This window comes from Paenibacillus sp. JNUCC 35, assembly GCF_058269095.1.
Map to the genome: position 1 here is coordinate 1,037,672 of NZ_CM177771.1, position 115,343 is coordinate 1,153,014.

Annotated in this window: 76 protein-coding genes and 2 CRISPR repeat arrays (1 of these 78 cut by a window edge); of the genes, 57 read left to right on the top strand and 19 right to left on the bottom strand. The window is 53.7% G+C overall.

What is annotated here, in order from left to right:
• Window positions 1-220: 220 nt before the first annotated feature.
• Window positions 221-454: a helix-turn-helix domain-containing protein gene (locus tag AC2TF6_RS04700; protein ID WP_491310114.1), complete on the bottom strand. Its 234-nt coding sequence runs from the start codon at window positions 452-454 to the stop codon at window positions 221-223.
• 107 nt (window positions 455-561) lie between these two features.
• Between AC2TF6_RS04700 and AC2TF6_RS04705 the strand changes: the two genes are divergently transcribed.
• Window positions 562-834: a hypothetical protein gene (locus tag AC2TF6_RS04705; protein ID WP_491310115.1), complete on the top strand. Its 273-nt coding sequence runs from the start codon at window positions 562-564 to the stop codon at window positions 832-834.
• A gap of 9 nt (window positions 835-843) precedes the next feature.
• Here AC2TF6_RS04705 and AC2TF6_RS04710 read toward each other — a convergent pair whose 3' ends face one another.
• A complete protein-coding gene (locus tag AC2TF6_RS04710) occupies window positions 844-1,071 on the bottom strand; it encodes a helix-turn-helix domain-containing protein (RefSeq protein WP_491310116.1) in 228 nt (75 codons plus the stop codon).
• 420 nt (window positions 1,072-1,491) lie between these two features.
• On the opposite strand from AC2TF6_RS04710, the gene AC2TF6_RS04715 reads away from it, so the two are divergent.
• From AC2TF6_RS04715 to AC2TF6_RS04755, 9 genes are all read left to right on the top strand, one after another.
• Window positions 1,492-2,478 carry a restriction endonuclease gene (locus tag AC2TF6_RS04715; RefSeq protein WP_491310117.1) on the top strand — a complete coding sequence of 329 codons (987 nt, stop codon included), beginning with the start codon at window positions 1,492-1,494 and terminating at the stop codon, window positions 2,476-2,478.
• 54 nt (window positions 2,479-2,532) lie between these two features.
• On the top strand, window positions 2,533-3,330 hold the full coding sequence (locus tag AC2TF6_RS04720) for a hypothetical protein (protein ID WP_491310118.1): 798 nt from the start codon (window positions 2,533-2,535) through the stop codon (window positions 3,328-3,330).
• A gap of 27 nt (window positions 3,331-3,357) precedes the next feature.
• A complete protein-coding gene (locus AC2TF6_RS04725) occupies window positions 3,358-3,639 on the top strand; it encodes a hypothetical protein (RefSeq protein ID WP_491310119.1) in 282 nt (93 codons plus the stop codon).
• A 227-nt stretch (window positions 3,640-3,866) separates the two neighbouring features.
• Window positions 3,867-4,292 carry a hypothetical protein gene (locus AC2TF6_RS04730; RefSeq protein WP_241688745.1) on the top strand — a complete coding sequence of 142 codons (426 nt, stop codon included), beginning with the start codon at window positions 3,867-3,869 and terminating at the stop codon, window positions 4,290-4,292.
• 170 nt (window positions 4,293-4,462) lie between these two features.
• Window positions 4,463-5,293, top strand: coding sequence for an ABC transporter permease family protein (locus AC2TF6_RS04735; protein WP_491310120.1), 831 nt, complete (start codon window positions 4,463-4,465; stop codon window positions 5,291-5,293).
• A gap of 2 nt (window positions 5,294-5,295) precedes the next feature.
• Entirely contained in the window at window positions 5,296-6,558 is a 1,263-nt protein-coding gene (locus AC2TF6_RS04740; RefSeq protein WP_491311590.1) for an ABC transporter ATP-binding protein, read from the top strand.
• A 6-nt stretch (window positions 6,559-6,564) separates the two neighbouring features.
• Window positions 6,565-7,236: an ABC transporter ATP-binding protein gene (locus AC2TF6_RS04745; RefSeq protein WP_491310121.1), complete on the top strand. Its 672-nt coding sequence runs from the start codon at window positions 6,565-6,567 to the stop codon at window positions 7,234-7,236.
• Between the two features lie 174 nt (window positions 7,237-7,410).
• Complete coding sequence (locus tag AC2TF6_RS04750; protein WP_491310122.1) at window positions 7,411-8,469, top strand: ComEC/Rec2 family competence protein; 1,059 nt, start codon at window positions 7,411-7,413, stop codon at window positions 8,467-8,469.
• On the top strand, window positions 8,447-11,476 hold the full coding sequence (locus AC2TF6_RS04755) for a pentapeptide repeat-containing protein (protein ID WP_491310123.1): 3,030 nt from the start codon (window positions 8,447-8,449) through the stop codon (window positions 11,474-11,476). Before AC2TF6_RS04750 ends, AC2TF6_RS04755 begins: the two co-directional genes overlap by 23 nt.
• A 207-nt stretch (window positions 11,477-11,683) precedes the next feature.
• On the opposite strand, the gene AC2TF6_RS04760 is transcribed toward AC2TF6_RS04755, so the two are convergent.
• Together AC2TF6_RS04760 and AC2TF6_RS04765 are read right to left on the bottom strand one after the other, a co-directional pair.
• Entirely contained in the window at window positions 11,684-12,181 is a 498-nt protein-coding gene (locus AC2TF6_RS04760) for a DinB family protein (RefSeq protein WP_491310124.1), read from the bottom strand.
• A 158-nt stretch (window positions 12,182-12,339) separates the two neighbouring features.
• Entirely contained in the window at window positions 12,340-13,578 is a 1,239-nt protein-coding gene (locus AC2TF6_RS04765; protein WP_491310125.1) for a YbfB/YjiJ family MFS transporter, read from the bottom strand.
• A 116-nt stretch (window positions 13,579-13,694) separates the two neighbouring features.
• On the opposite strand from AC2TF6_RS04765, the gene AC2TF6_RS04770 reads away from it, so the two are divergent.
• The 5 genes from AC2TF6_RS04770 (at window position 13,695) to AC2TF6_RS04790 (ending at window position 36,694) form a co-directional block, all read left to right on the top strand.
• Window positions 13,695-14,594, top strand: coding sequence for a LysR family transcriptional regulator (locus AC2TF6_RS04770; RefSeq protein ID WP_491310126.1), 900 nt, complete (start codon window positions 13,695-13,697; stop codon window positions 14,592-14,594).
• Between the two features lie 30 nt (window positions 14,595-14,624).
• Window positions 14,625-14,825 carry a hypothetical protein gene (locus AC2TF6_RS04775; RefSeq protein WP_491310127.1) on the top strand — a complete coding sequence of 67 codons (201 nt, stop codon included), beginning with the start codon at window positions 14,625-14,627 and terminating at the stop codon, window positions 14,823-14,825.
• A gap of 192 nt (window positions 14,826-15,017) precedes the next feature.
• Window positions 15,018-15,839 (top strand): DUF6597 domain-containing transcriptional factor, encoded by an 822-nt coding sequence (locus tag AC2TF6_RS04780; RefSeq protein WP_491310128.1) that lies wholly within the window; start codon window positions 15,018-15,020, stop codon window positions 15,837-15,839.
• Window positions 15,840-16,025: 186 nt separating this feature from the next.
• A complete protein-coding gene (locus AC2TF6_RS04785; protein ID WP_372008621.1) occupies window positions 16,026-16,460 on the top strand; it encodes a VOC family protein in 435 nt (144 codons plus the stop codon).
• A gap of 590 nt (window positions 16,461-17,050) precedes the next feature.
• Window positions 17,051-36,694 carry an amino acid adenylation domain-containing protein gene (locus tag AC2TF6_RS04790; protein WP_491310129.1) on the top strand — a complete coding sequence of 6,548 codons (19,644 nt, stop codon included), beginning with the start codon at window positions 17,051-17,053 and terminating at the stop codon, window positions 36,692-36,694.
• Between the two features lie 391 nt (window positions 36,695-37,085).
• Here the strand turns inward: AC2TF6_RS04790 and AC2TF6_RS04795 are convergent, their stop codons facing one another.
• On the bottom strand, window positions 37,086-38,171 hold the full coding sequence (locus AC2TF6_RS04795; protein WP_491310130.1) for a polysaccharide deacetylase family protein: 1,086 nt from the start codon (window positions 38,169-38,171) through the stop codon (window positions 37,086-37,088).
• 881 nt (window positions 38,172-39,052) lie between these two features.
• Window positions 39,053-40,359: a CRISPR direct-repeat array (repeat unit 32 nt; unit sequence GTCGCACCCTGTATGGGTGCGTGGATTGAAAT).
• A 377-nt stretch (window positions 40,360-40,736) separates the two neighbouring features.
• Here AC2TF6_RS04795 and cas3 point away from each other — a divergent pair.
• From cas3 to cas2, 7 genes are all read left to right on the top strand, one after another.
• The gene (gene cas3, locus AC2TF6_RS04800; RefSeq protein ID WP_491310131.1) at window positions 40,737-43,181 is read left to right on the top strand and encodes a CRISPR-associated helicase Cas3'; all 2,445 of its coding nucleotides are present in this window, start codon (window positions 40,737-40,739) and stop codon (window positions 43,179-43,181) included.
• 107 nt (window positions 43,182-43,288) lie between these two features.
• Window positions 43,289-44,011, top strand: coding sequence for a type I-C CRISPR-associated protein Cas5c (gene cas5c / locus AC2TF6_RS04805; protein WP_491310132.1), 723 nt, complete (start codon window positions 43,289-43,291; stop codon window positions 44,009-44,011).
• A complete protein-coding gene (cas8c, locus tag AC2TF6_RS04810; RefSeq protein WP_491310133.1) occupies window positions 44,008-45,930 on the top strand; it encodes a type I-C CRISPR-associated protein Cas8c/Csd1 in 1,923 nt (640 codons plus the stop codon). The genes cas5c and cas8c overlap by 4 nt, the downstream gene beginning before the upstream one ends.
• Entirely contained in the window at window positions 45,930-46,793 is an 864-nt protein-coding gene (gene cas7c, locus AC2TF6_RS04815; protein ID WP_491310134.1) for a type I-C CRISPR-associated protein Cas7/Csd2, read from the top strand. Before cas8c ends, cas7c begins: the two co-directional genes overlap by 1 nt.
• Window positions 46,793-47,449 carry a CRISPR-associated protein Cas4 gene (cas4, locus tag AC2TF6_RS04820; protein ID WP_491310135.1) on the top strand — a complete coding sequence of 219 codons (657 nt, stop codon included), beginning with the start codon at window positions 46,793-46,795 and terminating at the stop codon, window positions 47,447-47,449. The genes cas7c and cas4 overlap by 1 nt, the downstream gene beginning before the upstream one ends.
• Window positions 47,446-48,477 (top strand): type I-C CRISPR-associated endonuclease Cas1c, encoded by a 1,032-nt coding sequence (gene cas1c / locus AC2TF6_RS04825; protein WP_491310136.1) that lies wholly within the window; start codon window positions 47,446-47,448, stop codon window positions 48,475-48,477. Before cas4 ends, cas1c begins: the two co-directional genes overlap by 4 nt.
• A 9-nt stretch (window positions 48,478-48,486) precedes the next feature.
• On the top strand, window positions 48,487-48,777 hold the full coding sequence (gene cas2 / locus AC2TF6_RS04830) for a CRISPR-associated endonuclease Cas2 (RefSeq protein ID WP_491310137.1): 291 nt from the start codon (window positions 48,487-48,489) through the stop codon (window positions 48,775-48,777).
• 169 nt (window positions 48,778-48,946) lie between these two features.
• Window positions 48,947-51,053: direct repeats of the CRISPR family, unit length 32 nt; unit sequence GTCGCACCCCTTACGGGTGCGTGGATTGAAAT.
• 207 nt (window positions 51,054-51,260) lie between these two features.
• Here the strand turns inward: cas2 and AC2TF6_RS04835 are convergent.
• The gene (locus tag AC2TF6_RS04835; protein WP_491310138.1) at window positions 51,261-52,499 is read right to left on the bottom strand and encodes a hypothetical protein; all 1,239 of its coding nucleotides are present in this window, start codon (window positions 52,497-52,499) and stop codon (window positions 51,261-51,263) included.
• A 440-nt stretch (window positions 52,500-52,939) separates the two neighbouring features.
• Here AC2TF6_RS04835 and AC2TF6_RS04840 point away from each other — a divergent pair, with 440 nt between their 5' ends.
• Together AC2TF6_RS04840 and AC2TF6_RS04845 are read left to right on the top strand one after the other, a co-directional pair.
• Entirely contained in the window at window positions 52,940-53,755 is an 816-nt protein-coding gene (locus AC2TF6_RS04840) for a GNAT family N-acetyltransferase (RefSeq protein WP_491310139.1), read from the top strand.
• A gap of 268 nt (window positions 53,756-54,023) precedes the next feature.
• Window positions 54,024-54,374, top strand: a complete 351-nt coding sequence (locus AC2TF6_RS04845) for a response regulator (protein WP_491311591.1) — start codon at window positions 54,024-54,026, stop codon at window positions 54,372-54,374.
• A 155-nt stretch (window positions 54,375-54,529) separates the two neighbouring features.
• On the opposite strand, the gene AC2TF6_RS04850 is transcribed toward AC2TF6_RS04845, so the two are convergent.
• The gene (locus AC2TF6_RS04850) at window positions 54,530-55,414 is read right to left on the bottom strand and encodes a LysR family transcriptional regulator (RefSeq protein ID WP_491310140.1); all 885 of its coding nucleotides are present in this window, start codon (window positions 55,412-55,414) and stop codon (window positions 54,530-54,532) included.
• Between the two features lie 210 nt (window positions 55,415-55,624).
• Between AC2TF6_RS04850 and AC2TF6_RS04855 the strand changes: the two genes are divergently transcribed.
• The 12 genes from AC2TF6_RS04855 to AC2TF6_RS04910 all read left to right on the top strand — a co-directional run bounded on the left by AC2TF6_RS04855 (window position 55,625) and on the right by AC2TF6_RS04910 (window position 82,360).
• The gene (locus tag AC2TF6_RS04855; RefSeq protein WP_491311592.1) at window positions 55,625-57,004 is read left to right on the top strand and encodes a GntP family permease; all 1,380 of its coding nucleotides are present in this window, start codon (window positions 55,625-55,627) and stop codon (window positions 57,002-57,004) included.
• Window positions 57,005-57,225: 221 nt separating this feature from the next.
• On the top strand, window positions 57,226-58,011 hold the full coding sequence (locus tag AC2TF6_RS04860; RefSeq protein ID WP_491310141.1) for a 3-hydroxybutyrate dehydrogenase: 786 nt from the start codon (window positions 57,226-57,228) through the stop codon (window positions 58,009-58,011).
• Window positions 58,012-58,048: 37 nt separating this feature from the next.
• Window positions 58,049-58,759 carry a CoA transferase subunit A gene (locus tag AC2TF6_RS04865; RefSeq protein WP_491310142.1) on the top strand — a complete coding sequence of 237 codons (711 nt, stop codon included), beginning with the start codon at window positions 58,049-58,051 and terminating at the stop codon, window positions 58,757-58,759.
• Window positions 58,756-59,430: a 3-oxoacid CoA-transferase subunit B gene (locus AC2TF6_RS04870; RefSeq protein ID WP_491310143.1), complete on the top strand. Its 675-nt coding sequence runs from the start codon at window positions 58,756-58,758 to the stop codon at window positions 59,428-59,430. Before AC2TF6_RS04865 ends, AC2TF6_RS04870 begins: the two co-directional genes overlap by 4 nt.
• Before the next feature lie 6 nt (window positions 59,431-59,436).
• A complete protein-coding gene (locus AC2TF6_RS04875) occupies window positions 59,437-60,621 on the top strand; it encodes an acetyl-CoA C-acetyltransferase (protein WP_491310144.1) in 1,185 nt (394 codons plus the stop codon).
• 167 nt (window positions 60,622-60,788) lie between these two features.
• Window positions 60,789-61,223: a hypothetical protein gene (locus tag AC2TF6_RS04880; protein WP_491310145.1), complete on the top strand. Its 435-nt coding sequence runs from the start codon at window positions 60,789-60,791 to the stop codon at window positions 61,221-61,223.
• Window positions 61,224-61,527: 304 nt separating this feature from the next.
• A complete protein-coding gene (locus tag AC2TF6_RS04885) occupies window positions 61,528-64,650 on the top strand; it encodes a hybrid sensor histidine kinase/response regulator (protein ID WP_491310146.1) in 3,123 nt (1,040 codons plus the stop codon).
• Window positions 64,647-65,780, top strand: a complete 1,134-nt coding sequence (locus tag AC2TF6_RS04890) for a response regulator (protein ID WP_491310147.1) — start codon at window positions 64,647-64,649, stop codon at window positions 65,778-65,780. Before AC2TF6_RS04885 ends, AC2TF6_RS04890 begins: the two co-directional genes overlap by 4 nt.
• Before the next feature lie 297 nt (window positions 65,781-66,077).
• Window positions 66,078-70,271 carry an S-layer homology domain-containing protein gene (locus AC2TF6_RS04895; RefSeq protein ID WP_491310148.1) on the top strand — a complete coding sequence of 1,398 codons (4,194 nt, stop codon included), beginning with the start codon at window positions 66,078-66,080 and terminating at the stop codon, window positions 70,269-70,271.
• Window positions 70,272-70,469: 198 nt separating this feature from the next.
• A complete protein-coding gene (htpG, locus tag AC2TF6_RS04900) occupies window positions 70,470-72,350 on the top strand; it encodes a molecular chaperone HtpG (RefSeq protein WP_491310149.1) in 1,881 nt (626 codons plus the stop codon).
• Window positions 72,351-72,616: 266 nt separating this feature from the next.
• Window positions 72,617-81,607, top strand: coding sequence for a glycoside hydrolase family 94 protein (locus AC2TF6_RS04905; protein ID WP_491310150.1), 8,991 nt, complete (start codon window positions 72,617-72,619; stop codon window positions 81,605-81,607).
• Between the two features lie 96 nt (window positions 81,608-81,703).
• On the top strand, window positions 81,704-82,360 hold the full coding sequence (locus AC2TF6_RS04910) for a spore coat protein (RefSeq protein ID WP_491310151.1): 657 nt from the start codon (window positions 81,704-81,706) through the stop codon (window positions 82,358-82,360).
• Window positions 82,361-82,431: 71 nt separating this feature from the next.
• On the opposite strand, the gene AC2TF6_RS04915 is transcribed toward AC2TF6_RS04910, so the two are convergent.
• The 3 genes from AC2TF6_RS04915 to AC2TF6_RS04925 all read right to left on the bottom strand — a co-directional run bounded on the left by AC2TF6_RS04915 (window position 82,432) and on the right by AC2TF6_RS04925 (window position 84,587).
• A complete protein-coding gene (locus AC2TF6_RS04915; RefSeq protein ID WP_491310152.1) occupies window positions 82,432-83,184 on the bottom strand; it encodes a YqcI/YcgG family protein in 753 nt (250 codons plus the stop codon).
• A 104-nt stretch (window positions 83,185-83,288) separates the two neighbouring features.
• The gene (locus AC2TF6_RS04920; protein WP_491310153.1) at window positions 83,289-83,915 is read right to left on the bottom strand and encodes a LysE family transporter; all 627 of its coding nucleotides are present in this window, start codon (window positions 83,913-83,915) and stop codon (window positions 83,289-83,291) included.
• Window positions 83,916-83,996: 81 nt separating this feature from the next.
• On the bottom strand, window positions 83,997-84,587 hold the full coding sequence (locus AC2TF6_RS04925; protein WP_491310154.1) for a DUF1989 domain-containing protein: 591 nt from the start codon (window positions 84,585-84,587) through the stop codon (window positions 83,997-83,999).
• Window positions 84,588-84,783: 196 nt separating this feature from the next.
• Between AC2TF6_RS04925 and AC2TF6_RS04930 the strand changes: the two genes are divergently transcribed.
• From AC2TF6_RS04930 to AC2TF6_RS04955, 6 genes are all read left to right on the top strand, one after another.
• Window positions 84,784-85,446: a phosphodiester glycosidase family protein gene (locus AC2TF6_RS04930; RefSeq protein WP_491310155.1), complete on the top strand. Its 663-nt coding sequence runs from the start codon at window positions 84,784-84,786 to the stop codon at window positions 85,444-85,446.
• A 170-nt stretch (window positions 85,447-85,616) separates the two neighbouring features.
• The gene (locus AC2TF6_RS04935; RefSeq protein ID WP_491310156.1) at window positions 85,617-85,865 is read left to right on the top strand and encodes a hypothetical protein; all 249 of its coding nucleotides are present in this window, start codon (window positions 85,617-85,619) and stop codon (window positions 85,863-85,865) included.
• 26 nt (window positions 85,866-85,891) lie between these two features.
• Window positions 85,892-86,254 carry a restriction endonuclease gene (locus tag AC2TF6_RS04940; protein WP_491310157.1) on the top strand — a complete coding sequence of 121 codons (363 nt, stop codon included), beginning with the start codon at window positions 85,892-85,894 and terminating at the stop codon, window positions 86,252-86,254.
• 395 nt (window positions 86,255-86,649) lie between these two features.
• Entirely contained in the window at window positions 86,650-88,026 is a 1,377-nt protein-coding gene (locus tag AC2TF6_RS04945; protein ID WP_491310158.1) for a glycosyltransferase family 2 protein, read from the top strand.
• A 14-nt stretch (window positions 88,027-88,040) separates the two neighbouring features.
• Window positions 88,041-89,144, top strand: coding sequence for an acyltransferase (locus tag AC2TF6_RS04950; RefSeq protein WP_491310159.1), 1,104 nt, complete (start codon window positions 88,041-88,043; stop codon window positions 89,142-89,144).
• A gap of 2 nt (window positions 89,145-89,146) precedes the next feature.
• Window positions 89,147-90,286, top strand: a complete 1,140-nt coding sequence (locus tag AC2TF6_RS04955) for a glycoside hydrolase family 18 protein (RefSeq protein WP_491310160.1) — start codon at window positions 89,147-89,149, stop codon at window positions 90,284-90,286.
• Window positions 90,287-90,389: 103 nt separating this feature from the next.
• Here AC2TF6_RS04955 and AC2TF6_RS04960 read toward each other — a convergent pair whose 3' ends face one another.
• The 4 genes from AC2TF6_RS04960 to AC2TF6_RS04975 form a co-directional block, all read right to left on the bottom strand.
• The gene (locus tag AC2TF6_RS04960) at window positions 90,390-91,121 is read right to left on the bottom strand and encodes a class I SAM-dependent methyltransferase (protein ID WP_491310161.1); all 732 of its coding nucleotides are present in this window, start codon (window positions 91,119-91,121) and stop codon (window positions 90,390-90,392) included.
• Between the two features lie 222 nt (window positions 91,122-91,343).
• Window positions 91,344-92,225 (bottom strand): WYL domain-containing protein, encoded by an 882-nt coding sequence (locus AC2TF6_RS04965; RefSeq protein WP_491310162.1) that lies wholly within the window; start codon window positions 92,223-92,225, stop codon window positions 91,344-91,346.
• Entirely contained in the window at window positions 92,200-93,531 is a 1,332-nt protein-coding gene (locus AC2TF6_RS04970; RefSeq protein WP_491310163.1) for a helix-turn-helix transcriptional regulator, read from the bottom strand. The genes AC2TF6_RS04965 and AC2TF6_RS04970 overlap by 26 nt, the downstream gene beginning before the upstream one ends.
• 244 nt (window positions 93,532-93,775) lie before the next feature.
• A complete protein-coding gene (locus tag AC2TF6_RS04975) occupies window positions 93,776-94,171 on the bottom strand; it encodes a hypothetical protein (protein ID WP_370001474.1) in 396 nt (131 codons plus the stop codon).
• Between the two features lie 218 nt (window positions 94,172-94,389).
• Here AC2TF6_RS04975 and AC2TF6_RS04980 point away from each other — a divergent pair, with 218 nt between their 5' ends.
• On the top strand, window positions 94,390-95,655 hold the full coding sequence (locus AC2TF6_RS04980) for a class I SAM-dependent methyltransferase (protein ID WP_491310164.1): 1,266 nt from the start codon (window positions 94,390-94,392) through the stop codon (window positions 95,653-95,655).
• Between the two features lie 3 nt (window positions 95,656-95,658).
• A complete protein-coding gene (locus tag AC2TF6_RS04985) occupies window positions 95,659-98,244 on the top strand; it encodes a metallophosphoesterase (RefSeq protein WP_491310165.1) in 2,586 nt (861 codons plus the stop codon).
• A gap of 285 nt (window positions 98,245-98,529) precedes the next feature.
• On the opposite strand, the gene nrdG is transcribed toward AC2TF6_RS04985, so the two are convergent.
• Window positions 98,530-99,063 carry an anaerobic ribonucleoside-triphosphate reductase activating protein gene (gene nrdG / locus AC2TF6_RS04990; protein ID WP_491310166.1) on the bottom strand — a complete coding sequence of 178 codons (534 nt, stop codon included), beginning with the start codon at window positions 99,061-99,063 and terminating at the stop codon, window positions 98,530-98,532.
• Entirely contained in the window at window positions 99,060-101,039 is a 1,980-nt protein-coding gene (locus tag AC2TF6_RS04995) for an anaerobic ribonucleoside triphosphate reductase (RefSeq protein ID WP_491310167.1), read from the bottom strand. Before AC2TF6_RS04995 ends, nrdG begins: the two co-directional genes overlap by 4 nt.
• 250 nt (window positions 101,040-101,289) lie before the next feature.
• On the opposite strand from AC2TF6_RS04995, the gene AC2TF6_RS05000 reads away from it, so the two are divergent.
• The 4 genes from AC2TF6_RS05000 to AC2TF6_RS05015 all read left to right on the top strand — a co-directional run bounded on the left by AC2TF6_RS05000 (window position 101,290) and on the right by AC2TF6_RS05015 (window position 104,943).
• Window positions 101,290-101,847: an SLOG family protein gene (locus AC2TF6_RS05000; RefSeq protein ID WP_491310168.1), complete on the top strand. Its 558-nt coding sequence runs from the start codon at window positions 101,290-101,292 to the stop codon at window positions 101,845-101,847.
• A gap of 242 nt (window positions 101,848-102,089) precedes the next feature.
• Window positions 102,090-103,145: a Delta(5) desaturase DesA gene (gene desA / locus AC2TF6_RS05005; protein ID WP_491310169.1), complete on the top strand. Its 1,056-nt coding sequence runs from the start codon at window positions 102,090-102,092 to the stop codon at window positions 103,143-103,145.
• Window positions 103,146-103,210: 65 nt separating this feature from the next.
• Window positions 103,211-104,347, top strand: a complete 1,137-nt coding sequence (locus AC2TF6_RS05010) for a histidine kinase (RefSeq protein ID WP_491310170.1) — start codon at window positions 103,211-103,213, stop codon at window positions 104,345-104,347.
• Window positions 104,344-104,943: a response regulator transcription factor gene (locus AC2TF6_RS05015; RefSeq protein ID WP_103997010.1), complete on the top strand. Its 600-nt coding sequence runs from the start codon at window positions 104,344-104,346 to the stop codon at window positions 104,941-104,943. The genes AC2TF6_RS05010 and AC2TF6_RS05015 overlap by 4 nt, the downstream gene beginning before the upstream one ends.
• Before the next feature lie 269 nt (window positions 104,944-105,212).
• Here the strand turns inward: AC2TF6_RS05015 and AC2TF6_RS05020 are convergent, their stop codons facing one another.
• The gene (locus AC2TF6_RS05020) at window positions 105,213-106,292 is read right to left on the bottom strand and encodes a DNA alkylation repair protein (protein ID WP_491310171.1); all 1,080 of its coding nucleotides are present in this window, start codon (window positions 106,290-106,292) and stop codon (window positions 105,213-105,215) included.
• 141 nt (window positions 106,293-106,433) lie between these two features.
• On the opposite strand from AC2TF6_RS05020, the gene AC2TF6_RS05025 reads away from it, so the two are divergent.
• On the top strand, window positions 106,434-107,387 hold the full coding sequence (locus tag AC2TF6_RS05025) for a helix-turn-helix transcriptional regulator (RefSeq protein WP_491310172.1): 954 nt from the start codon (window positions 106,434-106,436) through the stop codon (window positions 107,385-107,387).
• 40 nt (window positions 107,388-107,427) lie between these two features.
• Here AC2TF6_RS05025 and AC2TF6_RS05030 read toward each other — a convergent pair whose 3' ends face one another.
• Entirely contained in the window at window positions 107,428-107,625 is a 198-nt protein-coding gene (locus AC2TF6_RS05030) for a hypothetical protein (RefSeq protein ID WP_491310173.1), read from the bottom strand.
• Here AC2TF6_RS05030 and AC2TF6_RS05035 point away from each other — a divergent pair.
• The 4 genes from AC2TF6_RS05035 to opuFB all read left to right on the top strand — a co-directional run bounded on the left by AC2TF6_RS05035 (window position 107,624) and on the right by opuFB (window position 111,202).
• Window positions 107,624-107,809 (top strand): ATP-binding protein, encoded by a 186-nt coding sequence (locus AC2TF6_RS05035; protein WP_491310174.1) that lies wholly within the window; start codon window positions 107,624-107,626, stop codon window positions 107,807-107,809. The two genes, AC2TF6_RS05030 and AC2TF6_RS05035, sit on opposite strands and share 2 nt — an antisense overlap.
• Before the next feature lie 106 nt (window positions 107,810-107,915).
• Window positions 107,916-108,392 carry a 2-thiouracil desulfurase family protein gene (locus AC2TF6_RS05040; protein ID WP_491310175.1) on the top strand — a complete coding sequence of 159 codons (477 nt, stop codon included), beginning with the start codon at window positions 107,916-107,918 and terminating at the stop codon, window positions 108,390-108,392.
• Window positions 108,393-108,722: 330 nt separating this feature from the next.
• Window positions 108,723-109,685, top strand: a complete 963-nt coding sequence (locus tag AC2TF6_RS05045) for an ABC transporter ATP-binding protein (RefSeq protein WP_491310176.1) — start codon at window positions 108,723-108,725, stop codon at window positions 109,683-109,685.
• The gene (gene opuFB / locus AC2TF6_RS05050; RefSeq protein ID WP_491310177.1) at window positions 109,682-111,202 is read left to right on the top strand and encodes an osmoprotectant update ABC transporter permease/substrate-binding subunit OpuFB; all 1,521 of its coding nucleotides are present in this window, start codon (window positions 109,682-109,684) and stop codon (window positions 111,200-111,202) included. The genes AC2TF6_RS05045 and opuFB overlap by 4 nt, the downstream gene beginning before the upstream one ends.
• Window positions 111,203-111,324: 122 nt before the next feature.
• On the opposite strand, the gene AC2TF6_RS05055 is transcribed toward opuFB, so the two are convergent.
• Complete coding sequence (locus tag AC2TF6_RS05055) at window positions 111,325-111,882, bottom strand: DJ-1/PfpI family protein (RefSeq protein WP_491310178.1); 558 nt, start codon at window positions 111,880-111,882, stop codon at window positions 111,325-111,327.
• Between the two features lie 199 nt (window positions 111,883-112,081).
• Between AC2TF6_RS05055 and rbsK the strand changes: the two genes are divergently transcribed.
• The 4 genes from rbsK to AC2TF6_RS05075 form a co-directional block, all read left to right on the top strand.
• Window positions 112,082-113,038 (top strand): ribokinase, encoded by a 957-nt coding sequence (rbsK, locus tag AC2TF6_RS05060; RefSeq protein ID WP_491310179.1) that lies wholly within the window; start codon window positions 112,082-112,084, stop codon window positions 113,036-113,038.
• A gap of 217 nt (window positions 113,039-113,255) precedes the next feature.
• Entirely contained in the window at window positions 113,256-114,173 is a 918-nt protein-coding gene (locus AC2TF6_RS05065) for an AraC family transcriptional regulator (RefSeq protein WP_491310180.1), read from the top strand.
• A gap of 26 nt (window positions 114,174-114,199) precedes the next feature.
• Window positions 114,200-114,778, top strand: a complete 579-nt coding sequence (locus AC2TF6_RS05070; RefSeq protein WP_491310181.1) for a GNAT family N-acetyltransferase — start codon at window positions 114,200-114,202, stop codon at window positions 114,776-114,778.
• A gap of 158 nt (window positions 114,779-114,936) precedes the next feature.
• Window positions 114,937-115,343: the 5' portion of a site-2 protease family protein gene (locus tag AC2TF6_RS05075; RefSeq protein ID WP_491310182.1), read on the top strand. 652 nt of this gene lie beyond the right edge of the window; the window shows 407 of its 1,059 coding nt (coding positions 1-407); the start codon lies at window positions 114,937-114,939; its stop codon lies off the right edge, out of view.

Below are 115,343 nucleotides of genomic sequence, written 5' to 3' on the forward strand. Positions count from 1 at the left end.
TTGAAAGATCTCATCATCTTAATTACTAGAAAAAACTGTAAATAGGTTTGAAAAATTGAATTTGGAATTATGACTCTGAGCCATTACTATTAAAGATATTTTGAGTATTAAATGAAAATTCATCTACACATGGCTTGTGTATGAATCTTTCTTGCTTGCAAACCAAGGTTCAATTTGTTGATTTCCTATTAAAAACAGCTTTCATATATATGGATAAAATTTAATACTCGTTCTGTTCATTTACCTCAACCAAATCAATAATCTCCTGTATATCGCTGATGCCAAGTGCATCGGCGATTCTTTCTATATGACTAAAATTAATGTTGGTGCGCTTGCCGTTGGAAAGTTCGCTTAGCGCGGCATGTCTTATATCAGATAAACGGGACAGTTCTCGTAAAGAGATGCCTCTTTTCTGGATGAGTTCAGGAATCTTTATCACAATTTTCTTAGACATAAAAAATCCCTCCTCAAAGCCTTGCTATACGCAAAAACGTAACATATAATAAAAAATGAACTGGTACGCTATTGCGTATAATATGAGCTGCTGGAGGTAATTTATTCATGTCCTCACTTCACTGGCGTAACAACTCTCTAATTCACCGTTTCGATAAGCTTGCGGATGAGGCCGATGCCTCAATGGTTTTTCAACCTATGACGGAGCAGCTTAGTGTCTTAGAAATGGAATTGCTGCAATCTCTTGGAACCGATCAGCAAATGCTTTTCCGGGATTGGCAGGACAAGGAACTGGCCCTGGAGTACATGAAAAAAGAATGGATTTACGTTAGAGGCGTGCAGGATGGCATCAAGATTTTATCCCAGCTATACAGCGAATGACTGTCAGATTTAATCTTTGTCGGCAGTCTCAACTAAATCAATAATTTCCCGTATGTCGCTGATGCCAAGTGCGTCGGCGATTCTTTCTATGTGACTGAAGTTAATGTTGGTACGTTTGCCGTTGGAAAGTTCACTTAGCGCGGCATGTCTTACATCGGACAAGCGAGACAGTTCTCGTAAAGAAATGCCTCTTTTCTTGGTGAGTGAGGCAATTTTGATCACAACTTTCTTAGACATAAAAAATCCCTCCTTAGAGCCTTTCTATACGCAAAAACGTAACATATAATAAATCTTTATCTGGCACGCTATTGCGTATAGTTTGAGATGCAGGAGGTATTTTATTCATGAGTGACTTGCGTAACAACTCCCTAATCTACCGTTTCGATAAGCTTGCAGACGAGGCTGAGGCCTCAACGCTATAGCTAAGCCAAGCCTCGTCACCTTACCGTATAGGTATCGAGACCTAGGCTTTTTTTGTTTTGTGCTCTCCAGTAAAGGGAATGGATGGAATTTTGGCGAAAGTAATCCTATATAGGTTTAAAAAGAGGAGATAGGTATGTTTATTGGCTTCAGGAATCGGTTTCTATTCTGAAGCAAAAAAAGCTTAGCATTCGTTACATGCGAAAGGCTGCATTTTACAAACGGGGGTATACAAAGATGACCAAATGGTGGATGGTACGCGCAGGAGATAACAACGAGTTAATTCCGGAGTGGCAGGCGAATAAAATTGCTTCGATCGGCTGGCCGCAGTTAGATGATCCCAGGAAGTTTGCATCCAGAGAGAAGTTTGTTGAACACGCTCATTCGGTTTATGCCGATCAGAAGCCAGGGACGCGGCTCTCATGGGCGGGACAGATTTGGAGATATTACAATGAGGTTGCCCTGAATGATCGGGTGATTACCTATTCCAGAGAAACCCGGGAGTATTTGCTCGGGACGGTGACCAAAGCGCCAGAATACAAAACGGATATCAACGCTTTGTATCCCAATGTGATTTCCGTGTCTTGGGAATCCAAACGAATTCCCCGCGATTTGTTGTCGCAAGGAGCCAAATACTCTTTAGGCAGCACATTGACGGTTTTCCGGATAGACGATTGGCAGGAGGAGATTCTGGCTTTATTTCACCAAACACCAGTTGCACCTGTGAATGTCACCGTTCGAGATGAAGAAGCGGCAGAGTTTAACACTGAAGAGTTTGAGGGACGGGCCAAGTCGCTCATTGAGGATCGGGTGGACAAGCTCGACCCGTGGGAGATGCAGGAGCTGGTCGCGGGGCTGCTTCAAGCGATGGGCTACCAGACGAAGGTGAGTCCGAAAGGTCCCGACGGGGGTGTGGATGTGCTGGCTCACCGGGATGCGTTCGGGTTCGAGAAGCCGATCATCAAGGTACAGGTCAAGCATAGACGTGCCACCAGCGGCGGGCCTGAGGTGCAGCAGCTCGTAGGAGCAAGTCCTCACGGAGCGAGCTGTTTGTTCGTGTCTACGGGCGGTTTTACGGCGGCAGCCAGGACCGCTGCGCAGCATAATGGCGTCAAGCTGGTGGATTTGGCAGGCATCGTCGAGCTGATTAACGACTGGTATGACAAGATGCCGTCGGAGAAACAGGCGTTGATTCCTTTGAAAAGAATTTATGTGCCCTCGTAAGGTGAGTAAGAGAGGCAGGCACACAAGGAAAATGTGACCAGGAAGGAAGTATATATGTGGAAAGATATAGCTGCTTTGTTCGGCAGCAATCCGATAGTGACCCTATTAATTGTGGTGGTCGGCACTTCTACTTTGTGGATGTACAAAGAATTTAAAGAAATATTGAATCGAAATAACATAACCAAACTAAATCTTATAAATGAAAGTATAAAAACCTTCGGAAAGTTGGAAGCCGCTATTGCATTAGCACTGAAGAAGCCTGAAGATGAGAACATTTTAGTAAAACTGTACGATCTTCTAGGAGAAAGTAGTGCTCTATTCACTAAAGAAATGAGGGAAGTGGCTCGTACCTTCTACTCGCAAGGACATCCTCATATCTTGTCGGCCTTGCAAATTTTTATTGATAATCAAATTAACACTTCTAGGATGGAAAAAGCAGAACTTTCTAAATACGAGAACTCTACAGACGTTATAGATAAGATTGAGAGAATGATAAAGCCTTTTGTTCCTATCCTATTTATATGGGCTTTTGTTTTACTGCTTGTCTCCTATGTTTCGGTTTTAATTCACCAGCAGGATATGTCCTCTAAAATTCATTTAACTATGTTTTTTGTCTCTACATTAATTTCCTTTATGTTTTTTAGTGTCTTGTTATCGGTTGGACTTGATAATAAATTAGGCAAACAAGGGCGCTACCGCTGGATGCTACACACTACTATTGTGTTCACTCCGTTTGTTTTCTCGCTATATACACGATTATGGTGGATCAGCATCAGTATTCAGGTGATTGCTTTTATACTGCTTATTAAAAAGCAGAAAAAAGCCAAAAACTCTTTGGTTTTGCTTAAATAAACTAGTCTTATATTTGGAGGAACCATCATGACTTTACCAAGTGAGTTGTCCTCGATTTTTCGTCATAAACAAAAGTCTTATAAAATGGTCCTCATTCTCTCTATGCCTGGCGGTCGGGGAATTCACACCTTATTGCTCACGTCAAAATACATGTTGGATCGGGCAGTAGAGATTGCTGAGCTTAAATTGGAGTCGGAAGCAGATCTTGTTCAGTGGCGAGAGAAACGTCGACAGGGCTCTGTGAAGGTGGTATTGGATCATCAGGATGTGGATTCGGCTAGACAGGTGTTGGGGGTCGAGGTTCGGTGAGTATGTTAATAAATATAATGCAGCTTAAAAAAGCACTCCTAGGGGAGTGTTTTTTTATTTTTTAGAGAGGCATGCAAGACTTAATTTACATCCAAAAATCAAGTAAATATAAGAAAAGATTACAGTATATGTAATAATGTGATAGGCTTTAACTTGTACTTATCTTTTCCGATGTGATAAGCTGGCCAGCTTTCAAATACAACCATTTGTTGAAGGGATAGATGACGATGAATACTAAGAAAATGGTACCTCTAGCATTATCCGTTGGAATTATTCTTGGAAGTGTAGCTCCAAGTGCCCTCCATGCACAATCTACAGATGCAAATGGTGCTATTGGTGGATGGAGTGAAAAAGACGGATATTTTAGTATTACGGCCGTTTCATCCTTTATCGGTATAGCATCCACAGCAAAACATACAGGATATGTAGAAGACATAGACCGTGGCAATGTCTTATTTTCACGGGCGGTTGGCAATACTTCATGGCCGGGTGTATACCACTATACGCGAGCCAGATTTGAAGGACACATTACGGGAAATATATTAGGAGATAGCGGAAGAGTGTGGGGAACGAACGCCACCGAGGCTAAAAGCGACTGGGTGGACAGATACGCAAGCGATTGGGTTGGAAAAACATACTACGGTAACGAGTAATAAGGAGTCCATGAGAGAGATAAGGTTATCCTGTCTCTCTCTATAAATAAATCATGAAACCTACATATATCCGCTCTGCCTCAGACTATTTGTATTACTTGATCATGTTTCTGGCTACTTTTATATGCGTGGCCGCTTTTTGGTTTATATCCTATTTGGATTATGTGAATATGCTAAACAATGGGTACAAAGATCAGAAAGCTATTTTTTTAAAAATGGAAGCGTTGGATTTTCCTGTTCACCCGAATGCGGGTAAATTCATTTTATTTCAATACCATGATGATCGTCCTGCTCTGAAACATGTTTGGGTAAATGGAGAACTGAAACTTCCTCCTATTAAAAGAATCGATGAAGGTTCAGAAACAGATAAAATAGCCGTCATGGGAACTAATGCAGAAGTGAAAAATATTCCGAACGACTACAAACTAATCGGCTATTTTAATACTCCCTATTCATATAAATTAAATTCGGAAATTTGGCTGCTGTCTAAAAATCCGCAAATAGAGCTGAAGGATGGAAACCAATTTGTATTTATTTCGCCAAGCCGCGATGTGAAATCAGTTTTTGATCAATTTATTAACGGGAATAACGTGGAGATCATTAACGCAGAAACCAATGGATCTTATATTCTTAAATCAAATCAAGTAGTTGGAACGATCTTTTATATAACCATTCTTTTTATGACCACAATATTTTGCGTATCGGCTATGATTTGGATAAAACGAAAAAATCACTTGCTGTCCGTATTATATATATTCGGATACTCCTATCGTGCGATCTATAGAATCATACTGAGATATTACGCCTTGCCCTACATTCTTTTTTCTTCCATCCTATTTGTGATTTTCATGTTGATTTCCTATTATGCCGTTCCTTTATGGGATGTATCATGGATGCTGTATTCCTTAAATCTGATTTTGTTACATCTTGTCATAGTAATTATCTTCGTTTTCTACTTAACGTTTATTTACACGGTGAAAAAAGGCGGTAAAAGATTTTGAGAATGATTCTTCTATTTATAAAACAAAACAAGTTATTAAATATGACGATTTTTCTGATCTCGCTGATTTTTTGTAGTTTGCTTCTGGTACTTACGCTAAACATCAACCAAACCCGTATTGAAATAGAGGCAACCCGGAACTTTAAAGACAAAAATATATATCAAATTTCCGATAATTTATACAAGGAAAAAGAAAAAGAATTTTTTTCTAAACCCAACAGTTTTGAAATCCTCAATAACTTTAGTAATCAGGTACATGTAAATGAGTCTTACAAGTATTATAACGCCGTCTGGCAGCCCATTGAGATATCAGACTTTAAAGGCGATATTATCTATGATGCCTACTACGAAACGGGAAACAATCAACCGTCTTATATGATACAAAATAAATCATATCGAGCGATAAAATCCGTACAGATGAACCAGGCTGTATTTGATTTTAATCATCTTCAGTTAGAAACCGGAGCGGGTTTCAAGGCTGATGATTATGTTTTTAAACAAGAAGATGATCGTTTACCTATCATTCTTGGCTCCGAGTATAGCTCTGTTTATAAAACAGGCGATACGTTAGATATTTTATACTATCAAAAAAAATTTACCGGTGTGGTTGTGGGGATACTGGAGCCTTCCCAAAAAATCATGACAGTTAGGGAGCCGGAGCTTTTATTAAATCGATATATCATTTTGCCGCTGCTTGATTTTGAAAAATCTCCTCCGAAAATGGAAGGTATTTTTCTGAAAGCATTGTTGTTGAGTAAAATAAATGGGAACATCATTACCGACTTAGAACCTTTGCAAATACGTACTATGCTGAATGAAATATCCACAAGGACGGGTTTTAAAGAGTTTAGTGTTATAGGAGCAAATAGTCTGGCAGTCAACTCTATTGTTAATATGACGGAGATCAATAGAAATACCTTGTTTGTTATTTCAGTGGCTTTGTTCATTACGTTAATTGCCCTTTTCATTATCATTATGAGGATAATCATTAAGAAAAATATTGATTTCTATAAAGTGCTGCTAATTAGCGGAGTAAGTATGAACCAAATATATAGGATCATAAACTATCAATTACCTCTGTTAAATTTGATTGGATGTATTTTGCCCTTGGTATTTATTATGGTTACCCTTAACAATCCGTTACACTTATTAATGAACTATATTATCGTGGTTGGAATCTCAAGCCTGATCATTGCGATTGCGGTTAACCGGTACACAAGGAAATACTTTGAGAAGGTGGATATTGTTCAGCAACTGAAAGGATGAGAGCTTTTGGCACAAGTCTTATTGACTGGTATAGCGAAACGATTTAAGGATAAAACAATATTTGAACATATAGATTTAACGGTAGCGAAGGGAAAAACAATAGCCGTAAAAGGAAGAAGCGGGAGTGGAAAAAGCACCTTACTCAATATCATAGCAGGCTTGGAAAAGCCTACCTCAGGGGAATATTTCTTGGATGGGGAAGATATGAGCCAGCTAAACTTGAACCGTCTAAGCGAGATTCGTAAACTAAAAATAGGCTATATTTCGCAGCATAGTCCTGTCATTCCCAAACTGACTGCATTAGAAAATATTATGGTTCCCTTTTGGTTTGATAAAAAGCGAGAGAACAGCAAGATCATACAAAAGCAAGTAGAACAATTGGGCCGGCTATTTGAAATTCACCATTTGTTAAATGATAGGATTGAGAAATTGTCCGGGGGCGAAATACAACGAGTAGGCATTATTCGCGCCTTAATTAAAGATCCCGAATTAATTGTTGCAGATGAACCGACAGGAGCATTGGATGACGAGACAGCGTTAAAGATTTTAGCTTGTTTAGATGAGTTAAAAGTCAACGGTGTTTCCGTCATAATCGCCACTCATAGTGGAATGGTTGCGGAGAAATGCGATGAACGATATCAATTAACGAATCAGGGTTTGATTAAAGAAGTTAAGTAATAATTACAAGTACAGGCATATGCCTGTGCTTTTTGATTTGCTATCGAACGAAGACGCAGGTATGAGGTAGATATTCTCTCCATAATTTGGAGGGATCGAGAGGAACAAGTCGAATTCTTTTGAAAATAAGTAAAAGTACTTCCCATCCTCCCTCAAGAAAGGTTGCCAACCAGCATGAACTTGACTATAAAAAGCTTGCCCGCCTACTGCGGAGATTCGTTTATTGTCTCGTACGGTGAGCAAGACCGTCTAAACCACATTCTCATTGACGGAGGAATGCCGGAAACATATGAGGATTGCTTGCGGGACGAGCTGATGGGGCTTCCCGCTGTCCGGCTGCTGGTCGTGACGCATATGGATGACGATCATATCGGAGGGGTTCTTGAGGTTTTTGAGAATCAGGAGGTGGGCCCCGCAATTTTCGGGGAAATTTGGTTTAATTCCGAGCCGATGTTGTCGGGGAATCCGCTTGAGCCCCTGCCCGTCAGAAGATTGATCAACAAGAGGAACAAGAAAGTTTCGGCAAGCCAGTCCCGTTCGTTGGAGCAGTTTTTAAGCGGGGAGACGAACTGGAGCGGCGAGCTGGTCTGTTTTTCGGACAAATACCGGAATTATGAACTGGGGGACGGAGCCGTGCTGACAGTGCTGACCCCCCGGATGGAGAAGATCCCGGATTACAGCGGGGCACTGAAAAATGAGACGCCTGATCAGGCGGACAAGAAGGTCGCGGGCTTCTGCGATTACGATCAGCCGGTTGAGTCGCTTTGGGACGAGAAGGACTTCTCGGAAGATACTAAGGTGGCGAACAGGGCGAGCATTTCATTCCTGCTGACGTATGCAAAGAAACAGGTGCTGTTTCTGGCTGATTCTCATCCGTCGGATGTGGAAGCTTCTTTGCGGAGCATAGGCTATACGGAAGACAATCCGTTAGTGACGGAGGTTGTGAAAATTTCGCATCACGGGAGCAAGCGGAATACGAGTCCGGGTTTGCTCAAGCTGATCCGCTGCAAGAGGTTTATGATCAGCACGGATGGAATCCGTCACTATCATCCTCATAAACGGTGTCTGGCCCGCATTATTCAATCTCAAGGGAAGGAAGTTACGTTTTCCTTCAATTATCCGGGTATTTTCGAGAAAATATTCACGGATCATGAAATCCGGACGTATCAGATAAACGGCAAGTATGAGCAGGTGGTAGAGGTGAAGGGGCATGGAACTGAAGAGAAAGTATAACGGGCTGGCCGTCAAGGTTACGTGTATAGGTGCCAAGGGAAGCGGGTGTCTGGTTCAGTCGGCCGACGGGCAGGGCTCGTACGTTCTTACGGCCAAGCATTGTTTGACGGGGACCGAAGACGTTCCGCAGACATTTACGAAGGAAAACATCTTGGTACGGCGTTTTAACGGCGACGGAACGTGGCAGGAATATCCCGTACTTGATTATATAATGGACCGGCATGCGGATATAGCGATCCTGCGCATAGCGGATACCGGGGAATCGTTTGATTTTTTGCGTTATGGGCTGCCCGGGTTCCGGGAGAAGGCGCATTTTATGGGATATCCCTACAAAGCGGTGGAAAATGCCGAGAATCCCCGCGAGCTTGTGGATGGAGTGGCTCTGGAAGACACGCCTTTGCTCGAAATCAGAACCGATTATGATTTAGGAAACGGTCGCAAAGCAAAATCCTTTGTGGACGGATTTTCGGGATCGGGTATTTTTGTGGAAGACGCTTCGGGAAAAACGCTCTCTCTGATCGGGATCCTGACGGAAGTGAAGCATTACGAGGTCGAGTACCGTATGCTGATCGGCGAACCCGTTCATAAGGTCAACAAGCTGCTCCAAGAAGCGAAGTGGCCTCTGCTCCCGGAACCAGGCGATCCTCTATCGGATTTGCAGCGGGCATTGCTTGCTTACGCACATAAACAAAAGAACGAATACATAGAAGAACTGCTTTATCAAGACAACGTCCGGCTTTTGGATTTGTACGTGGATCTGAATGCATTTTCTTACCCGTTTGACGGCAAGCTTCAAGATATTCCCGATCTGTCCCCGGATAAACATGTCCTGAAGCCCGCTATGGAAACCGTACGGGACTGTATGTCCAAGAATCATATTTTGTTCCTCTTGGGAAGCCCGGGGATGGGCAAAAGCACGTTTACCAAAAAGCTTCTGGTCGAACAGATGTCGGGTGCGGTAGCGGCTCCTTCGTATATTCCGGTCCGCATCGAGCTGAAAAAGCTGGGGTATAAAGACGAATTTGCCGATGCGCTGCGCGCCTTTTTATTGAAAGAAGCCAGGCTGGACGATCTGAATATGAAAGACTTGAACGACAGCCGCGTGCTCCTGCTGTTGGACGGATTCGATGAGCTAAGCCTGCTAAGTACGGGGGATCTGACCGTTTTTTTTAATTCTCTTGTTGAGTTTAAAGAAGATTACCCCGAGGTTCTGATTGTGCTGACCGGACGTTTCACCGCTATCGCTTCTCTGCGTGACCCGGTTCCGCACGGCTCTCCCATTCTCGTCATGTCCCCGATGGAAGACGCCCACATAGAGGATTGGCAGTTAAAATGGAAAGCCCATCAAGCGGACCAGAGACGGATTAACATCGGGGCCATTCTGAGAAACAAACAAAACAAAATGGACGAATTCATCCGGCAGCCTCTTCTCCTTTATCTTTTGCATAAAATGTATGCTTCCGAGCCGGAAAACGAGCCCGCGTTTATAGATCTTTTTAAAAGCGGAGAGCGCTGGCAGGTGTACAAGACGCTCATCGACTGGACGTGCGGCAATGAGAAGTTCGTGCAGTTCGAGACCAGAGACAGGTGGTCGGAGGGCATGGATCTGGATCGCACGCAGCGCATCCGGCTGGCCCGGACGTTTAACCGGAATATTTCCCTGGCCATGCTGCACTTGAACAAATCGTATATATCGCCTGCGGAAATCGAATCGCTGCATCTTTTTCCTCATGAATTCGAAGACAAATTGAAATATATTAAAATCTTTGTCGTCCAAAGCAATTTAAATATTACGAAGCATGAGAATATGAATGATTTTACCCTGGAATATGTTCATAAAAGCTTCAGCGAATATTTGGCGGCGGAGGCGATTACAGAAGAATTGCTGCATATTAGCGGGATAACCGATACGGAAGACACGGCCTCTTCTCTTTACGCTTTACTCGGCGGATACCGGTTAACGGACGACCTTCTGCAGTTTTTGCTTCCTCTGTTGATGGAGAGGGGGGAGTTTTTTGCGGAAGAGCTGAGAGATCAGCTGAACCGGTTTTTGAACCAGTTCTACATTCAGTATCCCGGCATAAACCGGCGTCGTCCGGATTTCTTGAATGCTTATCTCGACAAATATACCCATATGAGCGACCGGAAAATGGAGATCGAATACTTCGTCGGCCGAAATTTGCTGGCATTGATCAGCGGGTTATCCCGGAATCTAAAAAAAGCATACACGCTTCTTCCGGGACAATCCGAGACCCATCCCAACCAGCAGTTTTGGGGGCTGCTGCAATTCATCATTTCCGTCAATAAGACTTACATAAGCTACGAGCTGCCTTATGCGCATTTTAAGTTTGCTTACTTGAGCGGTTTAAATCTGAGTAATGCTTATCTTGCCCATACCGTCTATGAGAAGAGCATTTTGAAGTCGATCGATCTGATGGTTGCGTTCATGAACGGCTCCAAGTTTCTTTCCTGTAAAATGAACTCCGTCAATATGATAAAGACTCGGCTGCATGATACCTATTTTGAACACTGCTCGATGAATAACGCCGATTTGAGTAAAGCGGAATTGATTCATGCCAAGTTGGTCGATGTCGATCTGAGATATTCCAATCTGTTCAAAGCCAACCTTAAAGATGCTTGTTTTGACAGAGTGAATTTTGAAGGGGCCAGTTTTGAAGCGGCCGGCATGTCGGGTGCCCTTTTCGAAGAGTGCAGCTTAAATGGCGTTAAGTTTAGTGAACGGCGTGTCATCGACGTGGACTTTACAAGGAGTTCTCTTGTGGGTGCGGATTTTACGAACAGCAAGCTGACGCATACTTGTTTCCAGGAAGCCGACCTTTCCGGCGCTGATTTATGCGGGGCTAACTTAACGGGAGTAAACTTTTATGACGCGAATTTAAACGGAACCCGGATTTTCCGCTCCGCATACATTCGTTATGAGGCTCAATTGAAGAAAGGGACACATTGGGAAAGGATGCTTGTAGTCGAGGATAAAGGAATGAAATAAGCATAAACCTCGTGTAGATTACGACCTTTAATAGGGTGTAACGGATCATAAAAGAAAATGTGTGAAAGGGATTTGTTAAGCTTCGACGTCGCTTTCTTCTACGACATCAAATCGCGGGCAGCGGCGTACTGGGACAGGAAATAATCCCCAGTTTAGCCGCTGCCCGCGATCCTTCATTTATTCAGAATACCTGATAAATACACACACTCAAAGCGGTGGCGTTACTCCTAACTGCACCCAGCCTTCCTTGGAAGGACCGTAAACCGCAGGGATAGGCAGCTCCGCTTGACGCATGAGGACCGTAACCTGACCCCGATGATGAACGATGTGTTTGATTAATCCCAGGAAGATCGTCGCGTTGGATTCCAATCTTCCGAACGCATTTTGGACGTGCTTCAACGAATCGTCCGTCCACTGCTCTTGAAAAGCTTGGACTACACGAGAGCTGACCTTATTAAAGGTCTCCGCGATCTCCTTTGCGGACGGCACCTCGTTCGGATTCGGCACTTTCTCTACCAAGACTCCGAATTCGGTTAAATAATCCGGGATATTCGTGACAAAATGCCACACAATCCTTCCCAACGTACGCCCCCCGGGATATACCTGCTGCCCGAGCGCATGATCGGTCAACCCGTCCAATACCTTTTGGGTTAATACCGCCTCATTTTTCCATTCGACGATCAAATCCTGTACGGTAACGTACATCTTCTCATTCCTTTCCTGGGTGAAAATATTTCCTCATGACCGAACCTTTCTCGCGGGAATTCATTATCCCGTTTCCTCTCCCATCTATATAAAAGTTTGTCTAGCTCGAATCCATCATAAACGTTAATAGTGACAGCTATTGTCATTAATTATTTTTTTCAACCGCTGTCAGGCAAATCACGGATCTCATGCTTTCGCTGCTGTTGTCCATACAAACCGGCAAACGCAGCGGCAATTGCCATAAAGATTGCGCTGGATGCCACGCCGAATTGCAAGCCGTACCGTTCGACCGCCACGCCCCCAACGATGGGGCCGATAATCTGTCCTGCGGCAAAAAAGGCAGTGGCTATGCTAAGACATGCCGCATACGCGTGGTGAGGGACATGACGGCGAAGAAGCGCAGTTGTCATAAGCGGCGGGGTAATAAAGGAAACCAGCCCGATCGTGGCGGCTCCGAGCACAGTAAATAACATACTATTAGTGATTACCCCGCACACACCGATCGTTCCCAAGGTTAACCCCGACGCAAGCGTATACCCGTTCGGCCATCGGTCAATGGCTTTGCCTCCGATCCATCCGTTAAACAAACCCGCGAATCCGATTCCGGACCATATCAACCCGGCATAGAGGGACGGAATGCCTTTGCTCACCAGATAGGGAATCAAATACGTGAAATAGATGATATATCCCCATCCGAAGAAAAAATAAGAAGCAATTAAGAACAAGAGCTTCTTCGGGTTCAACAGGAGACGGTACACATTTTCGTTTTCTTTGCCCCGTAGCTTCGATTCGGTCTGCGAGGGGGTTTTTTCGGCTTCCCTTTTTCTGGTGACAAACTCGAAACCGACTGCGGCAATTACTCCGAATACGCCCATGATCACCCAAGCATACCGCCATCCCTGCAAGTGTGAAGGGTCTATGGTAAAGGGGGCGAACAAGCCCGTCACTAGTATGCCGGCAGATCCGCCCAGCCATATAAGACCCGATGCCGCTCCTCGTTCCGCCGGTCGAACGGCATCCATTGCAATGGATAGGACTAACACTGTAGCGAAGGCCGATAACAATCCAATCGCGAACCGCCAAAGCCCAAGCCCGGTGAAATGATCACTAAATGCCGAGCCGATCAAAGTCAATCCGAGCAATAAGCACGTTATCCGATTAATGACATGTTTGCGGTCCGGAAAACGCGAGATCAAAGGAGGAAGACACAATGTCCCGACCAAATAACCGATAAAGTTGACTGTGCCGAGTATACCCAACTGTCCGTAGCTCCCCCCGATTACCCTCTGTATCCCAGGCAGGAACATGCCGTAGGAGAGCCGTGAAAAACCGAGTATGACGACAAACAAAAACGATGCCCATAGAGTAATCCAATTAAATGCGGATTTTGTGCCCATATAACCCATCTTCCCCCAAAATAATAAGTTGACCCTATTGTAAAATTTCGGGAATGTTTTGTAAAATTGAATTATATGAATAAATAGTTCAAATAACTTAAACAAAGGTGATGACTATGGATCTTCGAGCTTTAAAGACTTTCGAGGCTTGCGTGCGTCTTGGACATTTTTTGAAAGCCGCCGAGGAACTCCAATATGCTCCTTCTACGGTAACCCTTCAAATTCAGCGTCTCGAAGCGGATCTGGGCGTTTCTTTATTCGTGCGCGACGGAAAACGCGTGATCGTGACCGAAGCCGGCCGGTGGCTCCATAATGAGGCCTCGGCTTTACTGAAGTCGATCGGAACGATGAGACAGACCGTCTCGGATATTGCTGCGGGAGATAACGGCTCGGTGCGTTTTGCCGCTATCGAGCCCGTCGCAAGCCAGCGGTTAGCGACCGTTATAGCTGACTTTTGCAAGACTCGACCGAAAGTGGAGTTAACCATGGAAGTAAGCGGCAGCAGAACGATCGCGGAGAGGGTTCGGGCCGGCGAACTGGAATTCGGCGTTTGCTCGGCTCCATCTTCGAAGCTCATGCTGGAGTTTGAGCCGCTGATCGAGGAAAGATTAGGGATCATGTTAAATAGGAATCACCCGTTAGCCGATCAAGACAGCATCACGGCGAGCGACCTCGCGGGGCTGACCGTTCTAGTCAAAGAACCGACTTGCATCTACCGGGAGCTTTGGGAAACGGCTTATCCAACTGGGCGAAACCAGTTCTCTTGTATAGAGGTGGGAAGTTTCTTTGTCATTCAACAAATGGTTAAGGCAGAGTTCGGCATCGGGATTGTTCCGATTTATGGCGGTCTGGAACAGGAAGGCTCCTTGGTCATAAGACCCATAGCCGATTTGAATCCTGTCGTCACGATAGGCATCGCTTATAAAGACAAAAACTACCTAGGCAAGGCAGCGCTCTTGTTAATGGAAGCGATTAGGGGCATCCGTGACCCCAACGCTACGCGACCAAGTGCATGATTGAGGACGGTAGCCATCATTTTTGGCCTTATGGATGATTTGTTTTCAGAAAAGACCATTCAACCCAAGATCGGCGTGGAAAACATTAATATAGACATTGCTGGCCGCAAGGATTCTTTCCGTTCGTTTGAGTGGGATACTTCTTACGAAGAAGTCAAAGCTGAAAGCTATCAACTGAAAGAATTAGACGACACATGTGGAGTGCTCAATATGGATAGTTCTAAGAAATAATTGAGATGTGACGGTATTGCTCAAATACATTGATTTTAGGTAGGGGAAAAGTTAAATTGAAAGTGAAGAAGAAGTTATCTGTATTTACCGTAAAGGTGTATTTGATTGTTTATAAAGTAATCCCCAAGAAAGGATGGAGCGACTCCACGGCTTTAACAAAGGAGGACTTCAAGCCCCTGTCGCGCATATGCCATGCTGTTACGTACTTATATTCCACAAGCTCCATTATCCGTTTTTGTCGATTTTTTCTGGTACTTCGAATGTTATAGTCCACCTCATTCGAGGGAGCTCACGCTACCTGATGGTTCGATTGAACTTGTGTTCAACCTGAGTGAAAATAGGATTAAATGGATTGACCAAGATTATAATGGCTTGTTTCAGAAGTATGGCAGTTCTGTCATTAGCGGGCCGCATTCACGATCTTTCATCATTGATACTTCCGTAGAGAGTACGATTTTGGGAGTACACTTCAAACCAGGCGGTATCTATCCATTTCTTAAAATGCCAGTGTATGAACTACATAATATTCATGTATCCTTAGATACACTGTGGGGAGCAAGAGCCCATGATCTGCATGAGGTTCTGCTTCTATCCAAAACGGTAGATGACAAGTTTCGAAAACTTGAAGAAAGTCTTATAAAGCTGGCCTCCCGACCTCTGATACGACATCCGGTAGTAAGCTTCGCACTAAATGAATTTCTGGGTTTGCCGCATAAAAGCCCCCTTTCGGATGTGATCGGACAAATCGGTTTAAGCCAAAGGAGATTTATCCAGATTTTTAAAGAAGAAGTGGGATTGACTCCCAAGCTCTTCTGTCGTCTTCGCCGCTTTCAGGAGGTATTGAGTAGAATTGAACACGCTAAGAGTGTCAATTGGTTGGATGTCGCTATCGCTTGCGGTTATTATGATCAGATGCATTTTATTAAAGATTTTCAGGCTTTCTCCAGTCTTAATCCTACTGATTATTTCTCGAGGCAAGGCAGGCATCACAATCATGTTGCGATCCATAATTAAAGCCTTATTCAAATACGGAAAAGGTAATTATTGAATGATCAATTTTAAATAAAGGGTCATTTTTTTACTATACGCTCGTTAGAGGGGCGATTAGAATATTTATATGAGGCAGGAACAGTCAGCTTAATCGCAACTAGCGATACGGCATGTGACTCATTCTATTTCGGAAGAGAGAGGTGGATTTAAATGGATAAAGCAACCCCGTTTCTATGGATCAAGAATACTGCTGAGGGGATAGAGTTCTATAAGAAGGCTTTCGATGCGGTGGAGAAATACCGCTTGACGGAGCCTGGAGGCAAAGTGGCTCATGCTGAAATTACAATCGGGGGAGCCAAGATATCAATCGCAGGTGAATATCCCGAATATGGCATTCTGGGACCAGAAACCATTGGAAATACAACGGTTGGTATCCAACTGCAGGTCGACGATGCGGATAAGTTGTTCCAGCAGGCGATTGCGGCTGGAGCGACAATGGTTAATCCGATGGAGGATCAATTCTACGGAGATCGAGCGGGAAGTGTGAAGGATCCGTTCGGACATTATTGGATGATCTCAACCACTATTGAAACCGTGGATCCGGAGGAAATGCAAAAGAGATTCCTCGCCTTGTATGGGAGTTAACCTGTTCTGTGTTGATTAGGTTGCCATCGATAGGAACGAAGTTGTTTACACACTAAGGCAACCGTAGCCACTAGGTGATTTCGCAGTTGAGCTTTTCTATGAAATTGATTGAGATTAATCTATGATAATAGCCGCACTCTTCTTATTAATCAATATAAGCACTCCACACATGTGGAGTGCTGTGTATCGACGCATTTACCTTTCATTAAAACGTATAGAGCCTAGGCTGAGTCAGCGCCTGGGCTTTCCTTATGCGAAAATTTAGAAAAATTAATAACAAATTATGAAAAATTTTGTATATAAGTAAATTTTATTCGATTACAATGAAGGAACGGCATGTCAACTTGCTTTAGAATAAGACGATTCCCGGCGAAGCGTGCGGATGAAGATTTAAGCTTCGTCGAATTTGCGGTGATCCGTTCAAGCTAACGGGAATCGATTCCAAGACCGCCGTACGGCCGACTAAACACATCTAGCCGGCTTTTACGCCAAGTTTCAGTCATAATCGAATTCCGGCAACAAGTGGGCTGCTGTAAGCACCCAGTGACGACGGGTCCGGCTTTGACGGACCACGCTGCGGAGGGACGATGATGGAACAGTATCTAACGTTAATCGACATTATTCAAGACAGAAGGAGGCAGGCGGAGAAAGGCATCACTTATATTTCGGGGGACCGGGACGAGCTTTACGAATCGTACGGCGAGTTATTCGAACATGCGCTTCAGGCGCTGCATTATTTGCAGTCGCGCGGAATGGAGCCCGGGGATGAACTGCTGATGCAAATTGACGAGAACCGTACGTTTTTGCATGTCTTTTGGGGATGTCTGCTGGGCGGCATCGTGCCGGTTCCGGTAACGGTCGGCAGCAACGACGAACATAAGATGAAGCTGTTCAAAATTTGGGACACGCTGCGCCGCCCTTATTTGATCAGCGATGCCAAAGTGCTGGAAAGCTTGGAAAAGTACGCGCGACAGCAGGGGCTTGAGCAAGCCTTCGGCGTATTGGCGCAGACCGCATTGCCAACGGAAAGCCTGGATTATGGCTCGGAGGCCAAAGGAGTTATTTATCCGGTTCAGCCGGATCGCTTGGCTTTCATCCAGTTTTCTTCCGGATCGACGGGAGACCCGAAAGGTGTCATGCTGACTCATGAAAACTTGGTGCACAACATACGCGACGCTGCTGGCGAATCGGAATTTGACGACAACGACGCTTACCTCGGCTGGATGCCCCTTACCCACGACTTGGGATTGATTGCCTTTCATCTTACGTGCGTGATCGGCAATGTCAATCAATATATTATGCCTACCGCGCTTTTTATCCGGCGCCCTTCGCTTTGGCTCAAAAAAGCGTCGGAGCATCGGGTGACGTTAATTTGCTCTCCCAACTTTGGATATAAGTTTTTTTTGGATCAATATAAACCGGAAGCCGCCAAGGACTGGGATTTATCCCGGATCCGTATCATTTATAACGGGGCCGAGCCGATTTCGACTGAGGTGTGCGACCGGTTTTTGAGCGCAATGGCGGTCCATGGACTGCGCCGATCCGCGATGTTCTGCGTGTATGGAATGGCTGAGGCCTGCGTAGGCGTAGCCCATCCCCCGTTATATGAGGGCATCAAGGCGGTTCATCTGAACCGGGAATACCTGGCCATCGGCGAAGCGGTTGTGCCCGTTGCACCCGAAGAACGCTGCTGCGTGACTTTTGTCGATGTCGGCTATCCGATGGCAAGCTGCGATTTCCGGATTTGTGACGATAAACATCTTCCTTTACCTGACGATGTCATTGGGCATATTCACATTCGCGGCAAAAATGTGACGTCCGGCTACTACAACAATCCGCAGGCGACGGCCAAAGCGATGACGAAGGACGGTTGGCTTGTAACCGGCGATTTGGGTTTTATGCGCAGCGGCCGGCTCATTATTACCGGACGTGCGAAAGATATTATTTTCGTTAACGGGCAAAATGTATACCCGCATGATATTGAGCGTGTCGCGGAGGAGGTAGACGGGGTCGAGCTTGGTAAGGTGGCCGTCTGCGGCGTGCGCGACCCGGGGACAGGACAAGACCGGATTGTTTTATTTGTCATCTACACGAAAAAGCCGGAAGACTTTGTGCCGCTAATTGTCAAGCTGCGTCATCATTTGAACGAACGGGGCGGCTGGGAAGCTAGGGATGTGGTGCCGGTGCGCCGTCTGCCCAAGACGACGAGCGGCAAGGTGCAGCGTTACAAGCTGGCGCAGCAATATATGGCCGGCCAATTTGACGAAGTGTCCGGCCAACTGGCCGGTCTGCTGCTGGCGGCGCGCGCAGCGAAGCCGAAAGCCCTGGCCCGAAGCGAAGCGGAGCAGAAGCTGCTCGCTTTATGCAAACGGGTGCTGCAAACGGAGGAAATCGGCACGGACGAAAGTTACTTTGAACTCGGTGCCAATTCGCTGCAACTGACGCAGTTGGCCGAAGCGCTCGAAGGCGAGTTCGGAAAGCCTATTCCGGTGACTGATTTCTTCTCCTACCCGACCATTGCCAAGCTGGCCGCCCATCTTGCGGCGGACCCGGCGCAGAAAGCGCCGGTTAAGCTTGAGGCGGGACCGACGGATGATCCAGGCGACCAGGATATCGCGATTATCGGCATGGCCGGCAAATTTCCGCAGGCGGACACGTTGGAGCAGTTTTGGGAGCATGCGGCGCAGGGGCGCGACGCCATCGGTCCGTATGGCGATGCCAGGAAGCGGGACGCGGATGCGTTTATGGCAAAACTGCAGCGTGAACCGGGACAGTGGGAGGCGGTGGAAGGCGGCTATTTGGATGAGATCGATACGTTCGATTATGCTTTTTTCAAGTTGACGCCAAGGGAAGCGTCGCTGATGGACCCGAATCAGCGCTTGTTTTTACAAACGGCGTGGAGCGCGCTGGAGGATGCCGGTTATGGCGGCGCCAAGATGGCCGGATCCCGGACGGGCGTTTACGTCGGTTTTTCCAAAACCAGCTTCGATTACGAGCGTCTGCTCACGGAAGCGGAACCCGAGGCGCTGCCCCGGTTTATTATCGGCAATTTACCCTCGGTTATTTCGAGCCGAATCGCTTATTTGCTGGATTTAAAGGGTCCGGCGGTTACGGTCGATACGGCCTGCTCGTCTTCGCTGTCGGCGGTGCATTTGGCCTGCCGAGCTTTAATGAACGGGGATTGCGACATGGCCGTGGCGGGCGGCGTCAAAACCATTTTACTGCCGATTCGGGCGGGCATCGGCATGGAATCGGCCGACGGCCGTGCGCGGGCATTTGACCGGAAGTCGGACGGCACCGGCGCGGGCGAAGGCGTCGGTGCCGTGATTCTGAAGCCGCTGCGCCGGGCGGTGCAGGACGGCGACCGTATTGTCGCCGTCATCAAGGGCAGCGCCATGAACCAGGATGGCAGCACGATAGGCATCTCCGCGCCCAATGCGCTGGCGCAGGCGGATGTCATCGCGCAGGCATGGCGGAACGCGCGCGTAGACCCCGAGACGATCACATATATCGAAGCGCACGGGACGGGAACGCAGCTTGGTGATCCCGTGGAGATTGAGGGCATCTCGCAAGCGTTTGGCTGGTATACGGAGCGCAAACAGTTTTGCGCGGTAAGTACGGTCAAAACGAATATCGGTCATTTGTACGAAGCGGCCGGTATCGCCGGTTTGATCAAAGCAGTGCTCTCGCTCCGGCATCGGCAAATCGCGCCGCTCGTTCACTTCCGCGCGCCTAACCGTCAAATCCGTTTTGAGGATTCGCCGGTTTATCCCAATGTATCACTGACCGATTGGGAACCGCAGGGATTCCCGAGACGCTGCGGAGTCAGCTCGTTTGGATTTAGCGGCACGAACTGCCATGTGGTGCTTGAAGAATACAAACCGCGGGAGGAAGCGGCGGAGGCCGGCGCGGGCAGCACTGCGCCGGACGGTGCGCTGCTGCTCGTTTTGTCCGCGCGCACCGACAGCGCCTTGAAAGCGTTAATCGGACGTTATGCCGAGCGTTTTGAACGTTCACCGGATCTCGACATGCACAGCGTTTGCTTCACGGCGAGCACCGGGCGCAGTATGTTTGCGCATCGCCTCGCCATAGCGGCTGCCGGCCCGGCAGCGCTGCGCGACAGCCTTCTCCGGCTGCACCGCGAGGGCATTGCGGGCGAAGGCGTGTATACCGGACAGAGCGGGATGGTGTCCGGATTTGGCGAACCGGCCAGGGAGGTGCCGGACCGGCCGGAGGCTGTTGGGCCATTTTCCGCGGGGGCAGGCGGAGCAGCGCCGACGCTGGAAACGGCTGAAGGGGGGGCTCAACTGGCCAAAGCCTTTGTGCGGGGGGAACATATCGATTGGGAGCAATTGTACGCACAGGGGCAGCGCCATCGGGTATCGCTCCCGTCATACCCTTTTGAAGGCAAGCGCTGCTGGATTCAAATCGCCGAGACGCCGCAACGGCGGAGGGAAGAAACAGGCAGTTTGACGATGGAGAAAGGGCAGGTGAACGGAGTGAGCGATTTGCATGAACATTTGTCGCATGCCGGGGCAGTGTCGGATTCCGCTCGTCATTCGGAGGTTGCGCAAACGCTGGCTCAAATGATAAGCGACGTTTCGCATCTTGAAATGAATGAGCTTCATCCGCATACTCATTTTTTGGAGCTGGGGCTTGATTCGATCAACTTGACCCAAGTACGGCAAGGCATCAAGGATGTGTTTGGTCTCGATATTCCGATGAGCCGTTTTTTTGAAACGCTGACCAATTTGGAGCAGGTTGCCGAGTACATTGTGCATCATTTGCCGCATAACGCTTCGTCCGGTACGCAGAACGGGATCGACCGTTTCGGACGGCCAACCGGGGATGCCGTGCCGCATAGGGCCGAAGTGCTTTCCGCCGCCGCTTGGCAAGGCCAGTCAACCGAAGGACTGCCCGCTTTCCTGCCGATTTCTGCGGCGCCCCGTCAAGACAGGCAAGCTGCGCACGATATCCATGCCGGCTCAAGCCTGGGACAAGCCGCTGCCGCTGCGCACGTCCGAAGCGGACGGACGCCTGCGGACGCAGAACGCAGCGGCGGCGTAGAGGCGCAGCCCGGTTGGGACGGGCCCCCAAGCGCAGAGGCGCTCCGTCAGACTGCGCCCGAGCCGACGGGCGGCTGGCATCACCCGCCAAGCGTCGCATTCGTTCATGCGGTTCAGCCGATTATGGAACGGCAACTGGACATTATCGCCCGGCAGTTGGATGTGCTGCAGCCGCCTTCCTTTGTCGCGCCGGAAACCCCCGAGCACGCGGCAGGGACGGAGCCTCCAGCCTTCCCGGCGGCCGTTCCTCACGCGTATTCCGGCGATGCGCGCAGCGAAGCAGCCGCTGCCGGCGGATCGCCGTCCGTTGCGGCGCCGTCCGCGGTATCCGGCGGCGATCACGGCACAGGCGGCGATTCATCGGAGCCGGCGCGCACAGCGGCGGCGGACAGTGAAGGCGGGCAGCCGTTTCGGCCTTACCGTCCGATCGATGTGAAAACCCGTGAAGCGCTGCCGCTCCGTCAAGAGCAGCATTTGCGCGACTTGATCGACCGCTATACGGCACGCACCGGGCGGACCAAAGCATATACGCAGAACTACCGCGCTGTATATGCCAATAATCGCAATGTGGCGGGTTTTCGGCATGTGCTTAAAGAGATGGTGTACCAGCTCGTAGCGGAAAGGGCCGAGGGTTCCAAGGTTTGGGATTTGGATGGCAACGAATACATTGATTTGACGATGGGTTTCGGCGTGAATTTGTTCGGCCACGACCCGGCGTTTATTCGTGAACATATTGACAAGGCGCTGCGCAGCGGGATGTGCCTCGGACCGATGTCGAACCTGGCCGGCCAAGTGGCTGAAGGTATTTGCCGCATGACGGGCGTAGAGCGAATAGCACTCTTCAACTCCGGCACGGAAGCGGTTATGGTGGCTTTACGGTTGGCCCGGGCCGCTACAGGGCGGAGCAAGGCGGTTATATTTGCGGGTTCGTACCACGGCACGTTTGACGGCGTGCTTGCGCTTGCCCGCCCGGGCGCGGACCGGGAGCGGTCGATGCCTTTGGCACCGGGAGTGCCTTCCGGGATGGTAGATGACATCGTTGTGCTTCCTTACGGCACCGAGACGGCGCTTGCCTATATTCGCGAACACGCCCATGAATTGGCGGCGGTGCTGGTGGAGCCGGTGCAAAGCCGCAGACCGGATTTGCAGCCGCGGCCGTTTTTGGCGGCGGTTCGGGAGGCGACCAAACAAGCGGGCGCCGCTCTTATTTTCGATGAGGTGATCACCGGTTTCCGGCTTCATCCCGGCGGGGCGCAGGCGTGGTTCGGCATTGAGGCGGATTTGGTCACCTACGGTAAAGTTATCGGAGGCGGGCTGCCGATCGGCATCGTGGGCGGCAGTGCCGCCTTTATGGACGGCATCGATGGAGGCATGTGGCATTTCGGCGACGATTCGTATCCGCATCATGAGGAACGGCGCACATTTGTTGCGGGTACCTTCTGCCACCATCCCCTCGCCATGGCGGCATCGCTTGCCGTGTTGGAACGGCTGGAGCGCGACGGGGAGAAGCTGCAGGCGGAGCTGAATGCGAAAACCGCCGATTTGGCGGAGACCTTGAACCGCTTCTTTACCGAGGAAGAGGTGCCGATCCGGATCGTTTATTTCGGTTCCTTGTTCCGGTTTGCGCTCAAGGGCGATCTGGAGCTGTTTTACTACCACATGCTGGATCAAGGCATCTATATTTGGGAAGGGCGCAATTGCTTTTTGTCGACGGCGCACACGGAGACCGATATAGCCCGTATTGTGCAGGCGGTCAAGAACAGCGTAGCCGCGCTGCGACACGGAGGATTTTTGCCTGATCCGCCTCCGGACGGCCCGGACCCCGGCAAACTTCCGCTGCCCGAACTGCCCGAGCGCGATCATGATATTATCATTCCCTTGACGCCGGATCAAAAACAGCTTTGGTTTGCGTCGGTTTCCAGCCGTGAGAAGCCGCACGTTTTACATGAATCGGCGCTGATTCGGCTTCGCGGGCCGCTGCGCTTGCAAGCGTGGAGCGAATCGGTTCATACGCTGATGCGCCGGCACGAAGCGCTGCGTACGTACATGGGCGTAGACGGAGAAACGCAGGTGATCGCCGCGTCGCTGGAGGCGCAGATCAAGCTGCTGGATGTCAGCGGGTACGATGCTTTATCGCGCGAACGGCAAAAGAGCGTCTGGCTGAAACTGGGCATTGAAACCCCGTTCCGGTTATCGGAACGCGAACCTTTATTCCGCATCCATTTCTTAAAGCTGGAGGATGAGGAGCACTTGGCGCTTTTCACTTTTCACCACCTGATCGCGGACGGATGGTCCATTGTCGTATTTATGCGGGAGCTGGCGTCAATCTACAGCGCGATTGTTCGGAAGGAACGGTACCGGCTCCCGGAGGCTGCGGTTTTCCGCGATTATGCGGCATGGCAGCGACTGCGGATGGCCGATCCGCGCAGCGCGGAAGCGTCGGCATTTTGGACCGACGAGCTCTCCGGCCCGCTTTCCGTATTGGAGCTGCCGTCTCCGCTGCGGGGAGTAACTGTGCCGGGCCTTCAAGGGGGGCGGTATACGGCCGTGCTGGAAAGCGGGCTCGTTCAATCGCTCAAAACGCTCAGCATCCGGCTGGGCAGCAGTTTATTTGTTACGCTGCTGTCTGCCTTTAAAATCTTGCTGCACCGATTGACAGGCGACTCCAGGCTGACTATCGGCGTGCCGACGGCCGGTCAAGCACAGATGGACGCTTTTTCGCTGATCGGACATTGCGTCAATGTGCTTCCGGTGGTTAGCCGGATTCAACACGAGACGACATTTGCGGACTTTGCCGGCGCCGTCAAGGAAAGCATGCAACGGCTCGAAGCTTACCAGGCTTACAGCTTTGCGGCGTTGGCCGAGCAAGGGCTTCGGCATTTGCCTGTCATAAACGTCGTATTCAACATGGACCGGCCCTTGCCCAAGTTGCGGTTTCACGAGCTGGACACGGAGCTGCTCCCCAGCCTGGTCACGGCCAGCAAGTACGAGCTGTTTGTCAACGTGACTGAAGCGTATAAAGAGCTGCGGGTGGATTTTGATTACAACGCGGGATTGTTCGAACCGGATGTCATTGCCCACTGGTTCCGTTACTGGGTTACGATGCTGGATGAAATTACAAAAAAAGCCAATCATCCTCTTGCCGAAATATCGCTGTTGGGCATGGATGAAACCCGTCAAATATGCAAGCGCTGGTCGTCGCTTGCCGACCGGGACGGCGGCTGCCCTTGCGTGCTTGACGCCTTTGGACGGCCCGCTCCCGCCGGGACGGCGGGGGAGCTGCATATCGTGGCGCAGGGTCTGCTTAACCGGCAGAGCATGCGCGAGGCTACACGCACGGGCGAGTGGGTATACCACGCGCCGGGCGGGGAACTGAAACGCATCGGGCCGATCTCGGGTTTTGCCCGTATTCGGGGGCGCCTAATCAACTTGCGGCAGCTTGAGACGCATTTGCTGCGCGTCTGCAATTTGGAAGCTTGCGCTATCCGCGTGTGGGAGGATAGCGCTGCAGGCAGCGCCGCGACGCTTGCGGCGTATGTCGTCTCGGACCCGTCCGCGCCTTGGGAGGAGGAGGCGCTTAAACGGCGGTGGAGCGAGGCGCTGCCGGATTATGCGCAGCCCGGCCAAGTGATGCTCATGAAGGCGCTGCCGCTGCTTGCGGACGGCGAGCCGGATTGGGAGCGGCTGCCGGCTCCGTCAATGCCGGGCGCAGACCGTATGCTAGAGACGGGCGCAGGGCCGGATGACGGCGTAGAAGCCGAATTGATTCGGATGTGGCAAGAGGTGCTGGGTGTTTCGACGGTCCGTGCGCACGATCCGTTTTTTCAGCTCGGCGGCGATTCTTTGACGGCCACGGTTCTTTTATCCCGGATTCGTAAAACGTTTGGCGTGCAGATCCCGCTCGGCGAGCTGTTTCATCGGCAGACGGTGGGCGCGCTGGCCCAGTACATTCGGGGCGGCGAGAAGCAAACTTTTAGCCCTATCGAGCCTGTCGAGGCACATCCGCATTATCCCGTCTCGCCCGGACAGCGGCGAATGTACTTGCTCCAGCAGCAGGAGGGCGGCACGACATATAACGTGCCTGGACGTCTGCATCTCGAAGGAGATTTGCGCGTGCCGAGCTTCATTGAAGCGCTTCGCGAGGCCGCCGGGCGGCATGAGTCGCTGCGTACGTGCTTGAAGCTGGAAGGCGGCGAGGTCGTACAGGCGATCCAGCCTGAGCTTGTGCTTCATGTTCCGGTGACGCAAGCCGAGGCGAGTGAGCTGGAGGCGATTTCCCGCCGGTTTATCCGCCCGTTCCGATTGGAGGAAGCGCCCTTAATACGCGCCGAGCTGCTTGATTTCGGGAATCGGCGTTACGCGCTTTTGATTGATGTACATCATGCGGCTGCGGATGGTTTTTCGATGGCAGTGCTGTTGGACGAAGTGCTGCAAGCCTATCAGGGACGCCAATTGAAACCTGTGCGTGTGCAGTACAAGGATTTTGCGGCATGGCAGCGGCGGCAGCTTGCCCAAGGAACGTACCAAGAACAGGAGGCGTATTGGCTGCAAACGCTGGGCGGCGAGCTGCCGGTGCTTGATATGCCTGCGGACTTTCCGAGGCCTCAGACGCAAAGCTTTGAAGGCGGCGTAGCGTCTTTGACGCTGACGCCTCAGCTCACAGACGCGCTGCGGCAGCTGGCAGCAAACAGCGGCACAACGCTTTATATGGTGCTGCTTGCCGCTTATTTTGCGCTGTTGTCCCAATATACCGGACAGGACGAGATTATCGTCGGCACGCCGGTATCCGGACGCAGACATGCGGATACCGAAGCCGCGCTCGGGATGTTCGTCAATACGCTGGCCTTGCGCGGACGGTTGCAGGCATCCCAGTCGTTTGCGGAGCTGCTGCAGCACGTAAAGGCACTTGCGCTTGCGGCATTCGAGCGCCAAGACTATCCGTTCGACGAGCTGCTGGATAAACTGAATCCGGTACGCGATTTAAGCCGGAATCCCGTGTTCGATACGATGTTTATGTTCCAAAATGAAGCGGTGCAGCCATCTCGCGCCGGCGCCTTGACCTATAAGGTTGAAGAAATCAATCCGGGCATTTCCAAGTTCGATTTCTCCCTGCAAGTGACAACGGACCATGCTGACGGGGAAACGCTGCAATGTACTTGGGAGTACGCCGTTCGGCTGTTTGCGCCGGAGACAATCCGTCTGCTGGCGAAGCGTTACATCCGCATCTTGGAGGTCGTTTCCGCCGATCCTGCGGTACGTTTGACGGGGATCGATCTGCTAACGGATGCGGAGAAAGAGCGGCTGCTGGATGCAGGGAACGGAGCGGATTGTCCGGCAATACCCGAGTTTACCGTGCAAGGTTTATTTGAAAAACAAGCCTTCGCAACGCCGGACAGGGCGGCGGTTGTGTTCGATGGACAAACGGTGTCCTACGGCGAACTGAACCGCCAAGCCAATCGGCTGGCCCACAGGCTGCAGGCGCTGGGCGCCGGTCCGAACACGTTGATTGGCATATGCTTGGACCGCAGCCCGTCTTTGCCGGCGGCACTGCTTGCCGTGTTGAAATCCGGCGGCGCCTATGTCCCGCTCGACCCGTCGCTGCCGGATGAACGGCTCCGCTATATGACGGAGCGGGCGGAACTTCGCGTGCTGGTCACTGTGCAGGCTTACGCTGAGCGATTGGGCGGGCTGCGCGACTTGACGGTTGTGTGTCTGGATACGGAGGCGGGCGCCTTGCTGTCGCAGTCTGACGCCAATCCGCGCAGCGAGGCGGACGGCGAGCATCTCATGTATGTGATTTATACGTCAGGATCGACGGGCATGCCGAAGGGAGCGAGCGTTTACCGCTCGGGCTTTGCGTCATTGATGCGTTGGTACACCGGGGAATTCGGGATGTCGGCAGCGGATAAGCTGCTCGTGATCACCTCGCCAAGCTTCGATTTGACGCAAAAAAATATATTTGCGCCGCTGCTGACCGGCGGGCAGCTAATTTTGCCTCCGGCAGGTCCTTACGACGCGCGGCAGATTGTGTCGCTTATTGAGCAGCATGGCATTACGCTGCTGAACGGGACGCCCAGCGCGTTTTATCCTTTGCTGGATACGTCGGCTCCCGCGCAATTCGCGCCATTGGTAACGCTGCGGCACCTGTTTTTGGGCGGCGAACCGATTGCCGCCGACAGGCTTGCGCCTTGGTTGAAATCGGACGCGTGCCTTGCGGAAGTCGTTAACACCTACGGGCCGACGGAATGCACAGATGTGACTGTGTTCGCACGCTTGCCGGCAATTACCGCTTTTGCAGGCAAGCGAGTGCCGATCGGCCGACCCGTGCCGGGCACGCGCGTCTATATTTTAAACGCGGAGCTGGGGCTGGTGCCTGCCGGCACTCCGGGCGAGCTTTGCATCGCCGGTGCGCAGGTGGGCGGCGGCTACGTGGGCGACCCGCAGCAAACTGCCGCCAAATTCGTGCCCAACCCGTACGGCGGCGCGCAATGTTCGGTCATTTACCGGACGGGCGATCTGGCCCGGTTTTTGCCGGACGGAACGATCGATTATCTCGGGCGGATCGATCATCAAGTGAAGGTTCGGGGCTACCGAATTGAACCCGGTGAAATTGAAGCCGTCTTGCGGCACGACATCGGCGCGGCGGATGCCGTCGTCTTGGCTTGGGAAGTCCGGCCCGGCGATCGTCAGCTAATCGCTTACGCGGTGCCGAGGACATCCTCCAAGGAAGCGGCCATGCCGCCCAAGGCGCTGGCCGCTTTGTGGAGAAGCGAATTACGCCGCCGCTTGCCGGAGTATATGGTTCCTTGGCCGCTCGTCATTATGGACGCGTTTCCGCTGACGCCGAACGGGAAAATCGACCGGAGCGCGCTGCCTGCGCCGGAAATTGATCTCGCGGAGCGGTCGGGCGAAGGAACGGAAGCGCCGCGCACGGTGATGGAGGCGAAGCTAACGGAGCTGTGGCGGGAAGTGCTTGGCGCGGAAGCCGTCGGTATCCGCGATCATTTCTTCGAAATCGGCGGACATTCGCTGCGGGCGGCGGCGCTGACGGCGCGTATTCACCAAGCGCTGCAGGTGGAAGTGCCGATGCGGATGGTGTTCGAGCATCCGACCGTCGAATCGCTGGCGCAGGCGATGGAAGGGCTGCAGCCCAATCCATACGCCGGCATTCCGGCTGCCGGCGAGCAGGAAAGCTATCCCGTTTCGTCGGCGCAAAAACGGCTGTATGTGCTCAGCCAATTGGAGACGGACGGCTTCGGGTACAACATGCCGGGCGTCCTGCGGCTGGACGGCGAGCCGGATGCGGCTCGGCTGGAGCAGGCGTTCCGCGCGCTGATCCGGCGTCATGAAGCGCTGCGGACTGCTTTTACGCTGCGTGATGGCGTGCCGGTGCAGCGGATTGCCCCGAAGGAAGCGCCGCCGGAGTTTACGCTGCCGCGCATCCGTGTCCAAGACGAAGCGGAAGCGCGGCAGGCGGTCCGGGCGTTTATCCGCCCGTTTGATCTGGAGCAGGCGCCGCTGCTGCGCGCCGCGCTGGTGGATGAAGGCGCTAATCGCCACCGGTTGCTGGTCGACATGCATCACATCGTATCCGATGGGGTGTCGACAGCGATTTTGCTGGAGGAGCTGTCCCGGCTGTACAACGGCGAAGGCGAAGCGCTTCCGGAGCTGCGCATCCAGTACAAGGACTATGCGGTGTGGCAGCAGTCGGAGGCGGGAAGCGAGCGGGTCCGTGCGCAGGAAGCTTACTGGCTGGAGCGGCTGAAGGGCGAGCTGCCGGTGCTGGATTTGCCGGCGGACCGGACCCGGCCGGCCGTGTTCCGCTACACGGGGGGCCTTGTCCGCTTCACCCTGGGAGCGGAACGGACAAGCGGGCTGAAGCGGCTGGCGCTGCGCACGGGAGCGACGCTGTACATGGTGCTGCTGGCGGCCTATTCCACGCTGCTGTCGAAGTACAGCGGACAAGAGGAAGTGATCGTGGGGACGCCGGTAGCGGGAAGGCCGCACGCGGAGCTGGAGCGGGTGATGGGCATGTTTGTGAACACGCTGGCGCTGCGCACGTATCCGTCGGCGGACAAGCCGTTTGAAGCGTACGTGAGGGAAGTGAAAGAGCTGGCGCTGGAAGCGTACGCGCATCAGGATTACCCGTTCGAAGAACTGGTGGAGAAACTGAACGTGCGGCGGGATATGAGCCGCAATCCGCTGTTTGACACGATGTTCGCGTGGCAGGGCGAAGGCGGAACCGTGCCGGAGCTGGCAGGGCTGAAGGCGAGCGCGGACGAAGCGGATTACCGCTCGGCGAAATTCGATCTGACGCTGGATGCGGAGGAGCAAGGGGGTGAACTCCTATTCCGACTGGAATACTGCGACGCGCTGTACGAGCGGGAGACGGCCGAACGGATGGCCGGCCATTTCGTGCAGTTGATCGATGCGGCGCTGGCTGATCCGCAGGCCAAGCTATCGGCGTTAAGCATGCTGACGCCGGAGGAGAGGACGCAGGTGCTGGAATCGTTTAACGACACGACCCGCGCCTATTCAGCGGATGACATGATGACAATTCATGGTCTCCTTGAACGTCAGGCGGCGCGCACGCCGGACCGCCCGGCCGTGGTGTCGGGAAAGCGGCAATGGAGCTACCGCGAACTGAATGAACGGGCGAACCGGCTGGCGCGCACGCTTCAGGCCAAAGGTGTGGGCCGGGAGTCCCTGGTCGGCATATTGGCCGAGCGTTCACCGGAGATGATTGCCGCGGCGCTGGCAGTCATGAAGGCCGGGGGCGCATATGTGCCGATTGATCCTGATTACCCGGAAGCGCGTATCCGCTATATGTTGGAGGACGCCGGCGTTTCGCTGCTTCTCGCGCAGTCGCCGCTTCGGAACCGTGTGGCGTTTGGCGGCGAATGGCTGCTGCTGGATGATCCGCAAAGCTTCAGCGGCGACGGGTCAAATCTCGCGGGCTCCGTAAAACCCGGCGACTTGGCTTACGTCATTTATACGTCGGGTACGACGGGGCAGCCCAAAGGGGTGCTGGTTGAACATGCGGGGGTATGCAATTACAAATTGTTTTACGATGAAGCGCTTAAGGTGTGCGAACAGGACCGCGTGCTGCAGTTTGCCAGTTTTTCATTCGATGCGGCCTGCTCGGAAATGACAATGAGTTTATTTGGCGGGGCGGCACTTTATGTGCCGGACGCTTCGGTGATCGCCGATTACCGGCTGCTGGAACAATACGTGCGGGACAACGGCATTACGGTCGCCACACTTCCGCCGACTTATGCCGCTTACTTGAATCCGGCGCACATGCCGAGCCTGACGCGGCTCATTACCGCAGGCTCCGCGTCTTCCCCCGAGCTGGCGCGCCGTTGGAGCGGGTTTGTACGCTATTTTAACAATTACGGACCGACGGAGGATTCCATCTGCTCGACGGCATGGCCGTATTCGACTTTGGACGATACAGCTAAAACGGTGCCGATCGGGCGTCCCATCGCCAATCATCAAGTATATATTTTGGGCGCGGATCAATCCATCATGCCGGTCGGCATACCCGGCGAATTGTGTGTCAGCGGAATCGGCTTGGCCCGAGGGTATTTAAACCGTCCCGAGCTGACTGCGGAAAAATTCGTTCCCGTTCCGTTTGCGCCCGAACGCCGGATGTACCGGACCGGGGACTTGGCCCGGTGGCTGCCCGACGGCAATTTGGAATATATGGGGCGCATCGACGACCAAGTTAAAATCCGCGGCTACCGCATCGAGCTTGGCGATGTTTTGACGCAGTTGAACCGGCTCCCTTCCGTGCGGGAGGCGCTGATCGTTGCCCATGCGGACAAGGCTGGCGCGGTGGAATTGTGCGCCTATTTCACCGCCGAAAAGACATGGAGCGTCGGTGAACTGCGCCAAGCGCTGCTGCAAGAGCTGCCGGCCTATATGGTGCCGACTTATGCCGTGCAGCTCGCCGCGTTTCCGCTGACGCCGAACGGGAAAATCGACCGGAGCGCGCTGCCCGCGCCGGACGTTGATCTCGCGGAGCGGTCGGGCGAAGGAACGGAAGCGCCGCGCACGGTGATGGAGACGAGGCTGACGGAACTGTGGCGGGAAGTGCTTGGCGCGGAAGCCGTCGGTATCCGCGATCATTTCTTCGAAATCGGCGGCCATTCGCTGCGGGCAGCGGCGCTGACGGCACGTATTCACCAAGCGCTGCAGGTGGAAGTGCCGATGCGGATGGTGTTCGAGCATCCGACCGTCGAATCGCTGGCGCAGGCGATGGAAGGGCTGCAGCCCAATCCGTACGCGGGCATTCCGGCTGTCGGCGAGCAGGAAAGCTATCCCGTTTCGTCGGCGCAGAAACGGCTGTATGTGCTCAGCCAATTGGAGACGGACGGCTTCGGGTACAACATGCCGGGCGTCCTGCGGCTGGACGGCGAGCCGGATGCGGCGCGGCTGGAGCAGGCGTTCCGCGCGCTGACCCGGCGTCATGAAGCGCTGCGGACTGCTTTTACGCTGCGTGATGGCGTGCCGGTGCAGCGGATTGCCCCGAAGGAAGCGCCGCCGGAGTTTACGCTGCCGCGCATCCGTGTCCAAGGCGAAGCGGAAGCGTGGCAGGCGGTCCGGGCGTTTATCCGGCCGTTTGATCTGGAGCAGGCGCCGCTGCTGCGCGCCGCGCTGGTGGATGAAGGCGCTAATCGCCACCGGTTGCTGGTCGACATGCACCACATCGTATCCGATGGGGTGTCGACAGCGATTTTGCTGGAGGAGCTGTCCCGGCTGTACAACGGCGAAGGCGAAGCGCTGCCGGAGCTGCGCATCCAGTACAAGGACTATGCGGTGTGGCAGCAGTCGGAGGCGGGAAGCGAGCGGGTTCGTGCGCAGGAAGCTTACTGGCTGGAGCGGCTGAAGGGCGAGCTGCCGGTGCTGGATTTGCCGGCGGACCGGACCCGGCCGGCGGTGTTCCGCTACACGGGAGGCCTTGTCCGCTTCACCCTGGGAGCGGAGCGGACAAGCGGGCTGAAGCGGCTGGCGCTGCGCACGGGAGCGACGCTGTACATGGTGCTGCTGGCGGCCTATTCCACGCTGCTGTCGAAGTACAGCGGACAAGAGGAAGTGATCGTGGGGACGCCGGTAGCGGGAAGGCCGCACGCGGAGCTGGAGCGGGTGATGGGCATGTTTGTGAACACGCTGGCGCTGCGCACGTATCCGTCGGCGGACAAGCCGTTTGAAGCGTACGTGAGGGAAGTGAAGGAGCTGGCGCTGGAAGCGTACGCGCATCAGGATTACCCGTTCGAAGAACTGGTGGAGAAGCTGAACGTGCGGCGGGATATGAGCCGCAATCCGCTGTTTGACACGATGTTCGCGTGGCAGGGCGAAGGCGGAGCCGTGCCGGAGCTGGCAGGGTTGAAGGCGAGCGCGGACGAAGCGGATTACCGCTCGGCGAAATTCGATCTGACGCTGGATGCGGAGGAGCAGGGGGATGAACTCCTATTCCGACTGGAATACTGCGACGCGCTGTACGAGCGGGAGACGGCCGAACGGATGGCCGGCCATTTCGTGCAGTTGATCGATGCAGCACTGGCTGATCCGCAGGCCAAGCTATCGGCATTAACCATACTGATGCCGGAGGAACGCAGCGGGTTGCTGGATCATTTTGCTAATGCAGGGCTTGAGGCAGGACGAGGAATGGCGGGAGTTTTCCATGAGGCGTTTACCGCGCACGCGGCACGTATTCCTGCGCAGACAGCCGTTGTTTACCGGGATGAACGGCTAAGTTACCGCGAGCTGGACGAACGGTCCAACCGGCTTGCCCGTAAACTGCAAGCATGCGGTGTAGGCCGAGAGACACTTGTCGGTATTATGGCGGGGCGATCGCCGCTGCTGCTTGTCGCCGTGCTGGCGGTCTGGAAGGCCGGGGGCGCGTATGTGCCGCTTGACCCCGATTATCCGCCGGAACGTATCCGTTTTATGCTGGAGGATAGCGGAGCATCCGTCCTGCTGACGGAAGCGGCGCTTGAACCGCGGCTGGAAGTAATTTTGGCTGATAACGAAGCCGGAACCGCGGTGCTCGCATTGGATGATGAAGCGATTTACGACGACCAGGGTTCGGCCATTGCTGTCATCAATCGGCCCGGTGATCTTGCTTACCTGATCTATACATCGGGAACGACAGGGCGTCCGAAGGGTGTGATGATCGAGCACCGAAGCTTGATGAATACGGCGGAAGGCTACCGCCGGGAGTACCGACTTGACCAATTTCCGGTGCGGCTTTTGCAGTTGGCCAGCTTTTCGTTCGACGTTTTTGTCGGTGATCTCGCGAGGACACTGTATAATGGCGGCATGATGGTCATTTGCCCCAAGGACGACCGATTGGACCCAACTCGCTTGCATCACTGGATTCAAGCTTACGATGTGAACGTGTTCGAATCGACGCCTGCGCTAATCGTGCCTTTTATGCAATATGTGGCGGACAGAGGGCTGGACATAGGCGCGATGAAGCTGCTGATCACCAGCTCGGACAGCTGCAATGTTGCGGATTATCGCGCGCTGCAGGAACGATTCGGCGCGCAAATCCGCATCATCAATGCGTATGGCGTGACAGAGGCGGCTATCGATTCCAGCTACTATGACCAGCCGCTGAAACGGCTGCCGGACGCAGGGCATGTTCCTATCGGACGGCCGCTGCTGAACGCGCGGTTTTATATTTTGGATTCGCAGCTTCGGCCGGTTCCCGTCGGTGTGCTGGGCGAGCTTTGCATCGGCGGAGCGGGCGTCGCGCGCGGATATTGGAACCGTCCTGACCTGACGGGCGAAAAGTTTGTGCCCAATCCCTTTGTTCCCGGCGAAAGGCTGTACCGTACGGGGGATTCGGCCCGCTGGCTGCCGGACGGCGATGTGGATTTTATAGGGCGTTTGGATGACCAGGTGAAAATTAGAGGATACCGGATCGAACTTGGCGAAGTGGAGGCGCGCCTCATGAAACAGAGTTTCATTCTGGAAGTTGTTGTTGCGGGGAAGGAAAGCATCCACGGGCAAAAACAGCTTTGCGCCTATATTGTCGCCAACCGGATCATCTCCCCGGGCGCGCTGCGGAAAGAGCTCGCCGAAGAGCTGCCGGATTATATGATTCCGTCGGCTTGGGTGCAATTGGACCGTCTACCGCTCACCCCGAATGGAAAAGTCGATCGCAAGGCGCTGCCTGCGCCAAATCTGGAGGAGAACCCGGACGCGGCCTACGCCGCTCCGCATACGAAACTGCAGCGAACGCTGACGGAGCTCTGGCAAAAGCTGCTGGGCACCGAAACGATCGGGATAGATGATAATTTCTTTGAACGGGGCGGTCATTCGTTAACCGCCATCCAATTGATCGCTCAAGCGCAAGCGGCAGGAATACCGATAGGTATTCATCATATTTTCCAAGGGCAGACGATTCGCAAGCTGTCGGCACTGCTGGAGCAGCCGGACGAAGTAAACATTCAGCCTGCCGAAACGGTTCAGGAAAGCGAACGGCGATTGAAGAAGGCATTTGGCCTTCGCTCGCGGTTTGTGACGGAGGAAAGCGAAGACGGTCTTCGCGTGACGCTGAATATGGAGCCGTGCCACGGAGTAAAGGTGAGTGAACTGCTCGCTTTTATTCGTGCCGAGCTTGCTTCGAATCTGCACCCGCACTATTTGACGACAGGCGAGTCTGCAGCCGATTCGGTTGCGGTGGGGAGGGACGCCCCAATAGAACAGCTCGTGCCGCTTGCTATCTCCGGAAAATCCCCAGCCGAAATAAAACAGCGTGTTAAAAGGGAGCTTTCGCGGATACAGGTTCTTCATGAAGCTTGGCAGTCCAACATCATTGCAGGAGCAGTGGAATGCCGGTATGCGCTTGCTCCGGCTCAGGAGTACCACCTGGAGCGGCCGCAATGCTCGGGCACCGCGATAAGGCTTGATGTGCTTGGTCTCGACGCCGATCTGTTATCCGAAGCTGTCCGCAACCTGCTTGCTCGCCATAGCCTGCTGCGGAGTGTGCTGGTGCGCGACGGGCAGGACTGGGTGTGGGAACAGCGCGCGGTCCCGGAACAGTTGACGCTGCCTGCCGTAGATCTATCCGATTACAGCAAAGCCGATCAACAGGAACTACTCGCCCGTCTGCTGCCCAAGCTGTTTACTGAGCCCTACAGGCTAAGCGGTCGTCTGCTATATCGCATGGCGCTTGTCCGTCTGAATTGGCGGGAGCATTGGCTGCTGCTTCCCTTCTCGCATTTGATCTATGACGAGACAAGCGGGTCAATTCTCGAAAGCGAGCTGCTTGAAGCTTATCGCCGTTTGGATAGCCGCTCGGAGGAGGACCTTACAGCTTGGCCTCAGCTTAGAACGTCGGGCGCAGAGGCCGGTACAGCCGGCATGCCGGCGGACGGTTACCCGGCTTATGTAGCGCAAGTGAGGAAGGGCCCGCAGCATATCGGGGACCATGAATTGGTACAGCTTTTTCACCTTGAAGATTTTGACGCCGGATTGGAATTGGTGAACGAGTCAATCCATGCCCCGCTTGGTCAAGGTTACACGAAGGCCGAGTTACGCTGCGATATGTCGGAATTCAAGGAACTTGCGTCGGTTAACTGGGGAGTGTGGTCACTGCAGCTTGCCGGACGTTTTTTCCGCAGTTATTTGCAATTGGCCGCGGTTCCCGTGTGGATGACGCATTACGGCAGACATTACGAAAATAATGCGTTTTTCAAAACTGTCGGCGAGTGTATCGATCAGATCCCGCTGCTGTTGACCGGTACGGAGGCCGACTCCGAATCGGTTCGGGAAAAGCTCCAAACGGCCGCAGCGCGAAATATCAACTTTTTGAATCTCGTTTATAATGAACAGACCGCCTCAAACTATCCAAAGTCCCGGCATTTGCTGCGAAAAGGATTAGACAGTACAGCGATCGTATACAACTATTTGGGCGAGTCGGAGGATGCGGCCTACTTATTTGAAGAAGCGGAAGCGGAAGCGGAAGCGGCCAGCGGCGAATCCCATGCTCAGCAACCGCCCGTACTCCATTTTACGTCACAGCATCAAGGCAGCGTATGGCAAATTTCTGTGACACTGCCTTACCGTGAAGAGAAGGAGACGATCGTTGAGATGCTGGAAAAAGAGCTTCAAGCTTTGGTAGCCTCCTTGCGCAGCGTTAAGGCGCACGTATAAAGTGAGGGGTCTGCAAGCCGGCTTAGGGGACAATCGAACCGACCTGGGTGTCAGCATGCCGAGTGTGGGTGTGTCTGCAGTGCGGATTAACCAACCAAAGTCTGCCCGGTAGGGTAGTAGACAACTTTATCAGGAAACCTAAAGAACCCGCGTTATCTTGTGTAACGCGGGTTTCCGTTTGTTTTGGGCAGATTCAGACGCTTATCCATCCATTTAGCTTAAAGCGACCCGCCACTTGTTAGTCAAGCCTAGCAAGTGAAATGTAGTTTAATAAAAGGGCGGTCCATTTATATAGCTCACTAGCCATTTGCGCGACTCTCTGTTGAACCCGAGTCATATCATGGTGGTTGTGATGTTGTGCTGTACTGGATATATGTTTTCTATTTAGCCGCTATCCTTCTTGCAAAACAATCTCCGCTTCGAAGCCTAGCTGTTCACACAGCTTGTGAATACGGCGCATGTCCTGTGTGCTGGTAATCCACTCGCACCCCAAGGTTGATGCCTCGTGAGCGGCCCATTGCAGAATATATACCAAGGCATCCGCATGGGCTTCCTTCGTGGCGAAGTCCTCCAGCACCAGCGCGCCGCCACGGACCGAAGCACGCGCGTATGCCCAGTGCTGGTCGGCAAAGCTGCGGACGACAAAACGCGTTTCGTCATCCGACTGGACCTGCATGGAGAGCGTTTGCAGCCATTTGCTATAGGCGCCGGACCCTGTCGGGGCTTTCGGGTTCCCCCATTCAAGTGAATCGGCGGCCAGCTTCCGCAGATCATCTTCCCCAGCTACGCGCTTCCACTGCTCACTATGGAAAGAAACTTGGAGAGCCGGTTTGAAGCGGACTTGCCAGCTGCGTTCGCCTGCCGGGATGCCGTCAGCATGAAGCAGTTCGGATACGGGAACCACGGCAAGACCTTTGGCGTGAGTATGGTGTACGAGCGACTTAACGGCCTGCGGCGTCTCTTTGGCGATTTCATTGGCATGAAACATAAAAATCGACCCATTGACCAGCTTAGGTAGTACCCGCTCCACAAGCTGCGCGCTTGGCGGTCCCGCCCAGTCGACGGTATCCTCCCCCTCGACGACCAGATAGTTCCACTCCCGGAGCCATTCCAAATTCTCCTCCCGATAAGAGGCGTACGGAAAACGCATGAAGGTCGGAACCGGCCTTCCCGTTGCTTCTTGATAAGCGAGCTCAGCCAGCTTCAGCTCTTCGAAGAATACGGCTTTGGTCACATCTGCCATTCTGCGGTGATGATAGGTATGCGTTGTGAGCTCATGGCCTCTGGCCAGCATTTCTCTTGCTTTCGCCGGATACCGATCGAACCACTCGCCCGTTAAAAAAAACGTCCCGCGCGCGCCTCCCTGCTCCAAGGCATCCAGCCATGCGTCAACAGGAATCCGCATCGGACCGTCATCGAACGTAAAGGCACAGTGAGAAACCGCTGGATTGCCGCGAGTAATTACCAGGTTTGTCATCATAAATCCCCCTTCTGTGGTATCTTTCCACCAACCACTAACCACTTGACCCTATTGTAAAATTTCGGGAATGTTTTGTAAAATTGAATAATATGAATAAATGATTCGAATAACTTAAACAAAGGTGAGAATTATAACCCGTAAAATAACCCGGTTTAAAGGGATGAGAATGACATGGTACTGACGACAAAGTAGGCGGTACCTTCCTGGGTTCCGACCAAATGAGCTTTGGACCCGAGAATAGCGTCCGCTGCGAGATGCTTACGGTTGTCAGTGTATCCCGAATATATCTCCAGAGAGTCAGATGTACAACGACTCGGGAGTACAAACACTAGGACTTATAAGGGGCCCATTTTCACAAAAAACTTTTACATGGAAAAGGAAAAAAATTATTTTTACAGCCACTTTCTCGATTTGGCACTCGGTGGCCTACTTAATAAAACATCTTCCAATAAAGCTGCCGTGAATTCGATCAAAAGGATGGGCAACGCAACGGTATTTCATACACGATTGAGCTTGTAAAACTATGCCGGAAGTACAGTCAGCGTGGATGGAATTTCGTTTTTAAATGCTTTGTTGACGCTGTGTAATTTGCTATGTTAATAATAAAGATAATTGAATTTATGGATCCGAATCATGAAAGTCTACAATCAGTATAAAAACAAGGCAGAGCCTATCGGCATCAAGGCATCGCTTGATCTCCTATTCTCTGGTGCGAATGGGAAGCGAACATGATTTACTAGGAGGATTCGCACTGAATTTTATCCAGAAACAAATTCTTTAAACATAAAATGGTATTTTATTTTCGGGATAGAAGAGTTAAATTCTATGTTATTTTTGGTAGCAAGCGGTTTTGACCCATTTATTGGTTAAAAAACGGAGTCGCACCCTGTATGGGTGCGTGGATTGAAATTGATACAGGGGATTTGAGTCCTTATTGAAACTCCATGTCGCACCCTGTATGGGTGCGTGGATTGAAATATACTCATACAATGATGACGTGTCTATAAAAAAGTCGCACCCTGTATGGGTGCGTGGATTGAAATGATGAAGTCCAGTCCGTCTACCGGGTTACCAATGCGTCGCACCCTGTATGGGTGCGTGGATTGAAATTGGTACTTTTGTAACGCCCCCACCGATCTGCGAAGTCGCACCCTGTATGGGTGCGTGGATTGAAATATCGATCATATCCTGTAAATCTGCCTGATCCATGTCGCACCCTGTATGGGTGCGTGGATTGAAATTGGTTCAGTCCGTTTAGCAGCTGTGCGAGTGCTGATTGTCGCACCCTGTATGGGTGCGTGGATTGAAATGACAGCGATAAAACGCGAGTGTTTCGATCCAGAAGTCGCACCCTGTATGGGTGCGTGGATTGAAATTCCTATCAGTACGATCGCTGGAACATCATTATCAGCGTCGCACCCTGTATGGGTGCGTGGATTGAAATTTGGAATTGGTTTACTTGTCTCTGGCGTCTACCGTCGCACCCTGTATGGGTGCGTGGATTGAAATCTCCTATATGGGGAGGGATTTCCTCCCCTAGTTGAGTCGCACCCTGTATGGGTGCGTGGATTGAAATTTTGCAATCAGCACAATGAACATCAATTTCCACGTCGCACCCTGTATGGGTGCGTGGATTGAAATTTCGAATCAAGCCCGCCTTGAAGCAGGTAATCAAGCAGTCGCACCCTGTATGGGTGCGTGGATTGAAATATACCGAACAGGTTATTGGCCTGCTTGGTCAAACGTCGCACCCTGTATGGGTGCGTGGATTGAAATACGAACACAGGGGAACGTAGTAACCCGTTTTTAGGTCGCACCCTGTATGGGTGCGTGGATTGAAATGTTTAGTCGGACTACATCAAAAGCGCATTTCCAGGCAGTCGCACCCTGTATGGGTGCGTGGATTGAAATTTTAACAATGTGTCATCAAGCGGTCTAGAAAAGCCAGGTCGCACCCTGTATGGGTGCGTGGATTGAAATAAAAATCAATAACCCGCTGGGCACGGCGACCGTGACGTCGCACCCCTTACGGGTGCGTGGATTGAAATTCAGCTAGATGTGGTTGGAACATCCGGCAAGATTACGTCGCACCCCTTAAGGGTGCGTGGATTGAAACTTAGTAATCGATACTGGTTTTGTGGCAGCAAGGGCGTGTCGGCCCCTGTACGGGTGAGTGGATTGAGAATCGAAATGCTTTGATAGCATGATGCATTTAGAATCAATGATGCCAAATTAAACGGAAAAAAAGAGCTTAAGAGTCGCCGCAGCGGACAACTCTTAAGCTCTTTTTTTATGCAGATTCAGTCTTAATAAAGGTACTACATACACGGTATTGTCGATGATTGCAGACCGGGAGAGCTTTCCTCTAGTAGGGCCTACGAAGCAAGCGATATCTTAGTTGTGGAAACTGAAGCTGCAAACGAAAGCTCTTCTTTTTTGTGAAAAATGTATATTATAGGAAGGGATTTGAAATAGGTCTATAGAATTACCATTTCTATATGGATTGTAGGTAAATGGTTCTATTTTCGGGCTGAAGCAGTGTCTTGTAAGGGAGGAACCAGTTTGGAATTCATCGCACATATTCGAGAGAGCGACGGAGAGCATCAAAGTGTGGAAGAGCACCTTCTCGGGGTCCAAAGGTTGGCCGAGTCCTACGGAGAGGGAATAGGCATCAAACACATCGCAGGGCTCGCGGGGCTTCTTCACGATTTGGGCAAGTATGCGGTTGCTTTTCAAGAGTACTTGCTGAAGGCGGTTAGAAATCCCGAAGCCCCGCCGAAAAGAGGGTCTGTGGATCACTCTACGGCAGGCGGACGTCTGCTGTATCGCCTTTTTCATACAGGCAAGATTGAGAGGGATAAAGGAGTTTTAGCCGAAATCGTGGGCAATGCGATCCTTTCTCATCACTCCTACCTTCAGGATTTTTTGAATCCCGAGTTGGAATCGAATTATTTGCAGCGTGTGCGGGATAAAGAGGCAAAGGAGTTGAGCGAGCTTCCGCAAGTGGTTCGGCACTTTTTTGAGAACGTAATGAGGGAAGAAGAATTTTACGGGTATGTGGAGCAGGCTTCGCTGGAACTGAAGGTTTTTCTGGCACAGGAATCCTCGCTCAGTCTGGAAGCGCGATGCATGTTCTTAACGAAGTATGTGTTTAGTGCGCTGATTGATGCGGATCGAACGAATACCCGATGTTTCGAGGAAAATATCTCCGACGCTCCAGTGACGTGGCAGCCGAAAGAATTGTTCGGCTCCTTCTATGACCGTCTCATGACCGAGATCGGGTCATTGTCAAAACGCAGTGAGGCAGACCCGCAGATAAAAGCTCTACGCAGAGAAATGTCCGAGCAATGCGACAAGTTTGCAGAGAAACCGTCCGGTATTTACACGTTGTCCATTCCTACGGGAGGCGGGAAGACATTGGCAAGTCTCCGGTATGCGCTCAAACACGCACAAATGTACGGAAAAAAACGCATCATCTTCGTTCTTCCCTATACTACCATTATTGAGCAGAATGCTGCGGAAGTACGTAGGGTTCTCAAGGATGTGGAGCATATTTTGGAGCATCACTCCAATGTGATTGAGGACGAAAACGACGAGGATGAACATATGGATGGCAGGGTCAATATGCGGCAGAAGCTGAAGTTGGCGAAGGATAACTGGGATTCTCCCATTATTTTTACAACGATGGTGCAGTTCCTCAATGTGTTCTATGCCAAGAGCAGCCGGGATATCCGGCGTCTGCATCATTTGAGCGAGTCGGTCCTTGTGTTCGATGAAGTTCAGAAGGTTCCAGTTTCGTGTGTGTCGCTGTTCAATACTGCTTTGAACTTCCTGAACAATTTCTGTTCTTCCAGCATTGTGCTGTGTACGGCTACCCAGCCGGCTCTCGGTTTTGTCGAGCACAAGTTGCATCTGAGTCCGGAGGCCGAGATGGTCGAAAATCTGGGTGACGTGATAAACGAGTTTAAGCGAGTGGAAATCGTGGACCGTGCAACGGATGAGATAAATACCGACAAGCTCACGGAATTTGTTGCGGAGAAAATGAAAGAGGCGCAGAGTGCGCTAGTCATACTCAACACGAAATCCGTCGTACAAAAGTTGTATCAGCGACTATGCGAAAGCACGGAGGGAATTCCGGTTTATCATCTCAGTACCTCCATGTGCGCCGCTCACCGCAAAGACAGGCTGGATGAAATCAGACAGCTGCTTGAGGACAAGAAAAAGGTTCTCTGTGTCAGCACGCCACTGATTGAAGCGGGGGTGGATGTAAGCTTTGAATGTGTGATCCGTTCGTTAGCCGGGCTCGATTCGATTGCGCAGGCTGCCGGCCGATGCAACCGTCATGGGGAACATGAAGTGCAGCAGGTTTATGTGATCGATCATACCGAAGAGAAACTGAACCATTTGCCGGAGATAGAGCGGGGCAAGAAGATTTCGAGAAGAATACTGATAGACTTGAGACGAGATCCGTCCAGTCACGGTGGGCATTTGTTGTCGGTAGATGCCATGGAGCGGTACTTCAGGGAGTTCTATGAAGATTTTGACACAAACTTAAATTTCCCGATACGCAAACTGGGCAGCAACCAGAACATGACGAATTTATTGTTCGGCAGTGTAAACGATAATGTTTATTTTCAGGATTACTGGACAAACCGTGGGGAACGACTACCCTTATTTCTGGCGAACAGCTACAGGACGGCGGCTGAGCATTTCTATGTTATTAAAGATATCGGTGTGTCCGTTATTGTTCCTTACGGTGATGAAGGCAAAGAGATCATTGCGGATTTAAACGGCGGAGACCGTATAGAAGATTTGAGCCGGTTGTTAAAAAAAGCCCAGCAATACACCATTAATCTGATGAACCATGAGCTAATGCGGGTAGATAAAAATGGCGGACTGGAACGTTGTCTGGACGGACAAGTTCTTGTACTGGGTGAGAGTGCGTACAGCCAGAAATTTGGTTTCGATGCGGAGAACGAAAGCTGGGCAGGGCTGCTGATGGGTTAACGTTTTATCTTAACTGAGACTTATTTTTAATATATACTTAATGTGTTAAATAATCCCAAATTAATTTCGCTGTATGTTGTTCGGTACACGGGAAAGGAGGTGACTCAATGAGAAACTCAGTCGAGTTTGTCGTATACGGTGACTATGCTTTATTTACAGATCCGCTCACGAAGCTTGGAGGAGAGAAGTGTTCCTATCAAGTCCCCACGTATCAGGCGGTCAAAGGGATAACGGAAAGCATTTACTGGAAACCTACCATTTTATATGTAGTAGACGAGATTCGGATTATGAATCCCATCCGTATGGAATCCAAAGGAGTCCGGCCTATTGATTACAGCGGAGGAAACACGCTTGCCAACTACACCTATTTAAAGGATGTTTGTTATCAGGTTAAGGCCCATTTTGACTTTAATAAGAACCGCCCCGACCTGGTTTTCGATCACAACGAACATAAACACCATAATATTTTGCTGCGTTCGCTTAAAGCGGGAGGCCGCAGAGATATTTTCCTCGGGACAAGAGAGTGCCAAGGCTACGTAGAGCCGTGTGTTTTTGGCGAAGGGAAGAGCTTCTACGACGAGTATGGCGATATTCATCTGGGAAATATGGTTCATGGCATTAATTATCCGGATGAGACCGGTCGGGATCAGATGGAGGTACGTTTGTGGAACCCGATCATGAGTAATGGCATCATCAAATTTGATAAACCCGAAGAATGCACACAAGTGCGGATCATCTCGGAAATGAAGCCGAAGCATTTTGACCACACCAATGTGGAATCGGCAGATGCGCTGCTGGCAAGTTGGGGAGAGGGGGGAGTTGAACGATGAGCTGGCTGCTGAATTTGTATGAAACCTATGAAGCGAACCTGAAACAAGTAGGAGTCGTCGAGAAGGGCGTGAACGAGCGCGAGTTTACGCTGCTGCCTGTGTCGCATACGACCCAGAATGCCCACATCGAGGTGCGGATCACGGAAGACGGCGAGTATCATTCCGCCGAGGTAATCGAGAAGAATGACGCCAGCACGCTCATTCCAAGCACAGAGAAGTCCGCGAGCCGTGCAGGCGCCGTCATCGCACCTTACCCTCTTCACGACAAGCTGAGTTACGTGGCTGGCGATTATCGGGCATACGGCGGGAAGATCAAGGAGGACGAGCCTTTTGCCGCTTATATCCAAGAGCTTCGAAACTGGGCGGAATCGCCTTATGCTCATCCCAAGATTCAAAGCATATATCGCTATTTAAGCAAAAGACGGCTGATCGAAGACCTCGTTGCCGAAAAAATCCTGTGCGTAGACGAGAAGGACCAACTGATCGACAAGTGGGATAAGAAATACGAGACGCTCTACCCCGAAAAACCGAAAATCTTCGGCGTATTGGCAGGCGAACAGGACAGCGCTTTCGTACGCTTCACAGTATATTCTCCCGAGCCCGTCTTGACGAAAGTATGGAAAGATCCCGATCTGTATGATTCGTTCATTCGTTATTACAGCGAGCAGTTGGGCAGTGAAGACATTTGTTATGTGTCGGGAGAAAAGCTACCGAGCACCGACAAGCACGCGAACAAGATCCGTAACGCGGCAGACAAAGCCAAGCTGATTTCGGCGAATGATAAATCGGGATTCACTTTCCGAGGGCGTTTTAGCGATAGCAACGAGGCTGCAAGCATCTCCTACGAGGTTTCCCAGAAAGCTCACAATGCCCTGAAATGGCTGATCAATCGGCAAGCTAAAATCTTTGATCAGCGGGTGTTTCTGATTTGGGGGAACAAAATGCCGGATCTTCCCGATCCGTCCGAAGATACGTTTGCCCTGGACCCCGAGGCGGCGCAGCCGGAGCGGCTTGCGTCCCACACCAATCAATCTTTTGCACGGGAACATGCCAAGGCGATGGACGGATTCCAGAACCGGATTACTACGAAGTACAAGGACCATTACCGGTCTGAGGTTAACATCCTCATCCTGGACTCGGCGACTACCGGACGGATGGCCGTGTTGTATTACCGCAACATGAACAAGGAGCTTTACTTGGAAAAGCTCGTCGGATGGCATTCCAGCTGTGTGTGGCTGCATCGGTATCGCAAGAACGAGCAAGGCGAGTATGTTCAGTATTACGGAGCCCCGGCGACGAAGGATATCGCGTTTGCGGCCTACGGTCCGAGAGCGAGCGACAAGCTGGTCAAAGGACTTATGGAGCGCATGCTGCCGTGCATCTTGGACGGCGATAGAATCCCTTTCGATATCGTAAGAAGCGCGATGCACCGTGCCTCTAGCCCGGTAGCTCTGGAGAAATGGGATTGGGAGAAAATACTCAGCATAACATGCGCCCTTATTAACCGGAAGGAGAGATATTCTGTGGCATTAGACAAAGAAAATAAGGACCGGAGCTATTTGTTCGGCCGCTTGCTGGCAGTGGCCGACGTGCTGGAAAGAAGCGCGCTGGACAAAAGCGAGGACCGCGCAACGAACGCGATTCGGTATATGAATGCGTTCTCCAGTCACCCGGAGAGAGCGTGGAGGATCATCCATCAAAGTCTTCAGCCGTACCTCATCCGTCTGGGGGCTAAGGCCAAACGGTATCAGATGCTGCTAGACGAAATCAACACGCAGTTTAACATAGACGATTTTAACAATAAGCCGCTTTCGGGAAAATACCTGTTGGGCTTTTATAGCCAGCGATACGATCTTTATCAGAAGAAAGAGAAAACCGAGGATGCCGTAGAAGCATCCGATCAGGAGGAGAGATCATAATGAGCAGTCTGGATCATAAAATCGATTTTGCCGTCGTCTTATCGGTCACGAGCGCCAATCCTAACGGTGATCCTTTGAACGGTAACCGTCCAAGACAGAACTACGACGGCTATGGAGAAATCTCGGATGTCGCGATCAAGCGCAAAATCAGAAATCGTCTGCAAGACTTGGGCGAATCCATCTTTGTTCAGTCCAATGACCGCAAGAACGATTCGTTCGGAAGCCTGAGAGAACGTGCGGACGGCAACGAGGAACTGAACAAGATTCTCAAGGCCAAGAAAAGCTCCGGTGACGACTTCGCTTGGGTAGCCTGTCAGGAATGGATGGATGTGCGAAGCTTCGGGCAAGTGTTCGCTTTCAAAGGCGGCGCAAAGGGCGAAGGCGTTTCCGTCGGGGTGAGAGGTCCGGTATCCGTTCATACGGCCAAGAGCGTTCACCCTATTGATATTACGAGCATGCAAATTACGAAGAGCGTCAATTCCGAGCCCGGCAAGGATAGAGGCTCCGATACGATGGGCATGAAGCATCGGGTCGATTACGGCCTGTATGTGTTCTATGGAAGCATCAATACACAACTTGCGGAGAAAACCGGATTCACGAATGAGGATGCTGAGAAAATCAAACAGGCACTCGTGACACTTTTCGAGAATGACTTGTCATCGGCAAGACCCGACGGCAGTATGGAAATACACCACGTATACTGGTGGGAGCATAACTCCAAATTGGGTCAATATTCCTCGGCCAAAGTCCATCGCTCCTTATCTGTGAAGCCAACGATTGAAGAACCGAAATCATTTGGAGACTACACAATTGAATTGTCCGAACTGCCCGGCTTGAAGGTAGAAATTTTGGACGGACTTTGATGGAGAGCGGAGAAGAAGAGTACCTGATGCTTTCGGGCATCCAGCACTTTGAATTTTGCAGACGCCAGTGGGCGCTTATTCATATTGAACAGCAGTGGGAAGAGAACGTGCGGACCGTGGAAGGCAAGCACCTTCATCAAAAAGCCGATCAGCCTTTTGTCCGAGAGAAGCGCGGGGACAAGCTTACGGTTCGCGCTATGCCGGTGAAGTCGGATGAACTTCAAATTACAGGGATATGCGATGTGGTAGAGTTTATTCGAAGCGCCGAAGGCGTCGAAATTCACAGTGCGGAAGGCACATACAAAGCCGTGCCTGTCGAATACAAACGAGGGAAACCTAAGGTCAGTGACGCCGATGTCCTCCAGTTAGCCGCCCAAGCTCTGTGTCTGGAAGAAATGCTGCTGTGCAAGGTTCCTACAGGCTATCTATACTATAACGAAATTAAGCACAGAGTTGAGGTTGAGCTGACAGAGGAGATTAAACAGAAAGTAAAATCCATTGCCGGGGAAATGCACGACTACTATAAGCGCAGACATACGCCAAAGGTAAAGGCAGGCTCATTCTGCCAAAGCTGCTCCCTCTTACCCATCTGTCTCCCGGAAGTGATGAGCAAGCGTTCGGTCCGCAGTTATATGGAAGGAAAAATCAGCGAATGAAGAAGCTTCTAAACACCTTATTCGTCACACAACCGGACGTATACCTTTCTTTGGATGGCGACAATATCGTTCTGCTGAAGGAGCAGGAGAAGATAGGCAGAATTCCTCTGCATAATTTGGAATCCATTGTCGCGTTCGGATACACGGGGGCAAGCCCGGCACTTATGAGGTACTGCGCGGAGCGCAATATCGCTATCGTTTTCCTGAGCATGAGCGGAAAATTTTTGGCAAGAGTAGTCGGGGAAAGCCGGGGCAATGTCGTTCTTCGCAAGAAGCAATATCACGTATCCGAAAGTGAACTTATGTCGGCTCAAATAGCCCGTAATTTTATAATCGGCAAAGTGTACAACCACAAATGGATGCTTGAACGGATGACAAGGGACTATCCGCTGCGTATAGATGTGGAGAATTTCAAAGAAGCCTCCCGACAGCTGACCCTTCTTATGAAGAGCATCAGACAATGCGAGGACTTGGAGCGGCTTAGAGGGCTGGAAGGACAAGCGGCCCTCATTTATAACCAGCGGTTCGATACGATGATTCTCCAGCAAAAAGAAGACTTCCATTTCCGGACCCGGTCCCGCAGGCCGCCGCTGGATTATGTCAATGCCATGCTGTCGCTGGCGTATACCCTTCTCGCTCATGATACCTCGGCCGCTCTGGAAGGGGTGGGGCTCGATGCGTATGTCGGCTTCCTGCACCGGGATCGTCCCGGCCGCGCTTCGCTGGCGCTCGATCTGATGGAAGAGCTGCGGGGCGTCTATGCCGACAAGTTCGTCTTGTCCTTGATCAACAAAAAAGGGATCCAAAAAAACGATTTCGTTCGCAAAGAAAACGGAGCGGTTCTCCTGACAGAAGACGGCAGGAAGAAGTTCCTGACAGCATGGCAGAGCAAAAAGCAAGAGAAAATCACCCATCCCTACCTAGGCGAGAAAATCACATGGGGATTAGTGCCGCACGCGCAAGCGCTGCTATTAGCACGGCATTTGCGCAACGATCTGGATGAGTATCCTCCATTATTATGGAAGTAGGTGCAATCTATGCTGGTGTTAATCACTTATGATGTCAGCACGACAAGCGGAGCGGGACAGCGTAGGTTACGGAAGGTATCGAAACTATGCCAGAATTACGGTCAGCGTGTCCAGAATTCCGTGTTTGAATGCGTTGTTGACGCTGCGCAATTTGCTGTGTTAAAAATGAAGTTAATTGAAATTATCGATCAGAATGAGGATAGTCTAAGATTCTATCGACTTGGAATTCAGTATAAGACCAAGGTAGAACATATCGGCATTAAGGAATCGCTTGATCTGGAAGGTCCGCTGATTCTCTAGTGCGAATGGGAAGCGAACATGATTTGCCTGGGGGATTCGCACCGGATATTATCCAGAAACAAATTATTTAAACATAATATGGTATTTTATGTTCGGGATAGAAGAGTTAAATTCTATGTTATTTTTTTGTAGCAAGCCGTTTTGGGCCATTTATTGGTTAAAAAACGGAGTCGCACCCCTTACGGGTGCGTGGATTGAAATTTCAATCATGTCAATGTAAAGATCGAGGTCCTCTTGTCGCACCCCTTACGGGTGCGTGGATTGAAATACCTGGTGCATCAGCTCCTGATTATGCTGAGGTCGCACCCCTTACGGGTGCGTGGATTGAAATATCGTCTTCCCCTGGCTCCGGGATGTTTCCGGGCCTCGTCGCACCCCTTACGGGTGCGTGGATTGAAATAATGAAGTTTGTTCTTCCCTTTTTAAATTCTGCGTCGCACCCCTTACGGGTGCGTGGATTGAAATGTCCTGCTGGGTATTGCAATGGCTTACGCGCCGCAGGGTCGCACCCCTTACGGGTGCGTGGATTGAAATTTTTTGGTAAGGAGGATCAACGCAAACGTACAATGTCGCACCCCTTACGGGTGCGTGGATTGAAATATAAATATCCTTTCGGAGTTGCTCGATGTGCTGTTGTCGCACCCCTTACGGGTGCGTGGATTGAAATTTTAACCGGCTCTCGGTAGTCCTCCCGAATGCCTGTCGCACCCCTTACGGGTGCGTGGATTGAAATGTAAATTCGCGGCCACCGGCCATAACCTCTATTACGTCGCACCCCTTACGGGTGCGTGGATTGAAATAATACCTTTGGTTGTTTGTCCGGCGGGCTGCTAGGGTCGCACCCCTTACGGGTGCGTGGATTGAAATGTATCATCTCTTCAACAAATTCATCGGTAGGCCCGTCGCACCCCTTACGGGTGCGTGGATTGAAATAGCACCTAGGGGGTGAAAGAATGCCGCGAAATAATTGTCGCACCCCTTACGGGTGCGTGGATTGAAATGATTATTGAAAGGGTAGACATAGGAACTATCAAGTCGCACCCCTTACGGGTGCGTGGATTGAAATTTAAAGCAATTAGTGGAAGTAAAAAAAAGGATAGACCGTCGCACCCCTTACGGGTGCGTGGATTGAAATTTCGGACTGCCTGGTGGTGGTTCCTATCCATTAATCGTCGCACCCCTTACGGGTGCGTGGATTGAAATCGAAATATTTATAACAAGAAAATCCCGAATCCGCCGTCGCACCCCTTACGGGTGCGTGGATTGAAATACAAGATCGGTAAAACCCAACAGTGGTTAGCGTCGCACCCCTTACGGGTGCGTGGATTGAAATTCCTTTGATCAGTTACCCGTGAAAGGTGGTGAGAGTCGCACCCCTTACGGGTGCGTGGATTGAAATATAAGAAGCAGGGGAAGCTGATGTTTCCGGTTGGGGGTCGCACCCCTTACAGGTGCGTGGATTGAAATATTGCTACGCCGTAATTATAGCAGCCGAGAGCGTTGGCGTCGCACCCCTTACGGGTGCGTGGATTGAAATATCGAGATAAGCGCCATAAAGCGGCCCTCCACCCATCGTCGCACCCCTTACGGGTGCGTGGATTGAAATGAAGATGTCCGCAGCGTAATGGAGTACCGGTTTATGTCGCACCCCTTACGGGTGCGTGGATTGAAATTTAAGAAAGCCGAAATGACACAAGCAGAATTAGCGTCGCACCCCTTACGGGTGCGTGGATTGAAATAAGATGCCGTATACCGGCTACATCGAAGAGGCTTTCGTCGCACCCCTTACGGGTGCGTGGATTGAAATAAGCATGGCAACCCCGTTATTGTCGAACGGGATGTCGCACCCCTTACGGGTGCGTGGATTGAAATGGACTTCATCCAGTGTATCTACGCCACGATCCAAAGTCGCACCCCTTACGGGTGCGTGGATTGAAATAGCTAAACCGGATATCATCGTACACCCGAAGGGATGTCGCACCCCTTACGGGTGCGTGGATTGAAATAATCCAGAAGCCGGCATGCGGCGAGCAGCTGCGCGAGTCGCACCCCTTACGGGTGCGTGGATTGAAATTTGGAAGTCTGCGTTCATTCGCGCTTGCTGCTCTTTAAGTCGCACCCCTTACGAGTGCGTGGATTGAAATGTCGCGTCTGTATCGTGGGGGAAGTAGTCCATCGTCGCACCCCTTACGGGTGCGTGGATTGAAATAGTCAAGACAAGGCTAGCAATTTAAGTGATTCGCCGTCGCACCCCTTACGGGTGCGTGGATTGAAATGGGGAATGGCTGGCGGACTTTGAATACACTAGCCCCCTCGTACTCTTTATGGGTGCGGATTGAAATACTTTGACTGCACGGTGCGTTTAAATGCAGTGGCGGTCGCCTGTTACTATTCCTCCACCAACGGGCCTGCACAACAAAAAAAGAGCTCCAGAATCTCAGACAAACTGAAACTCCGGAGCTCTTCTTTTTATGCGTATTCGTTTATTTCTGAATCAGGGTAATACGTGCGGTTTTGGCGCTGCGCGGAGGCGGGGGAGCGTCCGGATTGTCATTTGTGACTTGAGTCTCGACGTACAGTTCCTTGTTCCCGCTAAACTGGTAAACGAGCATGTATGAGCCTTCCATCTCGTCCCAGCCTTCCTGAGCGGGTTTGCCGAGCCGGTCGGTGACTTTTTGCAGGGTCATGGGCGTGTTGAGCTCGATGGCGGAAATTTTATTTTGCGCACCGACAAAAATGGAACACTGGCAAGGCTTGTAAAGATAACCTGCGCCGCCTTCTCTGTGCTGGTCCTGCTTCACCTTGCCCCATTTGGCTTCGACGGCTTTAAAGTCCGTGCCGAGCCCGAATTCGATGCCGCCGAAATAGCCTTTTTTCATGCCGGCTATGGAGAGAGGCTCTTGGGCCTGTCCGGCCGGGGCGGCGGAACTCGGCGCAGCCGATGGTTTGGGCGAGGCCGCAGGCGCCTGCGACGGCTTGGCTGCTGCCGGTGAAGCTGTCGGCTTCGCCGAGGGAGACGCGGAACCGGCCTTGTCGGCCGAGGAAGGAGACCCCGTCGATGAGCCTGCACCGGCTTCCTGTACGGCGGCCTTGTGCTCTTGGGCGAGCGTTTCCTTTTTAGAAAAATCGACTCCAAGCTGCTGCTGAAGGGCGATGATTTTGCCCACGGAGTCAAACAACAGAGCGTCGGCCTTTTTAATATGATCCCCGTAGGTGACAGCGGACCCCGCCTTAGTCGTGTTGATGTAGTCCATCAGCGAGTACATGCCTTGGGCTTTGTGATCGTAAGCCTGGGCGTACTTCTCTTTGGCGGCTTCCAGCTCGGTTGTCATGGCAGGGTTGAGTCCTGCCGGAACGGGAATCTTCCGGACTTTTTCCGCCACGTTCAAAAATTGATCATAGGCTTTCAAAATGACCGCCGAATCCGGCATCACATTCTGGTTCATCTTGCCGATTTCCCGATCGGCTTCTTTTTTGGCTTCGCCTGCCGTGCGTTCCGCCGCATACAAGGCTTGCTCGAACGCAAGCACAAGGCTGGCCTGCTCTTCCTGTTTGCCGCCGGCCTGAGCCGGAGTTTGGGTCTCTACGGGCGGGTTGGAGGCAGCCGGTTTCACGCCGGCGTTCAGGCCTTGAGATTTCTGATAAAGCTGGTACCCCAGCACGCCGATGGCGATGAGCAGGCTCATAATAATGAGGGTGCCCAGAGCTGCGTTTTTTTTCATGAAAGATCTCTCCCAAAGAATGTAAGGTATATTCCTTATTTATCGGCAGAGACAGGGGAAAGATTGAGGTTTTGCGGGATATTTATTAGGTCTTAGGAACTATGTATATAAAAAAGGACTTGTGAATTAACTTTGGTTAATTGCATAAAATTTTGGCAAGCGATGGAAGAAGACCGGCGGCCGGGCCGGTACAGGAAGTTACAGGTACGACAGGGGGGCCGTCAGCGCGACACCCTTGTTTCTTTCATAAAATCGGATGCTTTTGGAGAGCCGGGGAGAGAAAAGGGGATAGGTGTGCTAGAATAGAAGAATAAAAGGAATGAATGAGCGGGAGGGAAGTTCGCTTGCTCTCATTCATTAATTAGGTGTCATTAATAAACGTCACGCTCACGAACCGGCTGCGGCTGCGGTTGCGGCACGGGAGCAAGGAGGATTTCCGAATGAACACAGCGCAGGGCCAAACGGCCCGTTTAATCCGGGATAATTTCATTGCGAAGGCCGCCTATTTCGCCGGGCGGACAGAAGGCTATACTCTTAAACAAACACCTGAATACATAAGAGCGGACTGCGGCCTCCCTTCGGATACGTTTAACGTGGCGGTTTTGCTTCAACCCCGCCTGTCCGCGGAGAACGAAGCTATTCTCGAAGAGACGGTTCATTATTTTACGGACAAAAAATACCCGATGGCGTTGTGGTCATGGGAAAGCAAAGACAGCGTCACGTTCGAGACGTTAAGACAGGCGGGTTTAAAAGAAGCGGAAACGAACATCGCGATGTATGCGGACTTGGATGTCCTTGATCCCGTGACGAACTGTCCGGCGGAATTCCGGATTAAGGAAATTGCATCCCCTGCGGAAGCGGAGCAATTCGGAGAGGTGCTGGCTTCGTTGTTCGGAGAGTCGGAGGAGGGGGCTAACGTGAGGGCTTTTTACCGAAAAATATCCCATCTGCCGCTGTGGGGGTCTTCTCTTATGAAGCTGTATATCGGCTCGTACCGCGGTCGGCCGGTCAGTACCGGTACGCTTATGTTCACGGATGACAGCGTCGGCATCTACGATATCGCGACTCTCTCGGACTTCCGGGGACAAGGCTTCGGCTCCGCCATGTTTCGGTTCCTTATCGGTGAAGCAAAGAAAGGAAAGCCCCGGCTTTGCGTCCTGCAGGCTTCGCCCGACGGAATCGGGATCTACAAACGGGCGGGATTTGAACCGGCCTGCGAGGTTACGGTATACGAGAATAGGCACTTGGTTGAATAATACGAGGAGCACCCAAGAGACAAGCGGTTGAACACCGTCATCCGCCACCGTACCGCACGCTTGAGCCGGGTGGTTGATCCGCCGGCGGCCTAAGAATACGACGATGCTGCATTGCCGGTTATTGGAGCCGGCTTTTTTGTGTCTTTTCAGATCAGTAAATGCTCCCTTTCCGGGCATGTTTAGTTTTTGTTCAGTTTGTTTTGATACATTGGAACAGACAGAAGGAGGGAGCGATTTGAACGTACTGATTGTGGACGACGCCGCATTTATGAGAACGCTGGTCCGTATGTTTTTGGAGCAGATGGGATACACCGTGATCGGCGAAGCCCAAAACGGGAAGGAAGCGGTCGATCTTTACGGCCGATTGAAGCCGGACCTCGTGACGATGGATATTACGATGCCCGAAATGGACGGACTGGAAGCCGTTAAGCGCATCAAATCCGCCAATCCGGGCGCCAAAATCATCATGTGCTCCGCCATGGGGCAGCAGCGGGTTGTCATGGAGGCCATCCGCAGCGGGGCCAGCGATTTCGTGGTCAAGCCGATCCAGAAGGAACGCTTGCAGGAGGCCGTCGAGAAGCTGTTTGCCGGACAAGGGACGAAGGTCGGCGTTTTGTAGGTTTAATTTTCTCCACTAACAGCACCGGAATGAATATAGTAAAGCTCAGTCATGCGACAAAATGAAAAAGATACCCGCACCGGCAGGTATCCTTTTTTTGTCTCTTTTCATACCTTCGTTTCGCAGATGGCGCACGCAGATTCCCGTACCCCGGCTTAAACCTCCGCTTTTTCCCCGATGAATTCCAGTAGCTTCCGCATCGCGTAAGAAATATACCTTTCTTTGTTCCACAGTACGTACAGGTTCCACGGAATGCCCGGCGAGGTTTTGGGGATAACCCGGACATCGGGGTTCGCTATTTTGGAAGTGATCGGTTCCGGGATAAAAGAGACCCCGAGTCCTCCGGCAACCATCTCCACCAGCAGGTCCCACTGCGAGCTTTCGTGGGCGATGGCCGGGTGAAAACCCGCGCTGTGGCAGGCGTCGAGGACGTGATGCCGCACGGCGAAACCCTTGGCGAACAGCAGAAACGGCTCCCGGCTCAAATCGGCGAGAGAGACCGTTTCCCGTTCGGCCAGCGGATGCGCGCGATGCAGCACGAGGGAGACGTGCTGGCGGATGAACGGCAGCCGCCCCAGGCTGGAATCCTCGTCCGGCGAGATGACGACGCCCATGTCGATCGATCCGTCCAGGACGCGCTGCTCGACGGTTTTGGCGCCCTCCTCGATCATGACGAACTGAATCGCGGGATATTTCCGCTGGAAAGGCGCGATCACGCGCGGAAAGAAGACGGTGCTGATCACCGGCGGCAGTCCGATGCGGATGGTGCCCGTTTTGAGCTGGGACACGTCGTCCAGCGTGGTGTAGAGGTCGTTTACGGACTGGATGATGACCTGCATCCGCTGGATGGCGGCGATACCCGAGTCGGTGAGCTTGACGGTTTTGCCGCTGCGGTCGAACAGGGTGACGCCGAGCTCGTCCTCCATGCTTTTGACCAGTTTGCTTAAGGTCGGTTGAGTCATATGTAAAATTTCGGCGGCCTTCGTGAAATTCTGCTGTTTGGCGACCTCCAGAACGGAGGCGAGATTCCTTACATCCACGGTCGTTCATCCCCAGCCATAAAATTTTGGAATGGTAGCTATTCGATGTCTGAATTTTACCTTGCCTCACCTGCCGTGTAAACTAGAAGCGGACACAGAACGTTCAAATTTCAGGGGACGCCCCGGAATTTCATGGAAAGCAGCACGCAACTTAAAAGAATGTAAGGGCTTACAAGGGATCTTCTAACAGAAAAGAGGAGAAGGCGCATGGTGTTTGTTCAGGTCGTGGCGATTGTACTCGCCTTGGGGCTGCTGATGTTTTTCGCTTACCGGGGGTATCCGGTGATCGTGTTCGCCCCGATCTTTACGCTGCTGGCCGTGGTCATTTCCGGACTCGCGCTTATGCCGAGCTATACGGAGACCTATATGGCGAATGCGGCGAACTATATTAAAACGTACTTCCCGATTTTCCTGCTCGGGGCCATTTTCGGCAAGGTGATGGAGCTGAACGGAGCGGCTTCCTCGATTGCGCGGTCCATCGTCAAAGTGCTCGGTTCCAAACGCGCCATGCTGTCGGTCGTTCTGGCCTGCGCGGTGCTGACCTACGGCGGCGTCTCGCTGTTCGTGGTCGCTTTCGCCGTCTATCCTTTCGCGGTGGCGGTTTTCCGCGAAGCGGATATTCCGAAGCGGCTCATTCCCGGCACGATCGCGCTCGGCGCCTTCACCTTCACGATGGATGCGCTCCCCGGAACGCCGCAGGTGCAGAACATTATTCCGACCACGTATTTCGGAACGGACGCCTACGCGGCCCCGGTCGTGGGAATTGTGGGCGGAATCATGGTGCTGGCGGCGGGCATGTTCTGGCTGGAAAGACGCCGCAAGCAGGCGGCGGCCGCAGGCGAAGGCTACGGAACCGGACACAAGAACGAGCCGGAAACCGCCGAAGGCCAGCGTTACCCGAACCTGTGGGTTTCGCTCGTCCCGCTCGTGCTGGTGCTTGTGTTTAACTACCTGCTGAGCCGGGGATTTTTGACGGTCAACACCTGGTACAGCCCGGAGCTTCTCAAAACGTTTAACATCGCGAATGTGAAAACGGTTGCATCTTCATGGGCGCTTATTATCGCCCTGTTCATCGGCATCGCGGCGGCGCTCTGTATCAACGTCCGGCACGTTCAGAGCAAGCTCGCGGCAGGGCTTACGGCGGCCGCGATGGGATCGCTTCTGGCGATTTTCAACACCGCTTCCGAGGTCGGCTTCGGCAACGTGGTCAAGACGCTGCCCGGCTTCAAAGCGATCCAGAACTTCATCCTCAACATCAGCTCCCAGCCGCTGATTAACGAAGCGGTGTCGGTCAATATTTTGTCCGGGGTCACCGGCTCCGCATCGGGCGGGCTGTCCATCGCGCTCGAAGTGATGGGCAAACAGTACCTGGCTGCGGGCCAGGCGGCGGGAATCAGCCCGGAATGGCTGCACCGGATCGCCTCGATGGCGTCCGGGGGGATGGATACGCTGCCGCACAACGGCGCGGTCATTACGCTGCTGGCCATCACGGGCCTGACGCACCGGCAGTCCTACAAGGATATTTTTTCCATAACCGTCGTCAAAACGCTCACGGTGCTTATTCTCGCCGCTGTCTTGTCTTTCTTGTAAGCAGGGAGAGGCCGGGATGAAGCGGAGGGCCTTAGGTAATGAAGGCGGCTCTCATCCGGTTTATTCACCTCAGCTCAACTCAATTGAGCTTCAATCTAGATCAACTTAGATTAACTTTGATTAACTTAGACCAGCTTAACCTGCTTAACTAATTAGATGCCTCTTGTTTCAGCACTCATTAGATACGGATATCAAAACGATTCACGGAAGGAGTGGCGGTCATGACCCCATTTTTAGCTCAAAAAACAGCCCTGATCACCGGCGCGGCCAGCGGCATCGGCCTTGAAATCGCCCGCACATTCGCTCGCGAGGGGGCCAAGGTCGTTATTTCCGACATCCAGGAGGAAAAGGCTAAAGCGGCGGCTCAGCGGCTGGCGGACGAAGGATACGAAGCCATCGGTCTCGCCTGCGACGTAACCGACGAAAGCCAGTTCGCCGGAGCGATCCGGACAACGCACGAAACGTACGGCCGGTTCGATATTCTGGTGAACAACGCGGGTCTGCAGCATGTCGCGCCTATCGAAGAATTCCCGGTGGAAAAGTTTGAATTCATGATCAAAGTGATGCTGACGGGGGCTTTTATCGGGATCAAGCATGCTCTGCCCATTATGAAGGAACAGCAGTACGGGCGGATTATCAACATGGCTTCGATCAACGGCGTCATCGGTTTCGCGGGCAAAGCCGCTTACAACAGCGCGAAGCACGGACTCATCGGGCTGACGAAGGTAGCGGCCCTGGAAGGCGCGGCGCACGGCATCACGGTTAACGCGCTGTGCCCGGGCTACGTGGATACGCCGCTCGTACGCGGCCAGCTCGAAGATCTGGCAAGAACGCGGGGCGTTCCCCTGGAAAGCGTGCTGGAGGAGGTCATCTACCCGCTGGTGCCGCAAAAAAGGCTCCTGTCGGTCGATGAAATCGCCGAGTTCGCCATGCTCATCGCCAGCGACAAGCTGAAGGGCGTGACGGGAACGTCCATGCTGATTGACGGCGGTTATACGGCACAGTAGAGAGAGAAATTTATCACGCGAGAGGAGAGGGGCAGACATGAGCAAGGTTCTGAAATCAGCGGAGGAAGCCGTACGTGTAATCGGCGAAGGAGCGACCCTGATCGTGGGAGGTTTCGGCTTGTGCGGCATACCGGAGCATCTGATCGCGGCCCTGCAGCGGCAGGGCACCGGCGAGCTTACGGTCGTCAGCAATAACTGCGGAGTCGACGATTGGGGGCTGGGGCTGCTGCTGGCTAACCAGCAGATCAAGAAGATGGTGTCCTCCTACGTCGGAGAAAATAAAACGTTCGAGAAGCAGTACTTAAGCGGCGAACTGGAGGTTGAGCTGGTGCCGCAGGGCACGCTGGCGGAACGCATCCGGGCAGGCGGAGCGGGCATTCCCGCTTTTTACACGGCGACGGGCGTCGGGACGCTGGTAGCGGAAGGCAAAGAGGAGAAACATTTCGGGGGCCGGCCGTATATTCTGGAAAAAGCGATCACCGGCGACTTTGCGCTGGTGAAAGCCTGGAAAGCCGACACGGCGGGGAACCTCGTGTTCCGTAAAACGTCCCGCAACTTCAATCCGCTGGCTGCGGCAGCCGGCAAAATCACGCTCGTGGAAGCCGAGGAGATTGTGGAGGCGGGAGAGCTGGACCCCGATGACATTCATACGCCGGGCATTTTTGTGCAGCATGTCGTGCAGGGTGGGAGCTATCAGAAACGGATCGAGCGTCTGACGGTCCGCGAAGCGAAGGAGGAGACAGCATGAGCCATCCGCGCCAAAGAATCGTGGAGCGCGCCGTACGGGAAATCCGGGACGGCATGTACGTCAACCTGGGGATCGGCATGCCGACGCTCGTAGCCGACGAAATTCCCGCCGGTATTACAGTGATGCTTCAATCCGAGAACGGTCTGCTGGGCATCGGTCCTTATCCGAAACGGGGAGAGGAAGACCCGGATTTGATCAACGCGGGCAAGGAAACCGTCACGGCGGTACCGGGCGCTTCCTATTTCGACAGTGCGGAATCGTTCGCCATGATCCGGGGCGGCCATATCGACTTGGCTATTCTGGGCGGTATGGAGGTATCCGGCGAAGGTGACCTTGCGAACTGGATGATTCCGGGAAAAATGGTCAAAGGCATGGGCGGCGCGATGGATCTGGTGAGCGGAGCCAAGCGCATCGTCGTCATCATGGAACACGTGAACAAATACGGGGAATCCAAGGTGAAAAAAGCCTGCACCCTTCCTTTGACAGGCAGAGGAGTGGTGGACCGGCTCATTACGGATCTGGCCGTATTCGATTTTACGCCGGAGGGTATGGTGCTGGCCGAACTGCTTGGAGAAACGGAACTGGACGAAGTCCGGGCCAAGACCGAAGCGGCGTTCACGCTCGGCCCTCTTCTAAAAGAGCGGCTCGAAGCCTGCGGACAGGAAGGGTGATCCGAAATGACCAGAGAAGCGGTTATCGTCAGCGCCGTGCGTACGGCGATCGGCAGTTTTCAGGGCTCCCTGGCCGGCGTGCCCGCGACGGAGCTCGGAAGCATCGTTATCCGGGGAGCGCTGGAGCGCGCGGAAGTGGAGCAGGAGCGGGTCCATGAGGTAATCATGGGCAATGTGCTCCAGGCGGGACTGGGGCAGAACCCGGCGAGACAGGCTTGGCTGAAAAGCGGGTTTTCCGACGGCGTTCCCGCCCTTACGGTGAACAAAGTATGCGGCTCCGGGCTCAAAGCCGTCATGCTGGCGGCCCAGTCGGTTATGCTCGGCGATGCCGACATTGCGGTGGCCGGAGGCATGGAAAATATGAGCGCGGCGCCGTACCTGCTGGAAGGCGCCCGCTCGGGCCTGCGCATGGGCGACGGCAAGCTTGTCGATTCCATGATCCGCGACGGCCTCTGGTGCGCCATGTGCGACATTCACATGGGCGAAACCGCGGAGAATGTAGCGGACCGGTACGGCCTCTCCCGCGAGGAGCAGGACGAGTTCGCGGCTCACAGCCAGCAGAAGGCGGAGCAGGCGGCCGTGGCCGGACGCTTCCGGAGCGAGATCGTGCCGGTCCCCGTCCCGCGGAAGAAGCAGGACCCGCTGCCGTTCGACCGCGACGAGTTCCCGCGCGCGGGCACAACCGCGGAGACGCTCTCGCGGCTGCGTCCGGCGTTCCGCTCCGGCGGGACCGTGACCGCCGGCAACGCCTCCGGCATCAACGACGGGGCGGCTGCCGTTGTCGTCATGTCGGCCGAAGAAGCCGGCCGGCGGGGGCTGAAACCCCTTGCCCGGATCAAGGGCTACGCCTCGGCGGCGCTGGATCCGGCCGTGATGGGCCTCGGGCCCGTAAGCGCCGTGCGGCGGCTGTTGAACCGGACGGGCGTGCCGATAGACGGCATCGACCTGTTCGAGTTCAACGAGGCCTTTGCGGCGCAGTCGCTTGCCGTGGGGCGCGAGCTCGGCGTACCGCCGGAGAAGCTCAACGTCAACGGCGGCGCGATCGCCCTCGGGCACCCCATCGGCGCCAGCGGCACGCGCGTGCTCGTGACACTGCTGCACGAGCTGGAGCGGCGCGGCGGCAAGCGCGGCCTGGCCTCGCTGTGCATCGGCGGCGGCCAGGGCGTGGCGCTGCTGGTGGAGCGCGATTAGGGCGGCGAATCGTATCGGTAACGATCGTTCAAACGGGTATTCGGACAGATGAGTCTCTCATGTAATTAGAGGCTCATCTTTTTTTTGGAAATGGAGACTTCACATGGATTGTCAATTAAACGATACTTGGGATATATTTGCATGAAAAACCCGAATGGAGATCCACCGTGAAAAAGCATTTGATCCTGCTCGTGACGGTTTTGCTGTTAATGAGCTGTGCGGCTAATAAAATTCCCTACGATGACAAAATTTCCGACCGGTTAAAGGCAAGTGTCCAAAAAATAGAAGCCGGTCAAACCGTCGAGCCGGACAATTTTGAAGAGTACGATTGGGTCTATATCATTCCGCCCTATACGGGGGGAGAGACTCTTGATCGTTTAGAAGTTGATGAGCAAAGCAAGAAATACATACAACATCAAGCTTCCATGAATGAAAATTATATCCTGGTCACCTCCAAGGAGGGAAAGGCCGTTTCTTACGCCATGCTGGATAAAAATTTTAGTACAGAGGGCGGGAAGCTCTTGAAGTACAAGGGTTCCGATAAGTTGTTAGTCAGAAAGGAAGAATCAGGAGCGAGACCGTTTGTATTTTTGCCGAAATAAGCTGCCTAAGACCGATGTATACCGAGACGCCGCCGAACCCGTGCGGGAGAATGGGTATGGTATATTTCTTAGTTTTGAATTTATCCGAACCCAAAGAAACCTGGCGCGGGCTGTGGTACAATACAACAGCATCGCTACTATTTTCCGGCAGGTGAAAGACAATGGGGACTTTATATCATAGAAGTGTACGGGATCACAATTTGTCTACGGTGCCGCACACGTGCGGCGGTCAGAAGCGGTACAGGAGCTGCGGGGATGGCTTACAGGGATTTTGCAAGCGGTTTCATGGGCTGTGGATTAGACTATGAAAAAACAAGGATTGTTTTTTATACTAGGGGCCGCGCTAATTTTGCTCATGCCGCTGTATTCCGTTTTTCAGCATTTGCTGTCGCTGGAACGGAATCCCGATGCGGTCCGTGGAGTGCTGGATCTCAGAGGCTGGAATTTTGCGGAAAAAGGGACGGTCCGGCTGAGCGGAGAGTGGGAGTTTTACAGGGGAAAGCTGCTCGTTCCCGGAGATTTTCACCCTTCCGCGGAAGCGGGAAGGACGCCTCCCGTGCCGACGGGCATAGCGCAGATTCCGGGGAAATGGAATGCGTATATGGGCACGGAAGAGGATTCTGCCGCCGAAGGGTATGCCACGTTCCGGCTTAAAGTGCGGCTTAACGAGACCGACGGGGCCCTTTACGGCATCCGCACCGGCAATATCCGCATGGCTAACCGGGTGTTCGTGAACGGCCGGGAAGTGGGAGCGAGCGGAACGCCGGGCCGTACGGCCGCCGAAGAAAGTCCCGACAACGTCCCGTATACGGGGTTTTCCTACCTGCAGGGCAGTGAAGCCGAGATCGTGGTTCAGATCTCCAACCACAGCTATTCCTCCGGCGGTATGTTCACTCCGATTTTGTTCGGAGACGAAAAGTCCGTCATGAAAAGCCGGGAAGCGGCATTATTTTCCGAGTGGATGACGATGGCGGGCTTCCTGATTCCGGGACTTTATTTTCTGGTTTTGTACAGGATGCGGAGGAAAGATCCCGCTTCGCTTTATTTGGGGCTGTTCTGTCTCGTCGGGCTGTTGTTTGTGCTTACGCACGGGGAGAAGCTGCTTGCCGCCGCCTGGCCGGGGTTTTCCTACACCTGGCTGCTCAAGGTGCAGCTTATGGTGTCTTCATTCGTGTACTTTTTCTTACTCCGCTATGTAGCCGTTGCCGTGCCGGGCGGCGTTCATCCGCTTGCCATGCGGCTGAGCTCCGCTGTGACGGCGACCGGTCTGCTGGCGGGTCTGCTGCTGCCGCCTGTTGTTTTCTCGCGGCTCGAGGTGCTGATCCTGGCGGTTTCCTTCCTCAGCATGTGCTATATGGCGTTCGTTCTGCTTCGGGACGTGCGCAAGCGCTCCGAGGACACCTTGCTCATGATCGCCGGTGTGATGAGCATCCTGATGGTCATAGCGGCGTACGTGCTCAACTTGGTCGGCTTATACGAAGGGCTGCTGCTCGTTCCGGCCGAAATGCTGCTGTTCGTGCTGACCCAGGCCGTCCTGCTTGCACAGCGGTTTAACCGCACTTTCGTGGAAGTGGACCAGCTGTCCCGCAGGCTGCTTTCCTTGGACGGGCTGAAGGATGAATTCATGGCGAACACGTCCCATGAACTCCGTACGCCTCTGCACGGAATGGTCAACATGGCCCAGTCTATGCTGGAAGGCGCATCGGGCGCTTTGAACGATAAGCAGAGGAACGATCTGGCGATGATTATGTCGACGGGCCGGAGGCTTACTCTTCTCATTAACGATATTTTGGATTTCAGCAAGCTTAAAAACGGCGAAATTGTGCTGAAGAGGCAGCCGGTAGATCTCAAAGCCGCAACGAACGCCGTACTCGAGGTTATGACGCATGTCGCCCGGCACAAAGACATTCATTTCGAGCAAGAATGGCCCGACCGGCTGCCCTGGCTTCTGACGGATGAAGACCGTCTGCAGCAAATTTTGTACAATCTGATCGGAAATGCCGTGAAATTCACTCCTGCGGGAACCGTCACGATCGGGGCGGTAACGAAGAGCGGCCATGTGCTCGTCTTCGTTAAAGACACGGGGATCGGAATCGCGGAGCACCGCATGGAAGAAATCTTCCATGCCTATGATCAGGGTGTGGGTCCCGGGGATCGCGATTACGAAGGAACCGGCCTCGGACTGAGTATTACGAAGAAGCTGGTCGAACTGGGTGAAGGAAAAATCGAAGCGGAATCCCGGCTCGGAGAAGGCTCCGTATTCCGGTTTACCGTTCCGTCGACTACGGCCGCGCCGGAAGCGGCACGGTCTTCCGATGCGGGCTCCAGGGCTTCGGCGGCAAGGGACGAAACGGCCGCCGCCGTCCTGCCTGAAGGCCGGGAGGACCGGCGGGCCCGCCAAATCGACGCGACTGTCCTGCTGGTCGACGACGACCCGGTCAACCTGCAGGTGCTGTACAACCTGCTGTCGGTTGAAGGTTACCGGCTGATCGCGGTGGACGGCGGGGACAAAGCGATGGCGCATATCGGCTCCGGGCAGTCCATCGACCTGGTCATTGCCGACTGGATGATGCCGGGCATGTCCGGTCTGGAATTGTGCCGGGCGATCCGCGCCCGTCTTTCGCTGGCCGAGCTCCCGGTCTTGCTGCTGACCGCACGAAGCCTGCCGGAGGATGTGCGCACGGGTTTCCAGGCGGGTGCCAACGATTTTCTGCGCAAGCCGGTCGATGCCGACGAGCTGAGAGCCCGGGTGCGGACCCTGCTTGAGATGCGCAAGTCCGTCCGGAACGCGGTTTCGGCGGAGATGGCGTTTTTGCAGGCGCAGATCAAGCCGCATTTTTTGTACAATGCGCTGAATACGATCATCGCGCTGCTCCCCTCGGACCCGGACAAAACGACGAAGCTCCTCCTGGAGCTCAGCCGTTATCTTCGGGGCAGCTTCGATTTTCAGAATCGCGACCAGTTGGTACCTTTACAGAAGGAAATGGCTCTCGTTCAGTCGTATTTAGTTCTGGAGAAGGCACGTTTCGAAGAACGGCTGCAGGTGATATACGACATCCGGTCCGAGCCGAACCGTCTGATCCCCCCGCTCAGCATCCAGCCTATCGTTGAAAATGCGGTTCGCCACGGCATCATGAGGCGTGCGGAAGGCGGAACGATCGGAATTTCCGTCGAGGAGAAGGAAGATGTTCTGCTCGTGGAAATTACGGATAACGGAGTCGGGATGGAACCCGGACGCGCGGCATCCCTCTTGTCGGCAGAGGCCGGGGGAGGGGTCGGCCTGATCAACATCCATACCCGGCTGCTGACGATGTTCGGCGAAGGGCTCGACATCCGGACCGAGGCGGGACGAGGAACGATTGTCCGATTCCGGGTGCCGAATAACGGGGGAACCCGGGGGAATGCGGGAGGAGGTCAAAAACAGTGAAGGCCATTCTGATTGACGACGAAAAGCCCGCCCTGATCCAGATGGAGCGTCTGCTCCAGTCGGATGGGCGCATGGAGGTCGCGGGCATGTATACGCAGGCCCGGCACGGGCTTGAACATATGACTGCCGAGAAGGCGGACATCGTCTTCCTGGACATCGAGATGCCCGAGATGAACGGCCTCGAAGCGGCGGAGCATCTGTACCGGCTGAACCCGGAGGCGCAGATCGTCTACGTAACCGCCTATAACGACTACGCGATCGAAGCGTTCGAGCTTGGCGCGATCGACTATCTGCTCAAGCCGGTCGATCCGGAACGGTTCGCCAAGACCGTCAGCCGCCTGGAGTCGCGTCTTAGCCAGCTTCAGGCCGTCCGCCGGGAGGCGGCGCCGGCCGGCGAACCGGCCGTGCTGTGCTTCAAGCAGTTGTCCCTGGCGGGAAGCGCCGGTACAGGCGGCAGCTTGAGATGGCGCACGCAGAAAGCGCAGGAGCTGTTCGCTTTCCTCGTTCATCACGGGAGCAAGCGGGTGGCCAAGGATGTCATTCTGGAGACGCTATGGCCGGAGCTTTCTCTGGATAAAGCGGTCACCCAGCTACACACCTCCGTATACCAGGTGCGCAAAATGCTCAAAGCCTGGGGAATCGGAGCGGGCATCGATTACTCCCACGACAGCTACCGCTTCACGGGGGACGATTTCCGCACCGATGTGGACCTGTTCCTGGCCGGAGCCTCTGTCGGCGAGATTACGTCGCGGGAGCAGTGGCGGCGGCTGGACCAGGCGCTGCAGCTGTACCGGGGAGATTATTTGGAAGAGCACGATTATTTCTGGGCCAAATCGTACCGGGCGCAGCTGCTCGGACAGTATATCCAGGCCAGTCTTCTGGCCTCGGCTTACGAAGTATCCGCAGGTCAGACTCAATCCGCTCTCCGGCGGCTGGAGCTGCTCCAAAAAAAGGAGCCGTTCTCGGAAGAAATTTGCCGGGCGGGAATGGAAGTCCATGCCGGGCTGGGTGATAAGCTGTCGCTGAAAAAGCATTACGAAGCGTTCGCAAGGGTCCTCCGCGAAGAGCTGGGATCAGAGCCCGGCCGCGAAACAACCAACCTGTATAAACACTTGATGCAGAGCATCTGAGTGATTCCGGTTATCCCGGACGAAACCTTTGCCCCTATTGAGCGGCTGGGTTTTTTTTTATGGGGCTGAAATCCTATGGAGAGCAGGTTTGCGGCTGCCGATATCCGAAACGGACCGTTTTGGCGAAAAATGACGAATTTTGTCCAGAATCCGTTCAGTGGTACTTGATACAATTTTCCATGTTAAAAACAGGGGGAAGGGACTGGATGAAGCTCAAATAAAGAGAGAAAAAAATTTCCGTTGATAGTCGTTTTGTCAGTACGTTAACAAGTATTCTACAAAATATGAGGTGAATGTATGGATCAGAGAAAATCCTCTTTCCGATGGATTTCGGTTATGTTGATGAGCGTGCTTGTGCTTAACGCCGTTTTGTTCGGCGCAGCGGGCCCGGTTAAGGCGGGGCCTCCCGGCGGACCTTTCGCTTATAACGCGGCGGTCACTGCTGCGGAAATGTATCAGGCCATTCTGGATTACCCTAACGATATTTTTGAAACCGTGCAGCAGAAGGATAGTTTTTACTGGAACAGAAAAGCGGATAACGACGCTATCGTGGATGAACTGATCAGCAAGCGTCCTTTTGCGACGGTTACGGATCTCCGGGATGCTTACGGCAGTGCCCTGGATAACAGAAATTTCTTTTTGTTTCTTCATGAAGCTACCGATAATTCCGGAGTAAGCGCCGCTTTGAGCTGGGTTACTGACGGAACTTTCGTTAATCCCGGCTTGGATTTGAGCAAGTATTCCGCTTTGGATTACACGGAGCAAGCGGTTGTGGACCAAGCTGTACTCGACGGCATTCCTGCCGACGGATATACGGCTGCGGCCGAGATTCAAACCATCATAGACACGACGATCGGCCAGATTGTGTCCGGAGCTCTTCAAGATGACAAGACGGCTCTGGAAATCGGTTATGCGACGGGAGACAGCGCCGCACATGTTACCCAGAACGTAACTCTTCCGGCTGCGGGTACACATTTCACGCAAATCACTTGGACCGGAGGAAACGGGGTCATCGATCCCGCAACGGGAACAGTGACGCCACCGACCGGAGGAGATGTAACGGCCGCTCTTCAGGCGAAAATCAGCAGAAACAATGAAAATGTGACTAAGGACTTTACCTTGACGGTCAAAAGCACGACGCCGCCTGCCGGACCTCCGGCGATCACGGCACAGCCGCAAAACGTGCCGGTGCTTGAAGGAGCGCCTGCTTCCTTTAGCGTTACGGCCACGGGAACGGGATTGACTTACCAGTGGCAGGAAGACAGCGGCATGGGCTTCCTAAACCTGCAGGGCGAGACGAACGCCACGCTGAGCATTCCGGCGGTCACGCTGAACATGAACGGGTACACCTACCGCGTTGTCGTATCGGGTACGGGCGGCCAGCCGGTGACGTCGAACGCGGCGCTGCTGACGGTGCTGCCGATGATTCCGATTCCGACGTTTCCGCCGGTGATCACGGCACATCCTTCAAGCACCCCGCCGGTGCTTGAAGGAACGCCTGCTTCCTTTAGCGTTACGGCCACGGGAACGGGATTGACCTACCAGTGGCAGGTAAACATCGGGTCAGGCTTCCTAAACCTGCAGGGCGAGACGAACGCCACGCTGAGCATTCCGGCCGTTTCGCCGGTCATGAACGGCTACATGTACCGTGTCGTCGTGTCGGGTACGGGTGGGCAGCCGGTGACGTCGAACGCGGCGCTGCTGAACGTGCTGCCGATGATTCCGAATCCGACGCTTCCGCCGGTGATCACGGCACAGCCGCAAAACACCCCGCCGTTGATTGAAGGAACGCCTGCTTCCTTTAGCGTTACGGCTACGGGAACGGGATTGACTTACCAGTGGCAGGAAGACAGCGGCATGGGCTTCCTAAACCTGCAGGGCGAGACGAACGCCACGCTGAGCATTCCGGCCGTCACGGTGAACATGAACGGGTACACCTACCGCGTTGTCGTTTCGGGTACGGGCGGCCAGCCGGTGACGTCGAACGCGGCGCTGCTGACGGTGCTGCCGATGATTCCGACGTTTCCGCCGGTAATTATGATTCATCCGCAAAACACCCCGCCGTTGATTGAAGGAACGCCCGCTGCTTTTAGCGTTTTGGCCTCGGGAATGGGGTTGACCTATCAGTGGCAGGTGAACACGGGACAAGGGTTCCAGGACCTGCCGGGCGAGACAAACGTCATGCTGGACCTTCCGGCGGTCACGCTGCTCATGAACGGGTACACCTACCGTGTGGTCGTGTCGAGTACGAGCGGTCAGCCGGTGACGTCGAACGCGGCGCTGCTGACGGTGCTGCCGAGTATTCCCAATCCGACTTTGCCGCCGGTAATTGTAGTCCATCCGCAAAGTCCGCCGCCGGTGCTGGAAGGAGCCCCCGCCAGCTTTAGCGTAACCGCAACGGGATCGAAGCTGACTTACCAGTGGCAGGAGGACAGCGGCAATGGCTTCCAGGACATGCCCGGCGAGACGAACGCGACGCTGAACATTGCGGCCGTTTCGCAGGGAATGGACGGCTATTGGTACCGTGTTGTCGTGACGGGCAAGGGAGGGCTGCAAGCCATTTCGAACGACGCGACTTTGATTGTGACACAGCCCATCGTGCCGCCGGTTATCAAAAACCAGCCTCCGGAGGATCTCTCGGTTCCCAGAGGGGCTCGCATTAATCTTTTCGTGAGTGCGGTCGGACGTGATCTGAGCTTTCAGTGGCAGGTGAACACGGGATCGGGTTTTCACGATTTACCGGGTGAAACGGGAGCTCTCCTCAGCATTTTCCCTGTGACCCAGGAAATGAACGGGAACAAATACCGCGTCATCGTCTCGGCGTCGGGACAGTACCCGACCGCTTCTGACGAAACGCTTCTGACGGTGTACACCATTCCGTCCGCGCCTACAAACGTTACCGCCACGGCCGGCGACGGCCAAGCGGTCGTCTCCTTTACGGCGCCGTCTGACGGCGGCACCGCGATCACGGGCTACGAAGTCACCGTTTCGCCAGGCAATAAAGTCGTGAGCGGCACGGCAAGCCCGATCACGGTAACCGGGCTTGCGAACGGCACCGCGTACACGTTCACCGTTAAAGCTTTTAACGCGGCAGGCGACGGCCCGGCTTCGGCTTCATCGAACGCCGTCACGCCGTATGCCTCTTCGAGCGGCGGCGGGGGAGGTGGCGGAGGTTCTACGGAATCGAGCACGCCGACGCCGGCAACGCCGACCGTTCCGGAAGTACCGGCTAACGAAGGAGCCGATATCCTCGTCAACGGGAAGACGGAACGTGCCGGAACCTTGAAGTCGTCCGAAGTTAACGGTCAGTCGGTACTGACGGTTGCGGTGGACCCGAAGAAGCTGGACGAGAAGCTGGCGTCCGAAGGCCAACATGCCGTCGTGACCATCCCGCTTGCGAAAGACAAGAAAGCGGATGTGCTTATCGGCGAACTGACGGGCCAAATGGTGAAATCCATGGAACAGAAGCAGGCCGTCGTTAAAATCTCCTTCGGAGATATCACGTATACGATTCCTGCGGAACAAATCAATATCAGCGCTCTGTCGGATCAGCTCGGCAAGCCGGCCGCACTGGACGATATCAAAGTGCGCATCGAAGTAGCCGCTCCTTCCAAGGAAACGCTGAAAGTCGTCGAAAATTCATCGGCCGCCGGGAACTTCACGCTGGTAGCTCCGGCGATGAACTTTGCGGTTACCGCAACCTACGGGGGCGCGACGGTTGAAGTATCCCGTTTCAACGCTTACGTAGAGCGCACCATTGCCATCCCGGACGGCGTGGATCCCGGTAAGATTACAACCGGTGTTGTCGTGGAAGCGGACGGTACCGTCCGTCACGTGCCGACCCGGATCGTAAACGTAGACGGGCACTATTTTGCGAAAATCAACAGTTTAACGAACAGCACCTATTCCGTGATCTGGCATCCGGTCGAATTCCGGGATGTTTCCGGGCACTGGGCTCGGAATGCGGTCAACGATATGGGCTCGCGCATGGTCGTAAGCGGCGTCGAAAACGGCACGTTTAACCCCGATACGGCCATTACGCGTGCGGAGTTTGCGGCTATCATGGTGCGGGCACTGGGACTTAAACAGGAAAAAGCGTCCGCGCCTTTCTCGGACGTGAAAGCAACGGATTGGTACAGCGCTGCGGTGCAGACCGCTTACGCGTACAAGCTTATCGGCGGTTTTGAAGACGGAACGTTCCGTCCGTCCGACAAAATCACCCGTGAACAAGCTATGGTCATCATGGCAAAAGCGATGAAGACTACCGGCCTACGGGACAAGCTGCCGTCCCAAGAAGCGGCGGAATCGCTGGCTCCTTATGCGGATGCCGCAGCGACTGCCGAATGGGCGAAAAGCGGCGTGGCCGATTGCCTGCAGGGCGCCATCTTTGCGGGTAGAACCGCCACGGAGCTGGCTCCGAAAGCGTCGATTACAAGAGCGGAAGTCGCCGCCATCGTGCAGAGACTTCTTCAGAAATCCGAACTGATTTAAGAAGAGAGGAGTTATTCTTTCAGCGGTCTTTCAGACGGCTGGGGAATAGCTCTTTTTTTATGCAAAAAGAGAGAAACGCGCGCATGTATTTTTAACGGAGCGGTTGACTTCAAAAAATGGAATAGGTACTATAAAACTAGGAATTAGCACTCATGACATCGGAGTGCTAACTATGATCTTTCGGGAGGAGATTCACTTATGGCCAAGAAGCAGTTTAAAGCGGAATCCAAGCGTTTGCTGGAAATGATGATTAACTCGATTTACACGCAGAGGGAAATCTTTTTAAGAGAGCTGATTTCGAATGCCAGCGATGCGATCGACAAAATTTATTACAAGGCTCTGACGGACGACAGCCTAGAGTTCAACTCCGACAATTATTTCATTAAATTGAAGGCCGACCGGGCTAGCCGCACGCTGATGCTTTCCGATACGGGAATCGGTATGACCAAAGAGGATCTTGAAAACAACCTGGGCGTAATCGCCAAGAGCGGTTCGCTCGCTTTCAAGAAGGAAAACGAAGCCAAGGACGGCCACAACATTATCGGGCAGTTCGGCGTCGGTTTTTATTCCGCTTTCATGGTGGCGGACGTCGTTACGGTCATCAGCCGGGCGCTGGGCAGCGAGGAAGCGTTCAAATGGGAGTCCAAAGGCGCGGACGGCTACACGATTGTGCCTGTCGACAAAGAAACGGTCGGAACCGAAATCATTTTGAAAATTAAAGAGAATACCGAGGACGACAACTACGACGAGTATTTGGAAGAGTACCGCCTCAAAGCGATCATCAAGAAATACTCCGATTTTATCCGCTATCCGATCAAGATGGACGTATCCGGACGCAGGCCCAAAGAAGGCAGCGACGACGAATTCGAAGAATACCAGGAAGAACAGACGGTCAACAGCATGGTTCCGATCTGGCGCAAAAACAAGAATGAGCTGACGACGGAAGACTATGAAAACTTTTATGCGGAAAAACGGTACGGATTCGACAAGCCGCTCAAACATATTCATATCAGTGCGGACGGCGCAGTCGTATACAAGGCGATTCTGTTTATCCCGGAAAGTACTCCGTTCGATTATTACACGAAGGAATACGAGAAAGGTCTTGAGCTGTATTCCAACGGTGTGCTGATCATGAACAAGTGCGGGGATCTGCTGCCGGATTACTTCGGTTTCGTAAAAGGGATGGTCGATTCGGAGGATCTGTCTCTGAACATTTCCAGGGAAATGCTGCAGCACGACCGCCAGCTGACGCTGATCGCCAAAAATATCAAAAACAAAATCAAGAGCCAACTGCAAAGCATGCTCAAGGACGAAAGAGAGAATTACGAGCAGTTCTACAATTCTTTCGGCCGTCAGCTTAAGTTCGGTGTCTATAACGACTACGGCACTCACAAGGACGATCTTCAAGACTTGCTCATGTTCACCTCTTCCAAAGAGAAAAAGCTCGTCACGCTCGATGAATACGTATCGGCCATGCCGGAAGACCAGAAGTACATTTACTACGCGTCCGGGGAGTCTATCGACCGCATCGAAAAACTTCCGCAAACCGAGATGGTCCTCGATAAAGGCTACGAGATTCTGTACTTCACCGACGATGTCGACGAATTCGCCATTAAAATGCTGATGGCTTACAAGGAAAAAGAATTCAAATCCGTGTCCAGCGGGGACCTCGGAATCGAGCCGGACGCGGCGGACAAGCAGACGGAAGAAGAGGAAAGCGACAGCAAAGATCTGTTCGAGGCGATGAAAGCGATCCTGTCGGACAAAGTGAAGAACGTAAAAGCGTCCAAACGTCTGAAATCCCATCCGGTCTGCCTGTCCACCGAAGGCGAGCTGACGATCGAAATGGAGAAGATTTTGAAGGCCATGCCGAACGGACAGGAAGTCCAGGCCGACAAAGTGCTGGAAATCAACGTCAATCACGACGTGTTCCGCTCCCTTAAAGAAGCTTATGCGAACGATAAAGACAAACTGAACCTGTACACGAATCTGCTGTACAATCAGGCTCTTCTGATCGAAGGTCTCCAGGTGAGCGACCCGGTCGAATTTACGAATAGTATTTGCAAAATCATGGTCTAAGCCGCCCGGCGGTACAGACAAAAAGGCCCGTTCCTTCCGGAACGAGGCCTTTTTTGCATGTCCGCGCTAGGGAAAAGCTGAACTGCGCAGGCAAGCTCAAGCATACGGAATGAAGGCGAAACGGTTTCGTTCAAGGCCCGTTCCTTCGGAGGATGCTTTCCGGCTCATAAAACCAGCCAAAGCTGGGAATAATTTAGTTGTCCCGGACTGTTTAGTTACACCGGACGAACAGTACACCTTTGACTAACTGATCTCCGGAGGAACCGATGACCTATACGAACGAACAACTCAGCCAAAAAGCGCGGGAACTTGCGCTGCAGCACGTAACGACCATACCGCGTACAAGGCCTGCTTATATCGAAGAACATTTTAAGAAGAACATAGAAAGCTTAAGGGATTTTGTGCTTTCCCTCCAGACGGTTCATGCCGGCTGTACCCAACCGGCCGAGCAGTGGCTGCTGGACAATGCCGAATTTGTCGAAGAACAGGCCCAGGAAGTCAGGGCTCTGCTCCTTCAGAATGAACTGGGCCGCATGCCGAGACTGCGCGGCAGCGGGCTTCTCCGCATTCAGTCCATGATGGAAGACTATTTGACGCATGTCGAGGGAATTTTGAGCGAGGAAACGATACTCGCTTATATTCAGGCCTACCAGGAAGTGAGCGCCTTAACGCTGACCGAAGCCCGTTCGGTGCCGCTCATTCTGCGCCTGGTCCTGGTGAAGAAGCTGGCGGAAACGATGGCTTTCGTCCGGGAGCGCCGCGAAGTCTGCATAGACGTCGGGCGCATCCTTTCCTTGATCGAGCCTGCCGCCTTAAGCCCCGAAACGGTCCATCTCCAGGTGGAAAAAGCGGGCCTGACGGTTCCTTTGCCGGGCCCGTGGATCGTCCATTTAATCAGCCATCTGCGGGAATGGGCCGGGGATACGGCTTCCGTCCGGGAATGGCTGATTTGCAGTTATGAGAACGGCGCGGAGGACCTCGACCGCATCGTTTCTTACGAGCATCAGCTCCAGGCGGCTTATCAGGTCCGGGCGGGGAGCGTAATCACCAGCTTGCGCAAAAACGAGCGCTGGGACTGGAACGATCTCTTCGAGCAGATCAGTCTGCCGGACCGGACGCTCCGCCTAGAGTATACGGGCGTGTACCCGTTGCTCGACGCGTACAGCCGGAACCAGATTCTCGCTGAAGTGGAGCGGCTTGCCCGCCGTCTGCGGGTGCCCGAGAATCTGGTTGCCGGACAGGCGGCGGCGCTGGCCAGGGAAGCGGCGGAGAGGGCGGAAGCCGCCCGCGCCGGTTCCGGCAGCCTGGGTGCAGCCGCCGCGCACGCGGACGGCCGGAGCGGCTCTTCGCTTGCGGCGGCAGGAACAGCCGTGGAAGCGGGCTCCGCGTCCGGGGAGCCGCCTGCATCGGCACGAGCAGCGGAGGCGTCTACCGCGGGATCAGCCGCGGAAGCGGGCTCCGTGTCCGAGGAGCAGCCTGTAACGGCACGAGGAGCGGAGGCGTCTGCCGCGGGATCAGCCGTGGAAGCGGGCTCCGCGTCCGAGGAGCAGCCTGTAACGGCACGAGGAGCGGGTTCGCTTCCGGCGGATCTGCCAGCCGCAGATACAGGCGAGTCTCTCCGCCAGCCGCAACCCCCGGCAACTTCGGCCGCTTCCCCGCGAAGCGATGTCCTTATTCTCCACGAGAATGGAGAAGTCACAGCGCCTCTGGCGGCGGGGGACCGCACCCGGCAGCAGTTTCCTTCCTATTATCTGTTCGAATCGGAAGGTGTGCAGAAGCTGATCGCCTCGCTGCGGAAGTGCAGCTCTCCCCGGACGATGCCGGAGAACGCTATAACCAAGCGCCCGACCGGCACCTATTTCGCCTCGATGCTCGGCTTGTTCGCCGTGCTCTGGCTAATCGCGGCCGTATGGATCGGAAGCGGGTACGGTTTGTCCGCTCTCGCCTGGGCAGCCGTCCTCGCAGCTTTGCTATTGCCCGTGAGCGAATGGGGAATGACCTGGCTGCATTTCGCCATTGAGCGGATTTGCCGTCCGCGTCCTCTGCTCCGGTATGATTTCTCCGCCGGTGTTCCGGCGGAAGCCGGCACGATGGTGGTTATACCGGCGATCTGGTCTTCACCCGACGAGGTGGCGGAGCTTGCGGACCGCCTGGAGGTTCACTATCTGGCCAACCGCGATTCCAACATCCATTATGCGCTTTTAGGCGATTTTACGGATGCATCGGAAGAAACGCTTCCGGAAGATGACCGGCTGGTCCGTCTTGCGGAGGACAAAATTCGTGCGCTTAACGAGAAGTATTCCACGGCAGGCGGAACGACGTTTCATTTTTACCAGCGGCGCAGGTTGTGGAATCCCCGTGAGGGCGTGTATATGGGCTGGGAGCGCAAACGCGGCAAGCTGGTCGAATTCGTGGAGCTGCTGAGAGGCAGCGGCGAGACCAGCTACGCGGTAAAACTCGGCGATGCGTCCGTTCTTCCGCGCATCCGCTATCTGATCACGCTGGATGCGGATACGCAGCTTCCGATGGGCAGCGCGCAGCGGATGATCGGAACCCTGCATCTGCCGTACAACCGCCCACGCTTGAACAAAGCCCGGACACGGGTCGTGGAGGGCTACGGGGTGCTTCAGCCGCGCATCGGAATCAGCCACGATTCGGCGATGCGCTCGCGGCTGGCGTATTTCTGGTCCGAGCCGGGCATGGACCCGTATGCGTTCGCGGCTTCGGACCCTTACCAGGATGCGCTGGGCCAGGGCATTTTTACGGGGAAGGGCATCTTCGATGTAGATGTGTTTGCGGAACTTCTGTGCGAGCGGATACCCGATAATACCGTACTCAGCCACGATTTGCTGGAAGGCGGTTTTATGCGCGCCGCGCTGTTGTCCGATATCGAGCTGATCGACGATCATCCGGCCAAGTTTGTTTCCTACCAGAAACGGCTGCACCGGTGGGTTCGCGGAGACTGGCAGCTTGTATGCTGGCTTTTTTCCCGTATCTGCGACCGACGGGGTGTGCTCCGGCCCATTGATTTATCTTTTCTGACCTGCTGGCAAATTCTGGATAACCTGAGGCGGAGTCTGCTTCCGCCTGCGGTGTTCGTCCTACTCGTTCTCGCCTGGACCGTTCTGCCGGGATCGCCGTGGCGCTGGGCCGCTGTGCTTCTGGCGACGATGTTTCTGCCGCTGCTGCGGCAACTGTTTATGCTCCACCGGATTTACAGGCAGCCTAGACGGCTGCTGGCGACGGCCCTGCACGTCATTATCCAGATCTGGACGCTGCCTTTTCAAACGGCTGTGCTGCTGGATGCGATCGGCAGAACGCTGTACCGGGTGTTCGTCAGCAAGCGCCGGCTGCTGGAATGGACCAGCTCGTCGCATATCGAGCGAAGCAGCCGGGAACACCGGCGCACACCGCTTCTTCAAGCGGGATGGGGGTATGCGCTCATTCTCGTGTTTGCGCTCGCTTCGGCTGTACAGGCCTCGGCGTCCCTGTTGTGGGCGGGCCTTGCGCTAAGCTTGTTCTGGGCGCTGGCCCCTCTGGCTGTCTCCTGGCTGGACCGGCCTGTGGAGCGGGAGGAAGCACCGCTTGGAGCGGAGGAACAGGACAAGCTTCGGGTACTGGCTAGACAAATCTGGTCTTTTTATGAAGACTATGCCGGTCCAAAGGATCATTACCTGCCCCCGGATAACATCCAGGTAGACCCGCCGAACGGAGTGGCTCACAGGACGTCTCCGACCAATATCGGCTTTTTGCTGACTTCGGCGCTTGCGGCACGCGAATTCGGTTTTATCGACACCCCGTCGCTGGTTGAAAAGCTGGAAAATACGATCGGGACGGTCGAAAACCTGGAGAAATGGCACGGTCATTTATACAACTGGTACGACACGCTGACCTTGGGAGTTCTTCCGCCCGCCTACGTGTCCACAGTCGATTCGGGCAACTTCGTCGCAAGTCTGATGACGGTCAAACAGGGCCTGGCAAGCTGGCTGCGGCAAGAAGGGGAAACGCAGGGCCGCTTTACGGGGATTAGCCCGGCAGGGGCAGGGACCTACGGGATGGAATTTGCTGTCGATTTGGATCAGACTCCGCCCGGAGAATCCGCGTTGAACGAGATTGACGGAAAGGCTGGAAAATGCAGGGAAGACGGCAAAAACGGCATAGATGGCAGAGGCCGGGAGGGTCAAAACCTCGGAAACGGCGGCTGCCGCCCGGCAGTCCTGACGGCCGAAGGAAGCAGGTTGGAGCAAGCGGGTCATGAGGCCCCGTCGAATCTTCCGGATTGGTTGACCCGAGGGCAGCAGCTTGTACAGCGGCTCGAAGCGCTTATCGCCGCGACCGATTTTACGCAGCTTTACGACCATAAGGCTAAGCTCTTTGTTCTCGGGTATCATGGCGCGACAGGGGAGCGGGACAGCATTTTGTACGATCTGCTGGCGTCCGAGGCGAGGCAGACCAGTTTCGTCGCGATCGCGCTGGGCCAGGTGTCCGTATCCCACTGGATGGCGCTGGGCCGCACGGTCAAACTCCAGGGGAACAAGACCACGCTGATTTCGTGGTCGGGCACGATGTTTGAGTATATGATGCCGTGGCTCATCATGCGGACTTACCGCAATACGCTCTGGGACAGCACTTACCGGGGCGTCGTCAAGCGCCAGATGGAATACGCGCATGAACGGGGCGTCCCGTTCGGCATCTCGGAATCGGGCTATTACGCTTTCGATTACCAGATGAACTATCAGTACCGGGCATTCGGTGTGCCGGGCCTCGGATTCAAGCGGGGACTGGAAGAGGATCTTGTGATCGCGCCTTATGCGGCGGTTATGGCGCTTCCGTTTGCCCTCCGGGAAGGGCTGGAGGACCTGAACCGGATGGAGGAGCTTGGAGCAAGGGGGAAATACGGCTTCTACGAAGCGATTGATTTTACGGCGGAACGAATGCCGCAGGGGGAAGACTGCAAAATTATCCGCAGCTTTATGGCCCACCACCAGGGCATGAGTTTGCTGACAATCGCGAACCTGCTTCTCCCCGTTAAAATGTACGATTATTTTCACAGCGACAAACGCGTTCAGGCGGCCGAACTGCTCCTGATCGAACGCATTCCGCCGCGCGAGTCGATGCTGACCCGGGAATTGACGGGAAAGTCGCGTATTCAAAAGCCGGTGGCGGAACGCGCTTATTCCGCGCCGGAAAACATAGCGGCCGACACGCCGGCCCCGGAAGTGGGCGTCCACTCCAACGGGACGTTCACGACGGCCGTTACCAACAGCGGAAGCGGGTTTATCCGCTGGAACGGACTGGCCGTTTCCCGATGGAGGGAAGATCCGGTCGGAGACCCGTGGGGCGTGTATCTGTACATCCGCGATGTTACCCGGGAGAAGGTATGGTCCCCCACCTTCCAGCCCTGCCGCGTTCCTTCGGACTCTCAGAGCGTACGCTTCTCCCAGGAGCGGACAACTTTCCGCCGAGAGGATGAAGGCATACAGACCGTGCTTGAAATTACGGTCTCGCCCGAGATGAACGCGGAAGTCCGGCGGCTGACGCTGGAGAACAAAAGCGGCGAGGCCCGCATCGTCGAAGTGACGACGTTTCTGGAAATCGCTTTGGCGCTTCCCGATGCGGACAAGGCTCATCCGGCTTTCACGAAGTTGTTTGTCGAAACGCAGTTTGAGGAGGAGACGGGCTGCTTGCTTGCCCGCAAACGTCCGCGGAATGCGGGGGAGAAGTCGATTTGGGCTTTCCACAACTTGTCGGCCTTCGGCGCTGTTCTCGGCCCGGCCGAATTCGAGACCGACCGGGCGGCTTTCATCGGCCGCGGTCATTCCCTTGCGAGGCCGAAAGGACTCGCTTCCCGCCTCGAGGGCACGGTCGGTTCCGTCGCCGATCCGGCTTTCGTCATGCGCCGCCGCATCAGCCTCAAGCCGGGCGAGAGCGTCCGGCTCTGCGCGGTTACGGGCGTCGCGGATTCGAAGGAGCAAAGCTTGAACATGGTCCGGCAGCTTTTTCAGGCGCAGCAGGTCGACAGAACCTTCCGGCTCGCCTGGACCCGCAGCCAGATCGATTTGCAGCATCTGCATATCACGCCGGCGGAGGCCGCCGTTTACCGAGCGTTGGCGGGCCGCGTGCTTTATAGGGGGCCGTTCAAGCCAGAACAGGCGGAAAGCATCGCCGCCAACAACAAGGGGCAGCAGGGCCTCTGGGCTTACGGAGTTTCCGGCGACAGGCCCATCGTGCTGGCGAGAGTTGCCGACAGCGCAAATCTGCCGTTCGTGCAGAAGCTGCTGGGGGGCTTCGAGTATTTGCGGCGGCACGGGCTGTTTTTCGATCTCGTGCTGTTTAACGAATCTCCGGGCGGGTATCAGCAGGAGCTGAGGGATGCGCTCGTCCGCTTGTCGGAACAGGCAGCCGGAAATGCGGGTGCCGCCGGGCAGGGAGGCATCCATGTCGTTCCCGCTTCCGCAATGCCCGAAGAGGACCACACGCTGCTGCTTGCGGCGGCGCGGGTCGTTCTGCGTGCGGACGGGCCAAGCCTGCGGGCGCAGCTGAAGATCTGGCCCCGGAAGGATGCCTACGATGTGCCGCTGCCGGTTACGGTGGGGGAAGCGTCGGCTCCGCTCCGGCCGGATGCGTCCGCAGTCTCCGGCGCGGCTGGGGATACGGGTGGGGCCGCGGATACTGCCGCGGGCACATCCGCAGTCTCCGGCACAGCCGAGGATGCGACCGCAGCAACCGATATCGCCACAGGCACAACGGCTGCTTCCGGCACAACCGCCCCGGCGCAGGCCAAGGACACGACCGCTGCCCGGGTCACGGGAACGGGGCAAGATCCCGGCCCCTTATTTTTCAACGGGTGGGGAGGCTTTTCCCCGGACGGCCGGGAGTACCGGATCACGCTCAAAAATGGGGAGCATCTTCCGGCTCCATGGATTAACGTGATGGCGAACCCGCGGTTCGGCTGTCTGGCCTCCGAACTGTACACGGGATACACGTGGTGGCGCAACAGCCGGGAGTGCAAGCTGACCCCGTGGTCGAACGATCCCGCCCTGGACCCGCCGGGCGAAGTCTTCTATATCCGCGATGAACAAAACGGGGATTTTTGGCAGATGGCGCCTTCCCGGCGGCAAGATGATCCGTCCGTTTACCGGGTGACTCACGGCAGGGGATATTCGCGCTACGAGCATGAAAGCCGGGGAATACGGCAGGAAATGACGGTATTCGTTCCGCTGGAGGACCCCGTCAAGATTATCGAAGTGAAGCTGCGAAATACAACATCGCATAATAAATCCTTGTCCGCTACCTATTATGCGGAATGGGTGCTGGGCGTCCAGCGGGAAGGGAACGTCTCCTTCATTATGACCGACTGGGATGACGAAGCGGGCAGCCTGATCGCCCGAAATGCGTATCAGGAAAACTTCCGGAATGCCACCGCCTTCTTAACGGTTCATGCCGACGAAAGCAGCCTGTCCTGGACGGGCGACAGGCTTGAATTTATCGGCCGCAACCGGACGATTGAAGATCCGGCCGCGATGAGGCGGCTTGATCTGTCGGGCGTGACCGGTCCCGTTTATGACGGGTGCGGGGCTGTGCGGACGAAGTTCGAACTGGAACCGGGTGCCGAGCGAACAGTCTATATTCTTCTGGGCTGCGGGGATTCCCGCGAAGAAGCGGTGCGGATAGCCCGCAAGTACAGGGAGCCTGATGCTTGCATGGCCGCTTATGAGGCTGTCCGTACGTTCTGGGAAGGCTTGCTTGGAACCGTGACCGTGTCCACTCCTGTGCCGGAAATGGATATGATGCTGAACCACTGGCTCCTCTACCAGACATTGGCTTGCCGGATGTGGGCCCGTACCGCATTCTATCAGGCGGGGGGAGCCTACGGGTTCCGGGATCAGCTCCAGGATTCGCTGGCACTGCTGAACAGCCGTCCGGACCTGACCCGTGCCCAGATTCTGCTTCACGCTTCTCATCAGTACGAAGAAGGGGATGTCCAGCACTGGTGGCACGAGGAGACGCACCGCGGTATCCGTACCCGTTTTTCGGATGACCTGTTGTGGCTCCCTTACGCCGTGTCCCGGTATATCGATCATACGGAAGACAGGAGCATCCTTGACGAAACGGTGCCGTTCCTGACCAGCAAACCGCTGGAAGCGGATGAACACGAACGCTACGAGGAAACGGTCCTGTCCGGCAATAGCGGCACAATCTTCGATCACTGTCTGCGGGCGGTAGACCGCGCTCTGAAATTCGGGGAGCACGGGCTGCCTCTGATCGGCATCGGTGACTGGAACGACGGCATGAGTATGATCGGCCCCGAGGGGCGTGGAGAGAGCGTCTGGCTGGGATGGTTCCTTGGAGATGTCCTCCAGGGAATGGCCGATCTTTGCGAAGCCCGAGGAAAACAAGAACTCGCCGAGCGCTTCCGGAGCCAGCGGGAGAAGCTGGCCGCGGCGCTGAACGAAAGCGCCTGGGACGGCCAGTGGTACCGCCGCGCCTTCACGGATGCCGGTCAATGGCTCGGGTCGATCCACAATGCGGAGTGTCGCATCGATTCCATCGCCCAGTCATGGTCGGTCATCTCCGGCATGGCTCCGGACGATAGAGCCCGCCAGGCCATGAAATCATTCGACCGGGAACTTGTCGACCGCAGCTTGTCCGTCGCCCATATTCTGACGCCTCCGTTCGACAAGACCGACCCGAGCCCGGGATATATCCAGGGGTACCCTCCCGGTATCCGGGAAAACGGCGGCCAGTATACGCACGGTGTGATCTGGAGTATTGTGGCCTGGTGCGGTCTCGGAAACGGGGAAAAGGCGCTTGAACTGTTCCAGATGTTCAACCCTATCATGCATACCAAAACAGCGGCGGAGGTCCGGAAGTATGTCGGTGAGCCTTATGCCATGGCTGCCGATGTATACACGGAGCCGCCGCACAGGGGACATGCGGGCTGGACCTGGTATACCGGTGCCTCCGGATGGATGTACCAGGCGGGGCTGGAGTGGATTCTCGGCATTAGACGCCGGGGCGCGAAGCTGTCCATCCGTCCTTGTATTCCTCCGGAATGGCCGGAGTTCTCGGCGGTATACCGCTTCGGGGAATCCGAATACCGGATCACGGTCCTTAATCCGTCGCGGAAATCAAGCGGTTGTACGCGCCTGACCATCGACGGACAGGAGGCGGACGGAGATTTCTCCTCCGGCGAAGGTCCGTTCGTTCCGCTGACAGACGATAACCGGGTTCACGAGATTGTCGTGACGTTGTAATCCGGAGGGGGAGAAAGAAAGTCCTCCTCATAAAAAGAGGATTCAAAACCTAAACTATTCAAGTTGTTAAAAATCAACTAAGCGGAGGGATTTCACATGCAGCAGCAAAATTATTTCAACAATCAGAACCAGCAAGGATTGCCTAACTTTAACCACGGCGGCCACGAATTTTTTGACATGCACGAGGTGCTTTCCGGCACGATCAACATGCTCGACCAGTTTATGCTGTTCCGGACTTTCGTCAAAGACCCGGAGCTTCTGGACATCATCGACCGCCAGTACAGCTTTATCCTTTCCCAATACAACCTCACCGCGGAATGTTTCGCGACAGGCCGGAAGCCGAGCCATGAGACGTCCACGTACATGATGCAGCAGCCGACCAGCATTCAGTACGGCATCAAGCCGAGCCAGCCCAAGAAGCCGAACCAGTCTCTGGCGGACGTGAAGGACGCGGGAATCAGCGGCCATATGCTCGGACTGATCAAAACGCACGCGTCTCTTCTGACGATGTCCGCTGTGGAAGTCACGAATCCGGTTGTCCGCCGTGTTCTTGCTTCCCAGGTGCAGAATTTCATTGAGCTGGCTTACGAGATTTTCCTGTACCAAAACAAACATGCGTACTATCAGGTGCCCCAGCTTCAACAAAACGATATGCAGAGCATGCTGAACACATTCGTACCAACGCCGGGCTACCCGCAATCGCCTATCGGCAATCAAGGCATTCCGGCGAATTTCGCTCCGCGCTACCAGTAAAAATACAAGAAACCCGGTTATGGCTTTCGTTAAAACCATACCGGGTTGTTTTTTATTTATGAAAAGGTTCGTTATTTTTCAACTGATTTTTTCATCGCCATGAACGGGCACCGGGAAGGGGACGTTTCATCGTTCCGCAGGAAGTACTGTTTCCACTCCTGATTGTCCTGCTGTCCGTACCATTTTAAGGAGGCATGCACCGGCATGTCATCATAGTCCGCGAGTTTTTTGCGGATTATTTTGCTGATATTCCGTCCGAACGCAGTCGTTTCATTGATCTCATCGAAAACCCAGCGGGGTTGGAATGCCACAAGGAACGAAGAGAAGTGCCGGCTTTTGCGCTGCCCGTGCGCAGGTGTCGCGCAGAAGGCGAAATAAGGCTGACCGGCGAAACAAAATTCCCACTTGGGCTTCGCAGGGTCCTGCGGAATATCTTCGGGCCAAGGGGCTGTGTCTTTGTCGTGCAATCGGTTGAGGAGGGACCAGAACAAGGTTTCGTACTCAAGAACGTCCGCGTGATTTTTCAAGTCCTCCGGGGTTTCGAAAAAAATAACAAGCGAGGCGTATTTTCCCGTTTCACGCGAGCAGCTCCCATAGGCGTTCAGAAGCTCGGCCGTATCGGATACAGCTTGGGCAGACCGGGGATCGGGCGCAAAGCCGTACCGGAGATTATTCGTGACGTACCCTAGGTGTCCGGGCACACAGGGGTACTTGTTCTCAGGGCCCGCGATCATCGCGGCGAATTCCCCGAACGCCGTCCGCTGCCATTCCGGAAGCTCCATTCTGTGCTCCTCGATCCAGATCTTACTGCGGAGTTCCGTCATCTCTCCACTCCTCTCCACACCATGCAGTATATGGGATCGGATTGGAATAGGTGAATGCCCCGTACGGACCTGGGGTTGCCGGGGTTACCGGAGGTAACCGAGGGTCAGCCCGCAAGCATCAGAAGAGCCTGATAGCCGAAGTAAAGCCCGAACAGAATCAGCGAGATCCCGGCTAGCAGGGAAGTGATCTGAAGAATCAGGCGGTTTCCGAACCGATGGAAGGAGCTTGCGATGAGGGCTATCGAGACATCCCAGACCATAATGCCGACAAATACGCCGAGGCTGTGCCAAAGCGCCTGACCGGCGTCGTGACTCTGCGAGCTTTGGGCAAGAATGGAGCCGTATATACCCAGCCAGAAGAGAATGGTCAAGGGGCTCGTCAGCGCTATAAAAAAGCCGGACCGAAAAGAGCTCATTTCGGAAGGAGACTCCCGCATTTCGCCGCTTTCCCTTAGCTTGAGACTTTTCAGGGTCACGATTCCCGTGTATAGAAGAACAAAGCAGCCGAACAGCCACAGGAAGGTTTTCATAAAGGGGGTATCGAGGAAGTGGGCAACGCCGAAATAAATCAGCAGCATGTAAAAAAGATCGGCAACCATCGCGCCCGCTCCGACCAGCCACGAGTGAAGAAAGCCGAAGCGGACACCTTTTTCCAACTGGGCGGCATTGACGGGGCCTGCGGGCGCGGATAACGAGATGCCAAGCACGACATAGGTCAAGAAGGCATTCAAAAAGCAACACTCCCCTTAGAGATGATGACAGGTACAAGCGTACAAGTCATTGTATTCAGGGGATGTCCCGCTTAGAAGAATTTACAAAATTTGGACTTCGATCGGTGTGCAGACGTAGCCGTTGCAGATGCTTTCCGAAGCCGGACAAGCCGACATCGCGACCAGCAGATCCGTTTCCGCACGCAGGTCCACGTAATCCCCGGCCTTGGACAGCGGTCTTTTGACGCTAATGGAACCGTCCGGCTGTATAACCGTGTGCATAAACAAATTGAACGGATAGTGCTGTTCCGGAGGCTCGATGCCGAACTGGGCGATGGCCCGGTTCAAGTTGTGGTAACAGCACGCATGATCCTTCTTCTGGTACGTGAACTCGTACATTTCCGGCCGGCAGGCGGAGTTGATAAAATCGTGCTGGCCCACCGTGTCGGCCACAATGGTGAGCAGCGGCGTATAGCGGGTGGAATACAGGATATCCCCGGGGGTTACTTTCATTTTGCGCAGAGCATCCATCGTGACGGCCGGGTCGAACTTCTCCGTGGGATTGTCCGCCCGGTAGGCGACGATATCGGCAATCTGCTCGCCTTCCACGTCCGTGATCCGCACGGTCTGGCCTTTGCCTAGCCGGAATCCGAGTCCTTCGGTTGCGGGAATCCGCCATTTTTGCGTGGACAAAACGGGTCCTCCTCTGTATGGAAAGATTTTATTAGTATGGCTTGGGTCCCGTGGGGGTATTCGCCACCGTTTGGCCGCGGTTAGAGCCGGAAGAAAAGGAAGAAAATCCGGTCTTAGCGGTTGTATTTGCACGCCCTTTTCCGCCTTTAAAGTGAAGGGGCTGACGCCCTGAAAACTTAAAGGGGAGTGAATATACATGGCTTATACCTTTTCAACGGTCACCGCATCCAACGGAGTAAAGCTCTATTCGATTAAAACGAGTCCCAAAAACATTACCATCAAATCCATCGGCGCATCGAGCGTTGTCGGACAGACGGCTTACGGGGTGAACGGCGGGTATTTCTACGACGGGACTTTGCTGCAGATTGCGGTGAACAACAATATTCCCGTGGCGCCTAACGGCAGTGAGAACGCGAAGTATGCCCGAGGCACGCTGGTGTGGGACGACAAAAATGGAGAGTTTTCCGTTCAAGTCGTTCGTAAGACGGACGAAATTCTGGTCGCTAACAAAAGCAATTACTGGGCGCAGGGCGGTATCAGCATGATGTTGAAAAGCAGCGAGTCCGCCTGGAAAACCCAGGCCGCCGCGGAGAATATCCAGAACCCGGACGGCGCGGCCAACCGGACCGCCCTCGTGTACAACAACACGAACAATATTTGGCTGATCGTGACCGATTCGAAGCCGACAGCGGCCGCTTTCCGTACCGCGATCAAAGAGAAAATCGGCTCCGGAACCCTGGTGGACGGCATCTTCCTGGACGGAAGCGGCTCCTCGCAGTATAAAGTGGCCGAAGGCTCCTACGGCGGGTCGGATGCCACGCCGCGGCTTGTTTATCAGATGGTCGCTTTGAGGAGCTGATTGTTAAGAGGGGCTTAGGTCCCTCTTTTGGTTTGAGAAAGATCAATATGTATCTACCTAAATTAAGAACGAAAAAAACAGTATACAGTTATTGCCATTTAAAAGTATACTGTATGGGCATTTGTAATGAATTAATTTCATCTGCATTTTTTAGGGAGGTTAAACTTGTAATGGCAAGAACGTATTATGCGGAAGGCAGACAAGTTGCTTATCTTGTTCGCGGTCTTTGTGTGTTAGTGGGGCTGTCCGTATTTTTTTCAACAGGACTCAAAGAGTTATGGTGGATGTTTTTTGTAGTCCTGTTTGTCTCTGTATTTATCGGTGAAGTCTTAGGAGCTAAATGGACAAAAAAGAGAAGAGAAGATAAAAAAAACGGACGAAAAAGCCTGCCAGTAATAAAAAGAATTATAAAGCGCTGACTGATCAGCAGATTTTGACCGCTCGTTTGGATACATTATCCGGAACCGATTTCGAAAAGTTAATGGTATTGTATTATCAAGATCAAGGTTATTCCGTACAAAGAATCGGAGGGTCCGGTGATCATGAGGTAGACTTAATTCTTAAAGGCAAAGAAGGATATAAAATTGCGGTTCAATGTAAGCGATGGAAACAAGATGTAGGAAATGACATTGTTCTTAGATTAAAAGCGGGTAAGCAGGTGCATGGATGCTACGATGCCTGGATCGTAACAACAAGTAATTTCACAAAGGCAGCCAAAGAGGCGGCGGAACGATTGAATATAAAGTTAATTAACGGTCTTATACTGGAAGATAAATTGAATCGTTGGAAGAAAAAAAGAAGTTTGTGATCTGGATGCATATATGTAGATTTTTTTAACTTGTGTCTAAATTACTTAATTTTTCTTAATAATATTCTTAAAAAATCCAATTAATTACTTAAAAGACTTCAAGTAAACGCTTTGAGTCTTTTTTTTCTTTACAAATAACGAAAATCACAAAACATTCACTTACCAGGGTTAGATAATCGGAGCAAAACGGAGGAAAATTTTAGTAAACGTGTGATGTATTCGCTTTATCGGATGATGTAAGAGTTTTACACTACTAGTAGATTAGACTAAATTAGATAAAAAGAACTACATTTCCAGAAGAAAGGAGATTATCGGATAAATCCTTTAACGCTGTAATGCGTGGCTTAACCGGAGGAGACCTATAGACAAAGAGAAAAGATAGGAGGAGTAGAGAGATGCAGATTCTGTTATACGTAACGACAATCGTTTTTTTGGCGTTCCAGCTCCTGTATACCTTTATTCCACTGCTGTTCAGCAAGGTAAAGAAGCTGGAGGAAGGCTTGGAGGAAAAATCGATTTCCGTTCTTGTGCCGGCCTACAACGAGGAACTGACGATCCGCAATTGTATCGAAGCGATGGAAGGCCTGAAGTACCGGAATCATGAAATCATCATTATCAACGATGGATCGAAAGACGCAACTCTCCGGAGGCTCCAAGAGCTGCTGGATCTGCAGGAAGACGACCGTCAGGTCATGCAGGAGTTAACCTATCAGCCGGTTAGAGCCTTTTACCGTTCCCGGCAGTATCCCCATATTTATGTCATCGATAAACAGAACGGCGGCAAAGCCGACTCCCTCAACGCCGGAATCGATTACGCCCTCTCGGACATCGTCATTACGCTGGATGCCGACTCGATGCTGGAAGCCCACTCGCTTCAATATGTGAACCAGTATTTTCACGATCCCGACGTCATGGCGCTTGGCGGTACCGTCAAGATTGTCCAGGGCGCGGAAAGAAAGGACGGGCAAATCCAGGAGAGATTTACGGGCAAAGGTCTCATCAAGAGTCAGATCATTTCCTATATTCACGGTTTCTACGTTAGAAAACTGACCCAGTCGGCGCTTAACTCGATCGTGGTCATTTCCGGCGCTTTCGGCGCTTTTTACAAAGACGTGCTCATCCAGGTGGACGGGTTCCGGAGCACGGTCGGCGAGGACATCGACATCACGCTGAAAATCCACGAATATATCAAAGCGAACAACCTTTCCAAAAAGCTCGTGTACGCCCCCGAGGCCGTCTGTTACACCGAATGCCCCGAGAACATGCCGAACTTCTACAAACAACGGATCCGCTGGCAGAAAGCTTTTGTCGACTGTATCCTCATTTATTGGTCGGACCTGCCTCGTAAGTTCAATCTGGGCGTCCGGCTGTTTTTCGCCATTGACGGCTTTGTACTGGGAACGCTGACGGCGTTCACGACCTTCGTGTATTTGTTCCAGCTGCTTATAGCCGGAGATGGCATATGGATGGCGCTGCTCATCCTGTCGGCCACGCTGCTTATTAACGCCATTCAGATTGTCATTTCGCTCGCGCTCTGCAAGAAATACGGGAGCACCTATACGCTCAAGGATTATATCCACATGTTTATTTTCAGTCAATTGGAACTGCTGACGTATCGGAATGTGCTGCTCTATATCAATATTGTGGGGACATTCAAATATTTCGATAACGACGAAGGCTGGGGCTATGTCGAGAGAAAAGGAATCGCGTCTATCTCCCGGAACGTAACCGCCCCGCCTTCCGCACCCGCTGCCCCACTATCCCAGAGCTAACGGAGGAAACCTTTATGAACAACCCAGTGCTCAAAACGAACCGGATCATTTACATCGATCTCCTGCGGATTCTCTCGATTCTCGCCGTGATCATTTTACATATTACCGCCACCCTGCTGACCAGCACGAACGATTTCAATACGGCCTCCTGGTGGGTGAGCAATCTGTTCAATTCCGCCGCGCGTTTCGCGGTGCCCGTCTTTTTTATGATCAGCGGAGCGATGATTCTGCGGTCGGAAGTCAAATCCTACAAAACGTTCTTCCTGAAGCGCATCATGCCGCTTGTCGTTTCGCTCGTAAGCTGGTCCCTCATCTACAGCATTTTCACCCAGTATTATTTGCAGAAAAGTACCATGGGCGCGGGGGAATTCCTGCTCAGCTTCGCTTATAAGTTCATTCTGGACCGCAACTATATCCACCTGTGGTTCCTGTATGCGATCATTGCCATCTACCTGACGGTGCCGCTCATCAGCCGAATGGTCAAGGCATGTACCGAGAAGGAGCTGCGGTATTACCTGCTGCTCTGGTTTACCGTCAGCATCGCGTACCGCTTCATTACGGACTGCGTGCTGCGGATTACGTCGGAAAGCCTGTACGTGCCCATCATGAACATCCCCTTGTTTATGGGGTATCTCGGTTATTTTATCCTCGGCTATTATCTGTTCCATTATGAAATATCGCTTAAGCTGAAGAACGTCCTGTTCAATCTGGGGATCGTCTCCTTCTTTCTGACGCCGGTGGCCACGTATTTCGCTTCCATGTACAGCGGGGTGTTGGACGAAATGTTCTACGGCAATTACTCCGTGACGACGTTTTTCATGGCGGCCGGCCTCTTTATTCTCTTTAAAGAAAAGGATGTCGCGATCAGCGCCAAGGTAAACGACAAAGTCAAACGGCTCGTCGGTTCCATTTCCAAAGCGAGCTTCAGCATTTACCTGATTCACCTGCTTATCGAAATTATGGTCTCCCGGAGGACGGAGGTCGAAGGAAGTCTGGTCGAGACGACCGTGACGCTTCTGTTTAACCTCGGCGCGGTCTTTGTGGTCAGCTACATTCTCGTCAAAATTCTCAATCTCAACAAAATCGTGACGAACGTCTTATTCGGCGGGAAAGGGTAACGATGAAAATACACCTGTATACGAAACTGTTCGTGGCGCTGCTGATCTCCGGAATGGGCTTTTACTTCTATACCACCACTCAGGCCGAAGACCATAAAATCAACTCCGTCTACGTCATCCCGACCGGGGACAAGCTGGACCAGATCAACTTCGAGGAGAAGAAGGTCGACATCGCGTTCTTGGCTTTCGCCCAGATAGGGGACAAGTACAAGGTAGCCTTTCATACAGACGAAGCGGCGGATGCCGAAATCAAGGAGAACATCAAAAAGCTCAAAAAAAACAATCCCAAAACGAGCCTTGTGCTCGCGGTAGGGGGATACGGGGCGGACGGCTTTTCCGACGCCAGCCTGCAGGAGAACCGGCGGACGTTTACCGACAACATTATCGCCCTGGTCAAAGAGCTCGGCCTGGACGGGGTCGATATCGATTGGGAATATCCGGCCTCGGATGCCTGGGGAACGCAAAAATCCCGCAGTGAAGACACGCAGAACTTCACGTTCCTGATGAAGGAACTCAGAGAGAAGCTGAACCAGCTTCCGCATAAGAACAAGAAGTATATCCTGACCTTCGCGTCAGGGACGCAGGACTGGTACTTCAAGAACGTCGAGGTTAAGAAAGTGGAAAAGTACGTCGACTACATCAACGTCATGAGTTACGATCTGACCGGCAAATGGTCGGATACGACGGGGCTCAACTCCAATCTGTACAAGGATGCGGAGAACAAATCCATAGACAGCGTGGACGGTATTGTGCAGCTGTATCTTAGTCACCAAGTCGATCCGGCGAAGCTGCTGCTCGGGGTTCCCGCGTATTCGTACGGATGGGAAGACGTCAAGAGCGACGGCGACGGTGCGTTCTCGCCGGGCAAGTCGATCGACATCGACAAAACCGATCTCAGCTACAAGACCATCGAGGAGAAATACATGGACAAGAACGGGTTCAAACGGTATTTCGACGAGAAGGCCAAAGCCGCTTATTTGTACGACGGCGAAACGTTCATCTCTTACGAGGATAAAGAAGCGCTTCGCGAAAAAATCGCCTACATTAAGGCGAACAATCTCGGCGGCGCCATGGTCTGGGAATATTCCCAGGATGCGGACGACGGGCTTGTGAAGTACTTGGGGGATCATTTGAACGAATAGGAAAAGGGAGCGGACGCTTCAGAAGCGTACGGCCCCGGGCTGTCTCTTAGGAGGCAGCCTTTTTTGTATCGGGGAGCCGGGTTTAATGCAAATGACACCGAGGCTATATTCGGGGAGTAAATTTCCGGCCGATAATATTGCCCTCCTTATAGCCGTCGTCCCCGAAGAAATCTTTTGCCAGATGCATGTATAAGCGGGGATGAACAAGCGATAAAGGATCCGATTCTGAAGGTTGGTAATCTTTAAGGGAAGCATAACGGCTCAGAGCTTCTTCTCTTACATAAAGCAGGGTGTTTTGTGCGTACCACCACTGGACATGAGCATTTTCCCAGACCTGCTTGCGGATACAATCAATGGCGACAAATCCCTTTTTGTTAAAAAGCTCCGCCCAGTAGCCCGGCCACTGCTCGTTAATATGATTTTTGCCCCCTTGATAAGGAATAGCAGCGGAGAATAAAACGGCATCCCCGTGAGAAACGAGGGTATTTACATAGGTTTCGGCGGAAGTGTGGGGCAGGTGTTCGCCGACCTCCAGGGAAACGACCAGATCATACTGCTTCCCGGAAGAAAAAAACGTAGCCAGATCATGTTTTCTGAAATTCTCTTTCGGTATTTGGAGCATGTCCTCATTCACATAATCACCGTCTACCCCCAGGATTTCCCGGACTCCGCGGTCTTTAAAAACGGAAAGCCAGGCGCCCGTGCCGCACCCGATGTCGATGACGGATTCGGGGTTAATAAGGTCCAAGAGAATAGGAACTATCTCGCAGGCCGATTTCCTGGACCCATCCTGCTGTGACTTAAAAAAATCCGGGTTATAAACGGTTTCGTTCATTGTTCTCACCACTCCTTTTCCACTGGAAATCATGTCAGCCATGGCATAGAAACTTGGAAAAAAATTATAATTTCGCTCAGATACCTACTGTTTTTCAACGTTTTTCAGACAATTGAATCGGTATTAGTATTTTATGGTAAATTATACCTTGTTTTATCTATTGCTTACAATCGTTTGAAAAAGGTTTAGTATTGTTTTCCATATCCGCACACAAAAAAAACGTCAGCTCCCCGGAGCCGACGCTTTTGGCGTTTCTATGTGCTTTTCCGTCTCTAGATCAGGCGATATGCCGCCGTTTTCTTCAGGTTCATCCCCATAGCGTGCGAGCGCCCGCGCTGCCGAATCGGCCATGCGCCACTGCAGATGCCGTCCTTCCACGACTTTTACTCTCATTCCGAGAAAACGGATTTTCGATAAAATGTACTCTGCGTCTTCACTCATATAAGTCAGCCGGATCCGGTACAGATCCATCTCGTCGTCATAGCTTACCTCTTTCTCGAAGCAGGAGAAAGCGTACAGAATTCGGGACAACTCACGGTTATAAGTGCGGACGACTTCGATGACCGAGCTTTCTTTGCGCAGCCGGGTGCTCTGGTCAAGCTTGGCGATAATCTCCTCGTATACGCCGTCCGCCGGAGCCTCAGCCTCCAGCTCAAGGATGCTGCCGAGCTTGGTCGCCATATACATGCGGTTCCGCAAGTGGTACCAGAGCAGGTACCATTCTTTCTTCACCATGGAATATTCCAGTTTGTAAGGGATGCCCGACTGGCTCTCCATCGTACGGCCGTTTCGGATCCGGTAGCTGAGCCTGATTCCCTGCCGTTCCCTCATCAAGCGGCGCAGGGGGCGCAGAAGCGGATGGTACACCTGCTTCTCGGGGCTTTTGGCCTTCTCCGTAACGAGGGAAGCCGTCCCCAGATCAGGCTCCTCTTCGAGAAGGCTGCGCAGCTTCACCAGCGTTTCGGCCGCAAATGCTTCTTCCGCAGCGGGATGCTCCAGAGCGGCCTTTAACCAGGTGCGCTCATGGGAAGTCAGCGTCACGACACCGGACTCCTCCAGCCGGGAAATCATCTGGTAGTTAAAGATTTTCTCGAACAGGTTCATAGTAGGCGTGAATCTCCTTCCATTCCGCGATGAATTCCTTTCTCAGCTGCCGGGGCGCGAGCACTTCACAGCTGGACCCGAAGCTGCGGAGCCAGGGCTTGATCTCGGTGCATCCGTTGACCGTGATTTCGTAGACGAACGATTCTTCGTTCTCTTCGGTAATTGTTCCCCATTGCCCTTGCAGCAGCACCCTCTCCTTGATAAAGTCTGCAGGCGCATCCAATGGCCTGTAGAAACGCGCACGGACCTTAACAGGTCCGGATGTATCAATGAGCCAGCTGTAACGCGTTTTCTCTTCCAGTTCCGCCAGCTTGCGCCGGAATTCTTCTTCCGGGACCGGGTTCTGCTCCTCGATCTGGGTGAGTCCTTCGATCCGGAACTTCATGATCCCTTTTCTCGCATCATTGCCGAGCAGGTACCATCTTCCGTACTGATGGTCATACACGACCTTCAGCGGAAGCACATGCGCCTGTTTCCCGGTTGTCTCCCGTTCGAACAGGGGATTCGTATTACGGGAGGCATAGCTTTTGTGCGTCTTCGGCGAAAAATACAGAAACCGGAGCTTCCTCCGCTGCCGGATAGCCTGAAAGAGGGGGAACAGATGCGCTTCGTCCAGAATGCGCGAGTAATAGTGATATTTGTATAAAAAAGGCTCGGCGATTGCCGCTTCCAGCCCCTGCTGCCGGATCGCTTTCTTGAGGCTGTCCCGGAGGAGATAGCCCTGCACGGAAGGAAGCCGGGTATTCGCCATCACGTCCGCAAAATCGTACAGGTCCAGAAGCTCCTCCCGGCTCAGCTGCCGGATCAGATCGTTGTGCAGCCGGTACCGGTAGGGGCGGCTGCCGCCTTCTTTGCGGATCACGCCGACTTCCTCCAAATATTTGAGGTCGGAGCGGATCGTTTTCTCGTCGGGAAGAGGAACATCGTCCGGCATTCCGCCGCAGCATGCGTCGATCAGTTCTCCGGCCGACATAGCCCGGTCCCGCTCCTGCATGACCGCCAGCAGGAAGGGCAGACGCCGGCTCTCGGACTCCTTCATCGATTTCGCCCGATAGAGGAAGAGGAGCAGAGGATCGGAAGACTCATAGTAGTTGAAGCGGAGCATCTCCGCGAATTCCCGGCCCTGTTCTTCGGCCAGCGGATAAGAGACGGTGCTCGCTATTTCTTTAAGGCGGCGAAGCGTTTTATCAAACGTATGTACGGAAATGCCCAGCCGCTCGGCAAACTGCTGCCGGCTGTAGGCGCCGCTCGTCAGAACAAGCAGACGAAGGAACTGGATTTCTTTATCGAAGCTTTCGCGGGCCATGGTCCTCCCCCATCCTGGTTTGATTCCCTAAAATCTGTCATCTTTTCATTGTATCAAAGGCCGGAGACGGGGGGAATGGAAAACTTTCTCTGGCGTCGTAATACTTTCGCCATGTTCCGCCGCCGCCGGATGAGCGAGAATGGGGATATGAGAAAGGTATGAATGGGGGCAGACCGAAGGGAATAAAAAAGACCGGGCAGCGTTGGGAAGTGAGGGAACTTCTTCGCTACCTAGTCTTGGTTAATTATTTCGTGTAGAACGCATTCAAATTGTAATTATGGTTTCCATCCGTGCTGTAGCCTGATTTCACAGCTATTCTGAAATAGTAAGCCGTGTTTTCTTTTAAAGACGTGTATGTGCCTGTAATGTCTTGTTCTACCGATTTCAGAGCGATTTGTTTATCCGCGTCATATAGCGAAACTTTATAGATTTGTGCACCGGGAGAGGTAAGGGTGAGTTTAAAGGTTACTCCCTTAACACCTTTTGGTACTACGAAACGAACCCAGTCGACCTGATCTTCTGTTTTTAGTTCGCCCTTATAGTCTCCCGGAGGGAAATCGGCGGCGAAAACGCTGGAGCCTAGCGAGAAAATCAATGTAAATACCATCATAATAGAAAGAATTAATTTAGTGCGTTTCATACAATAATCTCTCCCAGTCATGAAATTTTCCAATATGCTATGTGATTTTTACGCAGAAAACGCAACCCTCAAATTAGTAATATTGGAATAATTAAACATTATCATATTTTTTTGGACTAGGCAATGCCATTACAAAAGTTAGAAGATAGATTCGTTTTCCGTAGCATTCAGTTCGAGAACTATATGAAAACTATAAACCTATTAAGGAGAACCTTCTTATGGCTATTGTTCAGCTGAGTTCGACAAATCCGCAGTTTTCTTATCTCATCCGCAAAAATCCGGAATCCGGCATGCTGCTCAGACCGGTCCGCAAAGGCATAGCTTACGGCTGGTACACCGGCGAGAACACCTTTAACGTGTATTTTAAGGATGCGGACAACGAAATTTCCTACAAACAGCACGACAAGGAAGAATTCGAATACCTCAATGTGTCCCGTTACAATACGCCGTTGTTTCCGTTGAGCGCATGGAACGAATTTTTTACGGCTCCGCTTAAAATCCGGGACGAACGGGATACGGAAGGATTTACGCACACCGTCCGGATTCCGATGATTCATATCGAGATGATCCGGTACATTCATTTTTTTGAAAAGCATCTGCCGGATTTTTCGTTCGAAATCGTGCATCAAGCGCATAAAACCTACTCCCTGACGGTGACGACGGGCCTAAGTCTTTATCACCTGCTGCATGCCGCTAGTGTGCTCTGCTTGTTCTTGTCCACGTTCGGCAACGAATATATCGACATTTCCGATCTTCTGCTCGAGAAGCATATCCGCAGCGTTCAGGTGATCGACGCGCCGTTTTATATCCGCAGTTTGTTCGTGAGGAATTTCCTGAATTCGCGGGAGCGTTTCAAGAAATATAAGGCGGAGCTGGAAAAAACGGACCGCTACGAAATCGATTTCGATTTCGGGGGAACCGGTCATCAGAGGCGGACTTTCATACGCAGTGAGCTCCCTTTTGACAAAGCGGTTCTCGATATCGGGTGCGGGGAAGGGTTTTATGCCATCCCTTTCGCGACGAAACTGGAAGACACTTACTACGCGGTGGATATTGACGAAGAGGCGCTGGAAACGGTCAGCCGCAAGGCCCGGGCCAAGGAACTGGATAATCTCGTTACCCTGCCTTCGATCCGGCATTTTCTCGGCCAGTATAACGGAGAACAAGTCGATGTGATTCTGACGGAGGTCATTGAACACATGAATCCCGAAGAAGCGCAGGCGCTAATTGTACAGGTTTGCGCGGAGGTCGATTTCGACCGGTTTATCATTACGACGCCTAACGCCGATTTCAATCCCTTCTATGAACTGGACGGTTACAGGCACCCCGATCATAAATGGGAGATGGGCCGGGAGGAATTCAGGCAGTGGATCGACGGTTTCATCGGGACGACGGGCTGTCAGGCCGAACCGGTGGCCATCGGGGACGGAGTCAACTCCATCCGCACGACGCAGGGCGTTATTTTAAGGAAAAAGGAGGCATAACCCGTGAACATTCAAACACGCGTCCATACCATTTTCATGCTGGTCGGTTCGACCGAATGCGGCAAGACGACTTTTGCCAAGGAAGTACTCATTCCCGGGCTTCAATTCGAAGCTTCCGATAAAGCGGTGAAAGCCAACATCCAATATTTGTCCTCGGACCGCATCCGGCAGGAAATCCTCGGATTCGATTACGATAAATACGATCAGATTATGCTGGAATCCAGCGGCCAGGCTTTTCAGCTTTTGTTCGAGCGGCTGAAGATGGCGACTTCTTTTCCCGTCAATGCCGAGTTTATCGTGGTCGACACGACAGGGCTGGCCGAGGATTTTCGTGAGAAAGTCCGCGCAGTGGCGAAGGAAAACAACTACAACCTGGAAGTGATCCTTTTCGATTACCGGAAACGGCACGATTATTATGCGTCCGAACGGTCCAAGAAGCTGATTACGTCCCATATCAACCGGCTGAAAAAAGACGTGATGGGCTCGCTCTCCCGCGAAGGTTATACGAAAATCCACAAGGTGCGCGCCAAAGACTTCTACTCCCCGGAGGCAGGGAAAGCTAACGGAGCTTACACAGTCGAAATCCTCGATCTGGATGAATATCTTGCCGCTGTGCTCCCGCAGGAGTACGACTGCATCATAGTGGGAGATGTTCACGAATGTGTGGACGATCTGAAAGGACTGCTGCTCGATTACGGCTTCAAGCTCAGCGGAAATTCACTGGAACTCCCGGAAAAACTGCGCCATACGAAAATCGTGCTGACGGGAGACTGGATCGATAAAGGCAATCATACGAGAGCCATCGTGGAATTCCTGTACGAAAACCGTGAACACTTTCTGCTTGTCCTCGGCAATCACGAAAACTTCGTGTTCAAGTATTTGAAAGGCGAGATCGGCGGCGTGGAGGAGGAATTGTTTCATTCGTATTTCACGTCCGTTGAGACGTTGAGGAAGGATGCCGAGCTGCTGCGGAAATTCAACGAGCTCGTCGGGATGTCTCAGCCGTTTTACCGTAAGGTCGGTACCCGGGGGCCTTCTTTCTACGTGACGCATTCGCCGTGCCGTAATAAATATATCGGGAAGCTGGATGCGAATTCGGCGCGTCATCAGCGTAATTTCAGGCTGGACCGGGAAGAATCTTTCGAAAAGCAGCTCGCTTTCCTGAAAGAAGAGGCGGTGAAGAATCATCCGTTTCACGTGTTCGGGCACGTCGCCGCGAAGAACGCGTTCCGGATCGGAAACAAGCTCCACGTGGACACAGGCTGCGTAAGCGGCAATAAACTGACTGCGGTTAGCCTTTCGTTCAAGCCGTTTTTCAAATCGCGCAGCGCGGAGGCGGCGGTACTGCCGGAAGATCTGCCGGTCCTGTTCCGGGAAGAGCGCAAAGTGACTCTCGGGGACCTGGAGGCCGAGGAACTGAGAAGGCTGCATTACTGCTCCCGAAACCGGATCAACACCATTTCCGGAACGATGTCTCCCGCGGACAAAGACGAAGCTGCCGGCGAACTGGAATCACTGAGGCAGGGCCTGCGCTACTTTGCGGATCACGGGGTGCATCAAGTCGTGCTTCAGCCCAAATATATGGGTTCCCGATGCCAGATCTATTTGCATCGCGACCCCGATCATTGCTACGGCGTCAGCCGGAACGGCTACAAGATCAAGGGAGCCGATTTAAGTGATATTTTCAGAAGCCTGCTGGAAAAATTCGATTCCTATATGGAAGAAAACCAAATAGCCGTGCTCCTGCTGGACGGTGAATTGCTTCCCTGGCATGCGCTGGGGGAAGGGCTTATCGAGCGCCAGTTCAGACCGATCGAGAAGGCGCTGGTAGCGGAGCTGGACTTTCTGAAGGCGAACGGATTCGAAGAAGCGTTCGGCAAACTTGCGGAGGCTTACGCGGTAAGCGGCTTCGAAAAGGATCAGTTCACGATGCCGAAGGCCCGTTTAAGCGAAAAATACGGTGCGAGCGTCTACCAGAACTACAAGCACATGCGCGGTCTGCTGGAGAAGCGGGTCCCTATGGAGGAGCACGAGGCTGCATACCGCACGTATAAAAGGCAGCTGGAGCTTTACGGGGAGGCGGGCGAGCCGGAATACAAGCCGTTTGCGATCCTCAAGATCGTATACGAAAACGGGGAAGAGCAGATTCCGCAGATGACGACGTCCGAGGCGTACGAATTTTTGTCCGGAGATGAATTTCTCCAGCTTGATTTGAGTGAATCGGACAGCTATGAGAAAGCAGAAGCGTACTTTGAGAGCCTGACGACCGGTCTTCATATGGAAGGAGTCGTCATCAAGCCGGAGCTGCCCGGCAGTGAGACCGTGCCTTACATGAAAGTCCGCAACCGGGATTACTTGACTCTCGTTTACGGATACGACTACCGCTTTCCGCACAAATACGCCAAACTCATGAAGCAGAAGAACATCAAACTTAAGCTGCGGACCTCGCAGAACGAATACCTGCTGGGTCAGAAGATGCTTGCCGTGAAATACGGCGATATTGCACCTGACCACGAGGGATATAAGGAAGCGGCGGCCAATGTGCTGTTTGAAGTGGCGAAGGAGAAAGAGATCGACCCGAGGCTGTAGAGCCGTTAACCGTCCTGACGCTGTCGTTAGGGCGGTTTTTGGCGTGGGGCTGTTCAAAGGATCGGACAGCCGGGCTGCTAGCCGCGTGCGGTTGACTACTGTCATGCGAAGCCAAACGCCGCGCGCTAGGAGCTGCATGCGGTGCGAAGAACGAAGGCCCTCGTTCCTGCCGGTACAAACGCGGACTCAACCGGGAAAATAGATGCCGGATAAGCATCCTGCAGTTGTTCACACCGGTTTTATAGTAGAACGCCTGCCTGTCAAAATGCCAAGCAGGTACGGATGCTATGCCATCGGCGGCTCTCGGTTCCAAGCGGACTGCCACAAGACGGCCTTCCGGCGCCGCAGGCTTGTCTCGATATCGATTAGCCGCTGATTGCGGCTTCCCCTATACAGAAGCGCCGGGTCCCGGAGCTCTTCCACATACCGGCCGTCTACCAGCACCTGGCAACGGCTTAGCAGACCGAATTCACCGCTTTCCGGATTTGCGGCGAGTTCTTCGTAAGTATAGCCGCTGTAAATCCAGACGCTGACCGTTCCCGCTTTCTGCCGGAGACGGTCCAGAAATGAACTCACCTGACCGGCGGAAAAGAAGGGGTCGCCGCCCAGAATGGATAAGCCGTCGAGTAGGGGGTTGCTCTGAAATTCGGCGATAATCCGCTCTTCCCAGTAAGTTCCCATCGGCGTGCCGTAATCGAAATCCCACGTCCTGGGACTGAAGCAACCCCGGCAGTAGTGCCGACAGCCGCTAATATAGAGAGCTGTCCGCAGCCCCTCGCCTTCGTTAATGGTTTCGGGTGCATAACCGCAAATATTCATGGACTGTGTTTCACCCGGTCCCTGACCTCGGCCTGCTTGGCCCCGTTAAAGCGAGTCTGGTAGTCTCCGGTCAGATAGCCGGTCACACGACGCAGGCGGCGGATATGTATGTCCTTTTCATGACTGCCGCAAGCAGGACAAACGGCACCGATAATGCCTTCGTAACCGCAAGCGCTGCAGCGGTCGATGGGATGATTGATGCTGAAATAGCTGACCTGCCGGGAAAGCGCAAACTTAATGATTTTGACAAAGGCGGGCAGGTTATTGCGGGCATTCCCGTTCAGTTCCACGTAGGTGATGGCTCCGGCGTTGCATAATTCGTGGAACGGGGCTTCCAGACTGATCTTTTCCGCCGATGTCATCGGATGATACACCGGAATATGAAAAGAATTCGTGTAATATTCACGGTCGGTGACACCGGGCAGGCAGCCGTAAGTTTCCCGGTCCCGCTTGGTGAACTTGCCGGACAATCCTTCGGCAGGAGTCGCGAATAGCGTAAGGTTGATGTTCAGCGCCTCGCTTTTGGCATCGCAGAAATTACGCAGATAACGGATCAGCTCGATTGCTTTGGCGTACACCTGCGGGGATTCACCGTGGTGAGAGCCGTACATCGCTTTCATGCATTCGGCTAGACCGATGAACCCGATAGACAGGCTGCCATGTTTGAGCAGGTCGCCTACGGGTTCGTCGGGATCAAGCTGTTCCCCGCCTTCCCAGACTCCTTCCCGCATCATGAAATCCGATGCTTTAGTCTTCTGGGCGGCTTGAATGCCGAAACGGTGCAGCAATCCGTCAAGGGCAATCTCGAGATAAAGAGTGAGTTTGCGGTAAAAGCCCGCTTCATCCGCCTTACTGCGACGGCCCGAAACGATGCCGTACTCGATGCCCGGCTTCACCAGATTCAGCGTATTGAAAGACAGATTGCCTTTGCCGGACAAACGGTTCCGGCCGAAACGGTCGGCGACAACCCGGGTACGGCAGCCCATAGTGGCGAACTCCGTATCGGGATCGATCGGGTTGTAGTGTTCCAGATTGAGCGGAGCATCCAGATTGGCGAAATTCGGATACAGCCTTCGCGACGAGCATTCTGCCGCTTTCAGGAACAGGGAATAGTTCGGGTCCCCGGACTCCAGATTTACGCCCTTCTTGCATTTGAAGATCTGAATAGGAAAAATCGGTGTCTCCCCGTGCCCGAGTCCTCTCATCGTAGCCGTTAAAACGGACTGAATGACCAACTGCCCTTCGGGGGAAGTACAGGTCCCGTAATTGATGCTGGTAAACGGGATTTGTCCGCCTGCGCGGCTGGACATGGTGTTCAGGTTATGAATCAGACTCTCTGCGCCCTGCATCGTTTCCTGTTCGGTCTCTTCAAGCGCATAACGATAAGATTCGGGGCATACTATCCGCAAATCCGCCCGGCTCATCGAGATGCCCCGTTCGTCGTCTACCGGTTCGTTTTCGCTGAAATAACGCAGCGCCTTCCTAAAATGTTTGGCAAACGACTTGGCCACATAAGGAGCAAGGTCGTGATCGAGCTTATTGGCGGAAACACCGCCGTACTGAGCATTCTGCTGCGATTGGAAGATGATCGCGACGAGCGCCATCGCCGACGAGATTGAGTTTGGCGGCCGCACGCTGCCGCTGCCCGTGTCAAATCCCCGCCGAAGCAGTTTGGCGAACGGGATAAAAATGCAATTGGTCGTCCCGAGAACGTACTGGTCCAGATCGTGCACATACAAATAATTGGCGTCTACAGCTTGTACCAGAACCGCAGGCATCGTAAACCGCCGGGCGTACCATCTGGCATACTCGCTCCCGAACTTACTCATTTTCCCCGAGAAACTCTCTCCGTTCAGATTGGCATTCTCGCGCAGAAGATCAGCATCGCTGCCTTCCATGATGGCGTCTCCCCATTTTTTTATTTCCTCCAGCAAGGCATCCGTGTTGCTCTGGTTTGGCCTGCCTAACAACGACATTTAAATGTCTCCCTTCCGAAAACAGCAGGTTTTTACCGGTAAGAGGTCTCCCGTTCTGATTGCGGGTTTTCACCTCCTTAGACCGAAAACACTACATATAGATGTTTTTGTTTAATTTAGCACACGATCTAGTGTTTTGGTGTCGATTTAATCACAGACAAGCACGGCCCAACCTTCCCCAGGCGAATACCCTTCATTTCGTGTATATTGGAAGATGTACGTTATCACCCGCACCGAAGGAGTGTCGCAGTTGAAAAACCTTCTCGTGACCGGCTACCGGGCGCATGAGCTGAACATTTTTAACGAAAAGCATGAAGGCATTGAGTATATAAAAAAAGCGATCGCGGGCCGGCTTGTCCCGCTTATCGAAGACGGGTTGGAATGGGTGATCACGCCGGGGCAGTACGGGGTGGATCTGTGGGCGTGCGAGGTCGTGATCGGACTCAAGAAGGAGTATCCGCAGCTGAAGCTTTCGATTCTGACCGCCTACGCCAACCCGGAAGAGAAGTGGAAAGAGGATAAGCAGGAGTTTTACCGCGGCATCCTGAAGGGTGTGGATTTCTACGGAGCGGTCAGCAAGCAGCCGTATGCCGGCGTGTGGCAGCTGCAGGCCCGGGACGATCTTCTCCTGCGCAAAACGGACGGCCTTCTTCTTTTTTATGACGAAGAAGCGGGCGAGGGGAGTCCCCGTTTTATGAAAGAACGGGCCCTGAAGAAACAGAACGAAGACGGATACGCCGTCATGATAATCACGCCCGAAGAGGTTCAGGACATAGCGGATGAAGAGAACCGGGCGGATTTTTACTGACGCCGGTCCCGTCATGCCGGCCTTCCCGGCCTTAACCTTGCGGAATCCGCGGTTCTCCCTTGCGGGCAGCCGTTTCGGTTCATTCCCGCCGCATTTTTTCCTTCGGCCTATATGACATTTATCATGTGCCCTCATGACGTTTATGACTACTGCGCGAAAGCGGTTCTCCTTATAATGGGGGTAGAATAGCGCGCTGACGCCCGGGATTTAACCCCGCGTCAGAACGAGGAGGACACATACTAATGTCTCAGACGAAAGTTATGAATTTGAAAAAAGATGTCGCCCCCTACGAAAAAACCGATACAAAATCCAGTATCCGGCAGGTTTTCAACACGATTGTGCCTCTCCTCCTGCTGTGGTATGCGGCTTACGCAAGCCTTTCCGTCTCGTACTGGCTCACGCTTCCTCTAGCTTTAATCACAGCCGGGTTTGTCATCCGGACGTTCATCATATTTCACGACTGCTGTCATCAGTCTTTCTTTAAAAGCCGCCGGGCGAACGATATTCTCGGCACCATTACCGGCGTTCTGACGCTGTGTCCGTACGAGCAGTGGAAGTACAGTCACTCCGTGCATCACGCAACCAGCAGCAATCTCGACAAGCGCGGCACCGGAGACATGTGGGTGCTGACCGTAGAAGAGTACGCCGCAGCTCCCTGGTTCCGCAAGGTCGCTTACCGCATCTACCGCAATCCGCTGGTCATGTTCGGCCTCGGACCGATTGCCGTCTTCCTGATCCAGTACCGTTTCAACCGCAAGAAAGCGAAGCGCAAGGAACGCATCAACACGTATGTAACCAACATTTCCATCGTGCTGCTGTATGCGCTGATGTGCTGGCTGATCGGCTGGCAGGCATTCGTGCTCGTGCAGGCGCCGGTCTTCTTCGTCTCGGGACTGCTGGGCATCTGGCTCTTCTATGTGCAGCACCAGTTCGAAGACTCCTACTTCGAGAAGGAAGACGAGTGGAGCTACGTGAAAGCGGCCGTTGACGGCAGCTCTTACTACCAGCTTCCGAAAGTTTTGCAGTGGATCACAGGCAACATCGGCTACCACCATGTTCACCATTTGAGCCCGAGAGTGCCGAATTACAACCTGGAAAAAGCGCACAATTCCACGCTCCCTCTGCAAAAAGCGACGACCATTACGCTCCGCACGAGCCTGCAGTCTCTCCGATTCCGTCTGTGGGACGAAAAAGGCAAGACGTTTGTAAGCTTTAAAGATGTCAAACATATACTCCGCAGGCCGGGAGCCGCAAGCGATGTCCTGAAGAATCCGAAACCGGGTCTACAGGGCGAATAGTCCCAAACTTAACGGTTTATGCTAAAATGGATGTAAAACGGCGCCGCAGAAAAGGTGAAGAGACCATGCAGAATTGGATTCGAATTTTTCAGAAAAACACCGGTCTCAGTCCTTATGTGTGGGTGGTCTTTTACATCCTTCCTTTTTATTTCATATTCAGTTCGGGTTCCACCCTCAAGAACGTCTTCGGCATCGGCATGATCATCGTGTTTTTCTGCTGCTATGTGCTGTCCGTCGTATCGAAGGGGTGGCTTGTGTATTTCTGGACGAGCGTGCAGATCGTCGTTTCGATCGCGATGGCGCTGCTGTTCGGGTATGTGTATTTCTCACTGTTTCTCGCTTTTTTTATCGGGAATATTCAGAACAAGATCGGCTTCTTCACCTTCTACACCATTCATCTGGTAAGTACGATCGCTACGATCAATTTCGGGTTTGTCACGCAAAATCCGGTCTTCATTACGCAGCTGCCGTTCGTGCTGATCTCCCTGATCGGGGTGATTCTGCTTCCGGTCAATACGTATACGAAGAACAAACGGGATAAGCTGCAGGAGCAGCTGGAGGACGCGAACAAGCGGATTGACGAGCTGGTCAAGCTGGAGGAGCGCCAGCGGATAGCCCGGGACCTGCACGACACGCTCGGGCAAAAGCTTTCCCTGATCGGGCTCAAGAGCGATCTCGCGGGCAAGCTCATCGCCAAGAATCCGAACCAGGCGCGGGCCGAGATTAACGATGTGCGGCAGACGGCGCGCAGCGCGCTAAAAGAAGTGCGCGAGATGGTGACCAACATGCGCAGCACGCGGGTTGCCGAGGAAATGTTCCGGGTCAAGCAGATTCTGAAAGCGGCGCAGATTCCGTTCAAGCTGGAGGGAGACCCGAAGCAGATCGATACCTCGCTGATGACGGAGAACGTCGTCAGCATGTGTCTCAAGGAGGCCGTGACCAACGTGGTCAAACACAGCGGTGCGACGGCCTGCACGATTGTGATCGAACCGTCGCGGACAGACCTCGTCGTCAAGGTGAAGGACAACGGGAACGGCCGGGCGGAGCAGTTCGATTATTTCCGCGGGAACGGGCTGCGCGGGATGAAAGAACGTCTGGAATTTATTAACGGCACGCTGGAAATTCTCTCCGACGGAGGGACCACGGTCGTCATTAAAATTCCGATCGTTTTGAAACAACCGGCAAAGGAGGCGGGGAAATGATTCGCATTGTGATCGCCGAGGACCAGCGGATGCTGCTGGGCGCGCTAGCTTCCCTGCTTAATCTGGAGGAAGATATGACCGTTGTCGGCGTTGCGGGCAACGGCGAAGACGCGCTGAAGCTCGTGCAGGAGCACAAGCCGGACGTCTGCATCATGGACATCGAGATGCCGGCGAAGAGCGGGCTGGATGCGGCCGAGGAGCTGAAAGGCTCCGGCTGCAAGGTCATCATCCTGACGACGTTCGCCCGCTCCGGCTATTTCGAGCGCGCCATGAAGGCCGGCGTGAACGGCTACCTGCTCAAGGACAGCCCCAGCGAAGAGCTGGCGGATTCCATCCGCAGCGTAATGGCGGGGCGGAGGCTCTACGCCTCGGAGCTGGTGGACGAAGCCTACAGCGAGGAGAATCCGCTGACGGAGCGGGAGAAGGAAGTGCTGCTTCTCATCGCCGACGGCAAGAATACGAAGGAGATCGCCAGCCAGATGTACATTACGACCGGAACGGTCCGCAATTACATCTCGGTGATCCTCGATAAGCTGGACGTGAGCAACCGGATCGAAGCCATCACCCGCTTCAAGGAGAAAGGCTGGTTCAAATAAACCGGGCCGGAACCTGCGCCCGGAAGCGCTCATCCCCTGCGATAACTTCCTTTCCGTAAACGTGTGCCTTGTGAGAATGGCGCCGGTGCTGCGGAAAGGTTTTTTTGCATTCCGGCGGGAAAGCGGAAATAAAGGCTCAGGCCGCCTCCGGAGGAGACGGCCTGAGCCTTTTTCTAATCGGAATAACTACCGGCAAACGGCAGCTTAGACCGGCCGGAAAAGGAAGCGGAGGACCGCAGGCGCATCAGGCGGGAAGCAGCCGCATCGCGTTACCCCGTAAATTCAAATGACATGGAGGCCATCGGGGTCCCATTAACGAGAATGCGGACCTCGTGTTCACCGGCGTAATACGTGCGGGTAGTCAGAAGCTTGAACGAATGTCGTTTGGCAAGGGGATGAGCGCCCGGTCCGAACGGTTTCTCGGTCAGCTTGAAACGTTTCGGCGCAAGCGTCCCGTTTTTCTTCCGGTACCCGATTTCATAATCCACCCGCAGGGCCTGTATGTCTTCCGATTCGTTTACAAGCCGGAAAGAAAATTCCAGATTCTCTCCCTCCGCTATGCTTCCGGTTTTCACGTCCAGGGCATGAACCGAGATGTTCCGGATTTCTTCATACCCGAACAAGGAGAGCGCACGCGAATCGCCTTTTCTCAGCAGCGAGCGGCAGCCGTGCTTCACAATCCAGTTGGTGGCCGGGGTTTTTCCATACCAGCCCTTGGCAAGCTCCAGCACGAGTTCAGGGTGGTCCTTGGATATGTCGTTGAGATTGTTGGCCACGCTCTTCCTCACGTATTCCGACGGGTCCTCCTTCAGCGTTTCGAGAATCGGAAGAATCGGACGGGGGTCTTCCCGCAGGGCGGGCAGATTGGAAGCCCACGGCAGACGGGGTCTGCAGCCTTCGCTGGCCAGACGCCGGACATGCTCGTTCTCGTGGCGCGCCCACCGCTTCATATGTTCCAGGGTAAGCACCGGTTCCCGCAGCAGAAAAGGACGGACGGCAAATTCGGAGCTGGAGTACGGAGTGAATGTTTGCAAAAATTCCATAGACAGCTCGTACGAACCGAGACCGTTAAGCTCGATGAAGTCGGGGAAGAACAAATACTCGACTCCCCTGCACTGCGGCGCGACGGCCGTCAGGACTTCCAGCGCTTCGGGATAAGAGGAAGGGAGCGTCTCCGTAAGCGAGCATGTAATATGCCGCATCCGCTGCTTGAACGCCTCCGTATCCCAGTTCCCGTCATAAATGGAGCCGCGGAAACGGTCCCCGTCAAATGAGGGATACTTTTCTTTAACAAGGTTAATAAAACGCTCGAAAAAAGATGGACTATATAAATCTTTAAGAAGTTCCATGACTTGCCCCTTTCCTGATTCAACGACCTGTAATCAACTTATCATGGAATGGTGACAAGGATTGTCAACGTTTGTGAGGTATACTAGAAGCAATTCTTGATGCTGTCTGTAACCAAATCAACATGCAAGGAGCCCAGGTCATTGTCCAAATCCCGAAGACAGATCGAACTGATGATTACGCTCAATACGAAGCGGAGGTTTACGGCAGGCGAACTGGCACAGGAGTTCGGTGTTTCCAAAAGGACCATCCTCCGGGACCTGCAGGAGCTGACCGAAGCCGGTCTTCCCTTATATTCCGAGCCGGGAGCGGCCGGGGGATATCAGATGCTGAGGGAGAAAACGTTGCCGCCCATTTTATTTTCGGAAAATGAAGCGGTCGCGATGTTTTTCGCTTACCAGTCGCTGCGCGATTATGCCGACCTGCCTTTTCAGCCGGAATCGCTCTCCGCACTGAAAAAGTTTACCCACTATCTCCCGGAGGAAACCCGGCAGCGGATTAACGGACTCCGGACGCGTTTCACGTTCTGGACCCCGCAGCGCCATGTGGAAGCGCCTCATCTGGCCGGGCTTCTGGAACAGGCGGTGGAGCAGCGGATCATCCGGATCCGGTATGACGCCAATACGGATGTCGTCTCCAGAAAAATCCAGCCCATCGGCATCTATGCGACGAACGGCTTATGGTACTGTCCGGCCTACTGCTTCGAGCGATCCGAGATCCGTGTGTTCCGCGTAGATCGGATTACCGCCATCGAGCCGGTGGAGGATCAGAGCGGCAAGCGGAACTATGACAAGCTTACCGTCCAAGCCTATCTGTCGCTCTCCGATGAAGAGGGGGCCTCTCCTTTGCACGTTGTGCTCGACAAGGAAGGCGTCCGCCGGTGCAGCACGGAAACCTGGATGGCCGAAGGGTTAACCGTGTACGAGGACGGGACCGGAACGATCAGCCGGATGATCCGGCCGGACTTCATTCCTTGGGCCGCCCGATTTTTTGTGAGCTTCGGCAAGGAGGCGCGTGTGGAGCAGCCGGCGGCTCTCGTAGCCGCCATCCGGGAGCTCATCGCGGAACTCAGCGTGCAGTATCCCGGTCCCGCCTGACGGCGGGCGGACGCCGTAAGCCGTCGGCAGCGCAGCCGGGTTAGCTTTTGCGCGTCGTTTTACGGATTTTGCCCAGTGGCTTGAAATAGGAAATCGCCGTCATGAAGACGAGCGCCGCGATGTTGGCGACCGCTCCTCCGAGCAGCCGGTAGGCGGTGCCGAGAAATTCGGCGTCGCCCAAAGCGGCCAGCCTCATTTCGTCCGCTGTGCGGAACAATTCCGAAAGCCACTGTCCCATGAAGGTGATGCCGAACACGATTAACCGGTTCTACCGCGCCGACCATTCCCGGACCCGCCCGAGCGGAGGCACAGGTCTCGGTCTTGCCATCGCGGAGCAGAACATTCTGCTGCACGGAGGGAGCATCGGGGTACAAAGCGAACCCGGCAAGGGAACGGTCTTCACTGTTCTTCTTCCCGCGTAGAAATCGTCCGTGGGCTTGCGAGTGCGTATGGTTGTCAGACGAAACCGGTGGTGCTACACTTTCCGTAGCGGTTTACAAACTTTACGGATAAAGGATGTCGGTCTGAATGATACTTGTCAGTTCTTGCTTGGCCGGACTGGAATGCCGGTATAACGCGACACACAGTCTGGTGGAGAAGATTTCCGAATTAGTCGACGAAGGCAAGGCCATGATGGTCTGTCCGGAGCTGCTGGGCGGATTCACGACTCCGCGCGAACCGGCTGAAATTACCGGAGGTACGGGCGAGGACGTACTTGCCGGCGGAGCGAAGGTGGTCGACCGGTCCGGGAACGATGTAACCGGGCTTTACGCGAGCGGAGCTTTTAAAACACTGGAGCTTGCCCGCAAGGTCGGCGCGACCGTAGTCGTGCTCAAAGAAAACAGCCCTTCCTGCGGCAGCCGGGCCATTTACAACGGGTCTTTTAACGGAACCAAAATTTCCGGCGAGGGAGTCACGGCGGCTTTGCTCCGCAAAGAAGGCTTCAAAGTGATCTCGGAGGATGAGCTGCTGGAGCATGGCCTGTCGGAATACGTGTCTGTTTAAAACAGGGAGAGTGTAAAAGCGGCACCGGCAGCGGCCGCCTCACATTTAGGGGCCTGACTGACTGTAGCGGCGCGATGCTTGTACCGGATGTTCGAGCGGATCAGGCAGGATCGGACGAATCTACCCTTACAACCTGATCATTTGGAAAGCTTACGCGGGCAAAGACGTGAAGTCTTGCCTGCATGCCGGATAACCTCTTCTCAAAACCTTGACGGGCCTCTATGCCTAGCAAGGTTTTTTTCGCAGATTCATTTTTTGCCCGCAAGGCTATTATAAATAGAGACAGGTACACAGGGGCCAATAAAAGTCAGTGGCGCAGAGGAGAAAATTATGATCCGTTTCGAGAACGTCTCTAAACGTTACGCGGACGATACGGTAGCCGTAAACGATCTAAATCTGGAAATCAACGAAGGGGAATTTTTCGTATTTATCGGGCCCAGCGGGTGCGGGAAAACGACGACGCTGAAAATGATCAACCGGCTTATCCCGCTGTCCGGGGGAACGCTGTGGATCAACGGGCGCAAAGTGAGCGAATACGATATCCACGAGCTTCGCTGGAACATCGGCTATGTGCTTCAGCAGATCGCGCTGTTTCCGCATATGACGATCGAAGAGAATATCGCCATCGTGCCGGAAATGCGCAAATGGGACCGCGCGAGAATACGCGCCCGCGTGGACGAGCTGCTCGATATGGTGGGACTCGAGCCTAAGACCTACCGCTCCCGCAAGCCGAAGGAGCTGTCCGGCGGACAGCAGCAGCGGGTGGGAGTCGTCCGCGCTCTGGCCGCGGACCCGCAGATCGTGCTGATGGACGAACCGTTCAGCGCGCTGGACCCGCTCAGCCGGGAGAAGCTGCAGAACGAGCTTCTGGAGCTCCAGCAGCGGATCAAGAAGACGATCGTGTTCGTCACGCACGATATGCAGGAAGCGATGAAGCTGGGTGACCGGATCTGCCTCATGAACGAAGGCGAGATCGTCCAGCTGGACACCCCGCAGGGGTTTTTACAAAATCCCGCCAGCGCGTTCGTGGAACAGTTCGTCGGCGGGCAGAAGGGGCTCTTCGGCGGCCGGTTGACGCTGGAAGATGTGCTGCTGGAAATCGGCCCGTCCGATTTCCCGACCCGTCCCGCGGCTATAGCCAAGGCGGAAGTGCCACTGGAAGCGGCTCTGCAGCTGCTTGCCGATGAAGAGGTGCTCGCCGTCGAGAAGGCCGGCGTGATCGTGGGCTCCGTCTCGCGGCAGGCGCTGCTGAAGTTCATGGCCGGGCGGCTGAAGGAGGGGGCGCGGACATGAATACGCTGGCCGAGGTTTTCCGCGAGAGGCAGTCCCAGCTTCTCGGCGCCGTGGCGGACCATATCGTGCTGTCCGTCATCGCCTTGTTTTTCGCCGTCCTCATTTCGGTTCCGCTCGGCATTTACCTCACCCGGAAAACCCGCGGAGCGGAAGGGATTATCGGCATCGCGGCCGTCTTGCAGACGATTCCGTCGCTGGCGCTGCTCGGCATGCTCATTCCGCTGTTCGGAATCGGACGGCTACCGGCGGTAATCGCGCTCGTCATCTATGCGCTGCTTCCTATTCTCCGCAACACGTATACGGGGATCAAAGAGGTGGACGCCTCGCTCATCGAAGCGTCCAGAGCGATGGGAATGAACAGCCGCAGGCGCCTGTTCAAAGTGGAGCTGCCGCTCGCGCTTCCCGTCATTCTGGCGGGCATCCGCACGGCCACCGTGCTCATCATCAGCACGGCGACGCTGGCCGCCCTCATCGGAGCGGGCGGTCTCGGCGATCTCATCCTGCTCGGCATCGACCGGAACGATTCGGCGCTCATCATTCTAGGCGCGGTTCCGGCGGCGCTTCTGGCCATCTTGTTCGACCTGCTGCTGAGGGCGTTCGAGCGCATGTCGTTCCGGCGCTTCGTGCCGGCAGCCGGGGCGGCCGTCCTGGTCGTGCTTTTGCTGCTGCTGGTCCCGTACTTCACGGGCGGGAAGGACAAGAATCTCGTGATCGCGGGCAAGCTCGGCTCCGAGCCGGAGATTCTCATCCAGATGTACAAGCAGCTCATCGAGCAGGACACGGATTTGAAGGTCGAGCTTAAGCCGGGCTTAGGGAAAACGTCGTTTGTTTTCAACGCGCTGAAGGCCGGCGAAATCGACATTTACCCCGAGTTCACGGGAACCGCCATCTCCGAGTTTTTGAAGGAAACACCGGTCAGCACCGACAGCAAGCAGGTGTACGAACAGGCGAAAGCCGGCATGCTGAGTAAATTCGGCATGGAAATGCTGACGCCGATGGCGTACAACAACACCTATGCGCTGGCGGTGCCCGCACAGCTTGTGGAAGAGCGGGGGCTGAAGACCATTTCCGATCTGCAAAACGTGCGGCAGACGATTAAGCCCGGCTTTACGCTGGAATTTTCCGACCGCGAAGACGGGTACCGGGGCATTCAGAAGCTGTACGGTCTCCAGTTCGCGGACGTCAAAAAGATGGAGCCGAAAATCCGCTATCAGGCCGTACAGTCCGGCGATATCAATCTTGTGGACGCGTACTCCACCGACAGTGAACTGAAGCAGTATAATCTGAAGATGCTGGAGGACGACAAGCATTTGTTCCCGCCGTACCAGGGCGCGCCCGTGCTGCGCACGAAGACGCTGGAAGAGCATCCGGAGCTGCGCGGAGTCCTGGACAAGCTGGGCGGGAAGATCAGCGACGACGAGATGCGCGAAATGAACTATAAGGTGAACGTTCAGGGAGCGACGGCGGAACAGACCGCGAAGGATTATTTGATGCAGGCGGGGCTGCTGGGGAAATAGGCCGAAGGATTTTTAATTTTTTCGCCGTCTTATGGACGTTTGGGTGTGCGTAAAAGACCTGCCGGAGCAAATGCTCCGGCAGGTCTTTTTGCATGAACTATCCAGGATGTTAATCAGTCCGGTCAGCTTTTCACGAGCTTCAGAAACTCGCGCATAAAACCAGGCAGATCCGGCCAGGCATGCCCGGAGACGAGGTTTCCGTCCACGTGCAGCGTTTCTTCTGTGTAGTTCGCCCCGAGGCTCTCCACATCGAACCGGCAGGCTGTGTAGGCGGTCAGGGTGCGCCCCTCGAAATATTTGTTGTTTTTTAGAGCCGCCAGTACGAGAGCGGCATGACAGATAGCCCCGACCGGCTTGCCTTCTTCGAAGAAATGGCCCACGATGCGGGGAATGTTCGGATCCAGCCGGATATATTCGGGCGCACGGCCGCCGGGGATGATCAGAGCGTCGAACTCGGCCGGATTGACCTCATCGAATGAAACGTGGGATTCGAGCAGGTAACCGGGCTTCTCCGTGTAGGTGTCCCAGCCCTCGAAGTCGTGGATGACGGTTTTAAGCACTTTCTGCTGGGGAGACGCGAGAACCGCTTCATAGCCCTCTTCCAGCACGCGGTAGTACGGGTAATACACCTCTAAAGCCTCGACTGCATCGCCTGCAATGATCAGGATCTTCTTGGACATTCGATCACTCCTACAAGGATTTTAGGCTTGGATCACCTATATCCATATTTTGCATCGGGGGCAACTATCTGTAAAGAGGGCAGACTTCGGTTCTTGCAGGATCGGCGGCAAAACACGTAAGGATGCCGTCAAGCAAACCTTCCCGCAGGCGTGATACACTGTATCTAATACAGGCGGTGTACGAGAGGGGAGCTTTAACATGAACAGACCGGCCAAAATTGCGGTCGCGGGAAGCATCAATATGGATCTGGTCGTTACGGCTGAACGTCTGCCGGTTCCCGGTGAAACGGTAATGGGACGGCAGTTCCGCATGATCCCCGGCGGAAAAGGCGCCAATCAGGCGGTCGCTGCGGCGAGACTGGGCGCGCAGGTGTCCATGATCGGCTGCGTAGGCGGCGACACCTTCGGCGCGCAGATGCTCGAAGGCCTGCGCCGGGAAGGCATCGACACCGCCTTCGTCGGCACGGCGGAGGAGACTTCGTCCGGCGTCGCGCTGATCCAGGTGCAGGGCGGCGGGGACAACAGCATCGTCGTCGTGCCCGGAGCCAATGCCGCCTTGACCGCGGAGCGAGTGTCGCAGGCCGAGGAAGCGATCCGCGGTGCGGACGTTCTGCTCGTCCAGCTGGAGATTCCGCTGGAATCCGTCCGCAGAGCGGTGGAAATCGCGCATCGTCATGGCGTGAAAATCATTCTCGATCCGGCGCCCGCTGCGGAGCTTCCGCTCTCTCTGCTAAGGCAGATCGATCTGATCACGCCTAACGAGACGGAGGCGCTTATTCTGACGGGCGGTGCTGCGGATGCCTCTGCGCAGGACGGTAGGACCGTCTCTGAGAGCATAAGGCAGCTTAAAGAGAGGACGGGCGGAGCGAGCGTCATCGTAACCTGCGGCGGGAAGGGCGTGCTCTACGACCTGGACGGGAAGCAGGGAGGGCATCCGGCTTACCGGGTGGATGTCGCCGATACGACCGCTGCGGGCGATTCCTTCAACGCGGGACTGGCTGTCCGGTGGAGCGAAGGGGCGACGCTGGAGGAAGCGGTCCGGTTCGCCTCGAAGGTCGGGGCGCTGACGGTGACGCGGTTCGGCGCCCAGAGCTCGCTTCCGGCGAGAGACGAAGTCGAGGCGTTCGAGGCGCCGTTCCGGGACGGCCCGGCCTGACGCGAGGAAGCTCGCCTCGGCACTCGCTGTGCCGTAAAGCCCGGCCTGCCGGACAGCGCATCTTGGCGGGCGGCTCCTCCTGACCGCAGCGCTGTAAGACGCTCTCTAGGCACTTTGGCGGTCCCGGCCCGATTCGTTGGCTCCGGCCGCCCCCGAGCCGAGACTGCACGGTCCGAACGGCCGTGCCAAGATTCCGCCCGAAAGGACGAAGCATACCATGAAGCACGAATATGCCGACCGCATCGGCAAAGTGATCGCCTACATCGAGGAGAACAGCTCGCGCAAACTCGATCTGGACACGCTGGCGGGCGTATCGAACTTTTCCAAATACCATTTCTCCCGCATTTTTGCCGCCGTGACAGGCGTAACTCCGGCCGCTTACGTGACCCGCAATCGTCTGGAGAACGCCGTCCGGCTTCTGAAGGATACCGACAGGACGGTGCTGGATATCGCGCATTCCTGCGGGTTTGAATCTTTATCGACTTTTAACGGCGTGTTCAAAAGGCAGCACGGGAAATCTCCGAGTGAACTCCGCAGAGAACTTCAAGACCGCAATTTTTCGTTAGGAGACCGCAAGAAGCGGGAAGAACCCTCCTCCTCCCGCGAGTATGATGAAAGTGCCGGTAACGGAAATCACTTTCTGAGGAGGATTTGGAGCATGAATGTTACGCTGAAAGAACTGCCGGATTTGGAAGTAGCCTTCGTTCGGCATACGGGTAGCTACCTGGAGACGGGGCGGGCTTGGGAGAAGCTCGGGAGCTGGGCCGGCCGGAACGGACTCACCCCGGAGCGCCAGCAATTCATCGGGATTTCGCTGGACGACCCGTCTCTCGTGGACGAATTTGCCTGCCGCTACGATGCCTGCGTCACGCTGCCGCCCGATTTCGGGCGGGAAGGCCACACCGAGGTGAGCTTCAAAAAGCTGGAGGGCGGCCTGTACGGCCGGTATGCTTTTTACGATACCGTGGACAAGCTTGCCCTCGCTTACGCAAACTTGTACGGTAGCTGGCTGCCGGGAAGCGGGTACGAAGCGGACGACAGGTACGGCCTGGAGTTCTGTATGAACGACCCGCTCCGGGACCCGGAAGGCAAAGCGAAGGTGGATCTGTATATTCCCGTCCGGCCCAAAGATTAACTTATTCCGCTGTGAGAAGGTGTGGCATGAACATTCAAGCTGTATTTGCGCAGCTTCCTGTTCTGGAAACCTCCAGGCTGGTGCTGACAAAAATCGGAGAAGACAACCTCGACGAGGTGTTCGGCATATACGACAACGAGGAAATATTCCGGCACTGCGGCATTATCCCCAAGCATAACAAAGAGACGGTCCGTTCGATGATCGGCCATTTCGAGAGAGATTTCGGCAAAAAATCGAGAATCAAATGGGGGATTTTCCGGAAAGAGGACGGCAGGCTGACGGGAATCGCGGAAGCTTTCGATTTCAACCAGAAAGTCGATAGGGTGACGATCGGCTATTTCCTGGCCGAAGATTGCTGGGGCATGGGAATCGCTACCGAAGCCGTCCGGCTGCTGACCGCCTATCTGTTTACGGAAGCGGAGGTAAACCGGATTCAGGCCGAGGTGATGCCGGCGAACGATGCTTCCAAGAAGGTGCTGATCAAGAACGGCTTCCGCAAAGAAGGAACGCTTCGGCAGGCCGCATTATGGTCGGGCAAAGGAATTGTCGATCTGGAAATCTACGCGATTTTAAAAGAAGACTACGACGCGGCACCGGTTAAATAGAGGGTTTCCGGCATGTCAGGCACATTCGTTCAGGCGAATGTGCCTCTTTGTGTTTTTAACTTTTTATTTTATGAGGTAAAATAAACCTGACACAACTTTTTAACAAAACGGCAGGGAGCGTTCGACGCAAAGTCTGCCGGTCTTCAAAGGAGAGAGAAATGAAGGGAAAAGTAAAGTTTTTGATCGGCTGTTTAGTTGTTCTTGCGGCAATTGCCGTTGCGAGCCCCGGCATGGCTCTGAATATCGTCGTTTTCCTCCTGTCTTTCGTGGCCGCGGGCGGAGCCGCCCTTTTTGTGCACGAACTGGGTCATGTTCTGGGGGCGTTTATTACGGGCAGAAAAGTAATCAAATTCAGTCTGGGGCCCTGTACCCTGTCCATTCCGCAGAAGAAGATCGTTTTTTCGTGGAAGAACTTTTATTATGTCGGCAATGTGCTGGTGGATGTGGCCGATTTCAGGGATGAAGCTTCTTATGAGCGGAACAACAAGAAGCAGTCGGTAATTTTCATTCTCGGGCCTGTTATGAGCCTGGTAACGGGTATTCTGGCCTTGACGCTGCTTAAAAA

What these genes read in the sequence shown, in the direction of transcription:
- AC2TF6_RS04720 (WP_491310118.1), top strand. Translation starts at nt 2,533, where the DNA reads ATGTGGAAAGATATAGCTGCTTTGTTCGGCAGCAATCCGATAGTGACC.
- AC2TF6_RS04785 (WP_372008621.1), top strand. Translation starts at nt 16,026, where the DNA reads ATGGATAAAGCAACCCCGTTTCTATGGATCAAGAATACTGCTGAGGGG.
- cas1c (WP_491310136.1), top strand. Translation starts at nt 47,446, where the DNA reads ATGAAGAAGCTTCTAAACACCTTATTCGTCACACAACCGGACGTATAC.
- AC2TF6_RS04980 (WP_491310164.1), top strand. Translation starts at nt 94,390, where the DNA reads ATGGCTATTGTTCAGCTGAGTTCGACAAATCCGCAGTTTTCTTATCTC.
- AC2TF6_RS04710 (WP_491310116.1), bottom strand. Translation starts at nt 1,071, where the DNA reads ATGTCTAAGAAAGTTGTGATCAAAATTGCCTCACTCACCAAGAAAAGA.
- AC2TF6_RS05065 (WP_491310180.1), top strand. Translation starts at nt 113,256, where the DNA reads ATGAAGCACGAATATGCCGACCGCATCGGCAAAGTGATCGCCTACATC.
- AC2TF6_RS05010 (WP_491310170.1), top strand. Translation starts at nt 103,211, where the DNA reads ATGCAGAATTGGATTCGAATTTTTCAGAAAAACACCGGTCTCAGTCCT.
- AC2TF6_RS04955 (WP_491310160.1), top strand. Translation starts at nt 89,147, where the DNA reads ATGAAAATACACCTGTATACGAAACTGTTCGTGGCGCTGCTGATCTCC.
- AC2TF6_RS05040 (WP_491310175.1), top strand. Translation starts at nt 107,916, where the DNA reads ATGATACTTGTCAGTTCTTGCTTGGCCGGACTGGAATGCCGGTATAAC.
- AC2TF6_RS04770 (WP_491310126.1), top strand. Translation starts at nt 13,695, where the DNA reads ATGGATCTTCGAGCTTTAAAGACTTTCGAGGCTTGCGTGCGTCTTGGA.
- AC2TF6_RS04750 (WP_491310122.1), top strand. Translation starts at nt 7,411, where the DNA reads ATGAACTTGACTATAAAAAGCTTGCCCGCCTACTGCGGAGATTCGTTT.
- AC2TF6_RS04935 (WP_491310156.1), top strand. Translation starts at nt 85,617, where the DNA reads ATGGCAAGAACGTATTATGCGGAAGGCAGACAAGTTGCTTATCTTGTT.
- opuFB (WP_491310177.1), top strand. Translation starts at nt 109,682, where the DNA reads ATGAATACGCTGGCCGAGGTTTTCCGCGAGAGGCAGTCCCAGCTTCTC.
- AC2TF6_RS04915 (WP_491310152.1), bottom strand. Translation starts at nt 83,184, where the DNA reads ATGACGGAACTCCGCAGTAAGATCTGGATCGAGGAGCACAGAATGGAG.
- AC2TF6_RS04870 (WP_491310143.1), top strand. Translation starts at nt 58,756, where the DNA reads ATGAGCCATCCGCGCCAAAGAATCGTGGAGCGCGCCGTACGGGAAATC.
- cas4 (WP_491310135.1), top strand. Translation starts at nt 46,793, where the DNA reads ATGGAGAGCGGAGAAGAAGAGTACCTGATGCTTTCGGGCATCCAGCAC.
- AC2TF6_RS04845 (WP_491311591.1), top strand. Translation starts at nt 54,024, where the DNA reads ATGAGAACGCTGGTCCGTATGTTTTTGGAGCAGATGGGATACACCGTG.
- AC2TF6_RS04760 (WP_491310124.1), bottom strand. Translation starts at nt 12,181, where the DNA reads ATGTACGTTACCGTACAGGATTTGATCGTCGAATGGAAAAATGAGGCG.
- AC2TF6_RS05030 (WP_491310173.1), bottom strand. Translation starts at nt 107,625, where the DNA reads ATGGGACAGTGGCTTTCGGAATTGTTCCGCACAGCGGACGAAATGAGG.
- AC2TF6_RS04755 (WP_491310123.1), top strand. Translation starts at nt 8,447, where the DNA reads ATGGAACTGAAGAGAAAGTATAACGGGCTGGCCGTCAAGGTTACGTGT.
- cas5c (WP_491310132.1), top strand. Translation starts at nt 43,289, where the DNA reads ATGAGAAACTCAGTCGAGTTTGTCGTATACGGTGACTATGCTTTATTT.
- AC2TF6_RS04730 (WP_241688745.1), top strand. Translation starts at nt 3,867, where the DNA reads ATGAATACTAAGAAAATGGTACCTCTAGCATTATCCGTTGGAATTATT.
- AC2TF6_RS05055 (WP_491310178.1), bottom strand. Translation starts at nt 111,882, where the DNA reads ATGTCCAAGAAGATCCTGATCATTGCAGGCGATGCAGTCGAGGCTTTA.
- AC2TF6_RS04795 (WP_491310130.1), bottom strand. Translation starts at nt 38,171, where the DNA reads ATGACAAACCTGGTAATTACTCGCGGCAATCCAGCGGTTTCTCACTGT.
- AC2TF6_RS04700 (WP_491310114.1), bottom strand. Translation starts at nt 454, where the DNA reads ATGTCTAAGAAAATTGTGATAAAGATTCCTGAACTCATCCAGAAAAGA.
- desA (WP_491310169.1), top strand. Translation starts at nt 102,090, where the DNA reads ATGTCTCAGACGAAAGTTATGAATTTGAAAAAAGATGTCGCCCCCTAC.
- AC2TF6_RS04865 (WP_491310142.1), top strand. Translation starts at nt 58,049, where the DNA reads ATGAGCAAGGTTCTGAAATCAGCGGAGGAAGCCGTACGTGTAATCGGC.
- AC2TF6_RS04965 (WP_491310162.1), bottom strand. Translation starts at nt 92,225, where the DNA reads ATGAACCTGTTCGAGAAAATCTTTAACTACCAGATGATTTCCCGGCTG.
- AC2TF6_RS05020 (WP_491310171.1), bottom strand. Translation starts at nt 106,292, where the DNA reads ATGGAACTTCTTAAAGATTTATATAGTCCATCTTTTTTCGAGCGTTTT.
- AC2TF6_RS04950 (WP_491310159.1), top strand. Translation starts at nt 88,041, where the DNA reads ATGAACAACCCAGTGCTCAAAACGAACCGGATCATTTACATCGATCTC.
- AC2TF6_RS04995 (WP_491310167.1), bottom strand. Translation starts at nt 101,039, where the DNA reads ATGTCGTTGTTAGGCAGGCCAAACCAGAGCAACACGGATGCCTTGCTG.
- AC2TF6_RS04725 (WP_491310119.1), top strand. Translation starts at nt 3,358, where the DNA reads ATGACTTTACCAAGTGAGTTGTCCTCGATTTTTCGTCATAAACAAAAG.
- cas8c (WP_491310133.1), top strand. Translation starts at nt 44,008, where the DNA reads ATGAGCTGGCTGCTGAATTTGTATGAAACCTATGAAGCGAACCTGAAA.
- rbsK (WP_491310179.1), top strand. Translation starts at nt 112,082, where the DNA reads ATGAACAGACCGGCCAAAATTGCGGTCGCGGGAAGCATCAATATGGAT.
- AC2TF6_RS04715 (WP_491310117.1), top strand. Translation starts at nt 1,492, where the DNA reads ATGACCAAATGGTGGATGGTACGCGCAGGAGATAACAACGAGTTAATT.
- AC2TF6_RS04895 (WP_491310148.1), top strand. Translation starts at nt 66,078, where the DNA reads ATGGATCAGAGAAAATCCTCTTTCCGATGGATTTCGGTTATGTTGATG.
- AC2TF6_RS04905 (WP_491310150.1), top strand. Translation starts at nt 72,617, where the DNA reads ATGACCTATACGAACGAACAACTCAGCCAAAAAGCGCGGGAACTTGCG.
- AC2TF6_RS04775 (WP_491310127.1), top strand. Translation starts at nt 14,625, where the DNA reads ATGGATGATTTGTTTTCAGAAAAGACCATTCAACCCAAGATCGGCGTG.
- AC2TF6_RS04835 (WP_491310138.1), bottom strand. Translation starts at nt 52,499, where the DNA reads ATGAAAAAAAACGCAGCTCTGGGCACCCTCATTATTATGAGCCTGCTC.
- AC2TF6_RS04875 (WP_491310144.1), top strand. Translation starts at nt 59,437, where the DNA reads ATGACCAGAGAAGCGGTTATCGTCAGCGCCGTGCGTACGGCGATCGGC.
- AC2TF6_RS04740 (WP_491311590.1), top strand. Translation starts at nt 5,296, where the DNA reads ATGATTCTTCTATTTATAAAACAAAACAAGTTATTAAATATGACGATT.
- AC2TF6_RS04840 (WP_491310139.1), top strand. Translation starts at nt 52,940, where the DNA reads ATGAACACAGCGCAGGGCCAAACGGCCCGTTTAATCCGGGATAATTTC.
- cas2 (WP_491310137.1), top strand. Translation starts at nt 48,487, where the DNA reads ATGCTGGTGTTAATCACTTATGATGTCAGCACGACAAGCGGAGCGGGA.
- AC2TF6_RS04705 (WP_491310115.1), top strand. Translation starts at nt 562, where the DNA reads ATGTCCTCACTTCACTGGCGTAACAACTCTCTAATTCACCGTTTCGAT.
- AC2TF6_RS05070 (WP_491310181.1), top strand. Translation starts at nt 114,200, where the DNA reads ATGAACATTCAAGCTGTATTTGCGCAGCTTCCTGTTCTGGAAACCTCC.
- AC2TF6_RS04860 (WP_491310141.1), top strand. Translation starts at nt 57,226, where the DNA reads ATGACCCCATTTTTAGCTCAAAAAACAGCCCTGATCACCGGCGCGGCC.
- AC2TF6_RS04735 (WP_491310120.1), top strand. Translation starts at nt 4,463, where the DNA reads ATGCTAAACAATGGGTACAAAGATCAGAAAGCTATTTTTTTAAAAATG.
- AC2TF6_RS04975 (WP_370001474.1), bottom strand. Translation starts at nt 94,171, where the DNA reads ATGAAACGCACTAAATTAATTCTTTCTATTATGATGGTATTTACATTG.
- AC2TF6_RS04885 (WP_491310146.1), top strand. Translation starts at nt 61,528, where the DNA reads ATGAAAAAACAAGGATTGTTTTTTATACTAGGGGCCGCGCTAATTTTG.
- AC2TF6_RS05015 (WP_103997010.1), top strand. Translation starts at nt 104,344, where the DNA reads ATGATTCGCATTGTGATCGCCGAGGACCAGCGGATGCTGCTGGGCGCG.
- nrdG (WP_491310166.1), bottom strand. Translation starts at nt 99,063, where the DNA reads ATGAATATTTGCGGTTATGCACCCGAAACCATTAACGAAGGCGAGGGG.
- AC2TF6_RS04780 (WP_491310128.1), top strand. Translation starts at nt 15,018, where the DNA reads ATGCTGTTACGTACTTATATTCCACAAGCTCCATTATCCGTTTTTGTC.
- AC2TF6_RS04930 (WP_491310155.1), top strand. Translation starts at nt 84,784, where the DNA reads ATGGCTTATACCTTTTCAACGGTCACCGCATCCAACGGAGTAAAGCTC.
- AC2TF6_RS04945 (WP_491310158.1), top strand. Translation starts at nt 86,650, where the DNA reads ATGCAGATTCTGTTATACGTAACGACAATCGTTTTTTTGGCGTTCCAG.
- AC2TF6_RS04765 (WP_491310125.1), bottom strand. Translation starts at nt 13,578, where the DNA reads ATGGGCACAAAATCCGCATTTAATTGGATTACTCTATGGGCATCGTTT.
- AC2TF6_RS04790 (WP_491310129.1), top strand. Translation starts at nt 17,051, where the DNA reads ATGGAACAGTATCTAACGTTAATCGACATTATTCAAGACAGAAGGAGG.
- cas7c (WP_491310134.1), top strand. Translation starts at nt 45,930, where the DNA reads ATGAGCAGTCTGGATCATAAAATCGATTTTGCCGTCGTCTTATCGGTC.
- AC2TF6_RS05035 (WP_491310174.1), top strand. Translation starts at nt 107,624, where the DNA reads ATGAAGGTGATGCCGAACACGATTAACCGGTTCTACCGCGCCGACCAT.
- AC2TF6_RS04970 (WP_491310163.1), bottom strand. Translation starts at nt 93,531, where the DNA reads ATGGCCCGCGAAAGCTTCGATAAAGAAATCCAGTTCCTTCGTCTGCTT.
- AC2TF6_RS04960 (WP_491310161.1), bottom strand. Translation starts at nt 91,121, where the DNA reads ATGAACGAAACCGTTTATAACCCGGATTTTTTTAAGTCACAGCAGGAT.
- AC2TF6_RS05045 (WP_491310176.1), top strand. Translation starts at nt 108,723, where the DNA reads ATGATCCGTTTCGAGAACGTCTCTAAACGTTACGCGGACGATACGGTA.
- AC2TF6_RS04910 (WP_491310151.1), top strand. Translation starts at nt 81,704, where the DNA reads ATGCAGCAGCAAAATTATTTCAACAATCAGAACCAGCAAGGATTGCCT.
- htpG (WP_491310149.1), top strand. Translation starts at nt 70,470, where the DNA reads ATGGCCAAGAAGCAGTTTAAAGCGGAATCCAAGCGTTTGCTGGAAATG.